The 115,343-nt window shown below is 72.0% G+C and carries 89 protein-coding genes, 1 tRNA gene and 3 pseudogenes (2 of these 93 running past the window's edge); 63 read left to right on the plus strand and 30 right to left on the minus strand.

What is annotated here, in order from left to right; all coding sequences use genetic code 11:
- From MED15_RS15050 to MED15_RS15065, 4 genes are all read left to right on the plus strand, one after another.
- Positions 1–369: the final stretch of a phosphoenolpyruvate carboxykinase (GTP) gene (locus MED15_RS15050; RefSeq protein WP_112581919.1), read on the plus strand. Its footprint begins 1,476 nt before the window's first position; the window shows 369 of its 1,845 coding nt (coding positions 1,477–1,845); the start codon falls outside the window, past its left edge; its stop codon occupies positions 367–369.
- Positions 370–406: 37 nt separating this feature from the next.
- A complete protein-coding gene (locus tag MED15_RS15055) occupies positions 407–1,264 on the plus strand; it encodes a hypothetical protein (protein ID WP_112601926.1) in 858 nt (285 codons plus the stop codon).
- Between the two features lie 227 nt (positions 1,265–1,491).
- The gene (locus MED15_RS15060; protein ID WP_112581922.1) at positions 1,492–2,634 is read left to right on the plus strand and encodes a geranylgeranyl reductase family protein; all 1,143 of its coding nucleotides are present in this window, start codon (positions 1,492–1,494) and stop codon (positions 2,632–2,634) included.
- A 31-nt stretch (positions 2,635–2,665) separates the two neighbouring features.
- Positions 2,666–3,436 (plus strand): isoprenyl transferase, encoded by a 771-nt coding sequence (locus tag MED15_RS15065; RefSeq protein WP_091394347.1) that lies wholly within the window; start codon positions 2,666–2,668, stop codon positions 3,434–3,436.
- Between the two features lie 31 nt (positions 3,437–3,467).
- Here the strand turns inward: MED15_RS15065 and otsB are convergent, their stop codons facing one another.
- From otsB to MED15_RS15080, 3 genes are all read right to left on the minus strand, one after another.
- Entirely contained in the window at positions 3,468–4,292 is an 825-nt protein-coding gene (otsB, locus tag MED15_RS15070; protein ID WP_112581976.1) for a trehalose-phosphatase, read from the minus strand.
- A gap of 67 nt (positions 4,293–4,359) precedes the next feature.
- Complete coding sequence (locus MED15_RS15075) at positions 4,360–4,713, minus strand: hypothetical protein (RefSeq protein WP_091394345.1); 354 nt, start codon at positions 4,711–4,713, stop codon at positions 4,360–4,362.
- A 162-nt stretch (positions 4,714–4,875) separates the two neighbouring features.
- Positions 4,876–5,319, minus strand: a complete 444-nt coding sequence (locus tag MED15_RS15080; RefSeq protein WP_091394342.1) for an XRE family transcriptional regulator — start codon at positions 5,317–5,319, stop codon at positions 4,876–4,878.
- A 264-nt stretch (positions 5,320–5,583) separates the two neighbouring features.
- On the opposite strand from MED15_RS15080, the gene MED15_RS15085 reads away from it, so the two are divergent.
- The 7 genes from MED15_RS15085 (at position 5,584) to MED15_RS33470 (ending at position 12,662) form a co-directional block, all read left to right on the plus strand.
- Complete coding sequence (locus tag MED15_RS15085) at positions 5,584–5,928, plus strand: hypothetical protein (RefSeq protein WP_030328857.1); 345 nt, start codon at positions 5,584–5,586, stop codon at positions 5,926–5,928.
- A 31-nt stretch (positions 5,929–5,959) separates the two neighbouring features.
- Positions 5,960–6,295: a hypothetical protein gene (locus MED15_RS15090; RefSeq protein ID WP_091394339.1), complete on the plus strand. Its 336-nt coding sequence runs from the start codon at positions 5,960–5,962 to the stop codon at positions 6,293–6,295.
- A gap of 413 nt (positions 6,296–6,708) precedes the next feature.
- Positions 6,709–8,124 carry an RNA 5'-3' helicase PhoH2 gene (phoH2, locus tag MED15_RS15095; protein ID WP_112581923.1) on the plus strand — a complete coding sequence of 472 codons (1,416 nt, stop codon included), beginning with the start codon at positions 6,709–6,711 and terminating at the stop codon, positions 8,122–8,124.
- Positions 8,125–8,401: 277 nt separating this feature from the next.
- A complete protein-coding gene (locus tag MED15_RS15100) occupies positions 8,402–9,079 on the plus strand; it encodes an aggregation-promoting factor C-terminal-like domain-containing protein (RefSeq protein ID WP_112581925.1) in 678 nt (225 codons plus the stop codon).
- Between the two features lie 106 nt (positions 9,080–9,185).
- The gene (locus tag MED15_RS15105; protein WP_112581927.1) at positions 9,186–9,839 is read left to right on the plus strand and encodes a rhomboid family intramembrane serine protease; all 654 of its coding nucleotides are present in this window, start codon (positions 9,186–9,188) and stop codon (positions 9,837–9,839) included.
- Positions 9,840–9,945: 106 nt separating this feature from the next.
- The gene (locus tag MED15_RS15110; protein WP_112581928.1) at positions 9,946–10,914 is read left to right on the plus strand and encodes an NAD(P)/FAD-dependent oxidoreductase; all 969 of its coding nucleotides are present in this window, start codon (positions 9,946–9,948) and stop codon (positions 10,912–10,914) included.
- A gap of 65 nt (positions 10,915–10,979) precedes the next feature.
- Positions 10,980–12,662, plus strand: coding sequence for a hypothetical protein (locus MED15_RS33470; RefSeq protein ID WP_167457653.1), 1,683 nt, complete (start codon positions 10,980–10,982; stop codon positions 12,660–12,662).
- A gap of 21 nt (positions 12,663–12,683) precedes the next feature.
- Here the strand turns inward: MED15_RS33470 and MED15_RS15120 are convergent, their stop codons facing one another.
- Together MED15_RS15120 and glpX are read right to left on the minus strand one after the other, a co-directional pair.
- Positions 12,684–13,655 (minus strand): DMT family transporter, encoded by a 972-nt coding sequence (locus tag MED15_RS15120; protein WP_112581930.1) that lies wholly within the window; start codon positions 13,653–13,655, stop codon positions 12,684–12,686.
- The gene (glpX, locus tag MED15_RS15125; protein ID WP_091394313.1) at positions 13,652–14,683 is read right to left on the minus strand and encodes a class II fructose-bisphosphatase; all 1,032 of its coding nucleotides are present in this window, start codon (positions 14,681–14,683) and stop codon (positions 13,652–13,654) included. The genes MED15_RS15120 and glpX overlap by 4 nt, the downstream gene beginning before the upstream one ends.
- Before the next feature lie 159 nt (positions 14,684–14,842).
- Between glpX and MED15_RS15130 the strand changes: the two genes are divergently transcribed.
- Complete coding sequence (locus MED15_RS15130) at positions 14,843–15,490, plus strand: DUF4245 domain-containing protein (protein ID WP_112601925.1); 648 nt, start codon at positions 14,843–14,845, stop codon at positions 15,488–15,490.
- Between the two features lie 204 nt (positions 15,491–15,694).
- Positions 15,695–16,546: a hypothetical protein gene (locus MED15_RS15135; protein ID WP_112698463.1), complete on the plus strand. Its 852-nt coding sequence runs from the start codon at positions 15,695–15,697 to the stop codon at positions 16,544–16,546.
- Between the two features lie 43 nt (positions 16,547–16,589).
- On the opposite strand, the gene MED15_RS15140 is transcribed toward MED15_RS15135, so the two are convergent.
- Together MED15_RS15140 and xseA are read right to left on the minus strand one after the other, a co-directional pair.
- A complete protein-coding gene (locus MED15_RS15140) occupies positions 16,590–16,811 on the minus strand; it encodes an exodeoxyribonuclease VII small subunit (protein WP_030486721.1) in 222 nt (73 codons plus the stop codon).
- A 45-nt stretch (positions 16,812–16,856) separates the two neighbouring features.
- Positions 16,857–18,098 (minus strand): exodeoxyribonuclease VII large subunit, encoded by a 1,242-nt coding sequence (gene xseA / locus MED15_RS15145; protein WP_244220465.1) that lies wholly within the window; start codon positions 18,096–18,098, stop codon positions 16,857–16,859.
- A 144-nt stretch (positions 18,099–18,242) separates the two neighbouring features.
- Between xseA and MED15_RS15150 the strand changes: the two genes are divergently transcribed.
- Together MED15_RS15150 and MED15_RS15155 are read left to right on the plus strand one after the other, a co-directional pair.
- Positions 18,243–19,229 (plus strand): 4-hydroxy-3-methylbut-2-enyl diphosphate reductase, encoded by a 987-nt coding sequence (locus MED15_RS15150; RefSeq protein ID WP_091397205.1) that lies wholly within the window; start codon positions 18,243–18,245, stop codon positions 19,227–19,229.
- Between the two features lie 41 nt (positions 19,230–19,270).
- Complete coding sequence (locus MED15_RS15155) at positions 19,271–19,705, plus strand: hypothetical protein (RefSeq protein WP_112581935.1); 435 nt, start codon at positions 19,271–19,273, stop codon at positions 19,703–19,705.
- 71 nt (positions 19,706–19,776) lie between these two features.
- Here the strand turns inward: MED15_RS15155 and MED15_RS15160 are convergent, their stop codons facing one another.
- Complete coding sequence (locus MED15_RS15160) at positions 19,777–23,073, minus strand: S8 family serine peptidase (RefSeq protein ID WP_112735951.1); 3,297 nt, start codon at positions 23,071–23,073, stop codon at positions 19,777–19,779.
- Positions 23,074–23,222: 149 nt separating this feature from the next.
- On the minus strand, positions 23,223–24,383 hold the full coding sequence (locus tag MED15_RS15165) for a DNA recombination protein RmuC (protein WP_112725722.1): 1,161 nt from the start codon (positions 24,381–24,383) through the stop codon (positions 23,223–23,225).
- Between the two features lie 54 nt (positions 24,384–24,437).
- On the opposite strand from MED15_RS15165, the gene MED15_RS15170 reads away from it, so the two are divergent.
- Positions 24,438–25,271, plus strand: a complete 834-nt coding sequence (locus MED15_RS15170) for a hypothetical protein (protein ID WP_112581940.1) — start codon at positions 24,438–24,440, stop codon at positions 25,269–25,271.
- Positions 25,272–25,340: 69 nt separating this feature from the next.
- On the opposite strand, the gene ppc is transcribed toward MED15_RS15170, so the two are convergent.
- From ppc to MED15_RS15185, 3 genes are all read right to left on the minus strand, one after another.
- A complete protein-coding gene (gene ppc, locus MED15_RS15175; RefSeq protein WP_112581942.1) occupies positions 25,341–28,127 on the minus strand; it encodes a phosphoenolpyruvate carboxylase in 2,787 nt (928 codons plus the stop codon).
- A gap of 129 nt (positions 28,128–28,256) precedes the next feature.
- Positions 28,257–29,288, minus strand: a complete 1,032-nt coding sequence (locus tag MED15_RS15180; protein ID WP_112735953.1) for a hypothetical protein — start codon at positions 29,286–29,288, stop codon at positions 28,257–28,259.
- Positions 29,289–29,403: 115 nt separating this feature from the next.
- A complete protein-coding gene (locus MED15_RS15185) occupies positions 29,404–30,318 on the minus strand; it encodes a cyclase family protein (protein WP_112735955.1) in 915 nt (304 codons plus the stop codon).
- A gap of 192 nt (positions 30,319–30,510) precedes the next feature.
- On the opposite strand from MED15_RS15185, the gene mfd reads away from it, so the two are divergent.
- The 4 genes from mfd (at position 30,511) to MED15_RS15205 (ending at position 37,771) form a co-directional block, all read left to right on the plus strand.
- On the plus strand, positions 30,511–34,143 hold the full coding sequence (mfd, locus tag MED15_RS15190) for a transcription-repair coupling factor (protein ID WP_112735956.1): 3,633 nt from the start codon (positions 30,511–30,513) through the stop codon (positions 34,141–34,143).
- A 140-nt stretch (positions 34,144–34,283) separates the two neighbouring features.
- On the plus strand, positions 34,284–35,036 hold the full coding sequence (locus MED15_RS15195) for a hypothetical protein (RefSeq protein WP_112581947.1): 753 nt from the start codon (positions 34,284–34,286) through the stop codon (positions 35,034–35,036).
- A 2-nt stretch (positions 35,037–35,038) separates the two neighbouring features.
- Complete coding sequence (locus tag MED15_RS15200; RefSeq protein WP_112581948.1) at positions 35,039–36,031, plus strand: nucleoside triphosphate pyrophosphohydrolase; 993 nt, start codon at positions 35,039–35,041, stop codon at positions 36,029–36,031.
- A gap of 120 nt (positions 36,032–36,151) precedes the next feature.
- Positions 36,152–37,771 (plus strand): DUF885 domain-containing protein, encoded by a 1,620-nt coding sequence (locus MED15_RS15205; protein ID WP_112581949.1) that lies wholly within the window; start codon positions 36,152–36,154, stop codon positions 37,769–37,771.
- Positions 37,772–37,796: 25 nt separating this feature from the next.
- Here the strand turns inward: MED15_RS15205 and nudC are convergent, their stop codons facing one another.
- Both nudC and MED15_RS15215 read right to left on the minus strand, forming a co-directional pair.
- Positions 37,797–38,666 carry an NAD(+) diphosphatase gene (nudC, locus tag MED15_RS15210; protein ID WP_112581951.1) on the minus strand — a complete coding sequence of 290 codons (870 nt, stop codon included), beginning with the start codon at positions 38,664–38,666 and terminating at the stop codon, positions 37,797–37,799.
- The gene (locus tag MED15_RS15215; protein WP_112735958.1) at positions 38,663–39,358 is read right to left on the minus strand and encodes a hypothetical protein; all 696 of its coding nucleotides are present in this window, start codon (positions 39,356–39,358) and stop codon (positions 38,663–38,665) included. Before MED15_RS15215 ends, nudC begins: the two co-directional genes overlap by 4 nt.
- Positions 39,359–39,571: 213 nt before the next feature.
- On the opposite strand from MED15_RS15215, the gene eno reads away from it, so the two are divergent.
- The 4 genes from eno to MED15_RS15235 are packed head-to-tail and all read left to right on the plus strand — an operon-like array spanning position 39,572 to position 42,651.
- Positions 39,572–40,855: a phosphopyruvate hydratase gene (gene eno / locus MED15_RS15220; RefSeq protein WP_112581954.1), complete on the plus strand. Its 1,284-nt coding sequence runs from the start codon at positions 39,572–39,574 to the stop codon at positions 40,853–40,855.
- Positions 40,856–40,887: 32 nt separating this feature from the next.
- Positions 40,888–41,526 carry an FtsB family cell division protein gene (locus tag MED15_RS15225; RefSeq protein WP_112601968.1) on the plus strand — a complete coding sequence of 213 codons (639 nt, stop codon included), beginning with the start codon at positions 40,888–40,890 and terminating at the stop codon, positions 41,524–41,526.
- Positions 41,527–41,560: 34 nt separating this feature from the next.
- A complete protein-coding gene (locus MED15_RS15230) occupies positions 41,561–42,118 on the plus strand; it encodes a DUF501 domain-containing protein (RefSeq protein WP_112581980.1) in 558 nt (185 codons plus the stop codon).
- Entirely contained in the window at positions 42,115–42,651 is a 537-nt protein-coding gene (locus tag MED15_RS15235; protein WP_112581981.1) for an amino-acid N-acetyltransferase, read from the plus strand. Before MED15_RS15230 ends, MED15_RS15235 begins: the two co-directional genes overlap by 4 nt.
- 1 nt (position 42,652) lies before the next feature.
- Here MED15_RS15235 and MED15_RS15240 read toward each other — a convergent pair whose 3' ends face one another.
- Complete coding sequence (locus MED15_RS15240; protein WP_244220466.1) at positions 42,653–43,543, minus strand: CE1 family esterase; 891 nt, start codon at positions 43,541–43,543, stop codon at positions 42,653–42,655.
- Positions 43,544–43,640: 97 nt separating this feature from the next.
- Between MED15_RS15240 and MED15_RS15245 the strand changes: the two genes are divergently transcribed.
- The 13 genes from MED15_RS15245 (at position 43,641) to MED15_RS15305 (ending at position 55,513) form a co-directional block, all read left to right on the plus strand.
- Positions 43,641–44,681: an ArsR/SmtB family transcription factor gene (locus MED15_RS15245; RefSeq protein ID WP_146765874.1), complete on the plus strand. Its 1,041-nt coding sequence runs from the start codon at positions 43,641–43,643 to the stop codon at positions 44,679–44,681.
- Between the two features lie 22 nt (positions 44,682–44,703).
- Positions 44,704–45,633, plus strand: coding sequence for a Ppx/GppA phosphatase family protein (locus MED15_RS15250; protein ID WP_112698473.1), 930 nt, complete (start codon positions 44,704–44,706; stop codon positions 45,631–45,633).
- A 173-nt stretch (positions 45,634–45,806) separates the two neighbouring features.
- Entirely contained in the window at positions 45,807–46,139 is a 333-nt protein-coding gene (locus tag MED15_RS15255; protein WP_112581960.1) for a PadR family transcriptional regulator, read from the plus strand.
- On the plus strand, positions 46,136–47,155 hold the full coding sequence (locus tag MED15_RS15260) for an HAAS signaling domain-containing protein (RefSeq protein WP_112581961.1): 1,020 nt from the start codon (positions 46,136–46,138) through the stop codon (positions 47,153–47,155). Before MED15_RS15255 ends, MED15_RS15260 begins: the two co-directional genes overlap by 4 nt.
- A 131-nt stretch (positions 47,156–47,286) precedes the next feature.
- Complete coding sequence (locus MED15_RS15265) at positions 47,287–47,841, plus strand: LppU/SCO3897 family protein (RefSeq protein WP_112698474.1); 555 nt, start codon at positions 47,287–47,289, stop codon at positions 47,839–47,841.
- 199 nt (positions 47,842–48,040) lie between these two features.
- Complete coding sequence (locus tag MED15_RS15270) at positions 48,041–48,727, plus strand: dienelactone hydrolase family protein (RefSeq protein WP_112581964.1); 687 nt, start codon at positions 48,041–48,043, stop codon at positions 48,725–48,727.
- A 19-nt stretch (positions 48,728–48,746) separates the two neighbouring features.
- A complete protein-coding gene (locus tag MED15_RS15275) occupies positions 48,747–49,460 on the plus strand; it encodes a uracil-DNA glycosylase (protein WP_112581965.1) in 714 nt (237 codons plus the stop codon).
- Between the two features lie 22 nt (positions 49,461–49,482).
- On the plus strand, positions 49,483–50,268 hold the full coding sequence (locus MED15_RS15280; RefSeq protein WP_112581982.1) for a DUF4129 domain-containing protein: 786 nt from the start codon (positions 49,483–49,485) through the stop codon (positions 50,266–50,268).
- Positions 50,265–50,849, plus strand: a complete 585-nt coding sequence (locus MED15_RS15285; protein WP_112581967.1) for a hypothetical protein — start codon at positions 50,265–50,267, stop codon at positions 50,847–50,849. The genes MED15_RS15280 and MED15_RS15285 overlap by 4 nt, the downstream gene beginning before the upstream one ends.
- Positions 50,849–51,856 carry an AAA family ATPase gene (locus MED15_RS15290; RefSeq protein ID WP_112581968.1) on the plus strand — a complete coding sequence of 336 codons (1,008 nt, stop codon included), beginning with the start codon at positions 50,849–50,851 and terminating at the stop codon, positions 51,854–51,856. Before MED15_RS15285 ends, MED15_RS15290 begins: the two co-directional genes overlap by 1 nt.
- Entirely contained in the window at positions 51,856–53,298 is a 1,443-nt protein-coding gene (locus MED15_RS15295) for a DUF58 domain-containing protein (RefSeq protein ID WP_112732423.1), read from the plus strand. Before MED15_RS15290 ends, MED15_RS15295 begins: the two co-directional genes overlap by 1 nt.
- A gap of 220 nt (positions 53,299–53,518) precedes the next feature.
- On the plus strand, positions 53,519–54,079 hold the full coding sequence (locus MED15_RS15300) for a hypothetical protein (RefSeq protein ID WP_112601915.1): 561 nt from the start codon (positions 53,519–53,521) through the stop codon (positions 54,077–54,079).
- Between the two features lie 102 nt (positions 54,080–54,181).
- On the plus strand, positions 54,182–55,513 hold the full coding sequence (locus MED15_RS15305; RefSeq protein WP_091394234.1) for an NAD(P)/FAD-dependent oxidoreductase: 1,332 nt from the start codon (positions 54,182–54,184) through the stop codon (positions 55,511–55,513).
- A gap of 107 nt (positions 55,514–55,620) precedes the next feature.
- Here the strand turns inward: MED15_RS15305 and MED15_RS15310 are convergent, their stop codons facing one another.
- Complete coding sequence (locus MED15_RS15310; protein WP_181541746.1) at positions 55,621–57,480, minus strand: hypothetical protein; 1,860 nt, start codon at positions 57,478–57,480, stop codon at positions 55,621–55,623.
- A 101-nt stretch (positions 57,481–57,581) separates the two neighbouring features.
- Here MED15_RS15310 and MED15_RS15315 point away from each other — a divergent pair.
- The 4 genes from MED15_RS15315 (at position 57,582) to MED15_RS15330 (ending at position 59,846) form a co-directional block, all read left to right on the plus strand.
- Positions 57,582–57,662, plus strand: a tRNA-Leu gene (locus MED15_RS15315).
- Between the two features lie 106 nt (positions 57,663–57,768).
- Positions 57,769–58,584, plus strand: coding sequence for a Bax inhibitor-1/YccA family protein (locus MED15_RS15320; protein WP_091394231.1), 816 nt, complete (start codon positions 57,769–57,771; stop codon positions 58,582–58,584).
- A 136-nt stretch (positions 58,585–58,720) separates the two neighbouring features.
- Positions 58,721–59,479: a Bax inhibitor-1/YccA family protein gene (locus MED15_RS15325; protein ID WP_112582471.1), complete on the plus strand. Its 759-nt coding sequence runs from the start codon at positions 58,721–58,723 to the stop codon at positions 59,477–59,479.
- Between the two features lie 46 nt (positions 59,480–59,525).
- Complete coding sequence (locus MED15_RS15330; RefSeq protein WP_112582470.1) at positions 59,526–59,846, plus strand: hypothetical protein; 321 nt, start codon at positions 59,526–59,528, stop codon at positions 59,844–59,846.
- Between the two features lie 11 nt (positions 59,847–59,857).
- On the opposite strand, the gene MED15_RS15335 is transcribed toward MED15_RS15330, so the two are convergent.
- The 3 genes and pseudogenes from MED15_RS15335 to MED15_RS15345 all read right to left on the minus strand — a co-directional run.
- Complete coding sequence (locus MED15_RS15335; protein WP_112582469.1) at positions 59,858–61,120, minus strand: acetyl-CoA C-acetyltransferase; 1,263 nt, start codon at positions 61,118–61,120, stop codon at positions 59,858–59,860.
- Between the two features lie 78 nt (positions 61,121–61,198).
- The gene (locus tag MED15_RS15340) at positions 61,199–62,011 is read right to left on the minus strand and encodes an SGNH/GDSL hydrolase family protein (protein WP_112601911.1); all 813 of its coding nucleotides are present in this window, start codon (positions 62,009–62,011) and stop codon (positions 61,199–61,201) included.
- Positions 61,997–63,060, minus strand: a pseudogene (locus tag MED15_RS15345) (SGNH/GDSL hydrolase family protein); the annotation flags it as partial. The gene MED15_RS15340 and the pseudogene MED15_RS15345, both read right to left, overlap by 15 nt.
- 150 nt (positions 63,061–63,210) lie before the next feature.
- Here MED15_RS15345 and MED15_RS15350 point away from each other — a divergent pair.
- Both MED15_RS15350 and MED15_RS15355 read left to right on the plus strand, forming a co-directional pair.
- Positions 63,211–63,567: a YkvA family protein gene (locus tag MED15_RS15350; protein WP_112582466.1), complete on the plus strand. Its 357-nt coding sequence runs from the start codon at positions 63,211–63,213 to the stop codon at positions 63,565–63,567.
- A 73-nt stretch (positions 63,568–63,640) separates the two neighbouring features.
- On the plus strand, positions 63,641–65,011 hold the full coding sequence (locus tag MED15_RS15355; RefSeq protein WP_112582465.1) for a cystathionine beta-synthase: 1,371 nt from the start codon (positions 63,641–63,643) through the stop codon (positions 65,009–65,011).
- Positions 65,012–65,029: 18 nt separating this feature from the next.
- Here MED15_RS15355 and MED15_RS15360 read toward each other — a convergent pair whose 3' ends face one another.
- Positions 65,030–65,545 carry a GNAT family N-acetyltransferase gene (locus tag MED15_RS15360; RefSeq protein ID WP_112582464.1) on the minus strand — a complete coding sequence of 172 codons (516 nt, stop codon included), beginning with the start codon at positions 65,543–65,545 and terminating at the stop codon, positions 65,030–65,032.
- Positions 65,542–66,471 (minus strand): ribonuclease Z, encoded by a 930-nt coding sequence (locus MED15_RS15365; protein ID WP_112736280.1) that lies wholly within the window; start codon positions 66,469–66,471, stop codon positions 65,542–65,544. Before MED15_RS15365 ends, MED15_RS15360 begins: the two co-directional genes overlap by 4 nt.
- Positions 66,472–67,170: 699 nt before the next feature.
- On the opposite strand from MED15_RS15365, the gene MED15_RS15375 reads away from it, so the two are divergent.
- Together MED15_RS15375 and MED15_RS15380 are read left to right on the plus strand one after the other, a co-directional pair.
- Positions 67,171–68,115: a hypothetical protein gene (locus MED15_RS15375; protein ID WP_208646663.1), complete on the plus strand. Its 945-nt coding sequence runs from the start codon at positions 67,171–67,173 to the stop codon at positions 68,113–68,115.
- 453 nt (positions 68,116–68,568) lie between these two features.
- Entirely contained in the window at positions 68,569–68,787 is a 219-nt protein-coding gene (locus MED15_RS15380) for a GntR family transcriptional regulator (RefSeq protein WP_244220467.1), read from the plus strand.
- Positions 68,788–68,806: 19 nt separating this feature from the next.
- Here MED15_RS15380 and MED15_RS34230 read toward each other — a convergent pair.
- The 5 genes and pseudogenes from MED15_RS34230 to MED15_RS15405 form a co-directional block, all read right to left on the minus strand.
- Positions 68,807–68,884 (minus strand): annotated as a pseudogene (locus MED15_RS34230) (peptide-methionine (S)-S-oxide reductase MsrA); the annotation flags it as partial.
- Between the two features lie 442 nt (positions 68,885–69,326).
- Positions 69,327–69,404 (minus strand): annotated as a pseudogene (locus tag MED15_RS15390) (peptide-methionine (S)-S-oxide reductase MsrA); the annotation flags it as partial.
- A 61-nt stretch (positions 69,405–69,465) separates the two neighbouring features.
- Complete coding sequence (locus MED15_RS15395; protein WP_146766720.1) at positions 69,466–69,822, minus strand: hypothetical protein; 357 nt, start codon at positions 69,820–69,822, stop codon at positions 69,466–69,468.
- A 96-nt stretch (positions 69,823–69,918) separates the two neighbouring features.
- Entirely contained in the window at positions 69,919–70,587 is a 669-nt protein-coding gene (gene msrA / locus MED15_RS15400; protein ID WP_112733114.1) for a peptide-methionine (S)-S-oxide reductase MsrA, read from the minus strand.
- Between the two features lie 56 nt (positions 70,588–70,643).
- Complete coding sequence (locus tag MED15_RS15405) at positions 70,644–71,084, minus strand: HIT family protein (RefSeq protein WP_112582458.1); 441 nt, start codon at positions 71,082–71,084, stop codon at positions 70,644–70,646.
- A gap of 141 nt (positions 71,085–71,225) precedes the next feature.
- On the opposite strand from MED15_RS15405, the gene MED15_RS15410 reads away from it, so the two are divergent.
- From MED15_RS15410 to ilvA, 4 genes are all read left to right on the plus strand, one after another.
- Positions 71,226–72,272: a YncE family protein gene (locus MED15_RS15410; RefSeq protein WP_112582457.1), complete on the plus strand. Its 1,047-nt coding sequence runs from the start codon at positions 71,226–71,228 to the stop codon at positions 72,270–72,272.
- A gap of 101 nt (positions 72,273–72,373) precedes the next feature.
- Complete coding sequence (locus MED15_RS15415) at positions 72,374–73,516, plus strand: cystathionine gamma-synthase (protein WP_091394199.1); 1,143 nt, start codon at positions 72,374–72,376, stop codon at positions 73,514–73,516.
- A gap of 13 nt (positions 73,517–73,529) precedes the next feature.
- Positions 73,530–74,939, plus strand: a complete 1,410-nt coding sequence (locus MED15_RS15420; RefSeq protein ID WP_112582456.1) for an amidase — start codon at positions 73,530–73,532, stop codon at positions 74,937–74,939.
- A gap of 78 nt (positions 74,940–75,017) precedes the next feature.
- Complete coding sequence (gene ilvA / locus MED15_RS15425) at positions 75,018–76,238, plus strand: threonine ammonia-lyase (protein WP_091397178.1); 1,221 nt, start codon at positions 75,018–75,020, stop codon at positions 76,236–76,238.
- A 96-nt stretch (positions 76,239–76,334) separates the two neighbouring features.
- Here ilvA and greA read toward each other — a convergent pair whose 3' ends face one another.
- Together greA and MED15_RS15435 are read right to left on the minus strand one after the other, a co-directional pair.
- On the minus strand, positions 76,335–76,832 hold the full coding sequence (greA, locus tag MED15_RS15430) for a transcription elongation factor GreA (protein ID WP_091394193.1): 498 nt from the start codon (positions 76,830–76,832) through the stop codon (positions 76,335–76,337).
- Positions 76,833–76,988: 156 nt separating this feature from the next.
- Complete coding sequence (locus MED15_RS15435; protein ID WP_112582455.1) at positions 76,989–77,429, minus strand: DUF4307 domain-containing protein; 441 nt, start codon at positions 77,427–77,429, stop codon at positions 76,989–76,991.
- 203 nt (positions 77,430–77,632) lie between these two features.
- Here MED15_RS15435 and mca point away from each other — a divergent pair, with 203 nt between their 5' ends.
- From mca to purE, 6 genes are all read left to right on the plus strand, one after another.
- Positions 77,633–78,514 carry a mycothiol conjugate amidase Mca gene (gene mca, locus MED15_RS15440; protein WP_112582454.1) on the plus strand — a complete coding sequence of 294 codons (882 nt, stop codon included), beginning with the start codon at positions 77,633–77,635 and terminating at the stop codon, positions 78,512–78,514.
- A gap of 48 nt (positions 78,515–78,562) precedes the next feature.
- Positions 78,563–78,856 (plus strand): hypothetical protein, encoded by a 294-nt coding sequence (locus MED15_RS15445; RefSeq protein ID WP_091394183.1) that lies wholly within the window; start codon positions 78,563–78,565, stop codon positions 78,854–78,856.
- A 179-nt stretch (positions 78,857–79,035) separates the two neighbouring features.
- Complete coding sequence (locus tag MED15_RS15450; RefSeq protein ID WP_112582452.1) at positions 79,036–81,567, plus strand: putative bifunctional diguanylate cyclase/phosphodiesterase; 2,532 nt, start codon at positions 79,036–79,038, stop codon at positions 81,565–81,567.
- 52 nt (positions 81,568–81,619) lie between these two features.
- Positions 81,620–83,656, plus strand: coding sequence for a thioredoxin domain-containing protein (locus MED15_RS15455; protein WP_112733104.1), 2,037 nt, complete (start codon positions 81,620–81,622; stop codon positions 83,654–83,656).
- Between the two features lie 121 nt (positions 83,657–83,777).
- Positions 83,778–84,953, plus strand: coding sequence for a 5-(carboxyamino)imidazole ribonucleotide synthase (locus tag MED15_RS15460; RefSeq protein WP_112733102.1), 1,176 nt, complete (start codon positions 83,778–83,780; stop codon positions 84,951–84,953).
- A 32-nt stretch (positions 84,954–84,985) separates the two neighbouring features.
- Positions 84,986–85,477 (plus strand): 5-(carboxyamino)imidazole ribonucleotide mutase, encoded by a 492-nt coding sequence (purE, locus tag MED15_RS15465; RefSeq protein ID WP_112582449.1) that lies wholly within the window; start codon positions 84,986–84,988, stop codon positions 85,475–85,477.
- 97 nt (positions 85,478–85,574) lie between these two features.
- Here the strand turns inward: purE and MED15_RS15470 are convergent, their stop codons facing one another.
- The gene (locus MED15_RS15470; RefSeq protein ID WP_112735968.1) at positions 85,575–90,470 is read right to left on the minus strand and encodes an SCO7613 C-terminal domain-containing membrane protein; all 4,896 of its coding nucleotides are present in this window, start codon (positions 90,468–90,470) and stop codon (positions 85,575–85,577) included.
- A 151-nt stretch (positions 90,471–90,621) separates the two neighbouring features.
- Positions 90,622–92,049, minus strand: a complete 1,428-nt coding sequence (locus MED15_RS15475; protein ID WP_112582447.1) for a UDP-glucose dehydrogenase family protein — start codon at positions 92,047–92,049, stop codon at positions 90,622–90,624.
- A 251-nt stretch (positions 92,050–92,300) separates the two neighbouring features.
- On the opposite strand from MED15_RS15475, the gene MED15_RS15480 reads away from it, so the two are divergent.
- The 8 genes from MED15_RS15480 to MED15_RS15515 form a co-directional block, all read left to right on the plus strand.
- The gene (locus MED15_RS15480; RefSeq protein ID WP_112582446.1) at positions 92,301–93,464 is read left to right on the plus strand and encodes an acyl-CoA dehydrogenase family protein; all 1,164 of its coding nucleotides are present in this window, start codon (positions 92,301–92,303) and stop codon (positions 93,462–93,464) included.
- A gap of 1,304 nt (positions 93,465–94,768) precedes the next feature.
- Positions 94,769–94,993 (plus strand): MbtH family protein, encoded by a 225-nt coding sequence (locus tag MED15_RS15485; protein ID WP_112582509.1) that lies wholly within the window; start codon positions 94,769–94,771, stop codon positions 94,991–94,993.
- The gene (locus tag MED15_RS15490; protein ID WP_112735969.1) at positions 94,993–103,038 is read left to right on the plus strand and encodes a non-ribosomal peptide synthetase; all 8,046 of its coding nucleotides are present in this window, start codon (positions 94,993–94,995) and stop codon (positions 103,036–103,038) included. The genes MED15_RS15485 and MED15_RS15490 overlap by 1 nt, the downstream gene beginning before the upstream one ends.
- Positions 103,039–103,077: 39 nt before the next feature.
- Positions 103,078–104,049 (plus strand): TauD/TfdA family dioxygenase, encoded by a 972-nt coding sequence (locus tag MED15_RS15495; protein WP_112582444.1) that lies wholly within the window; start codon positions 103,078–103,080, stop codon positions 104,047–104,049.
- Entirely contained in the window at positions 104,046–104,600 is a 555-nt protein-coding gene (locus MED15_RS15500) for a DUF6817 domain-containing protein (RefSeq protein WP_112735971.1), read from the plus strand. The genes MED15_RS15495 and MED15_RS15500 overlap by 4 nt, the downstream gene beginning before the upstream one ends.
- A gap of 7 nt (positions 104,601–104,607) precedes the next feature.
- Positions 104,608–108,300, plus strand: coding sequence for an ATP-binding cassette domain-containing protein (locus MED15_RS15505; RefSeq protein ID WP_146766721.1), 3,693 nt, complete (start codon positions 104,608–104,610; stop codon positions 108,298–108,300).
- A complete protein-coding gene (locus MED15_RS15510; RefSeq protein WP_112735975.1) occupies positions 108,297–114,035 on the plus strand; it encodes a non-ribosomal peptide synthetase in 5,739 nt (1,912 codons plus the stop codon). Before MED15_RS15505 ends, MED15_RS15510 begins: the two co-directional genes overlap by 4 nt.
- Positions 114,035–115,343: the 5' portion of a hybrid non-ribosomal peptide synthetase/type I polyketide synthase gene (locus tag MED15_RS15515; RefSeq protein WP_167457655.1), read on the plus strand. The gene runs 5,861 nt beyond the window's last position; 1,309 of the gene's 7,170 nt are visible here — the first part of the coding sequence; its start codon is at positions 114,035–114,037; its stop codon lies beyond the right edge, outside the window. Before MED15_RS15510 ends, MED15_RS15515 begins: the two co-directional genes overlap by 1 nt.

Consider the following 115,343-nt stretch of genomic DNA (forward strand, 5'->3'; position numbering starts at 1 on the left):
GCGAAGCTGCCCAAGATCTACTACGTCAACTGGTTCCGCAAGGACCCGGACGGCTCGTTCCTCTGGCCGGGCTTCGGAGAGAACTCCCGGGTGCTCAAGTGGGTCGTCGAGCGGATCGAGGGCACTGCCGGCGCGGTCGAGACGCCGGTCGGCATGGTCCCCGCTCCGGACGCCCTGGACGTCGAGGGCCTGGACATGACCCCGGAGGATGTTCGGATCGCGCTGAAGGTCGACCCGGACGAGTGGCGCAACGAGCTGCCGATGATCACCGAGTGGTTCGAGAAGTTCGGTGACAAGCTGCCCGGCGTGCTCTGGGCCGAGTTGGACGCGCTGCGCGCCCGCCTGGACGCCGCGCAGCCGCAGCGGTAGGTGTGAACGAGACCCTTCGCGGGCAACATCGGATTTCATGAGGACGGCCGCCGAGACCCAGGTCCGGCGGCCGTCCGCCGTCCGGGTGCTCACCACAGTGCTGGCGACGACGGCTGCGGCCACCGTCGTGGTCGAGCTGCTCAACTGGTGGTACGCCCCGGAGCAGGGATTCGGGCTTGCCGTACGGACCGGCTGGGCCATGCTGCGCTCGTTCGGCTTTCTGCTGCTGATCGGGCACGTGCGACGGGGTCGTACGGTGGCCCGCCCGTTCGGGCTGATCCTCGCCGTCACCACGATCTTCGCGGTCGGCCGGCTCATCGTGCCCCGACAGGGGGTGCCGCCACTGCCCGGCCTGATCGGCTTCGCCATTCTCACGGCGCTCTGTGTCGCTGTGGTCTGGTTGCTCTACCGCTCGTCGGCGTTGGCCGGGCACCTGGTCCGGCACCGTCCACGCCTCGTCATCGACCGGGACGGCATCTCCTGGCGGGAGACCCCTCCACGCCGACCACAGGCCAGTGCCTGGTTGTTGACCAGCCGGGTGGCGGCCTTCACCTACAGCCCGCTGATGCTGGTGCCGGCCCTGGTGGCCGGAGGTTCCATCCTGGACGGTCGGCTGACCGCGGTGCCGGCCGTGCTGTTCTGGTTCGGTGCGGGCATCACTGCCAGCTACGCGGTGCTGTTCTGCACCGCGTTCCTGATGCGGGGCAAGGACTGGGCGCGTGGCCTGCTGGTCGTCGTCACTGTGGCCGTACTCGCCGTGGACCTGCCGCTGTGCTGGTGGCTGCTGGGCGTGGACGGCCTGATCCGCGACGGCGCACCCCTGCTCGCCGCCGCCGGGCTGGCCCTCTACGGCCTACGCCGCGCCGCCCGCACCCCCGACGCCGCCCCAGCCTGACCGCGCCCCCGCGTCCCGCGCGCTCCGCGCTCCGCGCCCTAGAGGATCGGTCGTTCCAGGGTCGCTCTGACGAAGACCGGGAAGCGGTGCCGTGCGGGAGCGGCCCGGGCGGGCCGGTAGGGGGCAGGATGGCGGGGTGGCGTCGGTCACAACGGTCGGCGTGGACGGCGCAGGTGGATTGTCGGGGCGGTGCGGGAGCAGTCGCGTCGGCCGGAGGGAGGCGCGCGGTGGGCGACGAGTTCGACGTGGTGGTGGTGGGGGCAGGGCCGGCCGGGGCGGCAGCCGCGCTGACGGCGCGTCGGGCCGGGGCCAGCGTGCTGCTGCTGGACCGGGCCGATTTTCCTCGGGACAAGGCGTGTGGTGACGGGATCGCCGCGCACTCGGTGGACGTGCTCGCCGAGCTGGGGGTGACCGAGGCGGTGGCGGGCTATGCGCCGCTGCCGGCGTTACGCATGATCTCGCCCGGTGGCGGTGCGGTGGCTCGGGCGCTGCCCCGACCCGCGTACACAGTGCCTCGGGAGGTTTTCGACGCGCGGCTGGTGGCGGCCGCGGTGGCCGCCGGCGCGCAGCTTCGCCGGCACACCGTGCGTCAGGTCGAGCCGCGCGCCGACCGGGTGGTGCTCGACGGGCAGGTGTCCGGTCGGGTGGTGATCGGCGCGGACGGCGCCGGTTCGGTGGTACGTCGGGCGCTCGGCCATCCGCAGAACCCCGACCGGCACCTCGCGCTGGCCATCCGGGGGTACGCCCCGGCTCTGCCCGGCCCATCCGAGCAGCTCATCGTCACCTCGAAGGCGCGTTGGCCGGCGTACGCCTGGTCGTTTCCGATCGGTGACGGACGGGCGAACGTCGGCTACGGGGAGGTCCTGCGCGGTGAGCCGCTGAGCCGCGCGTACCTGCTGGACCGGCTGGCCGCCCTGCTGCCCGGCACCGATCTGGCGACCGTGACCGCGTTGCGCGCCCATCACCTGCCGCTCTCCACTCACCGGCCCTCGCCGGGGCGGGGGCGCACCCTGCTGGCGGGGGATGCCCTGTCACTGATCAATCCGTTCACCGGGGAGGGGATCTTCTACGCGTTGCTCTCCGGCGCGCTCGCCGGATCGGCGGCGGCCCGGTCGCCCGAGGGCGCGGCTGGCCGCTACGCCGACGGGTTGCGTCGCCGCCTCGGCACCCACCTGCGGCACAGTTCGGTCGCGGCCTGGTTGGCACGGCGACGCCGGGTGGTGGACGCGGCGGTCCGGGCCGCCCGTCGGGACGACCGGGTGTTCTACGACGTGGTCGAGTTGGGGCTGGGTGACGGACGCCTCACCGCTCGTACGCTCGCACTGATCGGCGCCGGTCTGGGCGGCGGGGTTGGGGCTCCGAGGCAGTGAACTGGCTGAAGGGTCGCTACGCTGCTAGGTGATGACGCTGCGGAACCTTATCTACTCCGTGTACGAGCGCCGGCTCACGGCGAAGCTCGCGGGTAAGCCGGTGCCCCGGCACGTCGGGGTGATGTGCGACGGCAACCGCCGATGGGCGAGGGAGATGGGCTTCGTCGACCCGAACGACGGGCACCGGGTCGGCGCGGCGAAGATCAAGCATGTCCTCGGCTGGTGTGACCAGGCTGGCGTCGGGCACGTGACCCTCTACCTGCTGGCCACCGACAACCTGCGCCGACCGGCCGCCGAGCTGGACCCGCTCCTCAAGATCATTGAGGATCTGGTGGTGGAGCTCTCCGAGGAGGGCAACCCCTGGCGACTGCGCATCGTCGGGGCGCTCGACCTGCTGCCGGCGCAGACCGCGGCGGCGCTCAAGGGCGCCGAGGAGCGCACCCGCGAGCGCACCGGCGGCGCGGAGGTCAACATCGCGGTGGGCTACGGCGGTCGCCGGGAGATCACCGACGCGGTCCGTTCGCTGCTGCTTGAGCACGCCGCCACCGGGGGCACGATCGAGGAGTTGGCCGAGGTGCTGGACGTCGAGCACATCGCCGAGCACCTCTACACCCGGGGCCAGCCCGACCCGGACCTGGTCATCCGCACCAGCGGCGAGCAGCGGCTGTCCGGTTTCATGCTCTGGCAGTCCGCGCACTCGGAGTTCTACTTCTGCGAGCTCAACTGGCCGGACTTCCGGCACATCGACTTTCTGCGGGCCCTGCGCTCGTACGCCACCAGACAACGCCGCTACGGGGCCTGACCCGGCGGCGACGTCGTCGGCCGCCGCCCGGTCAGGGCAGGTGGGTCAGCGCCCGGGTGAGGAAGTCGCCCAGGGCGGCCGGCGACTCGATGGTCAGGTCGGCGGCGTTGGCCACCTCGTGCCCGGTCTCCGGGTTGGCCACCGCCACGCAGACACCGAGGAAGTCCGGGTCGGCGGCGGCGCGAGCGCGTAGCGCGGCGAAGGCCTTGATGTCGGAGACATCGTCGCCGAAGTACCAGGCGCCGGTGGCACCCTTGATCGCCTCGCCGATCACCATGCCCTTGTCCCGGTCGACCGGTGGCTTGAGCTCCAGCACCATCCGCCCGGCCTGCGAGCGCAACCCCAGACGGTCGGCCTGCGCCTGCCCCCACTGCTGCACGGTCGGGCCGAGTTGCGGGGCGGTACGCCAGTGCAGCGCGACCGAGAGCCGCTTGTACTCCACGAGCGTGCCGGGCGGCAGCTCCGCCCGAGCCAGGTCGGCCAGCTCCGCCATCGTCGGCACCCAGGGCAGCGCGGCCGGTTCGGTGACTGTCTCGCCGCCGGAGTGGCTGTGCTCCAGGCCGTAGAGGCCGTAGAGGTCCACGCCGGCGAGCCCGCCGAGCTGGTCCCGAAGGAACTCGACGGGTCGGGCGGAGACGATCGCGACCCGCTGCACGACCGGGGCGAGCGCCTCGATCGCGGCCAACGCCTTGGGCGCCGGGCGTACCGCGGTCGGATCGTCGTCGACGGGCGCGAGCGTGCCGTCGAAGTCGAAGAAGAGCACGGTCCCGGCCGCCCGGCTGGCGGTTATCCGCCAGGCCTGGTCGGCGTTCAACGGGGTTCTCGGCTGCTGATTGCCCAGATTCAACGGCGGCACGCGCGTCAGCGTACCCCGGCGATCCAGGCTCATTCCTGGCCGAGCGGACCCATTGAGCGGTAGGCGATCAGCGTTCGGCGGCTCCTCGTCCGCGCCGGCCGAACGGCACCACTGCCGCCTCCTGGCCGTGGCTCAACAGGTAGCCCTCCACGAACCCGGTGTTGCGATCGCCGGTGTGGTTCTCGATCTCGTTGAGCCGTGCCACCAGGAACTCGGTGAGCGCGCTGATTCGGTTGTTCAGACGCTCGTGCAGCTCGGCGACGACGGCCAGGACGACCGCGGTGCCGGCGGTGATGAGCGCAAAGAGGTTGACGAGCAGCGGCAGCTGCCCGCCGTCGACCGCGAGGGTCACCGTGTTGCCGGTCGCCCACAGTGTCACCGACACCGTTGCGACCACGACTGCCAACCACTTCAGGGTCATGGACAGACCCCTCCTTCTGTCCCGCAGGGCTGGGTTCGGCCTTGTCCCGTCCCCCCGCCGATGACGAGCCCAAGCAGTACGAATAGGGACGCTAGCGTGCCCGTTCCAGCCCCGGAGGCAAACGAATGAACCTGACCAGGCGTTCTTTCGCTATCTGAGGAACTAGCCTGCCTGATTGCCCCTTTTTCGGACATCGACCGGCAACGTTGGGCGGTATGCGAGGTATCTGATGGTTTCCCGGATGTGGAACTTCTCCGCGTCCGACACCTGCGGATCGACCAGACGGCGCAGCAGCGCCTCCACGTCGGGGTCCATCGGAGGGGCGGCCTGGCCGGTGCGGGGGCCGGCCGCGGCGCGGTCCCAGCCGAGTGCGGCGAAGGCGGCGGCCGGGTTCAACCCCAGGCCCTCGCAGAAGGCGACCACCCGCTCGGCCTCCGGGTCGCTGGCCCAGTCGCCCCGGACCCAGCGGTTGATGGTCTGCCGGGAGACGCCGGTGCGCCGGGACACCTCGGTGCCGCTCCAGGCTCGGGTCGCCCGTGCCTCGTCCAGGGCCCGCCGGACGAAGGTGGCGAAGGCGATCTTCCGCGCATTGGCCGTCTCGGTCACTCCGTGACGGTACGGCCAGCCGGCTGCGGGTGCGCGCCCCGGCTCGCCACTGTCACGCAGACGTGACGAGGCGTTCGGATTTCCGGTAAACGAGTCAGTGCCACTGTTGAGGGGTGTCACGCGGGCAGAATAGATGAACGTAGTGGCAAACGTAAGCGGACGAAAAGCTGATACTGTCACGCCCATGGGACAATCTACGGTGTGTCACGTGCATGAGACGATTGGTGCTCACATGCGTCACGCCCCCGGTGCCAGGGGGTCGTGGTGACCGAGCTCGCCACCCGCGCCCAGGCCTTCGGGCTGATCGCCGAGGGGGTCGCCGCGGGGCTGACCGCCCCCTGGCGTCTCTACCTGGCCCGAGGCTGCCGCTACCTGTCGCTGAGCGTCGGTGATCGTGCCGAGTGGAACGCCTGGCGTACCCATCTCGGCTGCCCGGAGCTGAGCGTCCGGGTCTACGACGCCGGCGGCGAGATCCGCCGGTCCTCGGTGGCCGAGGTCGTGCTGGACGGCTGCCGGATCAGCGTCGAGCTGGTCGAGGAGGTCAGCACCGACGACCTGGACCGGCTGCTCGTCGCCGACCCCACCACGATCGAGCCGGAGGAGCGATGACCTGGCGTCCCGGCTGGGCCGGAGCTGCCCGATGAGCCCGTTTCTCGCGGTGTTCCTCGTCCTGGTGCTCGGTGCCACCAGTTACGCGGCCGGCCGGCTGCACGGGCAGCTCAGCTACCGCATCGGCTACCGCTTCGGTTACCGGCAGGGTTACTTCGACGGTGACCGGGGTGCCTGGAACCGGCGTCGTCGGGACGCCCAGGCGGCGATCGCCTCGGCCCTGTCGGTCTCGCCCGCGGGCGTGGTCCGCTCCGCCGGCGCCGTCGAACGCCCCGGCACCACGTACACCGGCTCGTCGTTCAGCGCGCCGGCCGCCCCGATCACCGGGCGGCACCCGACCGGCACGCTCGTCCGACGTACCGGTTGAGGTCGGTCGGCGGGGGCTGCCCCGCCGACCGGCACCACGAGCGCGGTGCGTCGTCCGCGGCGGACACGCACCGTCGGGGTCACGTCAGACCGGTGACGGTGGCCCCACCGGCCGGGATGCGCGCAGGGGGCATGCATCCCGGCCGGGTCCGCCGCGTTCGCCGCCGGTCTCACGGCTGGTGAGAACGTCGACGGAGCGCTGTTCATGAGCGCGTCTTGGGAGATCCACGTTCGGCCTCTAGCCGGGAAGGTCAGGCGGGGCTAGCGTCTAGGCATGGCACGGGGTTCTCCCGAGCCAGCCGGTCCGCCCGGATCTGCGACCTCGCGCATGGGGTTCCGCATCCGACCCCGTGTCCCCGGGCACCGGAGGAGGCGGAACACGGGTGGCGGGTGCCCATCCGTCGGAGCAGGCCTGTGACGACTCGCCGTACCATCGCCGGTGCCGACCAGACCCCGGCCGCGACTGCCACGCCCCGCCGAGCCACCAGGAGCCGCCGTTCGGCGGCCACCGCGCCGGCCGACCCCAAGGAGCCACGACCAGCCGGCCAGGCCTTTGTCCTGGACACGTCGGTGCTGCTCTCCGATCCGGCGGCGTTCCACCGGTTCGCGGAGCACGAGGTGGTGCTACCTCTGGTGGTCATCACCGAGCTGGAAGGCAAGCGGCACCATCCGGAGCTGGGTTGGTTCGCCCGGCAGTCGCTGCGGATGCTCGACGACCTGCGGGTTCGGCACGGCCGACTCGACCGCCCGGTGCCCGCCAACGACGTCGGCGGCACCCTGCGGGTGGAGCTCAACCACACCGACGACGGCGTCCTGCCGCCCGGTTTCCGCACCGAGAGCAATGACGCCCGGATCCTCTCCGTCGCGCTCAACCTCGCCGCCGAGGGGCGGGAGGTGACCCTGGTCAGCAAGGACATGCCGTTGCGGGTCAAGGCGGCCTCGGTGGGTCTGCGTGCCGACGAGTACCGCCACGGCCAGGCCAGCGACCCGACCTGGACCGGCATGTCGGAGATGGAGTTGAGCGAGGAGCAGATCGGCCAGCTGTACGCCGGCGAGACGCTCGATCTCGACGAGGCGGCCGGGCTGCCCTGCCACACCGGTCTGGTGCTGCACTCGGGGCGTGGCTCCGCGCTCGGTCGGGTGCTGCCGGACAAGTCGGTGCGTCTGGTCCGGGGCGACCGGGAGGCGTTCGGGCTGCACGGCCGCTCGGCCGAGCAGCGAATCGCTCTCGACCTGCTGTTGGACGAGTCGATCGGGATCGTCTCGTTGGGTGGCCGGGCCGGCACCGGCAAGTCGGCGCTGGCGCTCTGCGCCGGCCTGGAGGCGGTGATGGAGCGCCGCCGGCACAAGAAGGTGATCGTTTTCCGCCCGCTGTACGCCGTCGGTGGCCAGGAGTTGGGCTACCTGCCGGGCTCGGAGTCGGAAAAGATGTCGCCGTGGGCCCAGGCGGTCTTCGACACGCTCGGCGCGGTGGTGCACGAGAACGTGCTGGAGGAGGTCACCTCACGGGGCATCCTGGAGGTGCTGCCGCTGACCCACATCCGCGGGCGCAGCCTGCACGACGCCTACGTGATCGTGGACGAGGCCCAGTCGCTGGAGCGCGGGGTGCTGCTGACTGTGCTGTCCAGGATCGGGCAGGGCTCCCGGGTGGTGCTCACCCACGACGTGGCGCAGCGGGACAATCTGCGGGTCGGCCGGCACGACGGGGTGACGGCTGTCATCGAAGCGCTCAAGGGCCATCCGCTCTTCGCGCACGTCACCCTCAGCCGTTCGGAGCGATCGCCGATCGCCGCGATGGTCACCGACCTCCTGGAGGACATCCCGATCTGACGGGTGTTATGTGGGTTTATGTCCGCATTTTTGGTGTGGCGCAGATCACAAACGGCCTGGTTGGTTTCCCATCAGCCTCACTGTGCGCAATCGTGTCCCACGAGCGTCCATGCACCACCGGAATCGTTGGCGATCGTTCGTCCCGAGACGGACGACATCAGCGAAGGTCGGTGCGTCGGCGCGACCGGCAACCGGTCGGGGCGCTCGTGGCACGGCTGACGGCCCACCTGTGGTCTGCGCCGCGCCACGTCCTTGCTCCCGACGAAGGGACCACTTCGTGAGTCGGCTGTGGAGCCGGTTGGGCGCCCGTACGGCTGCTGTAGCGCTGCTCTCCGTGGGCGTTGCCGGTGGCTTCTACCTGGGCGAAGACCGGGAAACCCAGCAACAGGGTCTGACCGAGCAGGTCAGTCTCGAGGTCGACCGGGCCGACCTCGCGTACCAGCGCGAGCGGCAGGCCGCCCACCAGGTGCAGTTCTCCAAGCAGCGGGCCGCCGAGTACCAGGCCAAGCTGCGGGCGAAGCAGGCTGCCAAGGAAGCCGCTGAGCGGGCCCGCCGGGCCGAGGCCGCCGCGGCGTCCCGCAAGCGCGAACGTGCCGCCGCCAACGCGCCCGCCAAGCCGTACGACGGGCCGATCCCGGCGTCCTGCGCCGAGTACAGCGGCAACCGCAAGACCGGTTGCGCACTGATGATCAGCGCGGGCTTCGGCATCGCCGAGTTCCCCTGCCTGGAGAAGCTCTGGACCAAGGAGAGCGGCTGGAACCACAAGGCCAGCAACTCCTCGTCCGGTGCGTACGGCATCCCGCAGTCTCTGCCGGGCAGCAAGATGGGCTCCATCGCGTCCGACTGGCGGACCAACCCGGCCACGCAGATCAAGTGGGGGTTGGGCTACATCAAGGGCAGGTACAAGACGCCCTGCGGCGCCTGGACCTACTTCCAGAACAACAACCACTACTGACGGCTCTCGAAGGCGGGGCAGGTGGCTCTCCACTCGCCCCGCCTTCGCGCGTACCCGGACGGGACGTGAGTGGCGGTCGGCCGCTTTTGCTGATAGCAGTTGTGGAGTGACCCTGCACCCGTCAAGCGGCGACCCCTACCGGTTCGGCACCGAGGCGTTCTACGCCGCGCTCGGCCGGGCGTTCGTCGCCATGTGCGCGGTGGTCCCGTTTCTCTTTCTCATCGAGGCCGTCGACCAGGGGCTCGCGTTCGGCCTGGACGCCACCGCCGGCATCATCCCGCAGCGCATCGACGGGCTGGACGGGGTCTTCTTCTCCCCGTTCCTGCACCACGGCTTCGACCACCTCTACAGCAACAGCATCCCGCTGATCCTGCTGGGCACCTTCGTCCTCGCCGCCGGCGCCCGCCGTTTCCTCTGGTCGACCCTGGTCATCATCCTGGTCAGCGGGCTCGGCGTGTGGTTCACCGGCTCACCCAACTCGGTGGTGGTCGGCGCCAGCGGTGTCATCTTCGGCTACCTGGGCATCCTGCTGACCCGGGGCATCGTCGAGCGCAGCTGGTGGAACTTCGCTGTCTTCCTCCTGGTCGGCCTGCTCTACGGCTGGCAGCTGGTCGGCATCCTCCCCACCGATGAGCGGATCTCCTGGCAGGGGCACCTGTTCGGCCTGCTCGGCGGGGTGGTGGCGGCGGTCCTGTTCCGTCGGCGGCGACCCGCCGTGGGCGGCCCGGACTACTCGGGCTCCACGCTCAGCCTGCCCTGAGGCGATTCTCCGGCGTGCCTCTGGAAGGTGCTTGCCCGACCGTCGCCGCCCGCTTACGGTCGAGATCAGCACGCGTTGATCCGTGAGCGGAAAGCGACGGTACGCCATGCGCGAGGTCGATGTCGCCGTGATCGGGGCCGGTCCGGCCGGCCTCTTCGCCGCGTACTACGCCGGGTTCCGGGGGCTGTCGGTAGCGGTGATCGACGCGTTGCCCGAGCCAGGTGGTCAGGTCACCGCCATGTACCCGGAGAAGCTGATCCTCGACGTCGCCGGTTTCCCCGCGGTCAAGGGCCGCGACCTGGTGGCCAACCTGGTGGCCCAGGCGGCCCCGTTCGGTCCGCAGTACCTGCTCGGCACCCGGGCGGAGAAGCTCGCGTACGCCGATGGTCGCCCGGTGCTCGGCCTGGCCGGTGGCGAGCAGCTCGCGTGCGGCGCGATCGTGGTCACCGGCGGGCTCGGCAGCTTCAGCCCTCGGCCGTTGCCGTGCGCCGATGGCGCGCCCGGCTCGGGAATCGTCTACTTCGTGACCGAGCCGACCGAGCTGACCGATCGGGACGTGCTGATCGTCGGTGGCGGCGACTCCGCATTCGACTGGGCGCTGGCGCTGCAACCGCTGGCCAGGTCGGTGACCCTGGTGCACCGCCGGGAGAAGTTCCGGGCCCACGCCTCGACTGTCGCCAGGGTGCTGTCCCTGCCGGTGCGGGTGGTGGTCAACGCCGAGGTCACCAGGCTGCTCGGGGACGGCGTGGTGACCGGTGCCGAGGTGACCGTACGCGGCGGCGCTACCGAGACGTTACCGGTGGACGTCGTGGTGGCCGCCCTCGGCTTCACGGCCGACCTGGGCCCGCTCGCCGAGTGGGGGCTACGGCTGGACCGCCGGCACATCCTGGTCGACAGCGCGATGGCCACGAACCTGCCCCGGGTCTTCGCGGCGGGTGACATCACCGAATACCCGGGCAAGGTCCGGCTGATCGCCACCGGCTTCGGTGAGGCGGCGACGGCGGTCAACAACGCGGCCGTGGCCATCGACCCGAGCGCACACCTCTTCCCCGGGCACTCCTCCGACGCCGGCTGAGCGTCGGTATCGGACCCAGGCCGACCTGAGTCCGGATCGAGACGGGTCGACCGGATCCTGAGGGGATGACGGGTTCCGCGACACCGCAGGACGGCGCACCCACCACGCTTTCCTGGCTCTGCCACCCCGCCACCCTGTTCGCGCTGGTCCTGTTGCTGGTCAACGACCATGTGCTGAAGGCGGCCTTCCCCGGCCTGGTGACCGGCAAGCTGAGCGATGTCGCCGGTCTGGTGCTCGCCCCGCCGCTGGTCGCGGTGCTGCTGACCCTCCTGGTGCCACGGCTGCCATCCCGGGCCGCCGCGGTGGCCGGCCTGGTCGCGGTGGGCGCCGGGTTCACTGTCGTCAAATCCAGCGGGTACGCCGCCGAACTCGCCTCCTCCGCCTGGACCGTGCTGGCCGGGCCGTCGCTGGTCCGGGCGGACTGGACCGACCTGCTCACCCTGCCGGCGCTCGGCTTGGCCTGGTGGAGTTGGACGCGGTCACGTCGCCGCCCGGTCCGCCAACGGACCGCCCGGCTGGTCCGGCTGCTGGTGGTGCTGCCACCGGCGGTGTTGGCGGTGGCCGCGACCAGCGTGATCCACTATCCGTACGCGGTGAGCACCGCTCTGCTCGACGGTCAGCCGGCCGTCTCGATCGGCTCGGGCTACGACAACGAGAGCTGGCCGGCCGAGCCGGCCGACGGCAACTGGTCGGTCAGTGCGGACGGGGGGACCACCTGGCGATCCGCCGAGGCCGCCGAGGAACAGCGGTTGTCCCGTCCAGAGGCCGGGCAGCGGCAGGCGTGCGTGCCGGCCCAGCCACAGCGGTGCTACCGGGCGGTCCCCGGTCACCTGCGGGTGGAGCAGAGCGACGACGCCGGTGCGACGTGGCAGAGAGTCTGGGAGGTGGCGGACGTGCGCCGCGAGGCGTTCGCCCGTCGGTTCGACAGTCCGGGCGACATTCGCCGGCACTTCGCCTCCCGTGATCTCATCGTCTATCCCGCCGCCGACGGCGGCCACGAGGTGCTGGTCGCCAACGGCCGGGACGGCTTCCTGCGCCGAGGGTCGGACGGCGGGTGGCGGCGGGCCGGCTTCCTCAGCCAGCGGGATTCACCTGAGGCACGCTCGGACGATGCACTCGTGCTGGAGGGCGGCGGCGGACCCGCCGGCCGCGGCACCGACGCGTTTCTCGCCTTCGCGCTCGCGCTGACCCTCGGTGTCACGGTCACCCTGCTCGCTGCCCACCTGGCGATCCGCCGCGGCGGAGGTCCACGCTGGTGGGGAATCGCCGGCAGCGGGGTGATGCTGGCAGTGGGGATCGTGCTGGCCCTGGCCTGGGAGCGCAACGACGACTCAACGACATTCGATGCCCTGCTGGTCGTCGTTCTGCCCGCGTGCCTCCTGACGGCGGTGACCCTGGTCGTCCGAGCCTCCTATCAGGGGGCGCTGCCCCGGTGGATCAGGTGGGCCCTGACCGGGCTTCTGCTCACCGCCGTCCTGGCCGGGCTGCCGCTCATCGGTTGGCTGCACGGCACCCCGTCGCAGACCCGGTTCGCGGTGCCGCTCGCCCTGTTGGGCGCGGTGCCGGGCGTGCTGCTGGCCACCCGGATCGCGGGGCTGGTGGACCCGGCCCGTGGGTTCGAGCGCCGGTACCCGCCGCGCCCGCCCTACCCGAATGCGCCCTACCCTCCGCGCCCGCCGGCGGTGCCTGACCCGCCCTACCCGCCGCAGCTCCGGCCGCCCTCCCCGCCACAGCTCCCGCCGGGCTGACCGTTCGGCGGACGGGCTTGGTCAGCGGCGAGCGGGTGGCGCCAGCGCGGCGACCAGCACCGCCACCATGGTCAGCGCCGCCCCGAGCAGGGTGTTCACACCGGGGTGCGAGGCCGCCGTGGGGAGGATCAGGTCCAGCAGGACGGCGCCCACGATCTGCCCGGCGATGGTGGCCAGGCCGAGCAGCAGCACACCGGTGAAGCGGACGATCGCGGCGGCGATCGCGATGAACACGATGCCGATCGGGCCGCCCAGGTAGAGCCACGGCTCGGTCGGCAGGTGGCCGCCGGGCCAGCCGCGTACGGCGATGTCGATCGCGAACGCGACGAGCAGGGTGACAGTGCCGACGGCGAAGTTGACAAGCGTGGCGGTCAACGCACTGTCGGCCGCCGCCCGGACCCGGCCGTTGACGGCCTGCTGCCAGGCGATACCCACCCCGGCGAGCAGCGGTAGCAGGGCCAGCGCCAGCGCGCCCGGGTCGCCAAGACGGTCGCCGACCGCCAGGCCGACCGCCAGCACGGTGAGCACCGCGCCGGCCAGCCGCTGCCGGGTGACCGGCTGCCGGCCGGTCGGCCCGATCCCGGCCCGGTCCACCGCGAGGCTGCTGCCGGTCTGGCCGGCGACCACCGCCACGGTGAAGACCGCGACGCCCAACGTGCCGATGGTGAGGCCCTGGGTGGCCACCAGGAAGGCTCCGCACATCCCGCCGAGGCACTGCCAGGGCCGCAGCGTGCCGGTCCGCAGGGCCCGCCGCGTCGCGGCCAGCCCCCGCCGACCACCGGGGGTCGCGGGCACCAGCACCAGCAGCACCAGCAGACCGACGCCGAACGAGACGACCGCGGCGGCGAAACCGTCGTCGAGGCGTACCCCCAGCTCGCCGTTGATTCGCGACTGCACCGCCACCGCGACCCCGGAGGCCGACGCCAGCGCGACGCCGGTGATCCGGCGGGCGGCCGACAGGGTCTGCGGGGTCGCCGTGTCGGTGGCTGTCACTCCTGCTCGGCCAGCGGACGACCATCGAAGTCGACAGCGGAGTAGAGCGCCAGCTTCTCCAGCCGGTGGTACGAGTCGATCACCCGGATGGTGCCGCTCTTCGAGCGCATGACGATCGACTGGGTGTACGCGCCGCCCGCCCGGTAACGCACCCCGCGCAGGAGGTCGCCCGAGGTGACCCCGGTCGCCACGAAGAAGCAGTTGTCGCCGGTGACCAGATCGTCGGTGCCCAGCACCCGGTCCAGGTCGTGCCCGGCGGCGATCGCCTTCTCCCGCTCCTGCTCGTCGCGCGGCCACAGCTTGGCCTGCATCGCACCGCCCATGCACTTCAGCGCGCACGCGGAGATGATGCCCTCCGGGGTGCCGCCGATGCCCATCAGGACGTCCACGTCCGACTCGCCCCGGGCCGCCGCGATGGAGCCCGCGATGTCGCCGTCGGAGATGAACCGGATCCCCGCCCCGGTGCGACGGATCTGTGCGACCAGGTCGTCGTGACGGCTCCGGTCCAGCACGCAGACGGTCACCTCGGAGACGTCGGTGCCCTTGACCTTGGCGATCCGGCGCAGGTTCTCCGCCACACCGGCGTTGATGTCGATCACGTCGGCGTACGCCGGCCCGACGGCGAGCTTCTCCATGTAGAAAACGGCGCTGGGGTCGAACATCGCACCGCGCTCGGAGACGGCGAGCACCGCCACCGCGTTCGGCATGCCCTTGCTCATCAGGGTGGTGCCGTCCACCGGGTCGACGGCGACGTCCACCTCCGGGCCCGTGCCGTCGCCGACGTGTTCGCCGTTGAAGAGCATCGGGGCGTTGTCCTTCTCGCCCTCGCCGATCACCACCACACCGCGCATCTGGATCGAGTTGATCAGCTTGCGCATCGCGTCGACCGCGGCTCCGTCGCCGCCCTCCTTGTCGCCCCGGCCGACCCACCGGCCGGCGGCCATCGCCGCGGCCTCGGTGACCCGGACCAGGTCGAGGGCAAGGTTTCGGTCGAGATCCTGTGGGATCCGCGTCCTGGTGTTCGTCATGACGGCTACTCCTCCTCGCGACGGTGCGGGGACGACCGGCGGCGGGGAGGCCCCCACTGACGGCTTTGTCGCTGATCCTCACACGATGGCCGACCGGGCGTCGGCGCGGGGCGGTGATGGCCCGGATACCGCCGGTCGGGCGGCTGCGAAGATAAGGGGGTGGAACCCGCACAGCCAGCCGACCGCGTACCCGCCGACCGCACGCCGCCCGACGGTCAGCCGCCGGCCGACGTCCCCGCCGGCCGCGGTGGTGAGCCCGCCGCGACCGACCCGACCCCACCGCCGCCGGCGGTGTCCGGCAAGTCCGAGCGTTCGCCGAAGGACATGGCGATCTCGCTGCTGGTACTGCTCGTCCCGATCGCGCTGCTGCTGGCGTTCTACCGGGGATTCCTCGGCGGCGACCAGGCCGCCACCGTCGATCCGGCGCCCGCCATCGAGCAGGCACGTTCGGCGAACGTCTTTCCGGTGAGCCAGCCGCAGGGGCTCGGCGGCGACTGGAAGACGGTGAGCGCCCGCTACCAGACCGTCGAGGACGGTGCGAACCTGCGACTCGGCTACCTCACGCCGGAGGGGCGGGGCGTCCAACTGCTGCAGAGCAGCGTCCCGGCGGACCGCCTGCTCCCCGCCGAGCTGACCAGTCAGGGCCAGCCGCAGGGCCCCACCGAGCTGGCCGGGCGCACCTGGCAGCTCTACACGGCCCGGGGAAACCAGCAGGCGCTGGTCCTGCTGGAGCCGACCCGCACGGTGATCGTCGTCGGCGACGCCCGGGACAACGAACTCCGCGAACTGGCCGGCTCGCTGCGCTGACCGACCCGGTGGTTCGGCCCCGCTGGCGCCGAATCTGGGCAACAGGCCCGAAGGGTGATTGTCCGACCCGTCGACAGGGAACAAGGAGGGTGTGATCCGGGCGCGCTGTTCGGCCCGGGTCGCGCGACGCAGCCGACGGTGCTGCTGCGTCGCCCGGTTTCCGGCGCCGTCCAGGTCGTCGGGTGACCCCCTTGGGAGACACGTATGACTGTTCGACGACTCGGCGCCGGCCTGGTAGCCGCCGCTCTGATCACGCCCGCATTGGCCGCCTGCGCCAGCGGAACCGGCACCGGCACCGCCGGATCGACGCCGTCCCCGACGGTGAGTGCGTCCGGCACGGCGAGCCCGTCCGGTGCCCCGGTGGCGGGTGACGCCAAGCAGGCCCTGCTCGACTCCACCAAGGAGATCAGCAACGGGAACTTCCGGTTCACCCTGGCCGGCGCCGGCTCGACGGCGGAAGGGCTGGTGCACCAGCCGAGCCAGAGCGCGGCGATGAAGATCGCGATCGGTGGCCCCTCGGCCGACCTGGCGATGAAGCTCGACGTGGTCCACTTCAAGCCGGACAGCTGGGTCAAGCTGGAGCTGAGCGGCCCCACCGCCGACAGCCTGCCCGCCATCAAACAGCTCAACCTCGGCAAGTACCAGCACCTTGACCAGAACCGGATCAAGGGCAACCGCAACCTCGGCTTCGACTTCGAGAAGGTCGACCCGGCCGGTAGCGCGGTGCTCACCCAGGGCATCACCGAGGTCCGCAGCACCGGCACCGGCGCGTACGCCGGCACCATCGACGTCACCAAGGCCGCCGAGGCGGGCTCGTTGAACGCCGCCACGATCGCCGCGCTGGGCACCCAGGCGAAGACCGTCCCGTTCACCGCGAAGGTGGACCCGCAGGGCCGGCTCAGCGAGCTGGTGCTGCAGTTGCCGGCCGCCGGGCAGACCGCCGCCCAGGAGGTCAAGATGACCTACTCCGACTACGGTGCCGCCACCGCCGCGCAGAAGCCGCCGGCGGACCAGGTCGTCGAGGCGCCCGCCGAGCTGTACAGCCTGTTCAACTGACGTACCGAGGTGGGGCGGCTCCGGCCGCCCCACCGGCGGTCGGTCAGGAAGTGGGCTCCTGCCGGGCGGCGTCGATCCGCGCCCGCGCACCATCCAGCCAGCGTTGACAGATCACCGCCAGCGCCTCGCCGCGCTCCCAGAGCGCCAGCGACTCCTCCAGTGACGTGCCGCCGGCCTCCAGCCGCTCCACCACCGAGGCCAGCTCGGCGCGGGCCTGCTCGTAACTGAGCCGTTCGTCCGGCCCGGCCTTCGTGTCGTCAGTCATCGCGTTCATCTCAGCACACCGCTCCCCACCGCGCCGCGTCGCCACTCAGCCATCGACCGTGGCGGCCAGCTCGCCGTCGGCCAGTCGTACCCGCAGCGGGTCGCCCTTACCGACCTCCGCCGCCGCGCGGACCACGTGGCCGTCCGCGCGCTGCACGATCGCGTACCCCCGGTCGAGGGTGGCGGCGGGGGAGAGGGCGCGCAGCCGCGCGAGGGTGTGCCGCAGGTCATCCTCGGCGGCCGCGAGCCGGTGCTCCAGGCAGCGGCCGGCCCGTTGGCGCAACGCGGCCAGCTCGGTGGCCCGATGCTCCACCATCACCTGGGGCCGGGCCAGCACCGGCCGCGAACGTAGCCCGTCGAGCCGGTGCGTCTCCCGGTCGACCAGGTTGCGCACCGCCCGTTCGAGGCGGTGCCGGGCCTGACCGATGAGGCGTACCTCCTCGGTGAGGTCGGGGACGACCCGCTTCGCCGCGTCGGTCGGGGTGGAGGCACGGACGTCGGCGACGTAGTCGATCAAGGGCGCGTCCGTCTCGTGGCCGATCGCGCTGACCACCGGCGTACGACAGCCGAACACCGCGCGGCAGAGCGCCTCGTCGGAGAAGGGCAGCAAATCTTCGATGCCGCCGCCACCCCGGGCGATGATGATCACGTCGATGCTCGGGTCGGCGTCCAACACCTTGAGCGCGTCGACGATCTGTGGCACCGCGGACGGGCCCTGCACGGCCACGTTGACAGTCCGGAACTCCACCGCCGGCCAGCGCCGCCGGGTATTTGTCAGCACGTCCCGCTCCGCCGCCGACGCGCGGCCGGTGATGAGCCCGATCCGGCCGGGCAGGAACGGCAGTCGACGCTTGCGGGCGCGGTCGAAGAGCCCCTCGGCGGCGAGCAGCTTCTTGAGCTTCTCCAGTCGGGCCAGCAACTCCCCGAGCCCCACCTGGCGAATCTCGTCGGCCCGCAGGCTCAGCGTGCCCCGGGCGGCGTAGAACTCGGGCTTGGCGTGCAGCACCACACGTGCGCCCTCGCGTAGCTCTGGCGCGCCGGAGTCCAGGACGTCCCGGTTGGTGGTGACGGTCAGGCTCAGGTCGGCCGACGGGTCACGCAGGGTGAGGAAGACGGTGCTGGCCCCGGGGCGGCGGCTGATCTGCGCCACCTGCCCGTCCACCCACACCCAGCCCAGCTTGGCGATCCAGGCCCCCACCTTCTGGCTGACCACCCGTACCGGCCAAGGCTCCTCAGCGCTGCTGGCCCCGCCGCTTCCGCCGCTTCCCACCCGCCCACCCTCGCTCACCCGCCCACCCTACGGACCTCCCCGGTGATCAAGAGGTTTGCGTCGGCGCTGGGCGCGTTTCTGACGCAAACCTCTTGATCACCGGGGGCTGGGGGTGGGTTGCGGGCCGGTGCCGGGCTGCGGGGTGGCACGTACGATGGGGTGGTGACTGAGGCTCAGGCGACTCACCGGACCGGCAAGCGCGTGCTCCTGGCCAAGCCCCGCGGCTACTGCGCGGGTGTCGACCGCGCGGTGCAGACCGTGGAGGAGGCGCTGAAGCTCTACGGCGCTCCGATCTACGTGCGCAAGCAGATCGTGCACAACAAGCACGTGGTGCAGACCCTGGAGGCCCAGGGCGCGATCTTCGTGGAGGAGAACGAGGAGGTGCCGGAGGGCGCCACCGTCGTCTTCTCCGCGCACGGTGTGGCGCCGGAGGTCCACGAGCAGGCCAAGGCGCGGTCGCTCAAGGCGATCGACGCGACCTGCCCGCTGGTCACCAAGGTGCACCACGAGGCGCGGCGCTTCGCGGCCGAGGACTACGACATCCTGCTCATCGGCCACGAGGGGCACGAAGAGGTCATCGGCACCGCCGGTGAGGCCCCCGCGCACATCCAACTGGTGGACGGCCCGGACGGCGCCGACAAGATCACCGTACGTGATCCGGAGAAGGTGGTCTGGCTCTCCCAGACCACGCTCTCGGTCGACGAGACGCTGGAGACGGTGGCCCGCCTCAAGCAGCGGCTGCCGCTGTTGCAGTCCCCACCCAGCGACGACATCTGCTACGCCACCTCCAACCGGCAGCACGTGGTCAAGGAGATCGCCGCCGACTGTGACGTGGTGATCGTGGTCGGCTCGACGAACTCCTCCAACTCGGTCCGCCTGGTCGAGGTCGCCCTGGACGCCGGCGCCCGCGCCGGTCACCTGGTCGACTTCGCGCACGAGATCGACGACGCCTGGCTGGAGGGGGCCACCACGGTCGGCCTGACCTCGGGCGCGAGTGTCCCGGACGACCTGGTCCAGGAGGTGCTGGTCCACCTCGCCGCCCGTGGCTTCGCCGACGTCGAGGAGATCACCACCGCCAACGAGCGGCTCACGTTCTCGCTTCCGCAGGAGCTGAGGCGGGACATGAAGGCCGCTGCGGCGCGCGGCTGAAGCGCGGGAACGAACTCGGGTCGGCGTACGTCAGATTCGGCATGAGGACTCTTCGGCTCGCCGTCCCCGCGCTGGCCGTCTGCGTGGCGCTGAGCGCCTGCGGCGGCCAGGGTGTCGGGGGCGGCACACCCACCCCGACACCGACGGGAGCGCAGCCGGTGACCAGCCAGCCCACGCCCGACCCGACGCCCTCGCCAGAGACCGGCACCCGGTCCGTGCCGCCCGGCCTGAAGACTCCGAAACCGGGCGGCCCGAGCACGCCGCCGGGCGTCGGGGCCACCACCCTGAGCGGCACCGTGCAGGGCGGTGTGGAGCCCGGCTGCGTACTGCTCGACGGTTACCTGCTGCTCGGCGGCCCGCGTGAGGTGCTGACGCCGGGCGCCCGGGTCGAGGTCACCGGTCGGGTGGAGCCCGGCATGATGACCACCTGCCAGCAGGGCACCCCGTTCGTCGTGACCGCCGCCCACCGATCCTGACCACTCACCCCTGACACGCGGGAGCCCGCCCCCGAACGTGGGGACGGGCTCCTGCTGGTGTTACGAGTGGATCAGTTCACGGCACCGATGGACACGTTGCCGCGACCCACGATGGCACCCTCGCTGGTGACGATCGCCAGTTCACCGGAGAGTTGACGCCCGTCGGCCGGAACGGCCACCGCGGTCACCGTGCCGGTGATGGTGGCCGACTCGCCGTGCATCAGCGGCACCGCGGCGGCCGGAGCGGTGATCGTGCCCAGCGACGCTGACGCGAACGCGTCGTAGTAGTCGTAGGCGGTGCTGGTCCCCGGCCCGTCAACCCCGTACGGCTCCACCACGACGCGGTAGGTGCCAGCGGGCGGGTTGGTCAGCGTGACCGCCTCCTCCGAGTCGCCGTCCGCGGCCCGGCCGACCTCGGTGGTACCCCGGTAGACGAACAGGTCCAGGTCGGCTCCCGCGTTGGCGGGGTTGCCGATCCGGGCGGTGAACGTCGACGTACCCGCCGGGATCTCGACGGTCCACTCCTGGTTGGGACCGCCCTCGGTGATGGTCGGACGCTCGGTCCGCACACCGGTCAGCGCGCCACTGCGGCCGCTGATCGAGACCGGACCGAAGGCGTTGGTGACCTTCCAGGTCACCGGGGTCGGCTCGCCGGCCTCGACACTGGGCAGCTCGACCAGCGCCGGCTCGACCGTCAGGCCCTGCACCCGCGCCTGGAGCTTGAACGGGTTGTTCAGCGCCGGGGACGTCCGCCGCGACTCCACCTCGATCTCCCAGACCCCGGGCAGCGGGTTCTGGTAGTCACGCTCCTGCGGCTTGCAGACGTTGACGTCGGAGAAGTTGGTGTAGCAGACGGTGCTGGTGGTGGCCTCCACCGGCACACCCAACGGGTTGATCGCGATGAACCGGGTCTGCGAACCGGTGGCGATCCCGGAGAGGTTCACCTGGAGGGCCTTGGCACCCTCCGGCACCGTGACGAAGTACGACGTGAAGCCGTTGCGGTCGACCGAGCCCTCATTGGTGTACGAGAAGTTGGGCTTCTTCACGTCGTTCGAGGCCACCACCACTGTGGACACCTCGAAGTCGACGACGTTGGTGGCCGGGTCGTCGATCCGCACGATCGCGCCGTGCGCACCCTCGGTGGCCGGCTTGGCGGTGACGCTGATGGTGACGGCCTTGTTGAGCGGCAACGCGACGGTCTTCGGTGCCTTGAAGGTGCCGTCGTTGCCCTGGAGCGTGATGTTGTGCTTGATGGTGCCGGCCGGGCCGCTGGTGCGGGTGAGCTTGACCGGGTACGTCTTGCTCTGGCCGACCTTGTGGCCACCCTCGGACGAGGTGCAACGGTTGTAGACGCCGGTGCCCCGACCCGGGTTTGGTACGAACTTCACACCGTTCCAGATGGTCAGCTGCTCCGCGAGGGGGCTGCAGACCGGCGCGTCGGAGACGTACGACCGGGTTTCGACGCCCTGGCGCAGCAGCTGCCAGGCGCCCGGAACGTTGACCATGCCGTAGCCCTGCGCGTACGTCGGTACGTCCGCGATCGGCTTGGCGGAGGTGAACAGCGCCCGCCGCAGTGCCGCCGGGCTGACGCCCCGGTCGGTGGCCTTGGCGGCCGACAGCAGCAACGCGCCGGCGCCGGCGGTCTGCGGAGACGCCATCGAGGTGCCGTTCAGCATCGCGTAGCCCGGGGGCAGCGCGTATCCGGCCTCGGGGACCGGGGCGCCGAGCTGCCAGGTCGGTGCGGTGGAGATGGCCGAGCCGGGGGCGGCGATGTTCGGCTTGAAGCCGCCGTCCTCGCGTGGGCCACGGGAGGAGAAGTTGAACAGGGCGTTCTTCTTCTTGACGACCGAGCCGTAGTTGGCCAGCCAGGTGTCCTTGCTGATGTTGGCGGCAACGCTGATCACGTTGCTGGCCACCGACGGGTCGCCGATGGTGTTGAGACCCGGGCCGGAGTTGCCGGCCGAGATGACCAACTGCACGCCGTACGTCTCGATCAGTTCGTTGTAGAGGTTCGTCCGCGCGTTGTTGCCGTCGTTCAGGCCCGGAAGGCCACCGATCGACATGTTGACGATGTCGACGCCACGGTTGGCCACCAGGTCGATCATGCCGGTGGTCAGGGCCGCCGCGCTGCAGCCGCCGCCCCAGGAGCAGGCGCGGGCGGAGACCAGCTTGGCGCCGGGCGCGGCGCCGTCGAAGGCCCCGTTGCCGAGCATGTCGTTGGCGGCGGTGATGCCGGCGACGTGGGTGCCGTGGGTGCTCTCGACGATGCCGATGTTCACGTAGTCGTAGGTGCCCGGCAGCCCGATCGGCGTGGTGTTGACGTTCTTGCGGAACTCGACGACGAACGGCTGCCGCTCGGCGACCGGGGTCGCCGGGTTGTCGGTGCCGAAGTAGCCGATGTCGTACTTCTCCTTGTACGGCCGCATGACCGGGTCGTCGGTGAAGTTGAGGTTCTGATTGGCGTCCACCCGGATGTTGTTGGTGGCCGGGTCGAAGAGCACACCCCAGGTGTCGGTCGTGTCGCCGTCGCGGTTGACGTCACCCCGGGCGTCGCTCGCGGCGGTGACCGACTCGCTGAACAGGTTGAACCGGTACGTGCCGGCCGGTGCCGTCCAGGTGCCGCCGGCGATGGTGAACGACGGGCCGGCGACCTCGGCCTGCATCCGCCGCCACGAGCCGTCCTCCAGCGGATCGGTCGCGGTGACCCAATCGACGATCTTGCGCTCGCCGGTGGTGGTCTGCTGCAACGCCGGGTGGGCAAGGTCCACACCGGAGTCCATGATGCCGATCGTGACGCCCCGGCCGTCCCACTCGGGGTGGGCCGCGGTGAACGCCACCGCGCCGGTCTCGTTGGTGGGCATGTAGGGGTTGTCGGCCGGGGTGGTCTCTCCCGGCGCCCCGACGGTGGCCTGCCGCGCGCCGGCGGTGCCGGTGGGGGTGTTTTCCGGGGCCGGGTCCGGCAGTTGGATGACCTCGTCCAGGTCGACGGCCGAGACGCCGGGCAGCCGTGCCGCCTTGAGCACGCGGTCGGTCGGGACCTTGGCCAGCACGAAGCCGACCCGGTCCTGCCGCTGGCTGACAGTGCCGCCGAGCTTGGTGAGGCTGTCGGCGACGTCCCCTGCCTCACCCTTCTCGGTGGCGACGATCAACGTGACGGTCGGGGCCTTCTTGGCGCGGGCCTCGCTGAGCAGTTTGGCGTCGTGGGCGCCCAGCGTCTCGGCGGCGGTGGCCGGGGAAGCGTCCGGTGTGGTGGCGGGAGCGGCGGCCGCGGTGGCGGCACCACCCATGGTCGTCATGGCGCTCGCCGCCAGGACCGACGCGAAGAGCGCGGCTGAGGTGCGCCGGCTCAAGTTTCGAAGTCTGCTCACGTTCTCTTTACCTCCAGAGAACAGGGCCCTTCAGAGAAGGGCGCTCGGGTGAGCAGAATCTTTCGGGGTATCGACAAGCACTGTCACTACTGGTCAGTCCCTTGTGACCAGTTCGTGACATGCGGGCACACACACTGTCACATAGATGGCTAGCGGGCCGAGGCCTCGTCGGCCGGATCGGCCAGCTCGGGTGCCTGCGGCTGCCGGGGCGCCAACTCGACCTGGGCCGGCGTGGCCAACTCGTCGTCCGAGACGCCCAACTCGGCGAGCTTGCGGGCGCTGACCAGCACCCGGGCCTCCAGCGAGCCGACCGCCCGGTTGTAGGCGGTCACCGCGCCGGCCAGCGAGGACCCCAGCTTGCCAACGTGGTCGCCCAGGGTGGAGAGCCGGCCGTACAGCTCCCGGGCGAGGGTGTGCACCGCGAGCGCGTTGCGGGCCAGTGCCTCCTGCCGCCAGGAGTAGGCCACGGTGCGGAGCAGGGCGACCAGCGTGGCCGGCGTGGCGAGCACCACGTTGCGGGTGAAGGCGTGCTCCAGCAGCGTCGGGTCCCGCTGGAGCGCGACGTCGAGGAACGGGTCGGCGGGGACGAAAAGCACCACGAACTCGGGTGAGTTGTCGAACGCCGACCAGTACGACTTGGCGGCGAGGGCGTCGACGTGCCCCCGCAGGTGCCGCGCGTGCGCGTCGAGGTGGGTGTCCCGGCCGCGCTCGTCGCGGGCCTCCATGGCTGTCAGGTACGCGTCGAACGGGGCCTTCGCGTCCACCACCACCGAGCGGCCACCGTGCAGGCGGACCACCAGATCCGGTCGGACGACCTGCTGGTCGGTGGCGGCGGTGACCTGCTCGGAGAAGTCGCAGTGCTCCAGCATGCCGGCCGCCTCGACGATCCGGCGCAGCTGGTGCTCGCCCCAGCGGCCCCGCACCTGCGGTGCGCGCAGCGCAGCCACCAACTGCTTGGTCTCGGTGCGTAGCTCACCGGAGACCGCGTTCATCGAGCGGACCTGCTCACGCAGCTCGGCGTACGCGTCGACGCGGTCGTGCTCCAGCTCGGCCACCCGCTGCTCGTAGCGGCGCAGGGTGTCGTGCAGCGGCGCGACCGCCCGGGCCACCGCCTCCTGGGACTGCGCGGTGGCCTCGTAGCTCAACGCCCGCATGGACTGCTCCAGCCGACCCTCGCCCTCCCGGGTGGCGGCCAGGGTGGCATCCAGGCGGGCGATGTCGGCGGCCGACCGGGACCGGGCCGCGAGCCAGCCCACCGCCCCGCCGGCGCCGAGGCACACGATCACCAGGAGCAGCGTCGAGACGTCCATCACCGGAGCTTGCCAGACGGATACGACGTGCGACCCGGGGGTACGTTCGATGACATGGAACTTGTGCTCTGCCTCGCCGTTGTGCTGGTCGGCGCGCTGGGCGCCGCCGCGCTCATCCGCGCTCAGGCCGGTGCCCGTCGGCGCACCGAGCTCGGCGACGCCCGCGCGGAGGCGCAGCGGTGGTACGAGCGCCTCGGTGGCCAGTTGATGAACCTGCACGGCGACGACCCAGCGGTACGCCAGGCGCTGGCCGACGCCGGTGAGCGGTACAACGCGGCGGGCTCCCAGCTGGAGCAGGCGTCCACGCCGCACCAGTTCGGGCTGGCCCGGGAGACCGCGCTGGAGGGTTTGGCGTACATCCGGGCGGCGCGTACGGCGCTGGGCATCGATCCGGGCCCCGAGGTGCCGACCCTGGCCGCCGCCCGCGGCGTGGGGCAGCTCACCAAGGAGCGCGAGGTCGATGTGCAGGGGCAGACCTTCCGGGCCGGGCCGCAACCCGGCCGGGAAACGCCCTACTACTACCCCGGTGGGCGTTATCAGGGTCGCCCGGTGCCCGCCGGCTGGTATTCGACGCCCTGGTGGAAGACCGCGCTGGGTGCCGGCGCCGGTGTGCTCGGCGGCATCCTGATCGCCGACGCGCTCTTCTCTCCCGCCTTCGCCGACCCGGGGTACGGCTACGACGCCGGCTACCAGGAGGGCTTCGGTGACGGTGTCGACCAGGGTGGCGACGGCGGTGACCAGGGCGGCGACTTCGGCGGCGGTGACCAGGGTGGGGACTTCGGCGGCGGGGACTACGCCGGTGGGGACTTCGGTGGTGGCGACTTCGGCGGCGGCGGCTTCGGCGGCGGCGACTTCGGGGGCGGGGACTTCGGCGGCGGGGACTTCTGACCGTCGTTCAGACCTACGGAAACGGGCCCCGGTCGGCTGCGACCGGGGCCCGTTTTTCGTACCTGTCGATCAGCCGGTGTTGCGCATCCCGGCGGCGATGCCGTTCACGGTGGTGAGCAGCGCGCGTTCCAGTGCGGTGCCGTCGCTCGGTGCGCGTCGGCCGCCAGGTGCGGTGGCGATCGCCCTCCCGGCCGCGCCCGACTCCCGGTACTGCCGCAGCAGCGCCACCTGGAGATGGTGCAGCGGCTCCAGGTAGGTGTCGCGGACGGCCAGGGTGCGCTGGAGCACCGGCGAGTTCTCCAGCAGGGCCGGTGAGGCGGTCACCGCCAGCACCTCCCGCTTGGTCAGCTCGTACTCCTGCTCGATCTGCTCGAAGATCGGGTGCAGCTTCTTCGGCACCAGCGTCTCGACGTACCGGCGGGCGATGCTCAGGTCGGTCTTGGTCAGCATCATCTCGACGTTCGACAGGAACGTGCGGAAGAAGTGCCAGTTGCGGTGCATCTCGGCCAGCACGTCCGCCAGCCCCGCCTCGCGGGCGGCGGCAAGCCCGGAGCCGACGCCGAACCAGCCCGGCACGATCTGCCGGGTCTGCGTCCAACCGAAAACCCACGGGATGGCCCGCAGCCCGGACAGGCCCGCGCCGGTGTTCGGGCGCTTCGCCGGCCGGGAGCCGATGTTCAGCGCGCCGAGCAGCTCGGTGGGGGTGGACGCCCAGAAGTACGCGGGCAGGTCCGGGTCCTCGACCAGCGACCGGTAGGACCGGAACGCCGACTCGGAGACCACGTCCATCGTCGCGTCCCAGCGCTCCAACATCTCGGCCGGCTGCCGGGGTGCGGTGTGCAGCAGAGTCGCCTGGAGCACCGCGGCGAGGGTGAGCTCCAGGTTCTCCCGGGCCAGCGAGGGCAGGGTGTACTTGTCGGAGATCACCTCGCCCTGCTCGGTCACCTTGATCGCGCCGTCCATGGTGCCGTACGGCTGCGCCAGGATCGCCTCATGCGTCGGCCCTCCGCCGCGCCCGACCGTGCCGCCCCGGCCGTGGAACAGCCGCAGGTGCACACCGTGCCGGGCGGCCACGTCGCGCAGCGCGCGCTGCGCCCGGTGGATCGACCACTGGCTGGTGGTGATCCCGGCTTCCTTGTTCGAGTCGGAGTAGCCGAGCATGACCTCCTGCACGTCACCCCGGGCCGTCACCAGCGCCCGGTACGCGGGCAGCGACAGCAGCTCGTCGAGGAGTTCGCCGCCGGAGTTCAGCTCGGCCGGGGTCTCCAGGAGCGGCACGAACCCGACCCGGGCCCGTCCGCTGTGCACGTCCACCAGACCGGCCTCGCGGGCCAGCACCACGGCGGCCAGCACGTCGTCGACACCCAGGGTCATCGAGATGATGTACGACTCGATCACCTCGGCGCCGAACCGGTCCTGTGCCTCCCGGATGGTCCCGAACACGTCGAACGTCTTGCGGGCCGGCTCGGACAGCGACGTGTCGACAGTCGACAGCGGACGGCGACCGGTCAGCTCGTCGGCGAGCAGCTTGGTGCGTTCCAGCCGGGTCAGCGCCGGGTAGTCGGAGACCTCGCCGACCGCTTCGTAGAGCTGCGCGAGCACCGCGTGGTGCGCCTCGGCGTGCTCCCGGACGTCCATGGTGGCCAGGTGCAGGCCGAACGCGGAGACCGTACGGATGGTGGAGGCCAGCCGGCCGACCGCGGTGAGCTGCCCGGAGTTGCGGGCCAGCGAGGCGCGCAGCAGGTCGAGGTCGGCGATCAGCTCGGCGGAGCCCCGGTAGTCCCGGCCCGGTACGTGGGCGGTGCCCTGGCGCAACCTCAGCCGGGTGTTGGCGAGCTTCGCCTTCACGCAGCGTGCCTTGAGCCGGTACGGCTCCTCCGCGTTGACCCGGCGGAAGCGCTGCGCCACCTCGGGCAGCGCGTCCAGGTCGGCGGCGAGGCTGGCGGAGAGGTCCAGGGACACCCCGCGCAGTCGGCGGGACACCGAGACCTCGTTGATCAGGTGGTCCATCGCCTTCTCGGTGGCCGCGATGCCGTGCTCGTGCTGGATGGTCAGCACCTCGCGGGTGACCGCCGGGGTGACGAACGGGTTGCCGTCGCGGTCGCCGCCGATCCAGGTGCCGAAGCTCAGCGGCCGGGCCGTCGGCGAGGTCTCCACGCCGAGCGTGCGCAGCGTGTCGGCCAGGTCGTCGAGCACCTGCGGCGCGGCCTCGGCGTACAGGTCGCGCAGGTAGTAGATCGCGTTGCGGGCCTCGTCGGTCGGGTCCGGCCGGTCGAGCCGCAGCTCGTCGGTCTGCCACATCAGGTCCAGCAACTCGGCCAGCCGGCGGTTGGCCGGGCCCTCATCGCTGGCGCCGTAGAGGATCGCGTTGGCGGTCTCGGTGTCCAGCTCGTCGGCGATCGCCCGCAGCTTGGACAGGATCGAGCGACGGGCCGCCTCGGTCGGGTGCGCGGTGAAGACCGGCCGCACCGCCAGCCGGCGAGCCGCGTTGGCGATCTCCTCGGCCGGCACTCCGCGCTCGGCGATCATCTTGGCGGCCTGGTCCAGCCAGCCGCCCTGCACCGCGCGGCGGCGGCGCAGATCCCGTGCACGGTGCACCTGCTCGGTGATGTTGGCCAGGTGGAAGTAGGTGGAGAAGGCGCGGGCCAGCTTGGTGCCGGTGGTCACGTCGAGCCCGCCGAGGCGCTGGGCGGCCGCGGGGGCGTCGGAGCGAACCTGGGCGCGGATCTCCTCGACGAGGTCGAGCAGCGGGCGACCCTCCTGGCGGGCCAGGGTCTGGCCGAGCAGGGTGCCGAGTCGGCGAATGTCGGCGCGCAGTGCGGCGTCCGGGCCGTCATGGTCGTGCTGGTCGGTCACGATGCGCTCCCTTACGTGGGTACGAAGGACAGCGCTGTCCGACTTACTGGATGGTATCCGCGCGCCGGGGATGTCTGGAGGGCCCCCTGGTGATCCACTGCCCTCGGGAGGGTGTTTTCCGGGGTGATCTCAACCACCGTCGCGGTCCGGCGAGGGGCCGGAGGGGGCGGCCCGGCGACCGCGGACCAGGCTCGCGCTGACCAACCCGAGCGCTCCGAGCACCGTCCAGATCCCGAGGGCGAAAGCCGGCCAGCCGGCCGACCGCCAGCCGAAGTACACGGCGGCCTTGGTCAGGTCGTTGGCGAGCCCGGGGATGTTCCAGCGGTGCATGCCGCGCAGCACCCCGGGCAGGAACTCGGGCGCGTAGATGCCGCCGGACCCCGGGTTGCCGAGCACCACCAACAGCAGGATGACCAGAGCGGTGCCCGCGACGCCGAGCCAACCCTGGATGGCGCTGGCGAACATGGCGGCGGCGAAGACGGCCAGCGCGCCGATGGCGGCGATCGTCGGCACGTCGTGGTGCCAGATGTCCAGGACGGGTCCGACCACCACCGCGCCGGCGATGCCGAGCAGCACGCTGTAGACAGCCAGGGCGGCGATGCGCAGTCCGGCCCGTCGCGCCGTTCGGGGGGTGGTGCCGGCGGATATCCCGAGCACGGTCGAGCCCAGGTAGCCGCCGAGCACGTACCCGACGTTCAGGTAGAAGGGCACCACCCCGCGCGGGTCGGCCGGGGTGACCGGCACCTCGTCGACGATCTGGAGCGGGGTGCCGGTGCGGGTGGTGGCGGTGCCGAGGACCTCTTTGATCGCGCTGGTGGCCGAGGGGCCGGAGGCGCTCGCCACGGTGAGGAGCAGGCCGTTGTCGGGTCCGGTGCTGAGTACGGCGTACACCGCGCGGCTCAGCAGTCCGTGCTCGGCGGTGCCCGGGTCGTCGTACTCGATGGGTTTGAGGATGTTGGTCTGGCCGCGCACGGCGTCGAGCGTCGCCCGGGCGCGTTGGTCGCCGGAGACGACGCCGATCGGCACGTCGCGGGGTGTGGGCTGGTGCAACGCGCCGACGTAGGCCGCGATGAACGCCGTGGCCAGCACGAGGGTGCCGAGGAGCAGTCCGATGCTGCGCGGCGCCCAGTCGCGAGCTGTGCCGTGCGATTCCTTGTCCACGTTGTCAGCCTATGGTCCGTTTTGCAGACCGCAGGGTGGAACCAGTTGGCCGCGCGCCCCCACGGTGCGGCAGAGACCGGCCGCTGGCCGTGCGTCGACGGCCTCGCGGGTGGCGTCAGGGGTTGACGACGGCGAAGGCGCGAACGGGGAAGGTGCCCATGCCGGCCACCATCGGCGGGGCAGCGGTGAACCGGAACCCGCTCGGCGGCAACGCGTCCAGGCCGGTCAGGTGCTCGACGATCGGGATGCCGGCGGCGAGCAGCGCGCTGTGCGCGGGGCGTACGCCAGCGGCCGCCGGGCTCATGTCGTCGATGTTGATCGAGTCGATGCCGACCAGGGCTGCCCCCGCGTCGACCAGCGCCTGGGCGGCGTCCCCGGTCAGGTACGGCGCGTCCGGGGCGCCGTACCTCTCGGTGCCGAAGTGCGCGTCCCACCCGGTGTGCAGCAGCACCGCCTGGCCGGTCACCTCGTACGGGGCAAGCATCAGCCGGTCCACCGCGCGGATGCCGGCCGGCACCCGGACCACCACCCCCGGTAGATCGGCGAGACGGTCCAGCGGCACCCCGGTCAGGTCGTCCCGGCCGGCCCAGCGGTGGGCGGGCGTGTCCAGGTACGTGCCGGTGTTGGCGATCATGTCGATTCGGGCCACATGGAACTCGGTGTCCTGGGCGTACCGCTCGCGGGATGCCGCGAAGGTCAGCCAGTCGGTGATCCGGGGGCCCGGCCAATCCGGCAGGGTGGTCATCCCGTCGCTGATCACGTGGCTCAGCTCGACCAGCCGACGACCGGTGCCGGATCCGTCGACCGCGACACCCCGGCCACCCTTGTGCGGCTCCTCGATGATCGTCTTGGCGCTGATCCGGACGTCGGCGACCATCAGCAGCCCGAGGTGCCGGACGAACAACGCCGCCAGGTCGCCGTCGGTGATCTCCCGACCGGGAATGTCCAGCCGGAACCCCTCGGTACGCAGCCCGCCGCCGTTGGCGAAGCTGACCTCCGCGTCGAACTGTGCCCGCCACTGCTCACCCATACCGAAACCCGACCACGCCCGCCGGCGGCGGTCAAGATCCCTGAGGTGCGGGTGACGCGCGCCGTCGCGGCGCGGACCTGGGCGGAAGGGGGTGTGTGTCGGTGGACGGGGATAGGCTTGCGTCGTGCACCCCCCGTCCGGCTGGACGAGGGGCCGCCGTCGTGTGCGTCGACTCCCCGGGAAGGATTTCCCTTGCTCACCGGTCTGTTCACCGCCGCCCTGGCCGACCCCGGGCTGACCCGGGCGCGTGACCTGGCGCGCTCCGGTGCCGCCCAGGTCGACGGCCTCGACATCACCGCCCCGGCGGCGCTGCGCCCGTTCGCCGTCGCGGCGGTCGCCGCGGACAACGACGGCGCCGGGCGACCGGTGCTGGCGGTGACCGCCACCACCCGGGAGGCCGACGACCTGGCCGCCGCGCTGGGCGGGTTGCTGCCGGCCGAGCAGGTAGTGGTCTTCCCCTCCTGGGAAACGCTGCCGCACGAGCGGCTGTCCCCCCGCTCCGACACGGTCGGCCGGCGGCTGGCCGTGCTGCGCCGGCTGGCGCACCCGGAGGCGACCGACGCGCACGGCGGCACCGGGCCGCTGCGAGTGGTAGTGGCCCCGGTCCGTTCGCTGCTCCAGCCCCAGTTGAAGGGGCTCGGCGATCTGGAGCCGGTGCAGCTCGCTGCCGGCGAGGAGGCCGACCTGGAAGAGGTCGCCCGCCGGCTGATCGACATGGCGTACGCCCGGGTCGACCTGGTCACCAAGCGCGGCGAGTTCGCGGTGCGCGGCGGCATCCTGGACGTCTTCCCGCCCACCGACGAGCACCCGTCCCGGGTCGAGTTCTGGGGCGACGAGGTGGAGGAGATCCGCACCTTCGCCGTCGCCGACCAACGGACCATCGAGCAGGTTCCGCTGCTCTGGGCACCGCCCTGCCGTGAGCTGCTGCTCACCCCGGCGGTCCGCGACCGGGCGGCCGCGCTCGCCGAGCAGCACCCCGAGCTGGCCGAGATCCTCGACAAGCTGGCCGAGGGCATCCCGGTGGAGGGGATGGAGTCGCTGGCCCCGGTGCTGGTCGGTTCCGACTCACTGGAGCTGCTGCTCGACGCCATGCCGGCCGGCACCCACGTCCTGCTCTGCGACCCGGAACGGATCCGCACGCGGGCGCACGACCTGGTGCGTACCTCGGAGGAGTTCCTGCAGGCCAGTTGGGCCGCCGCCGCGGTCGGCGGCCAGGCCCCGGTGGACGTCGGCGCCGCCGCCTTCCGCACTCTCGGCGAGGTACGCGCCGCCGCTGGCAGGCTCGGCCAGCCGTGGTGGACGTTGTCCCCGTTCGGATTGGTGGAGGGGGAGAGCGCCGAGACGCGGCAGCCCTGGGAGGACGCGCCCGAGCAGGCCGCAGTCACTCCGGACGACGCCATCGCGGTGACCCTGTCCGCCCAACCGGCGCCGCTCTATCACGGCGAGACCTCGCGGGTGGTCGACGACCTCAAGCGCTGGGCCGGCGAGGGTTGGTCGATCGCGCTGGTCTTCGAGGGGCACGGCCCCGCCCAGCGCGCGGTGGAGGTGCTGCGCGACGCCGGCCTGGGTGCCCGGTTGACCGAGGAGGTGCCGACCGCGCCCGTCCCCGGCGAGCTGGTGGTCACCTGTGGTGCACTGAGCAGCGGGTTCGTCGACGAGGCGTCCCGCTTCGTGCTGCTCACCGGCAATGACGTGACCGGCGGTCGGGGCACCTCGACGCGGGACATGCGCAAGATGCCGAGCCGGCGGCGCAACACCATCGACCCGCTGGAGTTGAAGGCCGGCGACCACGTGGTGCACGAGCAGCACGGCATCGGCCGCTACGTCGAGCTGGTGCAGCGCACCGTCAACGGGGCCAGCCGCGAATACCTGGTGATCGAATACGCGGCCAGCAAGCGGGGTCAGCCCGGCGACCGCCTGTTCGTCCCCACCGACCAGCTCGACCAGCTCTCCCGCTACGTGGGCGGCGAACAGCCGACCCTGCACAAGATGGGCGGCTCGGACTGGCAGAAGTCCAAGGCCCGGGCCCGCAAGGCGGTCCGGGAGATCGCCGCGCAGCTCATCCAGCTCTACGCCGCCCGCAAGGCGTCCAAGGGGCACTCGTTCGGCCCGGACACCCCGTGGCAGCGTGAGCTGGAGGACGCCTTCCCCTGGCAGGAGACGCCGGACCAGCTCGCCGCGATCGACGAGGTCAAGCGGGACATGGAGCAGACCGTCCCGATGGACCGGCTGATCTGCGGTGATGTCGGCTACGGCAAGACCGAGATCGCGGTCCGGGCGGCCTTCAAGGCGGTGCAGGACGGTAAGCAGGTGGCGGTGCTGGTGCCGACCACCCTGCTGGTTCAGCAGCACTACAACACGTTCGCCGAGCGGATGAGCCAGTTCCCGGTCCAGATCCGGCAGCTGTCCCGGTTCCAGACTCCGAAGGAGACCGAGCGGACGCTGGAGATGGTCGCCGACGGCACCGTCGACATCGTCATCGGCACGCACCGGCTGCTCCAGACGGCGACCCGCTTCAAGCAGCTCGGTCTGGTGATCGTCGACGAGGAGCAGCGTTTCGGTGTCGAGCACAAGGAGCACCTGAAGACGCTGCGCGCGTCGGTCGACGTGCTCAGCATGTCGGCCACCCCGATCCCGCGCACCCTGGAGATGGCGATCACCGGCATCCGGGAGATGTCCACCATCGCCACCCCGCCGGAGGAGCGGCACCCGGTGCTCACCTTCGTCGGCGCGCAGGACGACCGGCAGGTCGCCGCGTCCATTCACCGTGAGCTGCTCCGCGACGGGCAGGTCTTCTACCTGCACAACCGGGTCGAGTCGATCGACCGGGCGGCACGGCGGCTGCGGGAGCTGGTGCCCGAGGCGCGGGTCGCGGTGGCGCACGGCCAGATGGGCGAGGACGCCCTGGAGAAGGTCATGGTCGGCTTCTGGGAGAAGGAGTTCGACGTCCTGGTCTGCACCACGATCGTCGAGTCGGGCATCGACATCCCGAACGCCAACACCCTGATCGTGGAGCGGGCCGACCTGCTCGGCCTGGCCCAGCTGCACCAGATCCGGGGCCGGGTCGGCCGGGGCCGGGAGCGGGCGTACGCCTACTTCCTCTACCCGCCCGAGAAGCCGCTCACCGAGCACGCCCACGAGCGGTTGGCGACCATCGCCCAGCACACCGAGTTGGGTGCCGGCATGTACGTGGCGATGAAGGACCTGGAGATCCGGGGCGCCGGCAACCTGCTCGGCGGCGAGCAGTCCGGGCACATCGAGGGCGTCGGCTTCGACCTGTACGTGCGGATGGTCGGCGAGGCGGTCTCCGCGTTCAAGGGTGAGCGGTCGGAGGACGAGCCCGACGTCAAGATCGACCTGCCGATCGACGCGCACCTGCCGCACGACTACGTGAGCGTGGAGCGCCTGCGCCTGGAGATGTACCGCAAGCTGGCCGAGGCGCGCGACGAGGAGCGGCTGGGTGAGGTGGTCGCCGAGATGAAGGACCGGTACGGCGAGCCGCCGGCCCCGGTGCAGAACCTGGTGGAGGTGGCCCGGTTCCGTCTGCTGGCCCGCCGCTACGGCCTCACCGACGTGTCCATGCAGGGCAAGCACGTGCGGTTCGGCCCGCTGCCGTTGCCGGACTCGAAGCAGATGCGGCTCAAGCGCTACCACCCGGACGCCGTCTACAAGCAGGCCACCGACCAGGTCAGCGTGCCCCGACCGACCACCCGTCGGATCGGCGGCGAGCCGCTGCGTGACCAGGCGCTGCTCCAGTGGTGCGCGCAACTGCTCTCCGATGTGCTCGGTGCTCCCGCCCCACTCGCCGTCGCAGCGAGCGCCTGAACCATCACCGTCGCCGCGAGTGCCTGAGCCGGCGGTGTGCTCTCGACCAGGGACGGTCCGTCGACGCCGTCCCTGGTCGTGGGATCAGCGAAGGTGGGGGGCGTCACAACCCCGGGTGACGGCGTGAGAGAGTGACGGCTATGCGTGCTCGCCGTCTTGCCGCCGTCGCCACTGTGGCGCTCGGCCTCGTCGCCCTCTCCGGTTGCCGTGCTGAGCCTGGTATCGCCGCTTACATCGGTGACCAGCGCATCACCGACGTTCAGGTCACCACCGCGATGAAGGACCTGCGGACGAAGAACCCGGCGCCGGAGTCATCCGCCAGTGGGCAGCCCGAGGCGGCGCAACCGACCCTGCCCAAGGTGGCCGACGTGGTTCGGACCATGGTGCTGACCAAGGTGTGCGAGAAGCTCTCCGCCGAGAAGAACTACCAGCCGCGCGGCCAGGTGGCGGCCGACCAGGCCGCCCAGCAGCTCGGTCTCGCCCCGGAGACCGGGCACGTGCGGGAGGTGGCGAAGCTCTTCACCTGCCTGTCCGGGTTGCCGGCCGAGCCGGTCGAGCCGACCAAGGAGGAGATCGCCGACGTGATCGCCGCCGGGCGTGCGGCCGGCAAGATCCCAGCTGAGGTGACCGACGCGGACGCCGCCCAGCAGCTCGACGGCGAGCAGCTACGCGGCGCGCTGGCGACCAAGCGGATCCTGGCCGAGGCGGTCGGTCGTTACGACGTCACCGTCAGCCCTCGGTACCGTCCGCTTGAGTTCCCGCTGCTCAGCTTCGCCGGTGACGCACCCGCGGTGAGTGTGCCGTTGGGTGAGCCGGCCTCTGACGCGGTCACCGACATTTCCACCCCGGAGGGGCCGACCGGGACGCCGGAGGCCGAGGGCACGGCCAGCTGAGCATGACCGCACGGATCGTCCTCCTGGTCACCTCACCTCGGTTGCCCGCCGGCCTGTTGACGGCCGCGGCCTGGGACGTCGTACGCCAGCACCCGGTGTTGACCGGCGCGGACAGCGAGTTGACCACGGCCGTGCGCCAGGCGGGCGCCGAGGTCACCGTGGTGGACGGTCCGGCGACGCAGCCGTTGCTGGACGCGGTGGCGAAGCACGGCACTGTGGTGTGGCTGGCCGGTCCGGCGGGTGACGAGGCGCTGGCCCGGGAGTTGGGTCTGCGGCTGGCCCGGCAGCCCGGGTTGGCCGAGATGGAGTTGATGTACGGCTCGTGGGATCCGCCGGGTGCCCGGCTGCTCGACGCGGTGGCCGTGCTGGATCGACTGGCCTCTCCGGGTGGCGACCCGTGGAAGCGGGCGCAGACGCACCGCAGCCTCGCCGGTTACCTGCTGGAGGAGAGCTACGAGGCGTACGACGCCATCAGCGCCGACGACACCGACGCGCTGCGCGAGGAGTTGGGCGACGTGTTGTTGCAGGTGGTGCTGCACGCGCGGCTCGCCGAGGAGTTACCCGAGGACGAGCGGTGGACCATCGACGACGTGGCCGGTGGTCTGGTCGACAAGATGATCCGGCGTAATCCGCACGTCTTCGCCGGTGCTGAGGCGGGCACCCTGGAGGAGATCACCGAGAACTGGGAGCGGATCAAGCGCGCGGAGAAGGCACGGCACTCGGTGTTGGACGGCGTGGCCCTGAGTCAGCCCGCGCTGGCCCTGGCAACGCAGATCCTCGGCCGCGCCGCCCGCAGGGGCATCGAGGTTCCGCCCCCGTTGGCGGACACCCAAGTGGACGCCGAAGCGCGACTTGGTGCCAGCCTGCTGGCAACGGTCGCCGCGGCCCGGGAGGCAGGCGTCGACCCCGAGGCAGCCCTCCGCCGCGCCACCCTGGCCTACGCCGAAGCCATCCGCCAAGCCGAACCCCCACCCCCACCCGCCAGCCCGCGGTGATCAAGAGGTTTGCGTCAGGGTTCGGCTCGAGCCTGACGGAAACCTCTTGATCAACCCGACGGTGCGGGGGCGGTGGGCGGAACCGGCGGCCTGGGGTGGGGTGGTCGGTAGGGTGGGGCGGTGGAAGCGTTTGGGGTGCTGGCTGAGCGGGTTGTCGAGGCTTTACTGGAGTCGCGGCCGGGGGTTGCCACCGCCGCCGGGGACCACCGGTTCGACGACCGACTGCCGGACCTGTCCGCCGACGGGTTGACCGCCGATCGGGCGATGCTCTCCGACGCGGGGAACGCACTGTCCGAACTGGACCCGGACTCGCTCGACATCGATGAGCAGGTCGACCACGCGCTGCTCACCTCATTCGTGGACCGGGAGCTGTTCGAGCTGACCGAGATCCGCTCGCACGAGTGGGATCCGCTGCGGCACAACCCCGGCCCGCTGCTGCACCCGCTGCTGGCCCGCCCGTACGCCCCCGCGGACGTGCGGCTGACCCAACTGGCCGGCCGGCTCGCCGCCGTACCGGACGCCCTCGCCACCGCCCGCGCGACGCTGCGGGACATGCCGCGCATCCACGCGGAGACGGCGGTGGGGCAGTTCACCGGCACGGCCGCGCTGATCCGCGACGAGCTGCCGCCGTTGCTCGCCCAGGCGCCGGGCCACCTCGACCGGGTCGAGCCGGCGGCCACCGCCGCGATCGCCGCGCTGGAGGAGTTCGTCGCCTGGCTGCGTACCGGCCTGGCCGCCGATGCCGGCCCCGGCCGTGACCCGCGACTGGGCCGGCGTCGCTGGGAGGCACGGCTCTGGCACACCCTCGACACCGAGTTGGGCGCCGCCGAGATCCAGCGTCGCGCCTGGGCCAACCTGGACCGCGTCACCGCCGAGATCCGCGAGGCCGCCGTCGAGCTGGTCGGCGGTCCGGCCGACGACGCTACAGTGCGTCGGGCGTTGGACCTGCTCGCTGGCGAGCACCCGAACGACGCGACGATCGTCGAGCTGGCCGGGGTGACCCTGGACGAGGCGACCGACTTCGTCCGCGCACACGACCTGGTCACACTGGTCGACGACCGCTGCGTGATCCAGGAGATGCCGGAGTTCGCCCGGGGGGTCGCGGTGGCGTACTGCGACGCGCCCGGCCCGCTGGAGACCGCCGTCGTGCCGACCTTCTACTGCATCGCGCCCACCCCGTCGGAGTGGCCGGCACAGCGGGTCGAGTCGTTCTACCGCGAATACAACGACCACATGATCCGCAACCTCACCGTGCACGAGGCGATGCCGGGGCACTTCCTCCAGCTCGCCCACGCCCGCCGCTACGTCGGTGGGACGCGGGTCCGCGCGCTGGCCGAGTCCGGCCCGTTCATCGAGGGCTGGGCGGTCTACGCGGAGGAGCTGATGACAGGGCTCGGCTTCGGCGGTCTGCCGGTGCGGTTGCAGCAGCTCAAGATGCAACTGCGAATGACCATCAACGCGCTGCTCGACCAGTTGGTGCACGCCGAGGACCTGCCCGAGGCCGAGGCGATGGCGTTGATGACCGGGCGCGGCTTCCAGGAGGAGGGCGAGGCGGCCGGCAAGTGGCGGCGCGCCCAACTGACCTCCACCCAGCTCTCCACCTACTTCGTCGGGTACAGCGAGGTGGCCGAGATCGCCGCCGCCCGCCCCGACGGGGTGTCGGTCCGCGACTGGCACGACGCGATGCTCGCCCACGACTGCCCGCCCCCGCGCCACCTGCGCACCCTGCTCGGTCTCTGAGAAGAAAGCGCGGGCCGCGCGGGTTTCAGCGCCGCCCGGCGGTCACCGTCGCGTCGATGAGCCAGCGCGAGATGGAGTACGCGGGCGGCAGTTGCGCCGGCAGCGCATCCAGGCCGAACCACTGAGCCCTGGTCAGCTCCCGCCCGTCGACCACCGGTTCGGCGTGCGGGTCGGCGGCACGGGCGGTGAAGCCGGCGAGCAGCACGCCCGGGCCGGAGATCGCCCACGGTTGGCTGCCGAAGTAGGCCAGCCGGTCGACGGGCAGCCCGACCTCCTCGCCGACCTCCCGGTGTACCGCCGCCTCAAGTGTCTCGCCGGCTTCGACGAAGCCGGCCACCAGCGCCCACAGCCCGGTCGGACCGGTGGCGTGCCGGACCAGCAGCAGCTCGTCAACGTGCCCGGGTGGGCCGGGCCGAGTGATCGCCACCAGTACGGCGGCGGAGAGCTGCATCGGCACGTACAGGCCGCAGTCGGGGCACTGTCGGGCGGTCTCGCCGGGTCGGTCGGTCAGTTCCGCTCGGCAGGCGCCGCACCACCGGTGGGTACGCCGCCAGGTCAGCACCGCCAGCGCCCGGCCGGCGAGCGTGGCGTGCGGCTCCGGAACCTCGGCGGCGAGTGACGCCCAGGCGCGCGCCGGACCGGGAAGGTCGTTGGCTGTGGTGGTCAGGTCGGCACCCCAGGCGGGCACTCCGTCGAGCGTGCCCAGCGGCACCCAGTCAGTGTCGGCGGGCAGGTCGGCGACGCGGAGGAGTTGGCCGTCGACGCCGGTCAGCAGCTTCGCACCGGTCACCGGCAGGGCCAGGTCACCGGGGCCGGGAGGCAGGCTCCGATCGGCCCCGGGCAGGAACCCACCGGGCGGCGCGACGGTTGGGGGCTCGACCGGGCGGTCGGTCACGAGCCGCCGGGGCGGCGGTCGACGACATCGGCGTCGGCGGGCGGTTCGAACGCGCCCTCGTCGACGGTCGCGGAGTAGTTGCTCAGTGCCAGCTCCATCGGCTTGCCGTCGACCGGCCCGGTGAAGCTGCCGAGCACGCCCTCGGTGGTCACGCAGGCGGTGAAGTCGCCGGACGACGAGCTCTGCACCGCGACGCAGGCGGCGTGGTGCCCGGCGACGGTGGTGTCACTCTGCTTGATGACCGCCTGTGGGTCGAGCGCGGCGGCGGTGAGCAGCCCGACCACCACCGGCGGCGTGACGAGGCCCTGCTGGTTGGCCTCACCGAACAGCGTCACTGTGGGCTTGCTGCCCGGGGTGGGTGGGGTGATCAGCGTGCACTGCGGGCGGGCGCCGGTCGTCGTGCACCGGGTGATGGCCTCCGGGGTGACGGTGAGTTGCCCGCCCGGATAGGTGTAGGTGGATCGCGCCGGGTCCTGTGCCTGCGCGATCGCGGCGCGCTGGCCGCCGGGCAACTGGTAGTCGGCCGAGTAGGTCAACTCCAGTGCCCGATCGAGCCGGGCGGCGAGGTCGTTGACGAGTTCCGAGCGGCCCATGGCGACTCCGGCGTCCTCGAATGTCTGACAGCCGGTGACCGTGAGCGACGCGATGACCGACACGGCGAGCATGCGGAGGGTGGTCGAGGCGGCGGGCATGGCGACCAGCCTGGTGGATCTGGTCCGCGCAGCGCAAACCCGTTGCCGGTTGACGCCCGGAAATCCGGGAATGTCCGTCAACGCGGGGTGACCCGGGTGCGCGGGCGACGCCGTGCCCGTTCGCGTCGCCCGATACGCTGCGTTCAACACCTGCCTCAGCCGCACCGTCGCGGCCCACCCACGGACCGGATCACAACAACGAGGAGCGACTTAGTGGCAACCATCGAGGGAATCGTCGCCCGGGAGATTCTCGACTCGCGGGGCAACCCGACGGTCGAGGTCGAGGTCGGTCTGGACGACGGCACGGTAGCCCGCGCCGCCGTGCCCTCCGGCGCCTCCACCGGCGCCTTCGAGGCGATCGAGCTGCGCGACGGTGACGCCGACCGCTACCAGGGCAAGGGCGTGGAGAAGGCGGTCTCCAACGTCGAAGACAAGATCGTCGACCAGATCATCGGGTACGAGGCCAGCGAGCAGCGGCTGATCGACCAGAAGATGCTCGACATCGACGGCACGGAGAGCAAGTCGGAGCTGGGCGCGAACGCCATCCTCGGGGTCTCCCTGGCGGTGGCGAAGGCCGCTGCCGGCAGCGCCGAGCTGAGCCTCTTCCGCTACCTGGGCGGCCCGAACGCGCACCTCCTGCCCGTGCCGATGATGAACATCCTCAACGGTGGCGCGCACGCCGACTCGAACGTCGACATCCAGGAGTTCATGATCGCGCCGATCGGCGCGCCCACCTTCCGTGAGGCGCTGCGCTCGGGCGCGGAGGTCTACCACGCGCTGAAGTCGGTGCTCAAGAAGAAGGGCCTCTCCACCGGGCTCGGCGACGAGGGTGGCTTCGCGCCGAACCTGCCGACGAACGCGGCGGCTCTGGACCTGATCGCCGAGGCGGTCGAGAAGGCCGGTTACCGGCTCGGCACCGACATCGTGTTCGCGCTCGACGTGGCGGCCACGGAGTTCTTCGACAACGGCACCTACACGTTCGAGGGTGCCTCGAAGTCCGCCGATGAGATGAGCACCTACTACACGAAGCTCGCCGACGAGTACCCGATCGTGTCGATCGAGGACCCGCTGGCCGAGGACGACTGGAGCGGTTGGCAGACGCTGACCGCCTCGATCGGCGACCGGGTGCAGATCGTCGGTGACGACCTGTTCGTGACCAACCCGCAGCGCATCGCCCGCGGCATCGCGGAGAAGGCGGCGAACGCCGTTCTCGTCAAGGTCAACCAGATCGGCTCGCTGACCGAGACCCTGGACGCGGTGGACCTGGCCCACCGGGCCGGCTTCAAGTGCATGATGAGCCACCGGTCCGGCGAGACCGAGGACACCACCATCGCCGACCTGGCGGTGGCCACCGGCTGCGGCCAGATCAAGACCGGCGCCCCGGCCCGCTCGGACCGTGTCGCCAAGTACAACCAGCTGCTCCGGATCGAGGAGGAGCTGGCCGACGCGGCGCGCTACGCCGGCGCTGGCGCGTTCCCGCGCTACCGTTCGGCCTGAGACGCACGAAGCCTCGGGGGAGGGGTGTGACGATGCAGCAGCGCCGCACACCGGGTGGTCAGCGTCCCGCCCGCCGGCCGGGTCAGTCCGGTCGGCCGGGCGGCGGGCGTGCCACGCGGGGATCGGTCCGGGAGGCCGGCGTACGCGCCGAGCCGCGCGCAGCCGGTCGCGCGCCGGGTGCTGCCCGCGGCGCCGAAGGCGTGCGCTCCGCGAATCGTCCCGCCGCCGCTCGGCGTACCGCTGCCGCTGGTTCCGTGAAGCGGCTCGCCGCACCCCACCCCCGTCGCTTCACCGGCCGGGCCACAGTGCTGTTCGCGGTCCTGATCGCGCTCGCTCTGGCCTACACCTACCCGGTTCGGGTCTACCTGGACCAGCAGGCCGACATCGAGCGGATGGAGGCGGCCCAGGCGGTGCAGGAGCGGGAGATCGCGAAGCTCGCCGCCGAGGCCGCCAACTGGAAAGACGACGAGTTCATCAAGACGCAGGCTCGGGAGCGGTTCTTCATGGGCGAGCCGGGCGAGAAGATGATGGTGGTGCTGCACGACCCGGAGGGCGCCGCCCGGGACGCCGGCAAGTCGGCCGGTACGGCCCCGCCAACCGGGCCGGTGACCTGGTACGACACGCTCTGGTCGAGCGTGCGGGCGGCGGACAGCCAGCAGCCGGGCCAGTGATCCACCGACCAGCACACCAGGAGAGATGGGCACCGTGACTGTCGTACCACCGTCGGAGCCGGCGGCGGATTCCGTTCCCCTGCCGCAGCGCGAGCCGGCCACCGAGGCGGACCTGGCCGCGGTGGCCGCGCAGCTCGGCCGGACGCCCCGGGGCACGCGGGCGGTGGCCCACCGGTGCCCGTGTGGCCTTCCCGACGTGGTGGAGACGACCCCCCGCCTCGCCGACGGCACCCCGTTCCCGACGCTCTTCTACCTGACCTGCCCCCGGGCCACCGCCGCGTGCAGCCGACTGGAGTCGGCGGGGCTGATGAAGGAGATGGCGGACCGGCTGACGACGGACCCGGAGTTGGCCGCCCACTACCGCGCCGCGCACGAGGACTACCTCTCCCGCCGGGAGGCGATCGGCGAGGTGCCGGAGATCGCCGGCATCTCGGCCGGCGGGATGCCGGGCCGGGTGAAGTGCCTGCACGTGCACCTGGGTCACGCGCTGGGCGCCGGCCCCGGGGTGAACCCGTTCGGAGACGAGACGTTGGGCCTGGTCGAGCCCTGGTGGTCGGCGGGGCCGTGCGTGGACGTGCCGGCGGCCGAATGAGCACGCAGGCCGGGTCCGAGGCACCCGAGAGTCAGATCCTCGTACGGCGGGCCCGCACCGGGGACGTGCGGGGCATCCGACGACTCGTCGACACCTACACCGACGACCGGCGGCTGCTGAGCAAGGCGACAGTCACCCTCTACGAGCAGGTGCAGGAGTTCCGGGTCGCGGTCCGGGCCGAGGACGACGTCGTGGTGGGTTGCGGTGCGCTGCACGTCATGTGGGAGGACCTGGCCGAGATCCGCACGGTCGCGGTGGACCCGGTCTGTCGGGGCCGGCGGATCGGGCACCGGCTGGTGGGCGAGCTGATCGACGCGGCCCGGGAGTTGGGCGTGGCGCGGATCTTTGTGCTCACCTTCGAGACGCAGTTCTTCGGCGCGTTCGGTTTCCGCGAGATCGACGGCGCTCCGGTGCCGCAGCCGGTCTACGAGCAGCTGCTGCGCTCGTACGACGAGGGTGTCGCGGAGTTCCTCGACCTGGAGCGGGTCAAGCCGAACACGCTGGGCAACACCCGGATGCTGCTGCGCCTGTAGGTCAGGCCTTGCGCGGGTGGGCGGCGAAGAACTCCCACATCAGGTCGGTGGCGGACAGCCCCGCGGAGGATGCGGCGAGTTGGCCCGTTGTCGCTCCCGGCCAACTGTGGCCCATGTCGGCGATCGTGTAGACGCTGACCTCGCTGCCGTCCGCGCAGCCCGCCACCGTGTGCGTCACACCCGGCACCCCGGACGCCTTCGGGCTCGGCCGGCAGCCGAGCCGCTGCTGCCAGGTCCGCATGCCGGCCTGGAAGATCGAGGCGTAGCGGTCCTGGCCGCCGATGAAGGTGATCACGGAGACCGGGCTCTTCGGCACGTAACTGTCGGCGGTGGTCAGATTTCCGCTGTAACCACCGCTGACCACACCGATCGCGGCGAACCTGCCAGTGCTCTCCACCGCCGCCCGGAAGCTCATGTCGCCGCCGTTCGAGATGCCGGTGAGGAACACGCGGTTCGGGTCCGCGTGCCAGGTCTGCACCAGATGGTCGGTGAGGGCGTTGAGGAAGCCGACGTCGTCCGCGCCGCCGCAGCAGACCAGCGCGTTGAAGCCACCGCCCTGCCCGTCGGGGTAGGCGACCAGCACGTTGTCCTTGTCGGCTTTGGCGTCCAGGCCCGCCAACTCCCGCATCGAGGATCCGAGGCCGGGATAGAAGTGCAGCGCGATGACCAGCGCGGAGGGCCTGCCCGGGTCGTACCCCGGGGGCGCGTGCAGCAAGTAGGTGCGGTCGAGTCCGTTGTGGTGCAGGGTGAGATGGTGGTCACCGGCCGCCGGTCGTTCGCTCGACGCGGACGATGCGGCTGGCGGGGCCGACGAGGGTTGCCCCCGCTCACCACAAGCTGCGGCAACGACCATGAGGCAGAGCCCCGTCAACACCGCCACTGTTCGCCGCACGCCGGCCACCCCCCGTCGACCCCGCAGTCCACACTGGAGAGCGTTCGGCCGCGGATCAACCCTTTCGGTCCTGGGCGAAGGCAGGCAGGCTATTGCCATGCTTCGCCTCCAGCTCGGGTCGGCCGACCTGTGCCGGGTGCGGTTCGCCGATCGACTGCATCCGGTCGGGATCGCGCTGCTGGCTGGTCAGTGGCTGCGCGATCCCACTGTCGCGGCGATGGCGCCGGCCCTGGCCGAGCGTGCGGCAGCGGCCGAGGGCACGGCTGCCGCCCAGGCTGCCACAGCGGTGCTGCGGCACCTGCTGCCCGACCGGGGACGTCTGCCGGACTTCGTCACTCCCTTCGACGGCCTGGAGTCGGTCGAGGCCGGTCTGGAGGCGATCCGGGCCACCCCGGCGCGGCGGGTCCGCGCCGAGGTCACCCTGGCCTACGCGGACACGTCGGCCAGCCTGCTGCGGCGGCGGTTCGCGGCGGCCGACCCGGAGGTGCTGGACCTGTTCGGCGGGGCCGTGCGGACCTGGTTCGACGCGGTGCTCGAACCGCACTGGGCCGAGCTGGTGTCCGCGTACCGTCAGCAGGTGGCATCCGCCAGCCAGCGGCTGGCGCAGCACGGACTGGCCGAACTCTTCGCGGGTCTGCACCCGGGGATCCGGTGGCGGGAGCCGGTGCTGGAGGTACGCACGTGGTGGGACGGCGATCTCCCCGGCACCGGCCACGGGATCATCCTGCTGCCCTCACCGTTGGCCGGGCCGCGGCCTCGGGTGCTTGTCGAGCAGGGCTTCCCGATCCTGCTCGTCTACCCGGTGGTCATGCCCGCGCGCGGGGCTCCCGCCGACGACGATGCCCTCGGTCGGCTGCTCGGCGTCACCCGGGCGCTGGTGCTGCGCCGGCTGGCGACCGACGGCGGGTTGACCACCACCGTGTTGTCCCGGGCGGTCGGGATCAGTCTCTCCTCGGCCTCGGAGCACGCCCGCGCGCTGCGGACCGCCGGTCTGGTGACCAGCGAGCGGGAGGGCGGGGCCGTCCGGCATCACCTGACCGCGCTCGGGTTGGGGTTGTTGCGGGGCCGGTCGGGGGACCTGGGCGACTCGTGGCCCACGCCCAACCAAGCCGCCGGGTGGCCGCCCGTCCTGCCGTAAGGTTGCTGCCGTGACGACGCGTGTGGCGGCCATCGACTGCGGGACCAACTCGATCCGACTGCTGGTCGCCGACCTGCCCGACGCCTCGGCCGGGCCGCAGGCGCCGCTGGTCGACCTGACCCGGCGGATGGAGATCGTCCGCCTGGGGCAGGGCGTGGACCGCACCGGCCGACTGGCGCCGGAGGCGATCGAGCGGACCCGGGTGGCGTTGGCGTCGTACGCCGCCGACATCGAGAAGCTGGGCGCGCAGCGGGTGCGGATGTGTGCCACCTCGGCTTCGCGCGATGCCGCCAACGCCGCCGACTTCACCGAGATGGTGCGGGCCACCCTCGGTGTCGCGCCCGAGGTGGTCAGCGGCGACGAGGAGGCCCGGTTGTCGTTCACCGGCGCGGTGCGCGGGCTGCCCGCCGACGCGAAGGAGCCGTTCCTGGTCGTCGACATCGGTGGTGGTTCCACCGAGTTCGTGGTCGGTGACCGGGCCGCCGGGGTGCGGTCGGCGATCTCGGTGGACATCGGCTGCGTCCGGATGACCGAGCGGCACCTGCCCGGTGACCCGCCGACGGCCGAGCAGGTCGAGGCGGCGCAGGCCGACATCGCTGCGGTGGTGGACCAGGCGCTCGCCGTGGTGCCCGGTCGCGAGGCGGCCACCCTGGTCGGCCTCGCCGGGTCGGTCACCACAGTGGTCGCCCTGGCGCAGGGGCTGCGGGAGTACGACCCGGAGCGCATCCACCACGCCCGGGTGTCGTACGAGGAGGTCGCCCGGGTGACAGCGGAGCTGCTGGGTCAGACCCGTGCGCAGCGGTTGGCGAACCCGGTGATGCACCCGGGCCGCGCCGACGTGATCGGCGCAGGTGCCCTGGTGCTTCGCGTGATCATGGAGCGGGCCGGGATGCCGTCGGTGGTCGCCTCGGAGCACGACATCCTCGACGGGATCGCCTGGAGCGTCCGGTAAGCCACCGCGCGCGCGGAGTTGATCAACTCGCCTTCATTGAAGTCGTGGTGTCCAGGTGCCTCGGATGCCCCGATTTCCTGAAAACCGAGTCGATCAGCGCCCCGGCGCCTCACTGGCGGCGTGTCGGGCGGATGCGTTGACGCTACTTCGCATTACGCAGTAGTGTGCAATGCGTGGACACCACACAGTTGTTGAAGGGCGTGCTTGATCTGGCCGTCCTGGCCGTGCTCCGAGAGGAGGACGGTTACGGTTACGACATCCTGCGCCGGCTGCGCGAGGCCGGCCTGGAGGAGGTCGGTGACGCCTCGGTCTACGGGACGCTGCGCCGCCTCTTCGCCGCCGGCCTGCTCACCACCTACGTCGTGCCGAGCGAATCCGGGCCGCACCGCAAGTACTACTCACTCAACGCCGCGGGGCGTGACCAGTTGACCCGCTCCGGCAAGCTCTGGCGCTCGTTCGCCACCACAATGGACACTCTGCTCGACGATCGGGGGGTGGCGGCATGACCGTCGCGGAGCAGGAGATCACCGACTATGTGGCGCGAGTCCGGGCCGCTCTGGCCGACCTGCCGCCCGGGCAACGCGACGAGTTGACCGAGGATCTCGCCGACCACCTCACCGAGGTCGCCGCCGAGGCCGAGGGCACCCTGGTCGAGCGGTTGGGTGAGCCCGAGACGTACGCCGCCGAGCTGCGCGCCGCTGCCGGCGCCGCGCCGGGCAGCGGGCGCAACCTCGACCAGCGGGTGGCGAGCGCGATGGCCCGGGTCCGCGGCCGGCTGCGCGCCATGGACACCCGGCTCGGCCCACCCCTGGGGTACGAGACGGCCAGCGACTTCCTCCGACTGTTGCGCCCGGCCTGGTGGGTGCTGCGCGGTTATCTGGCGGCGATGCTGGTCACCGTGATCACCACCGGTGGCGAATTCGGGCTACTGCCGAGGTTCGGCGGTGAGCTGCTCGCCGGCCTGATCATGCTGATCGGCTTCGTGCTCGGCTCCATCTGGATCGGTCGCCGTTCGGCCCAGCTGACCCGCTGGCCGCGCTCGGTCGTGCAGGTCGCCAGCGTGGTGCTGGTGGTCTTCGCGTTCGCCGCGCTGATCCAGGCCGAGGACCGGATGCGCTACGGCGACTACGGCTACGACCAGACCGCTGTCGACAGCCAGTACGACCGGGTCCGGGACGTCTTCGTCTACGACAGCGAGGGCCGCCTGGTGGAGAATGCCCGGCTCTTCGACCAGAACGGCAACCCGATCCGGCTCGGCTACCCGGACTGCTCCGAAGACGCCTATGAAAAGCAGACGCTGCGGGCGTACCCGTACTGCCCGGAGCAGGCGCCCTTCGTGCCCCGCGCACCGGGCGCGCCCCTACCGCCTGTGTCGCCCACCAGCACGTCGGACCCGACCAGCACGCCGGACCCGAGCGGCACACCGGGGGAGACCGGGACGCCGCTGCCGACCGGTACGGCCACCGGCCTGCCGCCGAGCGGAACGCCAACCCCCACGCCCACTCCCACCCCGACGCGCTGAACCCAGGGTGTGAACTGGATCATGCTGACGAAGCTGGGAAATAGCTGAACGGACGAGGCGAGCGGGACGGCACCGGAAATCAATGATCGTTACGGTGTCGTCTGCTCATCAACCCCTCGGAAGGAACCCCCGTGTCAGAGCAGGTCGCACCGCCCCCCGCGCCCGACGCCGCAACCCCTGAGCCGGCCGTCGAGACGCCGCAAGCGGCCGCGCCGCAGTCTGCCGCGCAGCAGCCGCAGACGCCCGAGCAGCAGCCGGCCGCCGAGCACCAGCCGACGGCCGAGCCGAAGGCGGAGAAGTCCGGTGCGAAGAAGGCCATCGGCATCGTCGGTGCGGTCCTCGCCGTCGTCGTCATCGCCGGCCTGAAGTTCGGTGTCGCCTCGGCGATCGGCAACTACTTCAACAAGGACGAGACCGCAGCCGCCAAGACCGGCGACTGCATCGCCGAGCTGCCCGAGATCACCGGCACCGAGCAGGAGGAGGTCGACGGCGCCAAGGTCGTCGAGTGCACCTCCACCGACGCGGCGTACAGCGTGGTCGGCCGGGTGGACGGCCAGAGCGAGGCGCAGGCCAAGGCCGACACCACCTGCACCCAGTTCTTCAAGGAGGGCCAGGAGGGGTACGTCTTCTCCAGCATCGAGCCGGGCAAGACGGGCTACGTGCTCTGCCTGACCAAGAAGGTCTGACCACAGCGGTAGCTCGGCATCGACGGCGGCGGGAGCGGACCCCGCCGCCGTCGGCGTACCCGGAGTCACCGGGGGGCGAACGGGAGGTGAATGCCACTGTTCCGGCGTCTTCCCGACGGCCGCGCGGCGTGGCAGGCTACCGGCACGTAGGACCACTGGGCGACCAGCCAACGATGACTGACCGCTAGGAGGACGGCCCATGGGCGAAATGGTGAGCTACCGCAGCAACGGGGGCACGAGCGAGGGGTATCTCGCGATACCCGCCAGCGGCACGGCCAGCCCCGCCGTCATCGTCATTCAGGAATGGTGGGGTCTGGTCCCGCACATCCGGTCGGTGGCGGACCGGTTCGCCGAGGCCGGCTTCGTCGCCCTCGCCCCGGACTTCTACCACGGTGAGACGACCAGCGAGCCGGACGAGGCGCAGCGGCTCCTGCTGGCCATGCGGATGGACGAGGCGGCGAAGGACATCGCCGGAGCGGCCGACTATCTCGCCGGGCGGCCCGAGGTCACCGGTAAGGTCGGTGCCGTGGGCTTCTGCGCCGGTGGCAGCCTGGCCCTCTGGTCGGCCACCATCTCCGAGCGGATCGTCGCGACCGCCGGCTTCTATCCCGTGCTGCCCTGGGAGTCGATGCGCCCCGACTGGGCCGACTACGCCGGCAAGGCAGCGGTCATCCACTGCTCCGAAGAGGACGGCACCTCGGCCAACGACGGCGTACAGACCGCCCGGCGGGCCATCGAAGAAGCCGGCGGCGACTGCCACCTCTACGACTACCCGGGCACCTCGCACGCCTTCTTCAATGACGACCGGCCGGAGGCGTTCGACCAGCGCGCCGCCGCCAGCGCCTGGGCCCGCACCCTGGAACTCTTCCGGGCCAAGCTTGGCTGAGACGCGTACCCCCGCACAGGTGGTCGCCCGCGCAGCGCGGGCGACCGACCTGGCCGACCTCGACGCGGCGGTGAGCGACTGCTTCGCCTGCCCGCGGCTGGTCCAGTGGCGGGAGGAGGTCGCCCGCACCCGCCGGGCCGCCTTCCGCGACCAGGAGTACTGGGGTCGACCGGTGCCGGGCCTCGGCACGGGTGACGCCCGGATCGCCATCCTCGGGCTGGCGCCGGCCGCACACGGCGGCAACCGCACCGGCCGGATCTTCACCGGTGACCGGTCGGGTGACGTGCTGTTCGCCGCGCTGCACCGGGCCGGGCTGGCCAACCAGCCGACCAGCGTCGCCGCCGACGACGGGCTCACAGTGCGCGATCTGCGGATCTTCTCGGCCGTCCGGTGTGCGCCTCCGGACAACAAACCGACCCCAGTGGAACGGGACACCTGCGCACCCTGGCTGCACCGCGAGGTCACGTTGATCCGGCCCACGCTGCGGGTCGTGGTCGCGCTGGGCGCGTTCGCCTGGGCCGCGTGGTGGCCGGTGCTCCGCGCGGTGTACGGGCAGCCCCCGCCCAGCCCGCGACCGGTGTTCGGGCATGGGGCACACTGGTCCGGCACGAACGCCCCGGACTTGCTCGGCTGCTACCACGTCAGTCAGCAGAACACCTTCACGGGGCGGTTGACACCAGGGATGTTGGACGACGTCTTCGGCCAGGCTAAACAGCTGGCCGGAGTGGACTGAGACGACGCGTGGGGTGGTGGCGATGACAGACGGAACACGCCCGCCCACACCGGCACCGTCCGCCGATCCCGGTGCGCTGCGGCCGGTGCTCGGCCTGCTCCGCCGGTGGTGGCCGGTCGGCGCGGTCGCCGCCCTGCTCGCCGGTGCCGCGCTGGCGTCCGCTCACTCGTCGATCGGGGCCAGTCGCATTCCGCCGGCCGCGGACAACGTTCCCTGGGTTCCCGAGTACCCGACCGTTGAGCCATCGCCGTCCATCCCGATCGAGCCCCGCGACGCCGGCGAGGCCACCCAGGCGCACATCCCGCAGTGGGTCGGCACGGTGGCTGTGGTCCTGCTCGGGCTTGCCATCCTCGCCGCGCTCGGCTACCTCAGCTGGGTCCTGATCCGGGGCGCACTGCGCCGTACCACCCGGGCACTACCCGCGCAGCGGGCCCGCCGTACCGCCGAGGGCACCGCCCGCGAGGTGGTCGCCGCCCTCGACGCCGGCCTGGTGGAGCTCGACGACCGGGACACCGACCCCCGGGTGGCGGTGATCGCCTGCTGGGTGCGCCTGGAGGAGACCGCCGCCGCGGCCGGCGTGCCGAGGCTCGCCGGAGACACCCCCACCGACCTGGTCAGCCGACTCTTGCAGGGCGACCCGGCGGCGGGCGTGCCGGCCATCGCCAGCACCGACGTGCTTGCCGAGTTCGCGCACGTCTACCGGGAGGCCCGGTACGCCACCCACCCGGTCGGCGAACGCACCCGGGACCAGGCCCGCGCCGCGCTCGGCCGGCTGCGCGGAGAGCTCACCGCGGCGGTGACCTCATGAGCAGCACCAGCATCGACGATCTGCTCGCGTTCGAGGAGGAGGCCGCGCCGGTCGGTCCGCAGGCGCGCCCGTCCCGATGGCGTCCCGTGCTGCGCTCGCTCGCGTGGGCCGCCGCGTTGGTAGCGGTCCTGCTGGTCGGCCTCCGCGCGGTGGGCCTCCAGGTTTCGCTGCCCGTACTGATCGCCGGGGTGCTCGCCGTGCTGGCGGTCCGCCGGGTCACCGCCCTGCTGGCGCCGCCGCCCCCGCCGCCGCCGGCTCGCCAGGCCGGCGCGGGCGAAGACGACGGCAGCTACAACTGGGGCGCCCGGGACGCGCTGCGTGGCGCGATCAACCAGTGGGAACGGCCCCTGGACTGGTCCGCGAACCGAACCGAACGTTTCACCGAGGTGGTCCTGCCCCGGATCGGTGAACTGGCCGACGAGCGGATGCGGCTGAAACACGGCGTCACCCGTGAGTCGGATCCCGCCCGCGCTCGCGTCCTGCTGGGTGACCGCCTGTGGACGTTCCTGGAGACCCCGCCTCGCCGCACCCCGTCGCCGCGCGACCTCGCGGTGATCGTCGCCGAACTGGAGAACATCTGATGAACGACGTGGACCGGAGCATTGCCCCCGCCGAGGTCGGGCAGCTGGCTCGGACGGTCCTGGACGCGGTCGGCACCGTCGTGGTCGGCAAACGGGACGCGTTGGAGCTGGTCCTCGCCGGCATCCTCGCGGGCGGGCACGTGCTCCTGGAGGACCTGCCGGGGCTCGGTAAGACACTCACCGCCCGCTCGTTCGCCCAGGCCCTCGGGTTGGACTTCCGTCGGTTGCAGTTCACCCCAGACCTGCTCCCCGCCGACGTCACCGGCTCCTTCCTGTACGACCAGCGCAACGGCGACTTCACCTTCCGGGCCGGCCCGGTCTTCACCAACCTGCTCCTCGCCGACGAGATCAACCGGACACCGCCGAAGACCCAGTCCGCGCTGCTGGAGGCGATGCAGGAGAAGCAGGTGTCGGTCGAGGGTGTCACCTACAAGCTCGACGAGCCGTTCCACGTGCTGGCCACCGCCAACCCCATCGAGTACGAGGGCACCTACCCGCTGCCGGAGGCGCAGCTGGACCGGTTCCTGCTGCGGGTCTCGTTCGGTTACCCGCAGCACGAAGAGGAGTGGGAGGTGCTGCGTCGTCGGATGAGCCGTCGCCGGGAGGAGGCGGACATCAAGGCGGTTGTCGACGCGGCGACGCTGCGGGCCATGCAGGCCGCACTGGAGGACGTGGTGGTGGAGGACTCCATCGGCCGCTACATCGTGTCGCTCACCGCGGCCACCCGGGAACACCCGTCGGTGCTGGTCGGCGCCTCACCTCGCGGTTCGCTGGCGCTGCTGCTGCTGGCCCGGGTCCGCGCGGTGTTCGGCGGACGGGACTACGTGGTGCCGGAGGACGTCAAGTCGGTGGCGGCGCCCGCCCTGGCCCACCGGATCACCCTGCGCCCGGAGATGTGGTTGCGTCGGGTCGACCCGGCGTTCGTGGTGGGCGAGGTGCTGGAGGCGACTCCCGCCCCGGCCAGTGGCGCGCTGCCCAGCTACGCCGCCGGCGGGCCCCGGCACTGATGTCCGGACCGACAGTGCCGACGGCCACCGAAGCGGAACCGGCTGCCGGCTGGGCGCCCACCCCGGCGCTCGGCCGCGCGGTGCTGCTCGCCGGCCTGCTGCTGGTGGCCGGGGTGCTGCTGGGCCGGGTGGACCTCATCGTGCTCGCCGCCCCGTTCGCGTTGGGCACCGCGTACGCGCTGCGTCGACGACCCACGGCGCTGCCGCAGGTGTGGATCACCCAGGGTGACGGTGGGCCGCTGGTCGAGGGCGGTGACGTGGCGGCGGCGGTGAGCGTCGGCAACCCGGACACTGTCGACTACGACCTGGTGGTGATGCGTACCCGCGTGTCGCCGTGGCTGCGGATCGACCGGGCCGGCTTCGCCCGCGACGAGGTTGTCGACGACGGGGCGCCGAGCGCCACAGCGGAAACCGGTGCGACGGTGCAGGGCAACGGCGGGCGCCGTTCCGTCGCGGACCGGCCGTTCGTGACGTCGGTGCCGATCGGCGCCGCCGTGGACCTGGAGCTGGCCGGCAAGGCCCTGCGCTGGGGCCGGCACCCGGTCGGCCCCGCCGGTGCCCGGGTCGCCACGGCCGGGGGTCTGCTGGTCTCCCGGGCGGTGATCACCGAGCCGGTACGGGTGCGGGTGTACCCCCGTACCGAGCCGTTCGAGGCTGTCGAGGCGATGCCCCGCGCCGCCGGGCTGGTCGGAGCGCACCACTCTCGCCGACCGGGAGAGGGCGGCGAGCTTGCCGGCGTACGCGTCTTCGCCCCCGGCGACCGGCTGCGCCGGATCGACTGGCGGGTCTCGTTGCGGGCCCGGCAGTTGCACGTGGCCGCCACCCTCTCCGACCGGGACGCGGAGGTGGTGGTGCTGCTCGACGTGCTCGCCGAGGCGGGCCGCTCCGGTGGGGTGGACGGCGCCGCCTCGGTGCTGGACACCACCGTCCGGGCCACCGCCGCGATCGCCGAGCACTACCTGCACCGTGGTGATCGGGTCTCGCTGCTGGAGTACGGGCCGGCCGCCCGCCGGCTCCGGCCAGCCGCCGGGCGGCGGCAGTACCTGACCGTCCTGGAGTGGTTGCTCGACGTCCGGGTCCACGTGTCCGCTCACGAACCGTACGACCAGGTCTTCGGCCCGCAGTTACTCTCCTCGGACGCGTTGGTGGTGGTGCTCACCCCGCTGCTGGACGAACGGTCGGCGCAGATGCTCGCCCGGTTGGCCCGCGGTGGGAGGTTCGTGGTGGCGGTCGACACGTTGCCGACCGACCTGGCGTCACCGAAGGACCGGGGTTGGGCCGAGGTGGCGTACCGGCTGTGGCGCCTGGATCGGGAGATCATGATCGGGCAGCTCCGGGAGCACGGCGTACCGGTGGTGCGCTGGGCCGGTGCCGGCAGCCTGGACCAGGTGTTGCGGGACGTGGCCCGGTTGGCGACGGCCCCGAGGGTGGGTGGCCGGTGAGCGCGAGGAGTGAGCTTGCGAGCCCCGCAGTCGCGAACGAGAGGCGGGTGCGGTGAGCGCGAGGAGTGAGCTTGCGAGCCCCGCAGTCGCGAACGAGAGGCGGGTGCGGTGAGCGCGAGGAGTGAGCTTGCGAGCCCCGCAGTCGCGAACGAGAGGCGGGTGCGGTGAGCGCGAGGAGTGAGCTTGCGAGCCCCGCAGTCGCGAACGGAAGGCGGGTGCGGTGAACGCGGTGGTGGAGCGGGTTCGGGCGGTGCAGTACGCCGTCGCTCGCGTCAGCGTGGCCCCGCTGCTGGTCCGGGCCGGGATCTTCGTCATCGTGTTTGCCGGGTTCGCCCTGGCGTTCCCCGCGGAGGTGCTTTCCGGCCGGCCGATCTTCTTCATGGCGGTGGCTGCCCTGTTGCCCGCGTTCGGGCCGCGCAAGGTCTGGACGACCTTCACGGCATTGGTCACGGTCGGCGGCTGGCTGCTCGCCACCGACGGGTACGGCCGTCCGGTCGCCCTCTGGCGGCTTCTCGCCGTCGCGGCCCTGCTCTACCTGGGTCACACCCTCTGCGCGCTGGCCGCACTGTTGCCCTATGACGCGATGGTGGACCCCGAGTTGATCACCCGTTGGTTGGTGCGGTCGGCCGCCGTGCTGTTGGGTTCCGCCGTGCTCGGCGTGCTGCTGCTGCAGGCGACGGGGACGGGTGGGGGCGCCGGATACCAGTGGGTGACAGTGCTGGGGCTGCTGGTGGCGGTGGGAATGGCAGTGTTGCTGGGCTGGCTTCTGCGGCGTCGGTGACCACTGCGACCCGAGGGTTACGCAGGTCACATGGGTTGTGCTCCGTCACAGATGGGGGGCGCGAGCGGGATTACCTGAGCCGGCCGGGGAAAGATAGACAACGTGAATCCGAAGCGGATCCTTGTGGTTGGTGCCGGGCACGTCGGTCTGTACGCGGCCCTGCGCCTGTCGAAGAAGCTCAGCTCCCGTGAGGCTGAGGTCATGGTGGTTGACCCCCAACCCCACATGACCTATCAGCCGTTCCTGCCGGAGGCGGCGGCGGGCAACATCTCCCCGCGGCACTCCGTGGTGCCGCTGCGGCGGGAGTTGCGCCGGTGCAAGATGGTGGCCGGCACGGTCACGCGGATCGAGCACGACCGCAAGGTGGCCACCGTGCAGCCGATCAGCGGCCCGGCCCGGGAGATCACGTACGACCACGTGATCGTGGCTCCGGGTTCGGTCTCCCGCACCCTGCCGATCCCCGGTCTGCACGAGCAGGGCATCGGGTTCAAGACCATCGGTGAGGCGATCTACCTGCGCAACCACGTGCTGGATCGGCTCGACGTGGCGGCCGCCACGCCGGATCCGGACGTCCGCCGTTCGGCGCTGACCTTCACCTTCGTCGGCGGTGGGTACGCCGGCATCGAGGCGCTCGCCGAGATGGAGGACATGGCTCGCGACGCCCTGCGTTACTACCCGGAGCTCAAGCAGGACGAGGTCCGCTGGGTGCTGGTCGAGGCGACCCAGCGGGTGCTGCCCGAGGTCGACCGGGACATGGGTGCCTACACCGTGCAGCAGTTGATGAAGCGCAACATGGACATCCGGCTGGACACCCGCCTCGAGTCCTGCGTCGACGGGGTGGTCAAGCTCTCCGACGGTGACAGCTTCCGCTCCGACACGATCGTCTGGACGGCCGGTGTGAAGCCGTCGCCGATGCTGGACTCGACCGACTTCCCGCGCGACGACCGTCGACGGATCACCTGCCTGCCCACGCTCCAGGTGGTCGACGGTGACCAGGTGCTCGAGGGTGCCTGGAGCGCCGGGGACTGCGCCGCCGTGCCGGACCTGACCAAGGAGCCGGGCAACTTCTGCTCGCCGAGCGCTCAGCACGCGGTGCGCCAGGCCGCGCGGATGGCCGACAACATCACGGCCGTGATCCGGGGTCGCGAGCCGGTGAACTACAAGCACAAGCACGTCGGCAGTGTGGCCAGCCTCGGCCTGCACAAGGGCGTGGCCCAGGTGTACGGGATCAAGATGACCGGTTGGCCGGCCTGGGTGATGCACCGGACGTACCACATGAGCCGGATCCCGTCGTTCAACCGGAAGGTCCGCGTGGTGGTGGACTGGTCGTTGGCGTTCTTCCTCAAGCGTGAGGTGGTCGCCCTGGGCCAGCTGCACGACCCGCGCGAGGAGTTCGTCGAGGCATCCCAGCCGGTCGGCGCGCCCCGCGTCTGACCACCAACTGCACGAAGGGGCCCCTGCCTACCGTTTCTGGTAGGCAGGGGCCCCTTGTCGCATCCGGTGCCGGTCGCGCGCGTCGTCGGACGTGCGTCGAGGCGTGTTCAGACCCGCCAGGTCCAGGCGTCGGCGATGCGGGTGGGTGGGCCGTAGAGCTGCTCCAGGGTGGCGCGCAGGGCCTGGGCGTGGGGGGCGTCGTCGGTCAGGGCCACACAGGAGGCGCCCCAGAAGTCGGCATCGCGGACGGCCTGTCGGCGCTGCTCGTCGCCGATGGCCGGTTGGTCGCCACGGCGGGCCACATCCGCCAGTAGCGCGGAGGTGGGCTGTTTGAAGGTGCCCATCGCCGCGGTGCCGCCCCTTCCGTACGGGCCGATGAAGAAGCCTTCCGGCAGCCCGAAGCCGGCGTCGGCGGCGGTCGCCCAGCGCATCGGCCAGGGCTCCTTCGGGGTTGGCAGTGGCACCGGGACCAGCACCCCGCCCGGCGGTACGCACTGCCGCCAGTGGCCGCCGGTGATGAACTCCGGCACGGCGGGTCGTCCGGCGGTCGGCAGGGGGGTCGGGAAGATCGGCAGCAGCGCCACTCCGACGGCCAGGGGCACCAGCCGCCGCGCCGGACCGGAGCTGCGCAGGGCCCGGTCGACAGCGAGCACCAGCAGCGTCGCGACGATCGGCAGCAACGCCAGCGCGAACCGCATCGGCAACGCCCCGTCCACCACCGGCAGCCCTCCGATCAGGGCGTACGGGCCGGGGATCGCCGTCCTGGTGCCGCCGAGCACCACCTCGGGGCCGAGCGAGAGCGCCCCCATCACCAGGCCCGCCGCGACGCAGGCGAAGACCAGCCGGCGTCGCCCGGCCCAGATCGCGCAGACCCCGGCGACCAGCAGCAGTGGCCAGCCGAGGAACGTGTTGTACTCGGCGGGGCCGGTGGTCAGCCGGGCGGATTCGTCGCTGCCGGCCACCGACAGCGGGGAGAGCGTCCACCAACTGCTCAGGTCGGCGGAGAAGTAGGCCGGGGTGAACATCCCGTCGGCGACTCCCTGCGGCCCGGCGAACTGGAACCACAGCGGATAGCCGAGCACCAGCAGGGCGAGCGCGGCGGCGATCGCCAACCCGCCGGCGAACCCGGGGAGCGCCCGGCGGGCCAGGTCCCGGTCCGCCACGGCGTAGCTGATCGCCATCACCAGCAGCGTGATCGCGGCGAGGAAGAGCACCTCCTCGCCGATGAAGACCTGCGCGCTGATCGCGCCGGCCAGCCCCGCCGCGGAGGTGAACAGCCGACGACGGTCCGGCCCGGTGGCTCGGGTATTGCCGGCCTGGTCGGGGGTATCGGGCCCCGGGTCGGCCGCCCGCAGCAGCCGGACCACCAGCCAGACGATCACCGGCACCAGCCACTGGGCGGTCATGTGCAGGTGGCTGTTGGTCTGCGACATCATGCCGGGTCCGAATCCGCACAGCCCGCCGCCGAGTGCGGCGGCCACCCGGCGGACGCGCAGCGTCCGGTGGAACAGCAGGTACCAGGCGAGTGCGGTGCCGGCGAGGTTGCCGGCGGCGAGCAGCGCGAAGGTGACCGGTGCGCCCAGCAGCAGGGTGACCGGCGCGAAGAGGACGCCGAGGGCGATCACCGTGGTGTTGGCCATCAGGTTCACACCGTCGGGAGCGTTGAGCCGGTCGGTGAGCAGGTCGAAGTCGCCGAGCAGCGCGCGGGCGTCCACCGCCAGGAACCACTCGTAGAGGGTCTGGTCCTCCGGGTTGAGCGCCAGGATGCGGGCGCCCGGGTCGGGCCACAGCCCGTGCGTGAGCCAGCCGGCCAGCACCGCGAAGATCAGAGCGGCCAGCAGATCTGCCCGGTGGCGGCGGACGGCGGCCAGCAGCCGGGTGGCCCGGGGTCGGCGGTTGACCTGATCGGCGAGGCGGAATGCCTGCTCAGGGGCGGCGTCGGGGGCCGTGGGGGCTGCGCTGCTCACGGCATCGACCCTAATGTGGCCAGGCCGGCGGGGTACGCCGGGTCGCCGCAGACCGGCTACGGTGACAATGCATCAGGCGTGTCGGCGCGCCGGTGCCACTCGCCCGGGTGGTGGAAAGGCAGACACGGCCGCCTTAAAAGCGGCTGCCGAAAGGCGTGCGGGTTCGACCCCCGCCCCGGGCACCGGTCGACTCACACATTCTCATTCGTGATCTCCAGGACTTGGCTCTGCCGTTTACTCTTGGAGGGCACGTTCACGTGCAAACGACCCCCTGAGGGAGGCCAGACAGTGAAGACCTCGAACCCGGTGCTCGCCCGGCTCGGCCAAGCGGCCGAGCGGGAGCGCTCCGCCGGGTACGCCCCGGCCGGGCCGTACGGACAGCCCGGCATTCCCCAGCAGTACCCGTCCCAGGCCGGTTACCCGGCCGCGCCGCCGACCGTGGCGCCGATGACCGTCGACGACGTGGTCGTCAAGACGGTCGCTCTGCTCGGCATCCTCGGCATCACCGCCGCGGCCGCCTGGGTGCTCGTGCCCGACGCGCTGGTCGGTACCGCGTGGATCGGCGCGGCGGTGGTCGGCCTGGTCCTCGGCTTGATCATTTCGTTCTCCCGGATGGCCAACCCGGCGCTCGTGATCGCGTACGCGGTCGTCGAGGGTGTCTTCGTCGGCATGGTCAGCAAGGCGTTCGAGACGCGTTACGACGGCATCGTGCTCCAGGCCGCCGTGGCCAGCTTCGGCATCTTCTTCCTGATGGCGATGCTCTACAAGGCGAAGGTCATCCGGGCCACCCCGGCCTTCGTCAAGGGCATGATCGCGGTGATGGTCGGCCTCTTCGCCGTCATGATGATCAACCTGGTGCTGGCGCTGTTCGGCGTCAACACCGGCCTGCGCGACGGCAGCCCGCTCGCCATCGGGTTCAGCCTGGTCTGCATCGTGGTCGCCTCGCTGAGCTTCGTGCTCAGCTTCAAGGAGATCGAGGACGGCGTCCGGATGGGCCTGCCGCAGCGCTACTCCTGGGTGGCCGCGTTCGGCATCCTGGTCAGCCTGGTCTGGCTCTACATCGAGATCCTGCGCCTGCTGAGCTACTTCCAGGGCGACGACTGACCTCGTCCGCACTGCCGACCGGCGCCCGTCCCCACTCCGGTGGGGGCGGGCGCCGTCGTCCGCGCCGTTTGCCCGCCGCCGCCGGTCCGCCCGGGGCAGAGTGACTTCGGGGGGTACGCGGGCGAAGGAGGCGGCGGTGCGCAGCAACAACCCGGTGCTCAACCGGCTGGACGAGCCCAGCCGGGTGGAGGCACGGGTGCTCGGCGCCCGCGACGTCGAGCCGATGACCGTCGACGACGTGGTGGTCCGTACCGTCGGGTTGCTGCTCGTGACCGGCGCGGCCGCCGCGGTGTCCTGGGCGGTGATCCCCGACGCGGTGTGGCTGGGCGCCGCGTTGGCCGGCACCGCGCTCGCCTCGATAGCGCTGGTCCTGGTCATCTCGTTGCGAGCGATCACCAACCCGGTGCCGATCGTCGGCTACGCGGTCCTCCAGGGCCTGCTGCTGGGGGTGGCGAGCCGCACCTTCGAGCAGGTCTACCCGGGCATCGTGGTGCAGGCGGTGGCCGGCACCTTCGGTGTCTTCCTCGGCATGGCGGCGCTCTACCGGGCCCGGGTGATCCGGGCGACGCCTCGGCTGGCCCGCCTGGTGATCGGCACTCTGCTCGGCATCGCCGTGCTCAGCGTGGTCAACCTGGTGTCGTACCTGATCACTGGGCGACCGGGCCTGGCGGTCTACAGCGTCAGCGGGGAGGTCGGCTGGCTGCCGTACGCCTTCTCGGTGGTGGCCATCATCGCCGGGGCGTTCAGTTTCATCCTCGACTTCGATCTCGTCGAACGCTCGGTGCGCGACGGTCGAGCCCGTCGGTACGCGTGGCTGAGCGCGTTCGGCCTGCTCACCGGGTTGGTCTTCCTCTACTGGCAGTTGCTGCGGCTGCTCAGCTACCTGCGCCGCTGACCGGCCCGACCCGGCGCGGTCGGTGTCGGCCGTAGACTCGGCGGCGATGAGCGCAGCGGAGTTGGACAAGGCCGTGCAGTTGCTGGTCCGTCAGATCGCGCACTGGCAGCAGCCCCGGTGGGCGGCGGTCGCGACCGCCGGCAACGTGTCCCGCGCCGACCTGGTGCACCGCCTGGTGCAGGAGGTGGCCAACCTGGCCGCCGACGCCGAGGGGGAGCCGCGCCGGGTGGTGCCCCGGCTCGACAACGACCTGGCCCTGCCCGACCAGCTGCGGGTGGTCACGGCGGACCTGCTGGCCGCCGACCCGGGGGACGAGGCGCTGAGCCGGGCCGCCGCCGAGGTGACGGCGACCCGCAGCGCGCTCTGAGGGCAGCTCGCTCAGTTGAGCCGTTCGAGCACCATGGCCATGCCCTGGCCACCGCCCACGCACATGGTCTCCAGACCGATGGTCTTGTCGTGCCACTCCAGTGCGTTGAGCAGGGTGCCGGTGATCCGGGCGCCGGTCATGCCGAACGGGTGGCCGACCGCGATGGCCCCGCCCATCACGTTCAGCTTCTCCTCCGGGATGCCCAGCTCGCGGTAGGAGGGGATGACCTGCGCGGCGAACGCCTCGTTGATCTCGACGAGGTCGACGTCGTCGATGGTCATGCCAGCTCGGCGCAGTGCCTGCCGGGACGCCTCGACCGGCCCGAGACCCATGATCTCCGGCGACAGGGCTGTCACACCGGTCGAGACGATCCGGGCCAGCGGGGTGAGCCCGAGCTCCTCGGCCCGTTGGGCGCTCATCACCACCACGGCGGCGGCGCCGTCGTTGAGCGGGCAGCAGTTGCCGGCGGTGATTCGACCGTCCGGGCGGAACACCGGCTTCAGGCCGGCGACCGCGTCGAGGGTGACGCCGGCTCGGGGCCCGTCGTCGGTGCTCACCACGGTGCCGTCCGGCGTGGTGACCGGGGTGATCTCCCGGGCCCAGAAACCGTCGGCGATGGCCTTCTCGGCGAGGTTCTGGCTGCGTACGCCGAACTCGTCCATGTCGGCGCGGGTGACGTCGTACACCTGGGCCAGGTTCTCCGCGGTCTGCCCCATGGTCAGGTAGATGTCGGGCAGTTCGCCGGCCTCACGCGGGTCGGTCCACACCTCGGCGCCGCCCTGCGCGCGGCGCTTCGAGCGCTCACCGGCCGGCCCGAAGCGGGGGTTCTCCCAGCCGCCGCCGACCAGGGCCTGCGCCTCGGGCGGCAGCCCGTCGGAGCTGCCCCGGGCGTAGCGGGAGACCATCTCCACGCCGGCGGAGACGAACACGTCGCCCTCGCCGGCCCGGATCGCGTGCATCGCCATCCGGGTGGTCTGCAACGAGGAGGCGCAGTAGCGGGTCAGCGTGGCGCCGGGGACAGTGTCCAGACCGAGGAGGGTGGACACCACCCGGGCCATGTTGAAGCCCTGCTCGCCGCCGGGCAGGCCGCACCCGAGGTAGAGGTCGTCGATCGTGGTCGGATCGAGCGCGGGGATCTTGTCCAGCGCGGCCTGGACGATGGTCGCGGCGAGGTCGTCGGAGCGGACGTCGCGCAGGGACCCCTTGTGCGCCCGGCCGATGGGGGAGCGGGCGGTGGCGACGATGACGGCGTCGCGGGACGACTCAATCGGCATGGACCAACGTTAACCCGCCGGTAACATGGCGCGGAAGAAGCCGGCGCGGCGGGAAATGTCACCCTGGCCGGGGACGATCTAGCGCCGGGTCGTGGCCGCCGCCGCGGCGACGATGGCGGGCAACAGCGCGTGCGCCCAGACCCGGTAGCCGTCGGCGGAGGGGTGGAAGCCGTCCTGGCAGAGCGTCCCGGCGTCGGCCCGGAACACCGGCCCGGTCTCGGTGGCCAGGTCGACCACCGAGCCGCCCGCCTCCAGCACGGCAGTGGTCTGCGCGCGGGCCACCCGACGCCCGGACCAGCCGACCACCTGGCGCAGCGGAGGCGCGATGGCCCGCACCGCCCCGAGGTCGGGGCAGGTGCCCACCACCACCTCGACGCGCGCCTCGCGCAGGCGGTGCACCGCCGCGCCGAGATAGGCCGCCGCGTCGGACGGTCGGCGCAGCCCGGTGGCGTCGTTCGCGCCGATCAGGATCAACGCCACGTCGGGCCGCTCACCCAGCAGGGCCCGGGCCACCTGGGTGGCGAGGTCCGTCGAGCGGGACCCGGAGACGCCGACGCTGGACAGGTGGACCCGGCGGCCGGTCGGGCCCTCGGCGAGCAGGTTGGCCAACTGCCCGCCGATGGTGTCCTCCAGGCGGTCGACACCGACGCCCAGTGCCGACGAGTCGCCCAGCAACACCAGTCGTAGCGGGGCAGCGCCCGCCCGGCCGATCGTCGCCCGCAGGGCAAGGCCGAGCTCCGGTTCGGCGTAGCGTCGGTGCCGGGCGATGAACGCCTCACCTGCGAGGACGGCGGCGCCCCCGACGGTGCCGGCGAACAGCGAGATCGCCGCCGCCCGACCCAGTCGGCCGGCGAGGCCGGAGGTCACGCTCCGCGCGCTGCGCTCGTTCATGCCAGTCCCTCCACTGTCGAGGTGTCCGAGGCGGACCCGCGCTGCGGCACCGCGCCAACACCGAAGAACGCCCGTCGGCGCAGCTGCGCCCACCGGCCGGCCGGCCCTCGGTCGCGGCCCCGGACCTGGACGCCGCTGACCTCCGTGCCGGCGTGTCGAGCCGCCTCCTGCGCGGCCTTCGGCAGCGACCGTACGCCGTCGCCGCGCGTCATTGTGGCCCGTCGTTCCGGGGTCGCGCCGAGGGCGGAGAGCATCGTGGGTAGGAGCGCGGCAGCGGCCATCGCGTACCCCTCGGCGGAGGGATGGAACCGGTCCCAGGCGAACATCCGGGTCGGCTCGGCCGCGAACCGGGGGCCGAGCAGGTCACCGAGGGAGACCGTCCACCCGCCCGCCTCGACCACGGCCACCGTCTGGGCAGCGGCGAGCTGGCGGCTCCAGCGGTGCGCCAGCCAGCGCAGAGGTGGCTGGATCGGACGGATCGCGCCCAGGTCGGGGCAGGTGCCGACGACCACCTCGCACCCCGCGTCGCGCAGGGTGTGCACCGCCTCGACCAGATAGCGCACCGCCAGACCGCGCGGGGTGCGGTTGGTGATGTCGTTGCCGCCGATGAGGATCACCGCGATGTCGGGTCGGCACTCCAGCGCCGCCTCCACCTGGTGGCGTAGCGCCGCCGAGATGGCGCCGACCACCGCGAAGCGGTGCAGCCGCACCGGCCGGTGCAGTCGACGGGACAGGCCGGTGGCGAGCAACGCCCCGGGCGTCTCCCGACGGCGGTGCACCCCGTAGCCGGCCGCCGACGAGTCACCGAGCACGACCATGGTGAGCGCCGGACCGGGGAACTTCGCGCCGTACATCCCATCGCAGCGGGGCGGCGGCGCCTCGGCCATCGGGATGGTCCGTCGAGCCTGGCGGGCCTGGCCGACCAGCACCCCGCCGGTCGCCACCGCGGCCGCCGCGGTGGCGCCTGTCCCGATGGCGGCCAGCCGGACGAACCGCCGGGCCTGCCGCCAGCGCTCACCACCGGGTACGACGGAATGTGCCACCCCCATACCGCGACATTATCGCGCTGGCCCGACACACCGCTGTCGTCGTGACGGCACCCGGGTGCCTGGAAACCGACGCGACGGGGTACCTGGGTGGGTGAGGCCGGCCGACTTGCGCCGACCCGCCACGCTGATCCGGCGGAGAGGAGCGCGACGATGGGTAAGACACTGAAGCGCAGCGCGGCGTTCACGGCGCTGGCGCGGGCCCTGGCGGCCGGGGCGCGCAACGGGCCGTCGATCGGCACGCGGTTGGCCGCGTTGCCCCGGATGATCAGGGCCACCACCAAGGGGGAGTACGACGGCGGCCTTCGGCTGGCCCTGATGACCGCGGCGACGGCGTACATCGTCTCGCCGATCGACCTGCTCCCGGAGATCCCGCTGGCGATCTTCGGGCTGGCCGACGACGCGGTCATGGTCACCTGGTTGGCCGGCAGCGTGCTCGCCGAGACCGACCGGTTCCTGGAGTGGGAGGCCCGCCGCAGCTCCGTCATCCCCGGGGGGCTGGTGCCCTGACGACACGTACGCTGGGCGGTGAGCAAACGTCTTCCCGGCCGCCCACCGCCGGCGCCGCAACGAAGGGCACACCGTGCAGTACTACGACAACGTCGTCGACATGATCGGAAACACCCCGCTGGTGCGTCTGCGTAACGTCACCGAGGGCATCCAGGCCACAGTGCTGGCCAAGGTGGAGTACGTCAACCCGGGCGGCTCGGTGAAGGACCGGATCGCGCTGCGGATGGTGGAGGACGCCGAGGCGGCCGGCCTGCTGAAGCCCGGCGGCACCATCGTCGAGCCGACCAGCGGCAACACCGGCGTCGGGTTGGCCCTGGTGGCCCAGCTCAAGGGCTACAAGTGCGTCTTCGTCTGCCCCGACAAGGTCAGCCAGGACAAGCAGGACGTGCTCCGGGCGTACGGCGCCGAGGTGGTGGTCTGCCCGACCGCCGTCGCGCCGGAGGACCCGCGCTCGTACTACAACGTCTCCGACCGGCTGACCCGGGAGATCCCCGGCGCCTGGAAGCCCAACCAGTACAGCAACCCGGCCAACCCGCGCTCGCACTACGAGACGACCGGCCCGGAGCTGTGGAAGCAGACCGACGGCGAGCTCACCCACTTTGTGACCGGCGTCGGCACCGGCGGCACCATCTCCGGCATCGGCAGGTACCTCAAGGAGGCGTCCGAGGGTCGGGTGCGCGTCGTCGGGGCCGACCCGGAGGGCTCGGTCTACTCCGGTGGCACCGGCCGGCCGTACCTGGTGGAGGGCGTCGGCGAGGACTTCTGGCCGGAGACGTACGACCGGGGTGTCGCCGACGAGATCGTGGAGGTCTCCGACAAGGCGTCCTTCGAGATGACCCGGCGACTGGCCCGCGAGGAGGGGCTGCTGGTCGGCGGTTCCTGCGGAATGGCGGTGGTCGCCGCCCTGGAGGTCGCCCGCCGGGCCGGCCCGGACGACGTGGTGGTGGTGCTGCTGCCCGACGGCGGTCGTGGCTACCTCTCCAAGATCTTCAACGACTCGTGGATGGCCCGGTACGGCTTCCTCGACAACTCCGGTGCCGAGCCGACGGTGGCCGACGCGCTGGCCAGCAAGCCGGGCGGGCTGCCCGAGCTGGTGCACGTGCACCCGACCGAGACCGTCCGCGACGCGATCGACTACATGCGCGAGTACGGCGTCTCGCAGCTGCCGGTGCTCAAGGCCGAGCCGCCAGTGGTGACCGGTGAGGTCGCCGGCTCGATCGCCGAGCGGGACCTGCTCGACGCGCTGTTCACCGGGCAGGCCCACCTGCACGACACGATCGAGCGGCACATGGGCGACCCGCTGCCGATGATCGGTGGTGGTCAGCCGGTGAGCGAGGCGGTGGGCATGCTGGAGAAGTCCGACGCCGCCCTGGTGCTGGTCGACGGCAAGCCCAAGGGCGTGCTCACCCGCCAGGACCTCCTGTCCCACCTGGGCGCCCACTGAGCCTGCCGGAGGCCTCGTTCAGGCATCCAGCAGCCGGGTGTAGCGGAGTTGGGGCGTGAGGGCGGTACCGATGTGCTCCTCACGCTCCGCTCCGGTCGGGGTCCAGCCGCCGCGCTCGTAGAACGAGCGGGCGTGGGCGTTGTCCCGCAGCACCCAGAGCACGGCACGCCGCCAGCCCTGCGCCCGCATGGCGTCCAGGGCGTCCACCATCAGGGTGCGGCCGACGCCGCGGCCCTGCTCGGCCGGGTCGAGGTGGATCGCGTTGAGCAGCCCGGTGGCGGGGTCGTCCTCGTCGTCCGGGCCCAGGTGGCTGAACCCGACCACCGCCCCGGCCCGTTCGGCCACTGTCATTCGGTGGGTGTCCCGCTCCCAGATCCACCGCTCGACCCAGTACCGCCCCATCGCCTCCGGTGTCGGGTCGGCCAGTGCCTCGGCCGGCAGGAAGGCGGAGTACGCGGCGACCCGGGAGCGCTGGTGCAGGGCACCCACCGCCATCAGGTCGCCTTCGGTCGCGGGGCGGAGCGTGACGGTCACCCGGCCGAGGCTACCCGGCGCGGCGGGAGCTGCACCGTGGTCAGATCCTCGGCGATGATCAGATCGCCGTCGAAGTGCGCGCGCGCCTCGTCGTGGAACCGGCGCGGGTCGGGGTAGCGCTGGGAGAAGTGGGTGAGCACGAGTCGTCGTACCCCGGACTCGGTCGCCACCCGGGCGGCCTGCGCCGCGGTCAGGTGGCCGACCTCGGCGGCGAGCGCGGCCTCCGACTCCAGGAACGTCGACTCGATGACCAGCAGATCGGCGTGCTCGGCGAGGGCGTACACCTCGTCGCAGAGGCCGGTGTCCATCACGAACGCGAACCGCTGCCCCGGCCGGGGCACACTCACCTCGGCCCGGGTGACGCGGCGTCCGTCGAGGTCCAGGTGCCCGACGCGGATCAGCTCGCCGACGGCCGGCCCGGCGATGCCGTACGCGGCCAGCTTCTCCGGCAGCATCCGGTGCCCGTCCGGCTCGACCAGCCGGTAGCCGTACGTCTCGATGGGGTGCCGGAGCCGGCGTGCCTCCAGCGTGCCGCAGCGCAGGGCGATCCGCTGCCCGTCCGCCTCGATGGGCTCGACCCGCAGCTCGGCGGTCTCGTAGAAGGAAGTGGCGTACCGCAGCCGGGTGAAGTATTCGGCGCCGCCGGCGGGGAAGTGCACGGCGACCGGGTGCGCAACCCGGTCCAGGGAGAGCCGCTGGATGGTGCCGGGCAGGCCGAGGCAGTGGTCGCCGTGGAAGTGCGTGACGCAGATCCGGGTCAGGTCGGTGGCGGTGACCGTTGTGTGCAGGAGCTGACGTTGGCTGCCCTCACCCGGGTCGAAGAGGATCACCTCGTCGTCCCAGCGCAACACGTACCCGTTGTGGTTGCGCTGACGGGTCGGCGCCTGGCTGGCCGTCCCCAGCACCACCAGCTCGCGCATGGACATCGCCACTCCCGCGGATATGGAGCGACCCCCGGGGCGCTCCGCGCATGTGCGCGGGCCGGCTGGACTTGGCCGGCACCCCGGGGGTCGGGTGGCTGTCGTGGATTCGCCGCACCGCTGCCACACGGTCTCGACGATGGTGCTTTTTGCCCGCCTCGCGGCGAGCCGATCACTGTCGAGGACAGCGGCTAGCTGACAGCCACCTCACGAGTCCGATTGCTATACAAGTCTGGACCACCTCCTTTCACGTGTACGGCCACGTTATCGAGTTCTCGTCGGGCTCGGCAACGGATTTCGATCACAGGGCCGAACGGGAATGCCCCGGCCAGCACAGCGGGGTCGCACGGCATGGCAGCGCCGCCGCGAGCGCGATCCTGGTGATCTTGGTGTGGCTGGGCGGCAGCGGGGCGAGGGGGCGCGACGGAGTTCAGGCTCGATTCAGCTGGCGGTACGGGCCACACCGACCGGGCAGCTCAGCCCGTTCGGGCCGTGGTTGCGGTAACCGTTCAGGTTCTCAGGCCCTGGCGAACGGCGTGGCGGTGTTCCGGCCGTGAACAACACCGTCTTCGTCTGCTAGTCGAGCGCCCGCCGTGACAAGTCCAGACCGAGCTAACGCGGCGCGCCGTCAGCTCTAGGCCCGATGCGCTAGAGCACGTGTTCCTGGTCGGACGGCGATACTGTCTCTGCCCTGAGGAGGGCAACGTGAGTGAGACGGATCGTCGTCAAAGACGCCTAATGGATTCCCTCTACTACTACGACCGCGACCACCCGGGCAAGGAGTCGTGGATCATGGATCTGTCGGGGACATGGCAGGAACCCGTGCTAGAGGACCTTTGGCGGAAAACCCTCCTGGAGTTGGACGGGCTAGGGCTGATCAAGCTCTTCGAAGCTAAGAGCTTCGAGAACATCAAAGTCATGATCACGGACGCCGGCCGCGCGGACGTCGAATCGCGTGGTCTGCGTCGACTGGACCCGGTCCAGCGCAACAGTGCCGCACGTGACGCGATAGTGCGATTCCTGCATGTAGCGCCCGACCATCAAGGGAGGGAGCTGCGTTCGCTACTTGACAGCCGATTTGGCCGTTTTGAGGGCGACTTGTTCACCCGGAGTGACATACGTCAGGCCACGGCTTATCTGGCGCAGAAGCGTATGGCCGACGTGGATGAGACGGACGAGGGGCCTTGGTGGACTCCTCGGCTGACTGATCGTGGCGTCGACTGTGCAGAGCAGTTTGGGGGATCAGTGGCCGCCTATTTGAGCCACAACGAAGGCAAGGCCGGAAACACGACAGTGAACTTCCACGGCCCGGTGACGGGCAGCAACGTGGCTTGGAGTAGCCGCGAGATCACACAGGCCGCGACGACAAGTACCGGTCTTGCCGGCGATGAACTCGCGGCGCTCATGGCTGCGATCAGACAGGCGCTTCCAGTGCTAGGTCTGACCGAGGACGAGTCAGCGCGCCTGCGCGGCCAATTGGAGGTAGCAGAAGGCGAGTTGGAGAGCGACGAGCCTGACGCGGGAGTGGTCAAGTCGGTGCTGAAGCGCGTGTTAGGCAGGATCGGCGATGTAGCGACCACCTCTCTTGGCGTCCTGCTCACCGCTCACGGGACATACCTCATGGAGAAGGCCGGGATTCCGCTCGCCTGACTGTCGCGGGCAGCGCGGTAGCCGCCGAGATGGTTGGCGGCCCCGGCGGAGTTAGGGTCCCGGCCGTAGCTGGGTCCGCGTGCAGCGCCCTTGGTGGTCACCGACGACTTCGGCAATCTCGCCGGGTGTCGTGGCTGTGTCGATCCGTAGCGACCGCCAGCATTTTCCGCACGTGACTCGGCCGGTGACGACGAGGTTCCATGTCGACACTTCTAGATCAACTGGCACCCGCACCGGCTGGTCGCCCTCTGCCCGCGCACTGAACATCGCTACTCCCTGCCGTGTGAGGGGCGCCCGCATGATCGGCGAGACCGGCGGACGCCCCTGGGGTGCAGCGACGGGCACCGATCCCAGATCCACTACCCACCGCGCAGATTCGACAGTAGTGCCATTAGTGCCAGTAGGGCAATGGGTGTAAGTAGTCTCTGATGTGGGTAGGCGCAGCCTGTGTGCGTGCCGATACCCCACACCGCGCATGAGATCGAGACTGATCTGTTGCGGCGCATCGGCGCTGGCGAGTTTCCGCGCGGGCAGCGCCTCCCGACGTACGACGCGCTGGCCGATGAATACGGCTCGGCCCGGCGGACCGTGGCGCGCGCCGTTGAGGGGTTGAAAGCCCGGGGGATCGTGGTCGGCGTCCGGGGGTCGGGCGTGTACGTCGCTGAGACGTAGCAGGCGCCGCCCCTGGCCCGCCGCCGACTCGGACCACGCCGACCGGGCAGCTCAGCCGGTTCGGGCCGTGGTTGCAGTATCCGTTCGGGTTCTTGGACCCTGGCGGCCAGTGCGCTACTACGTCCGACGATGCGTGCCGCGCCCGCATTTGGCCGGCCGGAGAGGCCCGGGAGTATCGTTGGTCGATGGCAGGTGAGACGCGCGCAGAGCGGTTGACGCTCATATCTGAGGTGAGACTGGGCGGCGGTGCGCCGCTCGTTTTGCGGCGGCCCGTGCTTGTCCAGCCGGGGCAGCGCTACTGGCTTAGCGCGGATAATTCGGCACTGATCGTGGAAGATGCGGCCAGTGGCAGATGCTCGTCTTCGTGCGCGTACGAGACCGGTCCAGACGCACCACGCTGACGGGCATTCCGGGCGAACGGGAACAGCCGTCGGGTGGGGCAGCGCTGTTGCTGACGACCAGGCCACCGAAACGAGCCCAACACCGCACAAGGCCACTGGGTGCAAACCCAGTGGCCTTGCCAGTTAACGCAATTGTGGTCAGCCGCCGACTCGGGCGACTCCGACCGGGCAGCTCAGCCCGTTCGGGCCGTGGTTGCAGTACCCGTTCGGGTTCTTGAACCCTGGCGAACGGTGAGGTATTTCTGGGCGCCGCACCGGCCGGACAGCTGCCCGCGAGTCAAAGCGTGCCGCTTCGATTCACGGAAGGTCGAGCCAGGGCCAGAGCCCGCAGCAAACCCACAGCATGTTCAAGGTCGTGCCACGGCGACACAACGCGGCCGTCGGCTCTCAGGCTGCGCACCGTCTGGTCGACCGACTCGACATCGTCGGAGAGTTGCCCGACCCCGAGCCCCGACTGCTTGCCGGCGGCATCCGAACCGAAGTCGAAGGCGTCTTGCAGCTCCACGAGCCAGTAATTGTCGCGATCGACCGCCACCAGCGGTCCGCGCTCTGCCTCTATCTGACCGAGCAGGCCGCTGACCGCCTCTCGCAGCTGACGCACGTCAACGCTCAACCCTCCAACACCGGAAGCCACGTCGGCGAGTATGCCAGCGGTCGTCAGCGAAGATCGTCCGATCGGAGCCCGGCGTATGGCGCCGAGTCCGTCGGACGATCTTGCCGTCGTCGGCGGTCAGTGGTCGGTGGCGACCTTGGCGACGCCCACCGGGCAGCTCATGCCGTTCGGGCCGTGGTTGCAATAACCATTCGGGTTCTTGGTCGGCGCCAGGTACTGCTGGTGGTAGTCCTCGGCGAAGTAGTAGCTGCCGAGCGGGGCGATCTCGGTGGTGATCTCACCCTTGCCGGCCCGCGTCACGATCGGCTGGAACGCGTCCCGGGACGACTCCGCGATGGTCCGCTGCTCGTCGGTGGTCGTGTAGATCGCCGAGCGGTACTGGGTGCCCACGTCGTTGCCCTGGCGCATGCCCTGGGTCGGGTCGTGGTTCTCCCAGAAGACCTTCAACAGATCCTCATAGTTGATCTTGCTTGGGTCGTACACCACCTGGACGACCTCGGCGTGCCCGGTCCGGCCGGAACACGTCTCCTCGTACGTCGGGTTCTTGGTGATGCCACCCGCGTAGCCGGCGGAGGTGGTGTAGACGCCGGGCAGCGTCCAGAACAGCCGCTCGGCGCCCCAGAAACAGCCCATGCCGAAGACCGCGACCTGGAGGCCCTCAGGGAACGGGCCCTTCAACGGGGTGCCCAGCACCTCGTGGCGGTCGGCGACCGGCATGGCGATCTGACGGCCCGGCAGGGCCTGGTCGGGCGAGACCATATCGGCGTTCATACGGCGCAAAAACACGTGGGGATCTCCTCTCGTACCTCTCCCAGCGTGTAACACCGGAGGGTCTGGCTTTCTTACCCGCGTGAGGATGAGTCAGGCCCCCCGGGGAGAGCCGCTGCGATCCGGTCCGCGTACGTCTGGGCCTCGGTGTCGTCGTCGTACCGGGTGCGTGGCCAGAAGAAGCCCCGCAACCCGTCGCCCTTCGTACGCGGGACCACGTGGGTGTGCAGGTGAGGCACCGATTGGGACACCTTGTTGTTCATCGCCACGAACGTCCCACCGGCGCCGAGAGCGGTCTCCACCGCCACCGCCAGCCGCTGGACCATGGCGAAGTAGTCGGGCAGCAGGTCGGCCGGCAACTCGGCGAGGGTCACCAGGTGCACCCGGGGCACCACCAGGACATGCCCCTTGAACACCGGCCGGGTGTCCAGGAACGCCACCCCGTCCGGGGTGTCGGCCACCCGGAACGCCGGCACCTCGCCCGTCACGATCCCGCAGAACACGCAACCGCTCATCGGGCCAGGCTATGCCGGCGGCCTCGCGGGTCACGGTGCCCCCCACGCGTGAACCGACTGTGGTACTCATCTACGTGAATGGATGAGTGCGGGGCGATCCCGGCCATCGGCGTGCGCGTCGATGCTCCGAAAGGACCAAGCTTGCAGACCAGAAGAGGCCTCACCCTGGCGCTGGCGGCGCTCACCGCCGGGCTGCTCACCGGCGCGACCCCGGGCCACGCCCAGGCGGCCGCCGCGCCGACCGCCACCCCACTGCCGCTGAGCACTGTGGCCGACGTGGTGTCTGCCGGTGACCGGGTCTTCGTCAGTGGTGGCAGCTCCGCCACTGATGTCGTGGTGACCAGCGCGACAGGCACTGTGGTCGGCACGCTGTCGGGCCTGCCCGGCCCCACCGACCTTCTGCTCAGCGCCGACCGGCGGACCCTCTACGTGGCGCTGCCCACCGCCAACGCCATCGCCGCCTTCGACACCGGCTCGCTGCTCGAGTCCGCCCGGTACGACACCGGCGCGGGCGAGTGCCCGTCGTCGCTGGCGTTGACCGGCCGGTACCTGTGGTTCGGCTACGGCTGTGACCAGTGGGGCGGCAACATCGGCCGGATCGACCTGGGACGCCAACCGGCCCGCCTCAGCACCGGCCTGGTCAGCGAGGACTTCTACTACGCTCCGCTGCTGGCCGCCGCCAGTCAGAACCGGGCGGTGCTGCTCGCCGGTCAGCCGGGGTTGAGCCCGGCGTCGGTGTACGCCTACGGGATCGGTGCCGCAGGAGCGCTGACCATGCTGCGGACCAACCAGTTCTCGGCCGTCGGCAGCAACCTGCGCGACATCGCCCTCGACCCGACCGGCACCACCCTCTACACGGCTGCCGGCTCCCCGCCACTGGTGCAGGCGTTCCCGTTCGCCGACATCGCCACCCCCAGCGCGACGTACGCCACCGGTCCCTACCCGCGGGCCGTCGAGCTGTCGCGTCTCGGCACCCGGATCGCCGCCGGCGCCGACGCCGCCTACGCCCCGGACGTCTTCGTCTTCGCCGCGGACGGCACCGAACAGGCCCGCTACGAGTTGGGCGATGAACTCAGTGCCGGAGGGCTGGCCTGGGCGCCGAACGAAACCCGGGTCTACGCGGTCACCTCGGACTGGACCGGAGCCCGTCCGGCGACCCTGCACGTCCTGCCCGTCCCGGCCGCCTGACCGGGCCTGCGCAGCGCGAGGGTCGGGCCGGTCGGTCCGGCCCTCGCCCGGGAGCGCGGGTTCCGTTCCAGCCTGCGAGACGGGGCACTAGCCTCACCAGAATGAGTCACGGCTTCGAGACGCTCGCCATCCACGCCGGTCAGGACCCCGAGGCCCGCACCGGCGCGGTGATCCCACCGATCTACCAGACCAGCACGTACGCCCAGGACGCCGTCGGCGCACCTCGCCTCGGCTACGAGTACAGCCGCTCCGGCAACCCGACCCGTGATGCGCTCCAGGAGTGCCTGGCGGCGCTGGAGGGTGGGCCGGTGGGGCTCGCCTTCGCCAGCGGCCTGGCGGCGGAGGACACCCTGCTGCGGGCCGTGTGCCAGCCCGGCGACCACGTGGTGATCCCGGACGACGCGTACGGCGGCACGTACCGGCTCTTCGCCCGGGTCGCCCAGCGTTGGGGCCTGGAGTTCAGCCCGGCCAAGGTCTCCGACCCGGATGCGGTCCGGGCGGCCGTGCAGCCCGGCCGCACGAAGATCGTCTGGGTGGAGACGCCGACCAACCCGCTGCTCGGCATCGCCGACATCGCCGCCCTGGCCGCCGTGGCACACGACGCGGGCGCCCTGCTGGTGGTGGACAACACCTTCGCCTCGCCGTACCTGCAGCAGCCGATCGCCTTCGGCGCGGACGTGGTGGTGCACTCCACCACCAAGTACGTCGGCGGGCACTCCGACGTGGTCGGTGGCGCTCTCGTCGTCGCAGACGCCGGGCTCGGCGAGGAGTTGCGCTACCACCAGAACGCAATGGGTGCGATCAACGGCCCGTTCGACGCCTGGCTCACCCTGCGAGGCATCAAGACCCTCGGGGTACGTATGGACCGGCACTGCGACAACGCCGAGCGGCTCGCCGCGTACCTCGACGGTCACGCCAAGGTCGCCCAGGTGCTCTATCCGGGGCTGCCCTCGCACCCCGGTCACGAGGTGGCCGCCAAGCAGATGCGCCGGTTCGGCGGCATGATCTCGTTCCGCGCCGCCGGTGGTGAGGACCACGCCGTGGACATCTGCAACCGGGCCAAGCTCTTCGTGCTCGCCGAGTCGCTGGGTGGTGTGGAATCCCTGATCGAGCACCCGGGTCGGATGACACACGCAAGTGCTGCCGGCTCGCCGCTTGAAGTTCCCGGCGATCTCGTGCGACTGTCTGTCGGCATCGAGACGGTCGACGACCTACTCGCCGATCTGGAGCAGGCGCTGGGCTGACCGCTGGGGGAGGATGGCCGTGCAGGACATCATGGCGACCTGGGTCGGAGCGACCGCAAAGCAGATCGCCCGGGGCGTACGCCGAGGTGACGTCTCGGCGACCCAGGTCGTCGCCGACCACCTCGAGTACATCTCCCGAGCCGACCGTGAGCTGGCCGCGTTCCGCGCCGTTCGCGGCGGTGAGGCGATCACCGAGGCGGAGAAGGTCGACGAGCAGGAGGACCTGGCGAACCTGCCGCTGGCCGGGGTTCCGGTGGCGGTCAAGGAGAACACCCCGGTCGCCGGCCTGCCCACCTGGAACGGGTCGGCCGCCGCCCGCACCGACGTGGCGGAGGCCGACCACGAGGTGGTGCGTCGGCTGCGCGGCGCCGGTGCGGTGATCCTCGGCGTGACCCGGATGCCGGAGCTGGGGCTGTGGGCGCTGACCGACGACGACAGCGCGGTGACCCGTAACCCGTGGGACAGCACGCGTACCCCCGGTGGGTCCTCGGGTGGTGCCGCCGCCGCGGTCGCCGCCGGGCTGGTGCCGATCGCGCACGCCAACGACGGTCTCGGCTCGATCCGGATTCCCGCGGCCTGTTGCGGACTTGTCGGGCTCAAGCCCGGCCGGGGCGTGGTCCCCTGCCAGCTCGGGGCGGACGACTGGTTCGGCCTCACCGAGCACGGCATGCTGACCAGCACTGTCGCCGACGCGGCGGTCGGCTTCTCGGTGCTCGCCGGCCGGCGTCCCGAGAAGCTGGTCCCCCCGCAGCGGCTGCGGGTGGGTGTCTCGCTGCGCTCCCCGGTGCGCGGTGTCGCACCGGACGCGCCCAACCGGGACGCGGTCGCCGCCGCCGGTCGGCTCCTCGCCGCCGCCGGGCACGACACGGTGCCGGCCGATCCGGTCTACCCGACAGCGCTCGGCCTGCAGGGCATCGCCACCTGGTTCGCGGCAGCCGCCACCGACGTCCGGGCCTCCGGTCTGGACCGGCGTGGCCTGCAACGGCGTACCCGGCGGCACGTCGCGCTGGGCGAGTGGGCGCAGCGTCGCGGCTACGTGCGGGAGGCGGACCGGGCCGCCTGGCGGCAACGGTCGGTCGACTTCTTCACCGACCACTCGGTCGACCTGCTGCTCACCCCTGCGCTGGCCGGCGCGCCACCGGAGGCGGCCCGCTGGTCGGAGCGGTCCTGGCGGGCGAACATGACAGCCAACATCCGGTACGCCCCGTACGCCGCACCCTGGAACATCGCCGGCCTGCCGGCGGTCGTCGTGCCGGTCGGCCGCCGCCCGGACGGCCTGCCGGTCGCCGTGCAGCTGGTCGGTCCGCCCGGCTCGGAGCTGCTGCTGCTCGGTGTGGCCGGTCAGTTCGAGATGGCCGCCCCGTGGACGCGCCACGCTCCCGGCTACCCCCGGGTCGGCACGGAGTCGCCGGCAACCGCCTGACCGTCCGACTGTGTGCGCGCTGTCGGGCACTCCGGTGTCGCCGCCGAGGGCTCCGGAGTCGGGTGGCACGATCGGGGCATGACGGAACTGGTCGGTCTCGACGATGTGCGAGCCGCACGGGAGTTGCTCGCCGGCGTCACCCGCACCACCCCACTGGAGCCCTCCCGGCCGCTCAGCGCGGCGCTGGGCGGGCCGACGTGGCTCAAGTGCGAGAACGTGCAGCGCGCCGGCTCGTACAAGGTGCGGGGCGCGTACGTGCGGATCTCCCGGTTGTCGGCGGCGGAGCGGGAGCGCGGCGTGGTCGCGGCGAGCGCGGGCAACCACGCGCAGGGAGTGGCTCTCGCCGCCGGCCTGGTCGGCACGCACGCCACCGTCTTCATGCCGGTCAACGCGCCGCTGCCGAAGGTGGCAGCCACCAAGGGGTACGGCGCGCAGGTCGAATTGGCCGGGAACACCGTCGACGAGTCGCTGGTAGCGGCGCACACGTACGCCGAGCGCACCGGCGCGGTGCTGATCCACCCGTTCGATCACCCCGATGTGATCGCCGGGCAGGGCACTGTGGCGCTGGAGATCCTCGAACAGTGCCCGGAGGTGAAGACGATCATCACCGGGGTGGGTGGCGGTGGTCTGATCTCGGGCATGGCGGTGGCCGCGAAGGCGTTGCGCCCGGACGTCCGGATCATCGGCGTGCAGGCGGCCGGGGCGGCGGCGTTCCCGCCCTCACTGGTAGCCGGGGAACCGGTCCGGCTGCCCGTCTTCTCCACCATCGCCGACGGCATCGCGGTCGGCCGGCCGGGCGAGATCACCTTCAACCACGTGCGCAAGCTGGTCGACGAGATCGTCACGGTCTCCGAGGAGGACATCTCCCGGGCCCTGCTGATGCTGCTGGAGCGGGGCAAGCAGGTGGTCGAGCCGGCCGGGGCGGTGGGTGTGGCCGCCCTGCTGGCCGGCGTGGTCGAGGTGGAGACGCCGGTGGTCGCGGTGCTCTCCGGCGGCAACATCGACCCGTTGCTGATGCTGCGGGTGATCGAGCACGGGTTGGCCGCGGCAGGTCGCTACCTGCGGGTGACCGTCCGCTGTTCGGACCGGCCGGGGCAGCTCGCGTCGCTGCTCAGCCAGATCGCCGAGCACCGGGCCAACGTGGTGGACGTGGAGCACCAGCGGGCCAATCCGCACCTCAGCCTCGGCGAGGTGGAGGTGGCGCTGTCGGTGGAGACCCGGGGCGTCGAGCACTCGGACACCCTGATCAGCGCCCTACGGGCCAGCGGCTACCAGGTGGTCTTCGCGGCCGAGGCGTGACACCGGTGGGTGCCACGCCTCGGATGCGCGGTGTTTCGACAGCGGGTGCCGGAGCCGGTTGAGCCGGCCGGCAGCGGGTGACGCGACCGGCGACGGTCAGCCGGAGAACGGCTCGAAGCTGACCACTGTCACCTTGATGTCGGCGCCGCTGGGCGCCGTGTAGGTGCAGGTCTGCCCGGCCCGACCGCCCAGGATCGCCTTGCCCAGCGCGGACTCGGGGCTGTAGACGGTCAGGTCGGTCGTGGCCGCGATCTCCCGGGAACCGAGCAGGAAGGTCTCGGTGTCGTTGGTGTCGTCGTCGAAGTAGATCGTCACCACCATGCCCGGCGACACCGCATCGGCGGTTGGGGCCTCGCCGACCTTCGCGGTGCGCAGCAGCTCCTGCAGGTAGCGGATGCGACCCTCGGCCTTGCCCTGCTCCTCGCGGGCGGCGTGGTAGCCGCCGTTCTCCCGCAGGTCGCCCTCCTCGCGCCGAGCGTTGATCTCAGCTGCGATCGCCGGACGGTTGGCGATGTGCTCGTCGAGCTCGGCCTGGAGGCGGTCGTACGCGTCCTGGGACAGCCAGGTGGCGGGCGCCTCGTTGCCAGTGGACACAGGCGTTCTCCTCAGATGTGCGTGGCTGGCTGACAGGTGAACTACCAAGTTACCAGTGCGGTACGACACAGCGTGTCGGCCATCACCGCCGGTGTCCGGATCCGACACCGGCGGTAGGCGCCCCGTCAGCCCCGCTCTTTGTGCTGTTCGAGCAGCTCAGGACGGTGGTCGGCAGCGCAGGACCTCACCGATGAACGGCCGCGCGGTGGTGGCCAGGCGGTGCTGCGTCGTGACGTGCCGGTCCCCGGGTTCGGCGGTCACGGTGACCTGTTCGCGGCCGACCTCGGCGCCGGCACGGTCCCGGGCGCGCAGCACACAGACCGCTGACCCACCCGGCGGGACTGTCACCCGAAAGTCGACAAGCACCTGCTTGTCCGTGATGTCGGTGTAGGTGATCACCTGGGCGTCGTAGACCGGGTCGCCGTACTGGCGGTAGAGCCGGACCGAGATCACGGTCAGCGTCGCCACGAGCGCCAACAGCGCCAGCGCGGCCAGCAGCGTACGGCGGCGCTTTCCGCCCGGTGCCCGACGGCGGCCGTAGCGCCCGGCCGGGAATACCGGCGCGCCTGGTGAAATTGTGGCGTGCGTCTCGGTCACCGGCGGGTATCTCCTGGCGTTGTTGTCGGCGGCATCGGCAAGAATGACAGAGCACCATCCTCCCACCCGGTCCAGCGGCAGGAATGGCAGGTCATGCCCGGCGCTGGTGGCCGGTGACAGGGTGCGGTGAGGAAAGATCCCGGCAGGTCAGCCGGTCGAGCCCGGTCGGGTCCACCGTCCGGCACAGACGAGGAGCGCCGAAGTTGGCAGAGCAACTGCGTCTCATGGCCGTGCACGCGCACCCGGACGACGAGTCGAGCAAGGGCGCGGCGACGACGGCGAAATATGTCGCTCAGGGGGTGGACGTCCTGGTCGTGACGTGCACCGGCGGCGAGCGCGGGAGCGTGCTCAACCCCAAGCTCGACCGACCCGACGTGTGGGCCAACATCGGCGAGATCCGGCGTGCCGAGATGGACGCCGCGCGGGCGATCCTCGGCGTCGACCAGGCCTGGCTGGGTTTCGTCGACTCGGGTCTGCCCGAGGGCGATCCGCTGCCGCCCCTGCCCGGGGGCTGTTTCGCCCTCCAGGACGTCGAGGTCGCCGCGGGCCCGCTGGTGCGGCTGATGCGCGAGTTCCGTCCGCACGTGGTGACCACGTACGACGAGGAGGGTGGCTACCCGCACCCGGACCACATCATGTGCCACAAGGTGAGCGTGGCCGCGTTCGAGGCCGCCGGTGACCCGGAGCGTTACCCCGAGCTGGGCGCGCCCTGGCAGCCGCTGAAGCTCTACTACGACATCGGTTTCTCCAAGGGCAAGATCATGGCCTTGCACGAGGGCATGCTGGCCGCCGGTCTGGAGTCGCCCTACGAGGAGTGGCTCAAGCGGTGGGAGGATCGCCCCGACAAGGGCCCGCGGATCACCACCCGGGTCGAGTGCGCCGAATACTTCCCGGTCCGCGATGACGCGCTGCGCGCCCACGCCACCCAGGTCGACCCGGACGGCTTCTGGTTCCACGTGCCGATGGAGCTCCAGCAGCGGGCCTGGCCGACCGAGGATTACGAGCTGGCCCGCTCGATGGTCGACAGCCCACTGCCCGAGTCCGATCTCTTCGCCGGGGTGCGGGAGACGGCGCACGCGCGCTGATTCCCGGCGGGGCTACCCTGGTTACCAACCGCACATCGGAGGAACGCCATGCTGACCGCTGCCCAGGTGCTCGCGGAGAACAACTTCGGGGACACCCGCACGGGTGGTCTGGCCGGGCCGATGGGCCTGTTCCTCATCCTGCTGCTGGCCACCGCGACCATCCTGCTGATCCGCAACATGAACGCTCGGCTGCGCCGCCTGCCGGACCGTTTCCCCCAGCAGTCCGGGCCGACCGACCCGACCAGGGCCGATGCGGCAGTCGTCGATCCGACAGACGGGACCGGGGGGCGTGATTCATCCACGCCCGCTCCCAACGGGCACCAGCAGCACCTGAACGGGTAGTCCGCGCGTGAATCACGCTGAACCGGGTGGTCGCCCCCTGTTGCGGCCACCCGGTTTGGCTTAGCCTTCCGCCGGGGGGACCAAAAGTCTCCGAGCCGTGTGCGGGAGGGGGCGCCGATGACCAGCACAGCACCGGCCGCCCACCGCGACGTCGGTCGGTCGGCTGACGGGGGAGGTCGATGACCTCCGGTTCGGCCGACGACCCGTTCGATCGGCTCGGGGTGCGTGGCACACCGGGCCGGCTGCTCGTGCTCACCGCCGCCGTCACGCTGACCGCCCTGGCCGCCGCCGCGGTCGGGTTGACCCTCCCGGTCCGGCTGCCGGCCGACGATCCTCTCGGCGGTCCGGCCCGCTTCGGCATCGCCGTCGCGGTCCTGGCCCTCGCCCAGCTCGCCCGGCTGCGGTTCCGCTCGGCCGCCGGCATGGTCAGCATCACCTGGGGCGAGGCCGCCCTGATCGTCTGCCTCTACCTGACTCCAGCCGGCTGGCTCCCGTCCGCCACGCTGCTCGGCACCGGGCTGGCCTGGACGTTGCTGTCACTGCACAACGACCGCCGTCCGGCCCTGGAGATCGTCCGGATCGCTGCGTCGCTGGCCGCCGCGTCGGCACTGGCCGTCTCCGTGACCACCGCGCTCGGGCAGCCCCTGCTCTCGCCACCCACCCCGATCCTGGCGCTGGCCGTGATCGCCGGTTCGGTGACGTACCTCCTGGTGACCGCCTGGCTGGGGGGCGTGACGCTGGGTCTGCGGCACGGGTTGCCGATCGGGCCGCCGCTGCTCGCCGCGCTGCGCGGCAAGCTGCTGATGTTCGTCGGCAACGTGGCTGTCGGCCTCGTGGTGGTCGCCCTGCTGGAACTCGACCCACGCTGGTTGCTGTTGCTGCCGCCGCTGCTGTGGCTGTTGCAGCAGACCTACCGTTACCGGCTGCGCTCCGATCAGGAGCGGCGCACCTGGCGTGCCTTCGCCGAGGCCACCGCGGCCCTCAACCAGCTCGACGAGCGGGGCGTGGCGAGTGCGGCGGTCACCGGGGCGCTGACGCTGTTCAACGCCGAACTGGTGGACGTCGACGTGGCCCGGGCCGACGGGCGGTGGCACCGCTACCGGGGCGACGCCGGCGGTCAGCTGGTCGACCGGGAGACCGGCTCACCGGACCAGTCGGAGCCGGACGAGCACGAGCTGAGCCGGGCGCTGTCGGTCGGCGCCACGCCGGTCGGTCGGTTGCGGGTGCGGTTCCCCCGCTCGGCCCCGCCCACGGCCCGGGAACGTGACGCGGTGGCCGCGTTCGGCGACGCCCTCGCCGCCGCGCTGCACGACGCAGCGACCCACCGCGAGCTGCGGCTGGTGACCGCCCGTTCGTCGTACGAGGCGGTGCACGACCCGCTCACCGGGCTCGCCAACCGGGCGGCGATGCTGAGCAAGGGCGACCAGTCGCTGCGACAGCTCAGCCACGACCACCCGGTGGCGTTGCTGCTGCTGGACATCAACCAGTTCAAGGAAGTCAACGACACCCTCGGCCATGCGGCGGGTGACCAGCTGCTGCGACTGACAGCGAACCGACTCAACGCGCTGGTCCGCGCCGGTGACCTGCTCGGTCGACTCGGTGGCGACGAGTTCGCGCTGCTGCTCACTGCGGTGCCGGTGCTCGGCGACCGGACCGCCCCGATGGCCCACGCGTTGCGTCAGGCCCGCGAGATCGCCGAACGGCTGGCCGCACCGACCGAGGTGGCCGGCGTACGGATGTCCATCGAGGTCTCGGTCGGGGTGGTGGTGGCCGCCGCGGGCACCGCGGACCTGACCGAGCTGCTGCGTCGGGCCGACATCGCGATGTACCAGGCCAAGGAGGGCGGCGGCAACGTCGCCGCGTACGACGGCGCGCGTGACGCGGCCAGCACCGACCAGCTCGCCCTGCTGGCCGAGCTGCGTGAGGCGTTGAAGGTCGACGATCAGCTGGTGCTGGCGTTGCAGCCGGCGGTCGACCTGGCCACCGGTGCGCCCACCGGGGTGGAGGCGCTGATCCGTTGGCAGCACCCCCGGCGTGGGTGGCTGAACCCGGCCGACTTCATCCGGCCGGTGGAAAACAGCGAGCAGCTCGGCACCTTCACCCGCTACGTGCTGAACAAGGCGCTCAGTGTGGCCGCCGGTTGGGCCCGGGAGGGGTTGGACGTCCCGATCTCGGTCAACCTGTCGGCGCGCAGCCTGCTCGACCCCCGGTTGCCGGCGGAGATCGCCGAGGCGTTGCGCCGCCACCAGGTGCCGCCGCACCGGCTCGTTCTGGAGATCACCGAGACGGTGGTGATGAGCGAGCTGGAGGTCATCGACGAGGTGCTGGCGACGCTCCGGTCGATGGGCGTGCAGCTCGCTGTCGACGACTTCGGCACCGGCTTCTCGTCGCTGACCTTCCTCACCCGGATCGCGGTGGACGAGTTGAAGGTGGACCGTTCCTTCGTCATCCGGATGGCCGACTCGCCGGAGGCCGCCGCGATCGTCCGGACGACCGTCGGCCTCGCTCATGAGCTGGGGCTGCGGGTGGTCGCCGAAGGGGTGGAGACCGCCGAGCAGCGGATGGCCCTGGCCGAGTTGGGTTGCACCTCCGCGCAGGGCTACCACTTCTTCAAGCCGATGCCGGCGGACAAGATCAGCGCGGTGCTGGGGTCGCTGCGCGACTCGGCGGAGTCGAACGTGTTCCGGCTCCGCGCCGACGGCGCGTCCTGACCGTCCGGGTGGACCCCGCGCGGTCCGCGCCGAGGCTGGCTATGGTCGTCAGGTGAACCGACTTGCCGACGCCACCAGTCCGTACCTGCTCCAGCACAAGGACAACCCGGTCGACTGGTGGCCGTGGTCGGACGAGGCGTTCGCCGAGGCGAAGCGGCGGGACGTTCCGGTGCTCATCTCGGTGGGCTACGCGGCCTGCCACTGGTGCCACGTCATGGCGCACGAGTCGTTCGAGAACGAGCAGGTCGGCGCCCTGATGAACGACAACTTCGTGTCGATCAAGGTGGATCGCGAGGAACGTCCGGACGTGGACGCGGTCTACATGACCGCCACCCAGGCGATGACCGGCCAGGGCGGTTGGCCGATGACCGTCTTCGCCACCCCGGACGGCACTCCGTTCTTCTGCGGCACCTACTTCCCGCGACCCAACTTCGTCCAGTTGCTCCAGTCGGTCGCCACCGCCTGGCGGGAGCAGCGCGAGGCGGTGCTGGGCCAGGGCGCCGCCGTGGTCGAGGCGATCGGTGGCGCGCAGGCCGTGGGCGGCCCCACCGCGCCGCTGGACGCCCCGCTGCTCGACGCGGCGGCCGCAAGGCTGGCCAGCGAGTACGACGCCACGAACGGCGGGTTCGGTGGCGCCCCGAAGTTTCCGCCGCACATGAACCTGCTCTTCCTGCTGCGCCACCACCAGCGCACCGGCGACCCGCGCAGCCTGGAGATCACCCGGCACACGGCCGAGGCGATGGCCCGGGGCGGCATCTACGACCAGCTCGCGGGGGGCTTCGCCCGCTATTCGGTGGACGCGCACTGGACGGTGCCGCACTTCGAGAAGATGCTCTACGACAACGCGCTGCTGCTGCGGGTCTACACCCAGCTGTGGCGACTCACCGGCGACCCGCTGGCCCGCCGGGTGGCCCGGGACACCGCCCGGTTCCTCGCCGACGAGCTGCACCGGCCGGGGCAGGGGTTCGCGTCCGCACTGGACGCCGACACCGAGGGCGTCGAGGGGCTCACCTACGCCTGGACGCCCGCCCAACTCGTGGAGGCGTTGGGCGAGGAGGACGGCCGGTTCGCCGCCGACCTGTTCACCGTCACGGAAGAGGGCACCTTCGAGCACGGCATGAGCGTGCTCAAGCTCGCCCGGGACGTGGACGATGCCGCCCCCGAGGTGCGCGCCCGCTGGCAGCAGGTGGTCGGGCGGCTGCTCGCCGCCCGGGACACCCGCCCCCAGCCGGCCCTCGACGACAAGGTGGTGGCCGCCTGGAACGGTCTGGCGATCACCGCCATCGCCGAGTTCCAGCAGGTCGCCGCCGTGTACGCGTCCCCGCAGGACGAGGACGCCAACCTGATGGACGGCGTCACCATCGTCGCCGACGGGGCGATGCACCAGGCCGCCGAGCACCTCGCCACCGTGCACCTGGTGGACGGCCGGCTGCGCCGGGTCTCCCGGGACGGCAAGGTCGGCGAGCCGGCCGGTGTCCTGGAGGACTACGGCTGTGTTGCCGAGGCCTTCTGCGCGCTGCACCAGCTCACCGGCGAGGGCCGCTGGCTGACCCTGGCCGGCGAGTTGCTGGACACCGCACTGGCGCACTTCGCCGCGCCCGGTGGCGCCTTCTACGACACCGCCGACGACGCGGAGCGGCTCGTCGCCCGGCCGGCCGACCCGACCGACAACGCCACCCCGTCCGGCCGGTCGGCGTTGATCGCCGGGCTGGTGGCGTACTCGGCGCTGACCGGGGAGACGCGCTACCGGGAGGCCGCCGAAGCGGCCCTCGGCACTGTCGCGCCGATCGTCGGCAAGCACCCCCGGTTCACCGGCTACGCGGCCATGGTCGGCGAGGCGTTGCTCTCCGGGCCGTACGAGATCGCAGTGGTCACCGACGATCCGGCCGGCGACCCCCTGGTGGCCGCCGCCCGCCGGCACGCGCCGCCCGGAGCTGTGGTCGTCGCCGGGCGTCCGGACCAGCCGGGTGTGCCGCTGCTCGCCGACCGTCCGCTGGTCGAGGGGCAGTCCGCCGCGTACGTCTGCCGGGGCTTCGTCTGCCAGCGGCCGGTCACCTCGGTCGAGGACCTGGTCGCCGAGCTGGGCTGAGCGTACGGCCACGCCCGGTAGTCGCCCGCGTCGTCCGCCGGGTGGTCCCGCCGGCGCTTCCGAGGCGGGTCGCCAGCCCTCCCGGTGGGCCCGTCGGCGGCCCGGATAGGCTGGCCGCGCTATGGATTCCCGTACCGGTCTGCCAGTTGTCGGCATGGTGGGTGGCGGCCAGTTGGCCCGGATGACCCACCAGGCCGCGATCGCCCTCGGCCAGTCACTGCGTGTGCTCGCGACCGCCCCCGACGACGGCGCGGCGCTGGTCGCCGCCGACGTCCAGTACGGCGACCACACCGACCTGGCCGCGCTGCGCACCTTCGCCAAGGGCTGCGACGTCGTCACCTTCGACCACGAGCACGTGCCCTCCGAGCACATCCGCACGCTGGCGGCCGAAGGGGTGCCCCTCTACCCGCCGGCGGACGCGCTTCTGCACGCCCAGGACAAGCAGGTCATGCGGGAACGCCTGACCGAGCTGGGTGCGCCCAACCCGGCCTGGCGGCCGGTCGGGGAGCCCACCGACCTCGTGGGCTTCGGCGAGCAGGTCGGCTGGCCGGTGGTGCTCAAGGCGGCCCGGGGTGGGTATGACGGCCGGGGCGTCTGGATGGTCGACGACGCCGCCCAGGCGAACGAGTTGGCGACCACGCTGCTCGCCGGCGGCACCCGGCTGATCGTCGAGGAGCGGGTGCCGCTGCGGCGGGAGTTGGCAGTGCAGGTGGCCCGTTCGCCGTTCGGTCAGGTGGCCGCGTACCCGGTGGTCGAGACCGTGCAGCGCGACGGCATCAACGTGGAGGTGCTGGCCCCGGCGCCCGGCCTGGACGAGGAGCTGGCGGTCGCCGCTCAGCAGCTCGCCATCGACCTGGCCACCGCGCTCGGTGTGATCGGCCTGCTGGCCGTGGAGCTGTTCGAGGTGCGCGACGACGCCGGCCGGCCCGCGATCGTGGTCAACGAGCTGGCGATGCGCCCGCACAACTCCGGGCACTGGACCATCGAGGGTGCCCGGACCTCGCAGTTCGAGCAGCACCTGCGGGCCGTGCTGGACTACCCGATGGGTGACACGGCGCTGACCGCCCCGGTGGTGGTGTCGGCGAACGTGCTCGGCGGTGAGCCGGGCGGGATGTCGATCGACGAGCGGTTGCACCACCTCTTCGCCGCCGAGCCGGGTGCCAAGGTGCACCTGTACGGCAAGCAGGTGCGACCTGGCCGCAAGATCGGGCACGTCACGGTGCTCGGTGACGACCTGGACGACCTGCGGGCGCGGGCCGCGCGGGCCGTGCGCTGGCTGCGCGAGGGCCACGAGTGAGTCACGGTTTCGGGAACGAGGAGAGGGCCGCAGTGAGCACGGTTGGCTTGATCATGGGCAGCGACTCGGACTGGCCGACCATGCGGGCCGCGGCCGAGGTGTTGGACGACTTCGGCGTGGCGTACGAGGTCCGGGTGATCTCGGCGCACCGGACTCCGGTCGCAATGATCGAGTACGGGCGCGACGCCGCCGACCGCGGCCTCAAGGTGATCATCGCGGGGGCCGGGGGTGCCGCCGCGCTGCCCGGCATGGTGGCCTCGGTGACGCCGCTGCCGGTGATCGGTGTGCCGGTGCCGCTGAAGCACCTTGACGGCATGGACTCGCTGCTGTCCATCGTGCAGATGCCGGCCGGGATCCCGGTCGCCACCGTGTCGATCGGCAACGCCCGCAACGCCGGCCTGCTCGCCGTACGGATCCTCGGTGCCAGCGACGAGGCCCTGCGCGCCAAGATGACTACCTACCAGCAGGATCTGGAGAAGCTGGTGGCAACCAAGGAAGCCGCCCTCCAGGCCACCCTGCGCTAACCCCCGCACCGCCCGCGCGAGGCAAACGCGTCCCGGCCCGCGAACCCGGCCCACTCACCGCGCCCATTCACCCAGGCCGCAGGGACCCTCCGGTTAGTCATCTCATGCCGCGCAGGGCGGTCTGTAGGCGTTCCTGGGCGCGGCGGCGGCGTTCGTTGCTCGCGCCGAGCACCAGCAGCAGGATGCCCACCGGGATCAGCGCCAGCCACGGGCCCAGGCTGAACAGGGCGTGGATCGCCGTGATCGCGGTGACCGACGCGCCGACGATCACCGGGGCCTGTTGTTGGCTGGACGAGCCGAAGATCAGTACCGCGACCGCGCCGAGCAGCAGCAGCATCTGCCGCATCGTGCTGGACTCGGTGGCCAGCACGATCGCCAGCGTCGGGACGAAGGCCGCGACCAGCGCCGGCCCGTACGCCACCCAGCTGCTCATGTCGGGTCGGTGGCGCAGCTCCAGGACTCCGACGAGGAGTGCCAACACGGCGAACGGCAGCGTGTACGCCTCGGGCAACGCCACGTCGGCGACTCGCATCAGGATCCACCACGCGGTGATCTCACACACCACCACGGCCCAGAACAGGATCCGGCGTTCCACCGGCCGGCGACCGGGTCGGGTCGCCGCCACCCCGAGGACAGCGCCCCAGGCGGCCAGCAGGGCGGCGATGTGGCGGGGCGAGTCGAAGGCGAGGGCCAACGCGATCAGCGCGGCAGCGTACCCGGTCCACTCCACGGTGGAGGCCTCCCGCTGCGCCTCGGGGCGGCGCAGCCGGGGCAGGGTCGCGGCGAGCACCTGCAGGACCGCGCCGACGGCGAGCACCCCGAACGCGGACCAGACCGCCGCCAGCCCGGCGACCAGGCCGGCGGTGAGCACGAAGAGCTGCGCCATGAGTGATGCGAAGAGCCAGCCGAGGATGCGCGCCCGCTGGGTGGTGCCGAACAGCGCCGCCACCGCGCCCACGCCGACCGCGCTGCCGAGGGTGAACAGGGTCATCTGCCGGTCGGCCAGGCTGCCGGCGAGCCCGGCGCTGCCACCGGCCAGACCGATGGCGAACACCAGCACCCGGGCCAGCCGCAGCGACCGGGCCCGCTCGACCAGCGGCGGCGGTGGGGTCAGTGCGAGACCGAGCATCGCGATGGTGAAGACGGAGAGCGCGGCGACGGTGCTGGCGGGCCAGCCCTGACCCAGCGCGATGGGCGCGATCAGCAGCGTGACGGCTGCTCCGGGCAGCACCACCGGCACGGCCCGGGACCGCCGCCCACCGCTGAACCCGGTGGCGGCCAGCGCGGCGGTCGCGGTGAGCAGCAACGCCGTCAGCACGTGGGTCGGGTTCACCACGTCCGACGGTGGGGTGAGCAGCTCCGGCGGTGGGCCCTGCCAGATCCGGGTCAGTGTGCGGTGCGGCTCGACCAGGGCGGTGACCAGCGCGGGTGCGATCGAGGCGAGTGCCAGGGCGGTCGGCAGCGCCGCCGCGGCCAATGCACCCGCGGCCGGGTTGACCCGCCAGCGTCGTCGCTCCGGGTCGTCCGGCAACCGCCGTAGGGCGCCGTCCAGTCGTACCGCCCAGCGCCGGACCGGCTGGGCCGCGCCGGTGGGCGGCACGGTGGCCGCGCGGATCAGCTCGGCCAGTACGCCGAGCAGGGCGGCGGCGGCCGCGTAGACGCCCGCGGCGAGGCCGGTGGGGATGGCGGCCAGGGCGCTGATGGTGGCCCCGCCGACCACCGCCACGCTGACCCAGGGCAGATATTGCGGCACCAGCCGGCGGACCGCGGCCACGGCGGCCAGACCGAGGCTGGTCGCGGCCAGCGCGGCGGTCAGCACCACCTGCGCCGAGTGTTCGAACTCGGCGGACAGTGCCGCCACCGCGCCGGGGAGGGCCAGCAGGGCGGCACCGATCGCCGCGCCACCGATCTGCGCCAGGTGCGGCGGCATCCCCTCGGTTTCGATGTCGACGACCTGTGGATCGGCGAGGACGCGGGCCAGCGCGGCCACCACCACGCCGATCAGCGCGATGCTGCCCAGCGCCAGGGCCGTGGTCCACGGGCGGACCAGGCCGGCTCCGGCGGCGTGCAGCGCGACCACCCCGGCCACGGTGGCCCGGGACAGCCCGGCGCGCGCCTCCTCCGTGGCCACCGCGGCCATGCCGAACACGGTGGCGACCATTCCGCCGACCAGGACCGGCGACCACCAGGCCAGATCGAATGCGGCCGGCGCGCCGATCGTGGCGAGCACCACCGCCACCCCGGACACGTCCCAGCGCCACGGCGGCGGGAGCAGGATGCCGGCGGCGAGGGCCAGCAGCGCCAGCGCGACCGGCGCCTGCCAGGTGGCACCGCCGACGGGGGCGGCCGGCCAGTCGCTCAGATCGCCCCTCCAGATCGGGCCGGGGGTGGCCAGCACGCCGACCCCACCGCGCACCGCCGACCAGCCGGCGAGGACGCCGATCAGGGCACCGCCGACGGTGAGGCCGAGGATCGGACCGCGTCGCCACTCCTCCGGCATGCTGCGGGCGCCCACGGCGACCACCAGGAGCAGGGCGGCGGCCACCGCCAGTTGCCCACCCGGGGCGAGCACCGCCCCGATCCGTACCAGCGTGGCGATCAGGGCGGTGGTGACCGCCGCGGCGGCCAGGTCCGAGCCGTCGAGGGTGAGGTCGGCTCGACGGCCGGCGTCGATCGAGGGGGCCAGGAAGAGAAGCACCGCCGCGACCAGCAGGAGCGCGCCCACCCACGCGTCGGCGACGGTCGCGCCGGGCGCCCCGAACGCGGCGGCGGTGACCATCAGCGCGCCCAGCCCGGTGCCGACCGACAGCGGCGCGGGGATGTGGCGCTGGGAGACCTGCACGACGGCGGCGTAGCCCAGGGTCACGCAGACCGCCAGGAAGCTGGCCGCCAGGATCGGGACGGTCACCTCGCGGAGGCTCGCCGGGGTGGGGGTCGGGTCGCTCGGCATGGTCGCGGCCACGAACGCCGCCACTGCCCCGGGCAGCGCGAACGCGGCGCCACCGGCGGCCCAGGCGGTGACCGTGTCAGAGGCGGCCGAGGCGATCCGGATCCGGGGCGCCAGCGTGACCAGCGTGCCGGCCACGAACAGGGTGATCAGGACCGCGGCGGTGAGGGTGGGGCTGGCCAGGCTGGCACCCGCACCGAACAGGCCGACCACGGCCGCCCCGATGGCGTGCGCCACCGCGGCTCGGTCGGTGCGGGCGGAGAGCCCGATGACCCCGATGCCGATCGCGGTGATCACCATTGGCCAGGGTGCCGTCGCCCAGCCGAGACCGAACGAGGCAGGGACGGCGAGCGCGGTCAGCGCCGCGCCGGCGACCGCGAACTCCCGGCGGATCTCGGTGGGCAGGGCCAGCACCGCCGCGATCGTCAACAGGAACGCGGCACCCGTGAGCTGCCAGGTGGTCGGCCCGACGGCGGCGGCCAACTCGCCCGGGTACCGGCTGAGGTCGGGGTTCCAGGCGGGCAGTGCCGCCCGGACCGGTGCCACCCCGGCGCGTAGCGCGCCGCCGGCGACCACCAGACCACTGACTGTCAGCGCCACCGCGGAGGCCAACTGTGGGCCACGTCGGGCCGCCTCCGGGACCGCGCGCACCGCCAGCCCGGTCACCGTGATGACCGCCGCGATCAGCAGCAGCGCCCGGCCGGGGAGTGCCACCGAGGCGATTCGGCTGAGCGAGCCGATCACCGCCAGGGTGACGATGCCGGCCGCGACGTCCGGCAGTGGCGGGCGACGCAGCACCAACGCGCCGGCCAGCCCGATCATGGCGGCCAGCAGCAGCACCACCCCGGCGCCGGTCGCCGTCGGCACGGTCTGTGCCCGCAGCAGGGCGGTGACCGCGTACGCCAGCGAGACGGCGACCGCCAGGGCGTGCAGCAACCAGGTCAGCTCAAGCAGGCCGGGCACCGGTCGGGTCGGCCGCGGATCAGTGGCGCCCCCGCTGACGTCGATCAGCTCGGCGGCCTCCTCCGGGTCGCCCTCCGGTCGGCTCTCGGCGTCGCGTTGGCGGGGCGCGGACGGCATGCCGGGCGACGGCAGGTCCTGCCGGACGGGGCGTTCGACGGTCACGCCGGAGCGGGCCAGGCCGAGATTGACGAGGGCGACCAGGGCCAGCACCAGCGCCCAGCCGCCCGGGCCGGTGATCTGGTCGTACGCCAGCAGAGGCAGCACCGGCTGCGCGGCGAGCACTGTGGCGAAGCGGGGCGCGCGCAGACCGGTCCAACCGGCGTACCCGAATGCGACCGCGGCGGTGACCGCGAAGATCACCCCGGCGAAGACCGTGCCGGAGCCGCCGCCGGCGCCGATCCGGTCCACCGCCCACAGGGCGTTGCCGGCGAGCGGCACCAGCAGCAGGCCGACCGCGGCGATGGTCTCGGCGGTCGAGGTGAGCCCGCGCCGGGCCAGTGCCGGTGGGGCGAGCAGCATCAGCACGGTGGCCAGGAGCAGGATGCCGAGTCGGGCCAACGCGTCCATCGAGCTGGTGGCCACCGCGGCGAAGACCACCGCGGCGACGCCGAGCAGCAGCGCGCCCAGCCCGAGCGGGATGTTCTGCACCTCGCGCGAGGACGCCTCCGGCGGGTGCTCCGGGTCGTCCGCGTCCAGCCAGGCGGCCCGGGGCGGGGGCGGCGGCGGATCCTCCGGGGCGGACGGAGTGCCCTGGCGGGGCACCCGGGGCGGCGTTCCCATGGTGGCCGTCGGGGGCCGCCGGCCGGGGCGGCGGCGCAGCACCCGGCGCGGCCGGGTGGCCTGCTTGATCCGCTCCTCGCCGGCGTGGGCGAGGATGTCCCGCTGGAAGAGCGCGGCCTGCATCTTGGCGGCGATCTGCCGCTGCTCGCGGGCGATGGCGGCGTCGCGCGCCTTCATCTCCGCGATTGAACGCTCAATGTCGGCCAGGTGCTCGACCCACTGTGGTTGATCTGCCCCACAGTGCGGGCATCGGACGGCCGGCTTGATCTCCCGGCCGCACGAGGAGCATTGAAAGGTCGCCACGACACCCCTCCACCCGCACTGTGGACTCCCACTGTCGCAGCATGCCCAAAGCTGGCGCGGATTTCGACTCTTGTCGGCGGGTCCGGGGCAAACAACGACACCGGCCGGCCACCGAGATGCTCGATGGCCGGCCGGTGGTGCGTCGGTTGGGTCAGGGGCGGCCCATGCCCCGGTACTCCCAGCCCGCCTGGGCCCACAGCGCCGGGTCGAGGCAGTTGCGGCCGTCGACGACCTTGCGACCCTTGACCAACTCGCCGAGGGCGACCGGATCGGCGTTGCGGAAGTCGGCCCACTCGGTGAGGACGCAGACCAGGTCGGCGTCGTTTACCGCCTCGTTGATGCTGCTCTCGTAGGTCAGCTCGGGAACCGCGCGGCGGGCGTTCTCGGTGCCCTGCGGGTCGTACACGTGCACGTCGGCGCCGGCCTTGTGCAGCAGCGCGGCGACGGCGAGCGCCGGGGCGTCGCGGACGTCGTCGGTGTTGGGCTTGAAGGTGGCACCGAGCACGGCGATCCGGGTGCCGGAGAAGTCCGGGCCGGCCGGCCCGGAGCGGCGGCCGAGCAGGTCCGCGGCGAGCTGGAGCACCCGGGTACGCCGGCGCAGGTTGATCAGGTCGACCTCGTGAAGGAAGCGCAGCGCCTCGCCGGCGCCCAGCTCCTGGGCGCGGGCCTGGAAGGCCCGGATGTCCTTGGGCAGGCAGGCGCCTCCGAAGCCGAGGCCGGCCTGGAGGAACCGGTTGCCGATCCGCGGGTCGTAGCCGATCGCGCGGGCCAGCTGGGTGACGTCGCCACCGGAGGCCTCGCAGACCTCGGCCATCGCGTTGATGAAGGAGATCTTGGTGGCCAGGAAGGCGTTCGCGGCGACCTTGACCAGCTCGGCGGTGGAGAAGTCGGTGACCACCAGGGGCACCTCGCGGTCCTCCGTGGCGGCCAGGTCGAACACGCCCTTGTGCGCGGCGTAGAGCATGCCGTTGGCCCACTCGCTCTTGACGCCGACCACGATCCGGTTGGGCCGCAGGACGTCGTCGACGGCGAAGCCCTCCTGGAGGAACTCGGGGCTCCACGCCACCTCGACGTCCAGGTCGTTCGGGGTGTGCTTCCCGACGAGCTGCTCGACCCACTCGGCGGTGCCGACCGGCACGGTGGACTTGCCGACGATCAACGCCTTGCGGGTCAGGTGCTGAGCGAGGCTGGTGACCGACGCCTCGACGTACGACAGGTCGGCGCCCATGCCGTCGGCCCGCTGCGGGGTGCCGACGCAGATGAAGTGCACGTCACCGAACTCGGCGGTCTCGGCGATGTCAGTGCTGAACCGGAGGCGGCCGGCGGCGAGGTTGCGCCGGAGCAGCTCGTCCAGGCCGGGCTCGTGGATCGGCACCTGACCGGCGTTCAGCATCGCGATCTTGTCGGCGTCGACGTCGAACCCGAGAACCTCGTAGCCCAGCTCGGCGTAGCAGATGGCGTACGTCGCACCGAGGTAACCAGTCCCTAGGAACGTCACCCGCGGCCGGGGTGCGCCCGAGGGCGGGGTCACCGCGGCGATGGCGGGGGTCGGCTGGATGGTGGGGTAGGGGATCGTCACGCCTGTCTTCTCCGCTCGCGCTGGCGTCGCGTCGTCGCGTCGCATTCTGCTGCGGCGCCTGGGCGGGGCACCGGAGGGTGGCTCACTGTCTCAATTCTCCATCATCGCTGAGCGCGTTAGGTGCACCGTCCTGCCCATACCTACGCGCCGGTAACATCACCTGAACTGCAGTCGCTAGTCTTCAGTCTGCGCGGTCGGCGGTCAGGAGTCGTCACAGACTGCGCATGATAGTGGTGAAGGGGAGGGCCGAGATGGCCGCAGGGGAGTCGTTCGACGTCTACCGGTTGCCTGAGGAGCACCAGGCGATCCGGGAAGCCGTGCGGGAGGTCTGCGCCGCGAAGGTGGCTCCGCACGCCGCGGAGGCCGACGAGACGGGGGAGTTCCCCAAGGCGTCCTACGACGCGCTGCGAGCGGCCGACTTCCACGCACCGCACATTCCCGAGGAGTACGGCGGCGCGGGCGCGGACGCGCTGGCCACCGCCATCGTGATCGAGGAGGTGGCCCGCGCCTGCGCGTCCTCCTCGCTGATCCCGGCGGTGAACAAACTCGGCACCATGCCGCTGTTGTTGTCCGGTTCCGCCGATCTCAAGACTCGTTACCTGACGCCGGTCGCGGCTGGTGACGCAATGTTCTCGTACTGCCTCTCCGAACCGGAGGCGGGCAGTGACGCGGCCTCGATGACCACCAGGGCGGTACGTGACGGGGATCACTGGGTGCTCAACGGTGTGAAGCGCTGGATCACCAACGCCGGGGTGTCCGAGTTCTACACCGTCTTCGCCGTCACCGACCCGTCCGCCCGGTCCCGGGGCATCTCGGCCTTCGTGGTCGAGAAGTCCGATGCCGGGGTGAGCTTCGGCGCGCCGGAGAAGAAGCTCGGCATCAAGGGCTCGCCCACCCGCGAGGTCTACCTCGACAACGTGCGGATCCCAGCCGACCGGATGATCGGCGCGGAGGGCACCGGCTTCGCGACCGCGATGAAGACCCTGGACCACACCCGGGTCACCATCGCCGCGCAGGCCGTCGGGATCGCGCAGGGCGCGCTCGACTACGCCAAGGGGTACGTGGCCGAGCGTCGCCAGTTCGGCAAGGCCGTCGCCGAGTTCCAGGGGATCCAGTTCATGCTGGCCGACATGGGCATGAAGCTCGAGGCGGCCCGTCAGCTCACGTACGCGGCTGCCGGCAAGTCGGAGCGTGGCGACGCGGATCTCACCTACTTCGGCGCGGCGGCGAAGTGCTTCGCCTCCGACGCCGCCATGGAGATCACCACCGACGCGGTGCAGTTGCTCGGTGGTTACGGCTACACGAGGGACTACCCGGTCGAGCGGATGATGCGGGACGCCAAGATCACTCAGATCTACGAGGGCACCAACCAGGTGCAGCGGATCGTGATGGCCCGGCAGCTATTGCAGGGCTGACCGAGGCGTTTTCCGAACGCCGTGGCACGAGCGTCCGGTGCCGGCAATCGCCGGTGCCGGCGCACGGCATCCCGGCGCTCGGGTAAAGGCGGGGCCGCGACGGACCGGGCCTGATTCGGCGCGTACGCACACTGATCTTCGTCGATGGCCCCGGCGCGCCCGTCCGCCCGAATTCGGGTGTCGATGGCCTGCCGGGTGCCCGGCGTGCGGGTGCCTTCGGGTACGCCGGGCGCCTACCCCCCCGCGCCACGTACGCGTGGTGGCGGGCCCGTGCGGCGAAGAGGTCCCGCGCTCGACGCGACGTCTCGGCCTGACCGGATCCGGCAATCGGACGCAATCGTCGGGCGGCCCACGCCTCGGCTTGTCGGCCCGGATGGTCGACGGCTTCGCGGGAGCTGCGATCCGGCGACGGTGGCGCTCTCTGTCGTGCCTCGCATTGCGCACGTTAACAACCATTACATTGACTGTCGTCCAACCAATCGGATGCTTGGCCAATGGATGATCGGTCGTTCTTTCCGACTGTCGTGTGAAACTCGTCTCCATGTCGGATTCTGACCACGAGTTCCGCGATAAATGATTCTCTCCGTCCGGGCAAGTCATTTTTCCGACGCGCCGCGTCCAGCCTGGACGGTGGCGTCGTCGTTGATCGGTCCGCACGACGCACGGAGTGGGCGGCAATGCCCCTGTCCTGCGCAGTTGCGTTGCCGGCAACGCATTTCGGGCCGATTCCGGTCGTCTCGCCCGACCGCCCGCAGCCCTGCCGACGGAGCGCCGGCGGGCCTGGCGGCGTGCCCGGTCGACCGGCCACCTGCGGAGTATTTGTCATAAATACGTCCCGGTTGGCATGGTGGACTTCAGCGCCAGGCAAGGGTCTTGACACGCTCCGTGTCTGATGGTTTTCTGTGCCTCGCTTGCGTTCACATTCATGAACGCTGTTGGGTCGCAAACTTCGGGGGGGAGCGCGACGTGGGTTCAGCATGGCTTGCCGGAATCCGCTTGACATCGACCGGGTTGTGTCCGCAAAGGGCCCTCGGCTTCGGGTCGGATAGCCGATTAACGTGCAGGTGGCCGGCCTTGGCCGTGATGGAATCCGATAGCGAGACACGCGGCGGTGAAACCCCGCACGTCCTCTGAGTGACGCATAGCAAAAGTCTCCGCAAACGACAGTTGACGACGCCCGACCTGGGGACGCGCGTCCCGACTTCGACGCTGGCAGGTCTGACCGCCGTGGTCCCTGCCTGGCCGCCGTGCCGGTTCAGCGCTTCCCCGTCGGGTCCTGGGACCAGGCGCAGAGTGAGGAAGACGTGAACATTCTCGACAACCCCGACGGATGCTTCTTCGTAGTGGTGAACGACGAGGGGCAGCACTCGCTGTGGCCCGAGTCGCTCAGCCTGCCGGCCGGGTGGACGGTGACCCACGGGCCCGCCGACCGCGCCTCCTGCCTGGACCACGTCACCACCGAGTGGACGGACATGCGGCCGCGCAGCCTCGTGACGCACCTGGAGAGCGCCGCTCGGGAGGTGGCCTGATGACCACCGACGCGAGTGCCAGCCGCCCCGCGCCGCACGGCGCGGGGCTCTCGCCCGGCCGGTCACGCCTCGACTCGATGTCGCCCTCGAAGCGGGCCCTGTTCGAGAAGCGTCTCGGCGGCCGGCGCCCCCGGCCGGCCGAGGCGCTCGCCCGGGTGCCGCGCGGTGGCGACCTGCCCGTCTCCCCGGCACAGCGCCGGCTGTGGTTCATGGACCAGCTCGTCCCCGGCTCGGCGATGTTCAACGTGCCGACCGCCCTACGCCTGACCGGCGCACTCCGGCTCGACGTGCTCACCGACGCGGTGCGCGCCCTCGTCGACAGGCACGAGGCGCTGCGGACCGTGTTCGCGGCGAACGAGGGCGACCCGGTGCAGCGCATCCTGCCCGACATCGAGGTGGACCTCACCCCGCGCCCACTGCCCGTCGACGACGCGGCGGTGCTGGCCGCCGTACGCGACGAGGCGAGTCGTCCGTTCTCCCTCTCCGACGGGCCACTGGCTCGCGCCGCGCTGTTCCGGCAGACCCCCACCGCGCACGTGCTGGTGCTGACCCTGCACCACAGCATCTGCGACGGTTGGTCGGTCAGCCTGCTCATCGATGAGCTGCTGGAGCTGTACCGCGCCGGAGCACAGGACCGGGCTCCCACGCTCGCGCCCCTCACCGTGCAGTACGCGGACTACGCCGCCTGGGAGAGCCGTCCCGACCGGGCCGCCGAGCTGGCCGAGGGCCTCGACTACTGGAAGCGCGCGCTGGCGGGCGCGGTACCCGTCATCGACCTGCCGTTGGACCGTCCCCGCCCGCCCGTGCAGTCCTTCCGGGGCGAGCGGCACCGCTTCGCCCTGCCCGACGGCCTGTGGCAGACGGTGACCCGCCTGGCCCAGGATGAGCGGGCCACACCGTTCATGGTGCTGCTCGCCGGGTTCGCCGCGCTGATGTCGCGGTACGCGGCCCAGGACGAGGTCTCGGTGGTGACCCCGGTGGCGAACCGCCCCCGGGTCGAGCTGGAGACGATGGTCGGCTCCTTCGTCAACTCGATCGTCGTACGGGTCGACACCTCCGGCGCGCCCACCTTCCGGGCCCTGGTGGGACGGGTCCGCGATCTCGTGCAGCAGGGCATGGCGCACGGCGAGGTGCCCTTCGACACTGTGGTGGAGGCGGTCGACCCGGAGCGCGACCTCGGCCACACGCCCCTCGCGCAGGTGATGTTCGCCCTCGTCGAGGACCAGGCGTTGGAGGCCGAGGCGGCGGGGTTGCGGGTCACGGCCGTCGAACACCACCTGCCGATCAGCAAGCACGACCTGACGGTCGAGGTGTGGCCGGACGCCGACGGCCGGCTGCGGGGGGTGGCCGAGTACGCGACCGACATCCTCGACGAGCGCACCGTGGCGCGGATGGCCGCTCACCTCGGCGTTCTGCTGGTCGGTCTGACCGCCGCGCCGGACGCCCCGGTCGGGTTGGCCCGACTCCTGTCCGATGAGGAGACCCGGGCGGCGGTCGTGGACGGCAACCGCACCGAGGAGCCGCTCCTCGGTGACGTGCGCGCGCACGAGCTGTTCGCTCGGCAGGCCGCCCGTACCCCTGACGCGCCCGCGCTCCTGGTCGGTGACCTGACTGTCACGTTCGGAGAGCTGGACCGCCGGGCCGACGCCCTCGCCGCGCGGCTGCGCCGGCACGGGGTGGGACCGGAGACCCGCGTCGGCCTCTTCCTGGACCGTGGTGTCGACCTCGTCACGGCCGTGCTGGCCACCCTCCGGGCCGGCGGCGCGTACGTGCCGCTGGACGTGGGCGAGCCCGCCGAGCGGGTGCGGTTCATGCTCACCGACGCCGAGGTGCGGGTGGTCGTCACCAGCGCGGGCCGGGTCGCGGACCTACCGGACACCGACGTGTCGGTGCTGCTGCCCGACGGCGACGAGGACGCCACCACCGACCTGCCGCCGCTGCCGCGTCCGCACCCGGACAGCGCCTGCTACGTCATCTACACCTCGGGCTCGACGGGGCGACCGAAGGGTGTGGTGGTCACCCACCGCGGCCTGACCAACTACCTGGCGTGGAGCCTGCGGGCGTACCGGGTGGCCGAGGGCGGGGGCGCGCCACTGGTCTCGCCGTTGCGGTTCGACCTGTCGGTGACGACGCTGTTCTGTCCGCTGCTGGCCGGGCGTCCGGTGGTGCTCGTCGCCGACGGCACCGAGCTGGAGACCCTCACCGAGCTGCTCGGCAGCGACCTGGACCTCGGGCTGGTCAAGCTCACCCCGGCCCACCTGGAGGCGCTGGACCGGGCCGTTCCGAGCCGGACCATCGCTGCGGACGGCTATCTGATCGTCGGTGGCGAGTCGCTGCACGGCGCCACCGCCGCCGCCTGGCGACGCCGGGCTCCGGGCCTGCGCATCGTCAACGAGTACGGGCCCACCGAGACCGTCGTCGGTTGCTGCGTGCACGAGGTGCACGACGGCACCGACCTGTCCGGTGTGGTGCCGATCGGTCGTCCGATCGCCAACACGCGGCTCTACGTGCTGGACGGCAACCTGCTGCCGGTGCCGCCCGGCACGGTCGGTGAGCTGTATGTGGCGGGTGCTGGTGTGGCCCGTGGCTACCACGGTCGGCCGGACCTGACCGCCGGGCGCTTCCTGCCCGACCCGTTCGCCCCGACGCCGGGGGAGCGCATGTACCGCACCGGCGACCTCGTCCGGGTGCGACCCGACGGCGAGCTCGACTGCCTGGGCCGGATCGACACCCAGGTGAAGATCCGGGGGTACCGGGTCGAGTTGGCGGAGATCGAGGCCACCCTGACCCGGCTGCGGCAGGTCCGCGAGGCGGTTGTCCTGCTGCGAACCGACCGGCCTGGTGAGGAGCGGTTGGTCGCGTACGTCACAGCGGCCGGGGACTCCGTGGCCTACGACCCGCGTGACGCGCTGCGCGCGGAACTGCCGGACTACATGGTGCCGGAGGTCGTCGTCACGCTCGACGCGCTGCCGTTGGCCGCCAACGGCAAGGTGGACCGGGCGGCCCTGCCCGCGCCCACGGCGGCCGAGCCGGCGCCCACCCTGGCCGCTCCGGAAAGCCGGCTGGAGGAGGCCATCGCCGAGGTCTGGGCCGACGTGCTGGGGCGGCCGGTCGAGTCGATCGGGCGGGACGCGAACTTCCTCGACCTGGGTGGGCACTCCCTGCTCGCGGTCCGGGCCATGGCCCGGCTGCGCAAGAAGCTCGACATCGAGCTGCCGCTGGCGGTGTTCCTGGAGTCCACCTCGCTGGCCGACCTGGGGGCCCGGATCGAGGCGCTCGGCGGGCGGGCCCCCCGGCCCGGTCTCGTCGCCGTCCCGAGAACCGGCCCGGTGCCGTTGTCGCACGCGCAAGGACGCCTGTACTTCCTCAACCGGCTCGCCGAGGACAGCGCGTTCTACAACGTGCCCCTCGCGCTGCGCTTCGACGGTGACCTGCGCGCGGACGCGCTGCGGGTGGCCTTCGGCGCGCTGTGGGCCCGGCACGAGGGCCTGCGCACCCGGTTCCCGTCCGTGGACGGCGAACCGGTGCAGGAGTTCTTGCCCGTCGACGCCGTGGCGTACGCCGAGGTGGACGTGCGGGGCGACGCCGACCCGGAGGGTCGGCTGGCCGCCCTCTTCGACGCCGAGGGGCGCACTCCGTTCGACCTGGCCGCCGGGCCGCTGCTGCGCGGCACCCTGGTGCGGGTACGCCCCGACTCGCACGTGCTGCTGCTGACGCTGCACCACACCGTCTCCGACGGCTGGTCCCTGAACATCGTGTTGAACGACCTGGTGACGCTCTACCGGGAGATCGCCCAGGGGCAGCCGTCGTCGTTGCCCGAGCTGACACACACCTATGTGGACTACACGTTCTGGCAGCGGTCCTGGCTGACCGGCGCCGAGCTGGACGACCAGCTCGACTGGTGGAAGCGGCAGCTCGACGGCGTACCCACGCTGGACCTGCCGACCGATCGGCCGCGACCGGCGGTGCAGACCTTCCGCGGAGCGCGCCACGACATCAGCTGGTCGGCCGAGCGATCCCGGGCGGTGGCCGACCTGGCCCGGCGGGAGAAGGTCTCCCTGTTCATGGCGTTGCTGGCCGGCTTCGACGTGCTCATGGCCCAGCTCAGTGGCCAACGGGACATCACCGTCGGTACGCCCGTCGCCAACCGCACCAGCACCGAGTTGGAGAAGCTCGTCGGGTTCTTCGCCAACACCCTGGCGCTGCGGGTCGACCTCTCCGGCGACCCCACCTTCCGCGAGGTGCTGCGGCGGGTCCGCAGCACGGCGCACGGCGCGTACGCCCACCAGGACGTCCCCTTCGAGATGGTCGTCGACGCGGTGGCGCCCACCCGCAGCCTCAGCCACTCACCGCTGTTCCAGGTGCGCTTCGCGTTGCAGAACGCCCCGGGCGGCCTGCCCGACCCGGGCCCCGGCCTCACCCTCACGTCGATCGACAACGAGCAGTGCACCGCCCGCTTCGACCTGCTGATCGACCTCTGGGAGAACGGGGACGGCATCGAAGGGCACGCCGAGTACAGCACCGACCTGTTCGACGCGGGCACCGTCGAGGCGATGATGAGCCGCCTCGGGGTGCTGATGGACCGGTTGGTCGGTGACCCCGACCAGCGCGTCTTCGACGTGGATCCCCTCCTGCCGGGTGAGCGGGAGCGTCTCGATGCGCTCGCGCACGGTCCGGCGCTGCCGGTTGGCGCCGCGCACCGCACGCTCACTGCCCGGGTGGGCGAGCAGGCGCGATGCCGACCCGACGCTCCGGCGGTCACCAGCGGCGAGACGACCCTCTCCTACGGCGACCTGCACCGTCGCAGCGGTGACCTGGCCCGGGTGCTCGCCGAACGCGGCGCGGGCCCGGGAACGACGATCGCCCTGCACCTCGACCGGGGCGTCGACGTCGTCGTGGCTGCGTTGGCGGTCCTGGAAACGGGTGCCGCGTACGTGCCGCTGGACCCCGCGTACCCCGCGCAGCGGTTGGCCGCGATCGTGGCGGACGCCCGGCCGACGATGACGCTCACCACGCGCGACCTGGCGGGTCGTACGCCTCAGGGTGCGGGCGAGGTGGTGACGATCGAGGACCTGCCGGCCCCGGTGGGCCCCCGGCCGACACCGGCGCTGCGACCGGAGCACCCGGCCTACGTGGTCTACACCTCCGGCACCAAGGGGCTCCCCAAGGGTGTGGTGGTGACCCACGGCGGACTGTCCGCGTACCTGGAGGGGCTGCCGGCCGCGCTGGCCCTGCCCGACGAGCCGGTGTTTCTGCACACCGCGTCGTTCGCGTTCTCGTCGTCGGTGCGGCAGTTCGCCGTTCCGCTGGCGCTGGGCGGCCACGTGGTCGTCGCCGGGCGCGCGCACCTGGCCGACCCGTTGGCGCTGCTCACCTTCGTCACCGCGCACGGCGTGCAGGTGCTGGACCTGGTGCCGTCGTACCTGCGGGTCCTGCTGCCGGCGCTCACCTCGCCCGGCGGGTGGCGGCCACGGGTGGTGCTCACCGCCAGCGAGCCGCTGCGCTACGAACTTCCCGAGGCCATCCGCAATGCGCCGGGGACCGCGCCCCGGCTGGTCAACATGTACGGCCAGACCGAGACGACGGGCATCGTCGCCGTGGCGGAGGTCCGCATCGACCGGGCGGGCCGCGAGGCGGTGGTGCCGCTCGGTCGGCCGATCCCGGGCGCACGGCTGTACGTACTCGACGAGAGGCTGCGGCCGGTGCCGACCGGCCTGCCCGGCGAGATCGTCGTCGGTGGTGCGGGCCTGGCCCGCGGCTACCTGGGGGACGCCGCGTTGACCGCCGAGCGGTTCGTGCCCGATCCGCTGGGCGCGCCGGGCGACCGGCTGTACCGCACCGGTGACCGGGGGCGGCTGCTGCCGGACGGCACCGTGGAGTTCCTGGGCCGGATCGGCGACCAGGTCAAGATCCGGGGTCACCGGGTCGAGCCGGACGAGGTCGCCTCGGCGCTGTCCGCCCTGGACGGCGTGGGCGAGTGCGTGGTGCTCTGCGACGACGACGGGGCGGACGACCGGCGGTTGGTGGCCCACGTGGCGCTGCGGCCGGGTGCCGCGCTCTCCACTGACGACCTGCGCGCGGCGCTGCGGGAGCGGCTGCCGGATTACATGGTGCCGACGGTGGCGCTCGTCGACCGCCTGCCCCGGCTGCCCAACGGGAAGGTCGACCGGGCCGCGTTGACGGCACCGACCCCCACCGTGGCTCCGGCCACCGCCGCTGCCACCGCCACCGAGGAGACCCGGCGTGGACCGGTGGAGGGGATCCTGACCGGGATCTGGCGGGAGGTGCTGCGGGTGCGGTCGGTGGGTCCGGAGGACAACTTCTTCGCCCTGGGTGGGGACTCGCTGCACGTGATCCGGGTGGTGGACCGGGCCCGTAAGGCGGGTGTGGTGATCACGCCCGCGCAGTTCATCGCGTACCCGACCATCGCCGCGCTCGCCTCGGTCGCGACCGACGCGCAGACACCGGCCGACAAGGCGCGGGAGGTCCTGGCCGGGATCTGGCGGGAGGTGCTGCGGGTGCCGTCGGTGGGTCCGGAGGACAACTTCTTCGCCCTGGGTGGGGACTCGCTGCACGTGATCCGGGTGGTGGACCGGGCCCGTAAGGCGGGTGTGGTGATCACCCCTGCGCAGTTCATCGCGCACCCCACCATCGGCGGCCTCGCGTCCGTGGCCGGTGGGTCGACGACCGCCGGTGCGGGTGGTGACGGAAGCCGGCGTACGGACCCCGGTGTGGTGCCGCTCGTCGCGTCGCACGTGGCCTTCGCCGAGCGGAACTTCGCCGACCCGCACAAGTACACGCACATCTTCATGTTCGAGGCGATGCGGTCACTCGACCCGGCGCTGCTGGAGCGGGCCGTGGCGGCGGTGATCACCCATCACGACTCGCTGCGGATCAGCTTCCCCCGGGCCGGGGGCCGGTTGTCGGTCCGGGTCAACGAGCTGTACCAGCCCACGCCGTTCACCAGCGTGGACCTGTCCGCCCTCGACCCGGCGGACCAGGAGGTCGCCTTCCGGCGCCTCGATCGCACCCTGCACCGCAAGCTCGACATCGAGAATGGGCCGCTGCTCCAGGTCGCCCTGGTCCGCTTCGGGGCCGACCGTCCCGAGCTGCTCGTGGTGATCGTCCACCACCAGTTGATGGACAACAGCTCCTGGGACGTCCTGATGGCGGATCTCCAGACCGCGTACCAGGCGGTGGAGGCCGGCGAGGAGCCGCGCCTGCCGCTGCCGACGGCGTCGTTCGCCGAATGGTCCCGCAACCTGGACGCGCTCGCCCGTGGCACGGAGTTGACCGAGGACATCGCGTACTGGACGGCGCTGGCCAAGGAACCTGTCCCGACCTGGCCGCTGGACCACCCCGACGGAGACGACTGCATGTCGTCGGAGGAGACGGTGGTGGTCGGACTCGACGCGGAGGAAACCGCCGCGCTGCGCCGGCTGGTGCCGCAGGAGTACGGCCTGAGCCTCAACGACGCGCTGCTGGCCGCCACCCTCCAGGGCTTCACCGACTGGTCCGGTCAGTCGTCGATCCTGGTCGACCTCGTCGCCCGGGGTCGGGAGATGGGCGGTCAGGACCTCGACCTGTCCCGTGCCATCGGCCGGTTCTCGATGACCTCACCCCGGCTCGTCCGCCGACCCGAGAAGCCCGGCCCGAGGGCGCTGCTGGAGTCGGTCCGCGAACAGATCGAGGCGGTGCCCCGGCGCGGCCTCGCCTTCGGCCTGCTGCGCTACCTGGGCGGGCATCCGGAGGTGGCGGACGCGCTCGCCCCGCTCGGCAAGCCGGACATCCTGCTCAACAACTGGGGCGAGTTCGCCCACGAGCCCGAGGAGTCGCCGCTGCTCGGGCCGGCCATGGACGACTCCTGGCCGATGCCGCAGCTGCAACGCATGCACCGGCTCCAGGTGTTCGCGCGGTTCGCCGACGGTGAGCTCAGCCTGCACCTGAAGTACAGCAGCAACCTCAACAAGCGGAAGAGCATCGAGCGGCTCGCCGCCCTGACCCTGGCCGCCCTCCGGTCGTTCGTCCGGCCGGACGCCGACTGACCCGGACCACGACCCGACGTACGCGGAAGGACCTCCGACATGGACCACGTGAAAGAGAGCTGCCTGTTCCCGGAGCGCAACCGGGTGGCCTGCATCGAGGCCACCTCGCCCGGCATCTCGCCGGCGGAATGGGCCACCGAGCACCTCGACCTGATCAACGACCGACTGGACAGCCACGGCGCTGTCCTGCTGCGCGGGTTCGACGCCCCGGACGCGCCGGCCTTCTCCGCCTTCGTCAAGGTCTTCGGCGAGGAGATGGCCGAGTACACCTACCGGTCCACGCCGCGCAGCAAGGTCGGCGACGTGTACACCTCGACCGAGTACCCGGCCAGCGAGGTCATCCCGCTGCACAACGAGATGGCGTACACCAGCGTGTGGCCCCGGCGGTTGTTCTTCTACTCGAACATCCCGGCCCAGACCGGCGGGGAGACCCCGCTCGCCGACAGCCACGCCGTCTGGCAGCGCATCCCCGCCGAGGTGCGCGAGCGCTTCGAGCGGCACGGTGTGCGGTACGTGCGCAACTACCGGGTCGGTCTCGGGGTGTCCTGGCAGGAGACGTTCCCCGGGATGGACCGGGAGGCCGTGCAGGAGTTTTGCCGCGAGCGGGGCATCACCTACGAGTGGTTCGACGACGGCGCGCTGCGGACCACCGAGACCTGCCAGGCCGTCACCGTGCACCCGGTGTCCGGGCGGACGGTCTGGATGAACCAGGCCCACCTGTTCCACGTCTCCAACCTGCCCGAGGCAACCCGGGAGGCGCTGCTGGAACTGCTGGCCGAGGAGGACCTGCCGCGTAACGCGTACCTCGGCGACGGCAGCCCGATCACCGACGCCGACCTCGCGGCCATCCGCGCCGCGTTCGACGCGGAGTCCCTGGCCTTCCCCTGGCAGCAGGGTGACCTGCTGGTTGTCGACAACATGGCGATGGCGCACGGCCGGTCCAGCTTCACCGGGCCGCGCAAGACGTTGGTGGCGATGACCGGGTCGTACGGCAGTCGGGAGGCGGCGTGAGCGGGCTCGCCGAGAAGATCGCCTTCCTGGAGTCGCACGGGGTGGCCGAGTTGGCGCACTCGGAGGCCAACCTGCTGGCGCACCTGCGCGGCGTGCACGACCTGCTGGCCCAGTGGGGGGCGCGGCAGGAGCTGTGCGACGCGGGGTTGTTCCACTCGGTGTACGGCACGGAGATCTTCCCGACCGGCGCGATCCCGCACGAGCTGCGGCCCGCTGTGCGGGAGCTGATCGGTGCGGAGGCGGAGACGCTGGCGTACCTGTTCGGCACCGTCACCCGCAGCGCCCTCTTCGACGCCGCCTTCGACGGCCCGCCGTTCCTGCTCGAGGACCGCTCAGGCGGTTGCGTCGGTGTCAGCGCCGGCCAGTACGCCGACCTCGCCGCCCTGACGGTGGCGAACTGGCTGGAGCAACGTCCCCGGTTCGCCGAGTCCAGCAAGTTCAGCCGCGCCCGCGAGTTCGACGCCATGCGCCGCTATCTGCCGGACAGTGTCCGTACCGCCCTGGAGCGCGCCTACGGGTTCGCTCCGCTCGCCCTCGCTGGAAACGAGTAGACGCACCGTGTCGACAACCACCACACCGGTCCGCCCGAGTGCCGAACAGGACGCGGGAGTGCTGTCCCGACTCTTCGTCCAATGGCCCTCGATCCTGGTGAAGGCGTCCCTGCGCCGACCACTGAAGCTGTCGGACAGCCTGACGCCGCCCCGGTACGACCACCTGGAGCGGGTGACCCCGGTCTTCGAGCGTGCCTGGGCCGCCCGGCGGGACCATCCGGACGGGCTGCGGCGGGCCCTCTACCAGACCTACCGTCGACGGTTCTGGTGGGCGGGCCTGATCTTCCTGGCCTACCAGACCTGCGCGACCGTCGGGCCGCTGCTGGTGCGGGAGCTGATCGCCTGGTTCGAGGGCGACGGCCGGGGCCCGGTGGTGGAGGGTCTGCTGATCGCCGCCGGCCTGGCCGGCTTCTACGTGTTGGACGCGTTGAGCCACAAGCACCAGTGGTCCGAGGTGTGGAAGACCGCGCACTCGATCACCGCGCTGCTGCGGACCGAGATTCTGCGCAAGTACCTGCGGATGGATCGCGGTGCCCGACTGGCCCACCCCTCCGGGGAGGTCATCACCCTCGCCTCGTCCGACGCCCGGAGGGTCGGGCGGGTCGCTTTCACGCACATGGCGTGGGCGGTCCCGCTGGGCATCGCCGGCTCCTGCGTGGTCCTCTGGGTGCTGCTGGGCTGGGCGGCGCTGGTGGGCATCGTCATCCTCATCGCCGGTCTGTGGCTGTCGCACGTGGCCAACGAGAGGGTCTTCGCGCTGGTGCCGGCGATCCGGGACGCGAACGGCGTCCGGATCGGGCTGGTCGGCGAGTATCTGGGGGCCATGCGGACGCTGCGCACCCACGGCTGGGAGGACGTCGCCGAGCGGGCTGTCGGCCGGGAACGCGCGACGCTCAACGCGTTGCTGGTCCGCCGGCAGAAGCGGCTCGCCACGCTCTACCTGGTGAACGCCGCCGCGCCGGTGCTGATGGTGATGGCCACCCTGGTCACGTACGCGGCGCTGGGCAACGAACTGAAGGCGGCGGACGTGTTCGCGGCGATCGCCGTGCTGACCGTCCTCCGGTCCCAACTGCCCGAGCTGGTGCGCTACCTGGACATGCGCAACGAGTGGCGGGTGGCGTTCGGGAAGGTGACGACCTTCCTGCGGGCCCCGGACACCGCCGAGGCGTCGACCGACGGCGACGCGCCGGCCGGGGCGGTCGACCTCGACGGCGCGTCGTTCACCTGGCCCGGGGCCGACGCGGACGCCCGGCCGGTCCTGACCGGCGTCGACCTGCGGGTCGCGCCCGGTGAGTTGATCTGCGTGCTGGGTCGGGTCGGCAGCGGCAAGTCCGCGCTGCTCGCGGCGCTGGCCGGGGCGCTGCCGACGGTCGCGGGTACCGCACGGGTCGGCGGCAGCGCCGTCTACCTGCCGCAGCGCCCCTGGATCATGCAGGGCAGCGTCGTCGACAACATCCGCTGCTTCTCGCCCGACGATCCGGACCGGTACGCGGCGGTCGTCCGCGCCACGGCCCTGGAGGCGGACCTGGCGGCGATGCCGGCCCGCGACGGCACGGCCATCGGCGAGCGGGGCGTGAACCTCTCCGGCGGGCAACGGCAGCGCATCGCGTTGGCCCGCGCCGCCTACGAGGACGCCGACGTCTACCTCTTCGACGACCCGACCAGCGCCGTCGACGACGCGGTCGCCGGCACCATCCTGGAGGCGCTGTTCGACGGGGTGCTCGCCGGGCGTACCCGGATCGTTGCCACCCACCGCCTCGACGTGGCCCGGCGGGCCGACCGGGTGGTGGTCCTCGACGGCGGCCGGGTGGTCGCGGCGGGCCGGTTCGCCGACGTCGCCGCGCAGATGCCCGACCTGCTGCCGGCCGTGGCCGCCGAGGCCGCGACGCCGTCCGACCCGGACGGCGCCGGGCTGGACGAGGTGGCCGAGGAGGTGGCCGCCGAGGAGGAGGAGACGGTCCGCGCCGGTCAGGTCGGCTCCGCCACCTACCGCCGTTACCTGCAGGTGCTGACCCCGGGCCTCCTCGCTGTCGTTCTGCTCGGCCTGGCCGTCGGCGGGCAGGCCGTCCTGGGCGGCTCGTCGTTCTGGCTCGGCCACTGGACCGAGCACGCCGGGCAGGACACGCTGTACTACGCGGGGGTGTTCGCCGCCATCGGTCTGTTGGCGCTCGTGCTGGATCGCGGGCTGTTCAGCTTCGCCTTCGCCCGGGGTGTGTCCGCCGGCCAGAACCTGCACGCGTCGATGTTGCACCGGGTCTTCCGGGCCCCGCTGTCGTTCTTCGACCGCAACTCCTCCGGACGTGTTCTGGCGCGGTTCTCCGGTGACATGGAGACCATCGACCTGGAGTTGCCGGAGACCACAATGGACACCCTCCGGGTCGCCGTCGGCCTGGTCGTGCCGTTGGCGGCGCTGGCCTTCACCAGTCCACTGATGCTGGTGGCGGCCCCGCTGCTGCTGGTGGTCTACCTCCGCTGGCAGCGGCTCACCAGGGCCAGCACGGTCGAGGCGTCCCGGCTGTCGAAGCAGGCGAACGAGCCGATGCTCGCGCTGCTCAACGAGGCGGTCGACGGGGTGACCTCGATCGAGGGCCGGAACAGCCGGGTGCGCGGCTACCAGGCTGCGTTCGGTGAGCGGGTCCGCGTCGCGCACCACGCCGACTACACGGTCAACGCGCTGTCGCGGCACTTCAACCTGAAGCTCGACATGCTCGGCGCGGTCGTCCTGCTGACGTACGGGGTGCTGATCGTCGCCGTGGGCGGGATCGGCGCCGGGCTGGCCGGTGTCGGGGTCAGTTTCGTGTACGCGCTGATGGAGGCGCTGGCCATGAGCCTGATGACGGTGCAGATGATGGACCTGTCGCTGGCGAGTTTCGAACGTGTCGACGACTACACCCGGCTGCCGGTCGAGCCGACCGACGGGCGACCGGCCCCGGCCGGCTGGCCCACCGCCGGCGAGGTCCACTTCGAGAACGTCACCCTGCGCTATGCCGAGGGCGGCCCGGCCGCGCTGAACGGCGTGTCGTTCGACGCCCCGGCGGGCAGCAAGATCGGCATCGTCGGCCGGACCGGCAGCGGCAAGTCCAGCCTGTTCACCGCGCTGCTGCGGTTCGTGCCGGCCGAGCAGGGGCGCATCCTCGTCGACGGGGTGGACACCGCCACGCTGCGGCTGGCCGACCTGCGGGCCGCCGTCGAGGTGGTACCGCAGGATCCGGTGCTGCTGCCCGGCACCCTGCGGGACAACATCGACCCGACCGGTGCGTACCCCGACGCGGCGGTCACCGCCGTCCTCACCAAGGTGGGCCTCGCCGACCGGCTGCTCGGCGTGGGCGGTGACGGTCTCGACGCGGCCCTGTCCGCCGACGGCGGGCAGCTCAGCGCCGGTGAACGGCAGCTGCTCTGCCTGGCCCGGGCGTTGCTGCGGGACGCGAAGCTGGTCCTCATCGACGAGGCCACGTCGAGCCTCGACGCCGAGACCGACGCCCGCATCCAGCGGCTGCTGGCGGTGGACCTCGCCGGCGCGACGGTGCTCACCATCGCCCACCGCCGGGAGACCCTGGCCGGCGCCGACCGGGTGGTGACGCTCGACGGTGGGCTGGTGGCCCGGGTGACCGACCGCGATCCGGCCGGGGTGCTGGCCGGGGCGACGAACCCGGTCGGGCAGCGTGCCGGCGAGCCGAGTCTCGGGGAGCCGGTCCAGTGACCGGATCGCGTGCGGTGGCCCAGGAGATGGACGCGCTCGTCCACTGGCGGGCCGGGCTGGCCGGCGTACCCACCCTGGACCTGGTCACCGACCGGGTCCGCCCGGCCCGTCGTCGCCAGCACACCGACCGGGTGACGCTCACCGTCGGCCCGGACACCACCCGACGGCTGCACGCGGTGAGCGCGGCGTTGGGCGTCGCACCCTCCGTGCCGTTGCTCGCCGTGGGGCAGGTGGTGCTGGGCCGGCACGCCGGCACCCGGGACCTGGCCACCGCGACGCCGCTGGACGGCGCCCTGGTGCCGTTGCGCGGCAGGTGGGACGACGACCCGTCGGCCGCCGACCTGTTCGCGCGGGTCGACGCCGGGTTGCGGGCGGCCTCGCCGTACACCGGCGTCCCGCTGCACCGGGTGGCCGAGGCGCTCGGCCTACCCCACGACCCGAGTCGTGCCGCGCTCTGCCCGGTCGTGCTGGGGGTGGGAGCGGCCCCCGCCACCACCGGGGCGGTGCCGCCCGACCTGAGCGTGCTCTGGGACGAGCCGCGGCCCGACGCGGCGTTCGCAGTCCTCGCCTACGACCCGGACCTGTTCGACAGCGCGACGGTGCGCCGGTTCGCCGACCACTACCTGACGTTGCTCGACAACGCCCTGACCGACCCCGAGGCGCCGATCTCCACCCTCGCGCACACGTCGGCGCAGGAGCGCGCGCTGATCGTCCGGTGGGGCACCGGCGGCGGTACGGCAGGTCCGCCGAGTGTGCCGGCGGCGTTCCTCACCCAGGCCGAGGCGACACCGGACGCCGTCGCTCTGGAGTACGACGGCACCACCCTCACGTACGCCGAGGTGCGCGCCCGGGCCGACGCCCTGGCGACGGTCCTGACCGGACACGGGGTCACCCCGGGCAGCGTCGTCGGCCTGGCGATGGGCTCGTCCGCCCAGTTCGTCGTGGCGATGCTCGCGGTGCTCGCCACCGGGGCGGCGTACCTGCCCCTGGACCCGTCCTACCCCGAGGCGCGGCGGGAGTTCATGCTGCGCGACAGCGGGGCGCGGCTGCTGCTCGCCGACGGTCCGGTGGCCGTCGTCGACGACCTGCCGGTGCTGCGGCTCGACCGGCTGGTGCTGCCCTCGGGACGGTCCGCGCCGACGTGGCCGCTGACGTACCCGACGCAGCGGGCCTGCGTCCTGTACACCTCCGGGTCGACAGGGCGGCCGAAGGGGGTCGAGACCACCCACGGCGGGATCGTCCGGCTGGTTCACCGCGCCGACTACTTCCCCGTCGGGCCCGCCGACGCGGTCGCACAGGCGGCCAACGTGTCGTTCGACGCGGCGAGCTTCGAGGTGTGGGGTGCGCTGCTCAACGGCGCGCGCCTGGTGGGCATCCCCAAGGACGACGTGCTCACGCCGTCCCGGCTGGGTCACCGACTCGCCGAGCACGGCGTCACGGTGCTGATGCTCACCACCGCCCTGTTCCACAGGTGCGTGGACGCCGACCCGGCGATGTTCGCCCCGCTGCGCGCCCTCTACTTCGGCGGCGAGCCGGCCGACGCCCGCCGGGTCGCCACGCTGGCCGCCGCCCTGCCGGGGTTGCGCCTCGTCAACGGGTACGGCCCGACCGAGTGCACCACGTTCTCCAGCACCTGGGACGTGACCGATCTGCCCGGCGACGCGGCGCGGACCCCGATCGGTCGACCGATCGGTGGGGAGCTGCTCTACGTCCTCGACGACCACGGCCGGCTGACCGGCATCGGCGCTCCGGGGGAGCTGTTCATCGGCGGCGCCGGTCTCGCGCACGGGTACGTCGGCAGGCCCGACCTGACCGCCGAGCGGTTCGTGCCGAGCCCCTTCGAGCCCGGCGCCCGCGTCTACCGCACGGGTGACGTGGTGCGGTGGCGCGAGGACGGTCAACTGGAGTGCCTGGGCCGGGCCGACCAGCAGGTCAAGATCCGCGGTGTCCGGATCGAGCCGGACGAGATCGCCAGCACCCTCACCACCTGCCCGGGCGTCCGGGCCGCCGCCGTCACGGTGCACGGGGACGGCGACGAACGTCGGCTCGTCGCCTACGTCGTCACGGACGACGCCCCGGTCCCGGCGGGTGAGCTGCGCGCCCACCTCGCGGCCCGGCTGCCCGAGGCGATGGTGCCGACCTGGTACGTGCCGCTGGCGGCGTTGCCGGTCACCCCCAACGGCAAGGTGGACCGCCGAGCGCTGCCCGCGCCGGACGCGCACCACGGCGTCCGGGCCGCCGACGGCGTGCCGCCCAGCGGCCCGATCGAGGAACTTGTCGCACGGACCTGGCAGGACCTGCTCGGCGTGCCGGTGGTGTCCGCCGCCGACGACTTCTTCGCCCTCGGCGGCCACTCGTTGCTCGCGGCGCAGATGATGGCGCGGATCGCCGCCGCCGCCGGCGTGCGGCTGGGCGTCCGCGCCGCCTTCGAGGCGCCCACCGTCGCCGCGCTCGCGGCACGCGTCGCCGACGCCGGCCCGGACGACGCCCGCCCGCCGGTGCCGGCCGCCGGCCCCGGGCCGCACCCCCTGTCGTACGCCCAGCAGCGGCTGTGGTTCCTCGACCAGCTCGACGCTGGTCAGGCGGTCTACTCGGTGCCGCTGGTGCTCACCGTGGACGGCCCGCTCGACGTCGACGCCCTCGACGCCGGCCTGCGGGGGCTGGTGACGCGGCACGCGGCGCTGCGGACCCGGCTGGTGACGATCGACGGCGAGCCCCGGCAGGTAGTGGACGACGAGCCACCGGTCGTCCTCACCGTGGACGACCTGCGCGACCGGGCCGACCGTGACGAGCAGGCCGACGCCCTGCTGCGCCACGCCGCCGCCCGACCCTTCGACCTCGCCACCGGGCCGCTGGCTCGCTGGCATCTGATCCGGCTGACCGACGAGCACGCGATGCTCCTGATGACGTTGCACCACGCGGTCTGTGACGGCTGGTCGATCGGTGTGTTGATCCGTGACCTCGGCGCGTTCTACGCCGCCCGGACCATCGGCACGCCCGCACCGGTCCCGCTCACCGTCGAGTACGTCGACTACACCCTGTGGCAGCGCGCGTTGCTGGCCGGCGACGCGCGGACGACCCAGCTCGCGTACTGGGTGGACCGGCTCGCGGGTGCGACCGCGGCACTGGACCTCCCGACCGACCGTCCCCGCCCGGCCACCGCCCGGCACCGGGGGGAGACGTTCGACGTACGGCTGCCCGCCGCCCTGGTCGAACGCCTCGACGCGGTGGGACGGCGGCACGGCGTCACCCGGTTCATGGTGCTGCTCGCCGTGTTCCAGTTGGTGCTGGGCCGGTACGCGGACGTCCGCGACGTCAGTGTCGGCAGCCCGGTGTCCGGGCGCACCCGCTCCGAGTTCGACGACCTGGTGGGTTTCTTCGTCAACACCGTCGTGCTGCGGACCCGTTGGCAGGACACCGAGACGTTCGTCGACGTGCTGGCCCGGGTGCGGGACGCGGTGCTCGGCGCGTACGAGCACCAGGACGTTCCGTTCGAGCAGGTCGTCGAGGCGGTCCGGCCACCACGCGACCCCAGTCGTACCCCGCTGTTCCAGGTCATGCTGTCGGCACAGAACCTGCCCGAGCGGACCGACGCGGTGCCCGGTCTGTCGGTCGGGGTGACCGAGCCACCCGGCCGGGTGGCGAAGTTCGACCTCACGGTGGCCTGGGACGAGGTGCCCAGCGCCACGGGCGAGCTGCGCGGCACCGTGGAGTACGACGTCGACCTGTTCGACAGGGACACCGCCGAGCGGCTGGCGCACAGTTACCGCACCCTGCTGGAGTCGGCGCTGAGCACCCCGGACGCCCCGGTGTCCACACTGGACCTGCTGCCCGGCCCCGAGCTGGTCCCGCCGGCCGGCGGGGCGACCGACGCGCCGACCGCGTCGACTCTGCACGGCCTGGTCGCCGCCGCCGCGGCGCGCTGGCAGCAGCGCCCGGCGCTGGTGCAGGGCGACCGGCAGGTCAGCCACGCCGAGCTGGACAGCCGCGCCGCCGCGGTGCACGCCCACCTGACCGCCCGGGGCGTACGCCCCGGTGACACCGTCGCCGTCCTGCTGGAGCGCAGCCCTGACTGGCCGGCGGCGCTGCTCGGCATCCTGCGCGCCGGGGCCGCGTACGTGCCACTGGACCCGGCGATCCCGCCGAAGCGGTTGGCGCACATCCTCGCCGACTCGTCGGCGGTGCTGCTGCTCGGCTCCCGCGAGAACCACCCGCCCGCCGCCGACCTGCCGTTCGTCGCGATCGAGGACGCGTTGCTCGCCGCCCCGGCCGCTGCCGGCACGCCGGTGCACCCGTCGGCGCCGGCGTACGTGCTCTACACCTCGGGCACCACCGGGCAACCCAAGGGCGTCCGCGTCAGCCACGGCAACCTGGTGCACACCCTGGAGGCGGTCGCCGGGCACTACGCGCTCACCCCCGCCGACCGGGTGCTCCAGTTCGCCGCGCTCGGCTTCGACGTGGCCGCCGAGGAGCTGTTCGGGACGCTGATCCGGGGCGGGGCCGTGGTGTTGCCGCCGGCCGGGCCGGTGCCCGGTCTCGACGAGTTCACCGCGCTGGTCCGCCGGGAGCGACTCACAGTGCTCAACCTGCCGGCGTCGTACTGGCACGAGTGGGTGGCGGTGCTGGACCGTCACCCGCCCGCCTCCTGTCCGGACCTGCGGCTCGTCGTGGTCGGCAGCGAGCGGGTCGACGCGGGGCGGCTCGCCCAGTGGCGCGCCACCGCGCCGGAGGTGCGCTGGCTCAACGCGTACGGCCCGACCGAGGCCACCATCACCGCCACCGTGCACGAGCCGGGCGGCGACCGGGAGCCGGTCACCGGCAGCGTCCCGGTGGGGCTGCCGCTGCCGGGCGTGCGGGCGTACGTCCTCGATCGTGGACTGCGGCCGGTGCCGCGCGGGGTCCCGGGGGACCTGTGGCTCGGCGGACCGGGGGTGGCGCAGGGCTACGTCGGGGACCCGGCCCGCACCGCCGTCAGCTTCCTGCCCGACCCGTGGGGCCCGCCCGGCGGCCGCATGTACGGCACCCGGGACCGGGTCCGGCTCGGTGTCGGTGGGGTGCTCGAGTTCCTCGGCCGGGAGGACGGTCAGGTCAAGGTGCGCGGATTCCGGATCGAGTTGGGCGAGATCGAGGCGGCGCTCGGTGCCCACCCAACGGTAGGAGAGGCGGCTGCGGTGCTGCGCGAGGACGTGCCGGGCCGGCCCACGCTGGTCGGTTACGTGACGCCCAGCGACGTGGACGTGGCGCTGCTGCGCGCGCACCTGGCCGACCGGCTGCCCGGGTACATGGTGCCGGCCACGATCGTCACGCTGGACCGGCTGCCACGCAGCGACCGCGGCAAGGTCGACCGGGACGCCCTCGCGCCGCCCGCCGCCCCGACCCCTGCCGGGGCGGGTGTGCCCGGCAGCGAGTTGGAGCGCGCGGTGGCGGCGATCTGGCGCGACGTGCTGGTGGTCGACGAGGTGGGCGTCGACGACAACTTCTTCGACATCGGTGGGCACTCGCTGCTCGTGATGCGGGTGCAGACGCACCTGTCCGAGCGGCTGGGTCGCACGGTGCCGGTGGTGGAGCTGTTCCGCCACCCCACCGTGCGGGCACTCGCCCGGCACCTGGCGTCCGGGGACCGGACGCCGGCGATGTCCGCGGGGCACCACCGCGCCGAGACACGCGCCGCCATCCAACGGGCGCGCACACCGCGACGTCGGCCGGGCCGGCATCACGACAGGGGGGACGCATGATGACCGAGGAACGTACGCTGCCCGACACCGCCATCGCCGTCGTCGGAATGGCGCTCCGGGTTCCCGGGGCCGCCACCCTCGACGCCTTCTGGAGCAACCTGCGCGACGGGGTCGAATCTCTCACCACCCTCGACGACGCCGACCTGATCGCCGACGGCGTCGCACCCGAGGAGTTCAACCACCCCGACTACGTCCGTGCCCTCGGCGTCCTCGACGACCCGGCCGGCTTCGACGCCCGCTTCTTCGGGTTCTCGGCCCGTGAGGCGCAGCTGCTCGACCCGCAGCACCGGATCTTCCTGGAGTGCGCCTGGGAGGCGTTGGAGCACGCCGGTCACCCGTTCGACTCCACGACACCCGTGACAGGTGTCTACGCCGGGGTGGGGGAGAGCTCCTACCTGCTGCACAATCTGCTGCCCAACGCGGACCTGGTGGCCCGGGTCGGGGCGTTCCAGACCTCCATCGGCAACGACAAGGACTTCCTGCCGACCCGGGTGTCGTACAAGGTCAACCTGCGGGGCCCCAGCATCAGCGTGCAGACCGGCTGCTCCACCTCCCTGGTCGCCGTGCACATGGCCGCGCAGGCGCTGCTGGCCGGCGAGTGCGACGTCGCGCTGGCCGGCGGCGCGACGGTCATCGCCCGCCGCCGTGGCTACCGGCACACCCAGGGCGGCATCCTCTCCGCCGACGGCCACTGCCGGGCGTTCGACGCCGAGGCGACCGGCGCGGTGGCCGGCAGCGGCGCCGGCGTCGTCGTGCTCAAGCGGCTCGCCGACGCGATGACGGACGGCGACCTGGTACACGCCGTGATCCGGGGCTCGGCCGTGAACAACGACGGCGACCGCAAGGTCGGCTTCACCGCCCCGAGCGTGGACGGGCAGGCCGACGTCATCGCCGAGGCGCTCGCCGTCGCCGGGGTCGACCCCGGCACGATCGGTTACGTCGAGGCGCACGGCACCGGCACCCCGCTCGGTGACCCGATCGAGGTGGCCGCGTTGACGAGTGCCTTCGGTGATCTGCCGCCGGGCCGCATCGGGCTCGGCTCGGTCAAGACGAACGTCGGGCACCTCGACACCGCCGCCGGGGTCGTCGGTCTGATCAAGACGGTGCTGGCACTGCGGGCCGGCGAGATCCCACCGTCGCTGCACTTCCGCACCGCCAACCCCGAGCTGGCTCTGGACGCGAGTCCCTTCCACGTCGTCGCGGCCCGCACCCCATGGCCCGGCGGGGTGCGCCGTGCCGGGGTCAGCTCGTTCGGCATCGGCGGCACCAACGCGCACGTCGTCGTGGAGGAGGCCCCGACCCGCGCGG

The sequence above is a fragment of the Micromonospora noduli genome (assembly GCF_003264475.1).
Taxonomy (GTDB): domain Bacteria; phylum Actinomycetota; class Actinomycetes; order Mycobacteriales; family Micromonosporaceae; genus Micromonospora; species Micromonospora noduli.

Excerpts from the sequence above, each read along its gene's own strand:
- MED15_RS15195 (WP_112581947.1), top strand. The coding sequence starts at position 34,284 with ATGCGTGCTCGCCGTCTTGCCGCCGTCGCCACTGTGGCGCTCGGCCTC.
- MED15_RS15135 (WP_112698463.1), top strand. The coding sequence starts at position 15,695 with ATGACTGTTCGACGACTCGGCGCCGGCCTGGTAGCCGCCGCTCTGATC.
- MED15_RS15340 (WP_112601911.1), bottom strand. The coding sequence starts at position 62,011 with ATGAACGAGCGCAGCGCGCGGAGCGTGACCTCCGGCCTCGCCGGCCGA.
- MED15_RS15280 (WP_112581982.1), top strand. The coding sequence starts at position 49,483 with ATGACAGACGGAACACGCCCGCCCACACCGGCACCGTCCGCCGATCCC.
- MED15_RS15055 (WP_112601926.1), top strand. The coding sequence starts at position 407 with ATGAGGACGGCCGCCGAGACCCAGGTCCGGCGGCCGTCCGCCGTCCGG.
- MED15_RS15090 (WP_091394339.1), top strand. The coding sequence starts at position 5,960 with ATGAGCCCGTTTCTCGCGGTGTTCCTCGTCCTGGTGCTCGGTGCCACC.
- MED15_RS15480 (WP_112582446.1), top strand. The coding sequence starts at position 92,301 with ATGGCCGCAGGGGAGTCGTTCGACGTCTACCGGTTGCCTGAGGAGCAC.
- MED15_RS15295 (WP_112732423.1), top strand. The coding sequence starts at position 51,856 with ATGTCCGGACCGACAGTGCCGACGGCCACCGAAGCGGAACCGGCTGCC.
- MED15_RS15225 (WP_112601968.1), top strand. The coding sequence starts at position 40,888 with ATGCAGCAGCGCCGCACACCGGGTGGTCAGCGTCCCGCCCGCCGGCCG.
- MED15_RS15110 (WP_112581928.1), top strand. The coding sequence starts at position 9,946 with ATGCGCGAGGTCGATGTCGCCGTGATCGGGGCCGGTCCGGCCGGCCTC.
- MED15_RS15185 (WP_112735955.1), bottom strand. The coding sequence starts at position 30,318 with ATGGGTGAGCAGTGGCGGGCACAGTTCGACGCGGAGGTCAGCTTCGCC.
- MED15_RS15490 (WP_112735969.1), top strand. The coding sequence starts at position 94,993 with ATGACCACCGACGCGAGTGCCAGCCGCCCCGCGCCGCACGGCGCGGGG.
- MED15_RS33470 (WP_167457653.1), top strand. The coding sequence starts at position 10,980 with ATGACGGGTTCCGCGACACCGCAGGACGGCGCACCCACCACGCTTTCC.
- MED15_RS15415 (WP_091394199.1), top strand. The coding sequence starts at position 72,374 with ATGAGTCACGGCTTCGAGACGCTCGCCATCCACGCCGGTCAGGACCCC.
- MED15_RS15445 (WP_091394183.1), top strand. The coding sequence starts at position 78,563 with ATGCTGACCGCTGCCCAGGTGCTCGCGGAGAACAACTTCGGGGACACC.
- MED15_RS15495 (WP_112582444.1), top strand. The coding sequence starts at position 103,078 with ATGGACCACGTGAAAGAGAGCTGCCTGTTCCCGGAGCGCAACCGGGTG.
- MED15_RS15155 (WP_112581935.1), top strand. The coding sequence starts at position 19,271 with ATGAGGACTCTTCGGCTCGCCGTCCCCGCGCTGGCCGTCTGCGTGGCG.
- MED15_RS15170 (WP_112581940.1), top strand. The coding sequence starts at position 24,438 with ATGGAACTTGTGCTCTGCCTCGCCGTTGTGCTGGTCGGCGCGCTGGGC.
- MED15_RS15420 (WP_112582456.1), top strand. The coding sequence starts at position 73,530 with ATGGCCGTGCAGGACATCATGGCGACCTGGGTCGGAGCGACCGCAAAG.
- MED15_RS15350 (WP_112582466.1), top strand. The coding sequence starts at position 63,211 with ATGGGTAAGACACTGAAGCGCAGCGCGGCGTTCACGGCGCTGGCGCGG.
- MED15_RS15405 (WP_112582458.1), bottom strand. The coding sequence starts at position 71,084 with ATGAGCGGTTGCGTGTTCTGCGGGATCGTGACGGGCGAGGTGCCGGCG.
- MED15_RS15260 (WP_112581961.1), top strand. The coding sequence starts at position 46,136 with ATGACCGTCGCGGAGCAGGAGATCACCGACTATGTGGCGCGAGTCCGG.
- ilvA (WP_091397178.1), top strand. The coding sequence starts at position 75,018 with ATGACGGAACTGGTCGGTCTCGACGATGTGCGAGCCGCACGGGAGTTG.
- MED15_RS15285 (WP_112581967.1), top strand. The coding sequence starts at position 50,265 with ATGAGCAGCACCAGCATCGACGATCTGCTCGCGTTCGAGGAGGAGGCC.
- MED15_RS15235 (WP_112581981.1), top strand. The coding sequence starts at position 42,115 with ATGAGCACGCAGGCCGGGTCCGAGGCACCCGAGAGTCAGATCCTCGTA.
- MED15_RS15270 (WP_112581964.1), top strand. The coding sequence starts at position 48,041 with ATGGGCGAAATGGTGAGCTACCGCAGCAACGGGGGCACGAGCGAGGGG.
- MED15_RS15290 (WP_112581968.1), top strand. The coding sequence starts at position 50,849 with ATGAACGACGTGGACCGGAGCATTGCCCCCGCCGAGGTCGGGCAGCTG.
- MED15_RS15200 (WP_112581948.1), top strand. The coding sequence starts at position 35,039 with ATGACCGCACGGATCGTCCTCCTGGTCACCTCACCTCGGTTGCCCGCC.
- MED15_RS15245 (WP_146765874.1), top strand. The coding sequence starts at position 43,641 with ATGCTTCGCCTCCAGCTCGGGTCGGCCGACCTGTGCCGGGTGCGGTTC.
- MED15_RS15165 (WP_112725722.1), bottom strand. The coding sequence starts at position 24,383 with ATGGACGTCTCGACGCTGCTCCTGGTGATCGTGTGCCTCGGCGCCGGC.
- MED15_RS15065 (WP_091394347.1), top strand. The coding sequence starts at position 2,666 with ATGACGCTGCGGAACCTTATCTACTCCGTGTACGAGCGCCGGCTCACG.
- MED15_RS15450 (WP_112582452.1), top strand. The coding sequence starts at position 79,036 with ATGACCTCCGGTTCGGCCGACGACCCGTTCGATCGGCTCGGGGTGCGT.
- MED15_RS15140 (WP_030486721.1), bottom strand. The coding sequence starts at position 16,811 with ATGACTGACGACACGAAGGCCGGGCCGGACGAACGGCTCAGTTACGAG.
- MED15_RS15330 (WP_112582470.1), top strand. The coding sequence starts at position 59,526 with ATGAGCGCAGCGGAGTTGGACAAGGCCGTGCAGTTGCTGGTCCGTCAG.
- MED15_RS15365 (WP_112736280.1), bottom strand. The coding sequence starts at position 66,471 with ATGTCCATGCGCGAGCTGGTGGTGCTGGGGACGGCCAGCCAGGCGCCG.
- MED15_RS15460 (WP_112733102.1), top strand. The coding sequence starts at position 83,778 with ATGGATTCCCGTACCGGTCTGCCAGTTGTCGGCATGGTGGGTGGCGGC.
- MED15_RS15075 (WP_091394345.1), bottom strand. The coding sequence starts at position 4,713 with ATGACCCTGAAGTGGTTGGCAGTCGTGGTCGCAACGGTGTCGGTGACA.
- glpX (WP_091394313.1), bottom strand. The coding sequence starts at position 14,683 with ATGACGAACACCAGGACGCGGATCCCACAGGATCTCGACCGAAACCTT.
- MED15_RS15215 (WP_112735958.1), bottom strand. The coding sequence starts at position 39,358 with ATGCCCGCCGCCTCGACCACCCTCCGCATGCTCGCCGTGTCGGTCATC.
- MED15_RS15335 (WP_112582469.1), bottom strand. The coding sequence starts at position 61,120 with ATGCCGATTGAGTCGTCCCGCGACGCCGTCATCGTCGCCACCGCCCGC.